The 113168-nt window shown below is 67.2% G+C and carries 97 protein-coding genes and 1 pseudogene (1 of these 98 running past the window's edge); 46 read left to right on the top strand and 52 right to left on the bottom strand.

The genetic code is table 11. The features are described from left to right. Positions 1-334: the start of a substrate-binding domain-containing protein gene (locus EIP75_RS14080; RefSeq protein ID WP_125243917.1), read on the bottom strand. 755 nt of this gene lie to the left of the window's left edge; 334 of the gene's 1089 nt are visible here — the first part of the coding sequence; the start codon lies at positions 332-334; the stop codon falls past the left edge of the window. A 153-nt stretch (positions 335-487) separates the two neighbouring features. Here EIP75_RS14080 and EIP75_RS14075 point away from each other — a divergent pair, with 153 nt between their 5' ends. After that, positions 488-2830 (top strand): FdhF/YdeP family oxidoreductase, encoded by a 2343-nt coding sequence (locus EIP75_RS14075; protein ID WP_125243916.1) that lies wholly within the window; start codon positions 488-490, stop codon positions 2828-2830. Next, complete coding sequence (fdhD, locus tag EIP75_RS14070; RefSeq protein WP_125243915.1) at positions 2827-3651, top strand: formate dehydrogenase accessory sulfurtransferase FdhD; 825 nt, start codon at positions 2827-2829, stop codon at positions 3649-3651. The genes EIP75_RS14075 and fdhD overlap by 4 nt, the downstream gene beginning before the upstream one ends. 10 nt (positions 3652-3661) lie before the next feature. Here fdhD and EIP75_RS14065 read toward each other — a convergent pair whose 3' ends face one another. After that, positions 3662-4168 (bottom strand): hypothetical protein, encoded by a 507-nt coding sequence (locus EIP75_RS14065; protein WP_125243914.1) that lies wholly within the window; start codon positions 4166-4168, stop codon positions 3662-3664. A gap of 211 nt (positions 4169-4379) precedes the next feature. Continuing rightward, positions 4380-5366 (bottom strand): PEP-CTERM sorting domain-containing protein, encoded by a 987-nt coding sequence (locus EIP75_RS14060; RefSeq protein ID WP_158622858.1) that lies wholly within the window; start codon positions 5364-5366, stop codon positions 4380-4382. A 168-nt stretch (positions 5367-5534) separates the two neighbouring features. On the opposite strand from EIP75_RS14060, the gene EIP75_RS14055 reads away from it, so the two are divergent. Then, positions 5535-6821 carry a DUF445 domain-containing protein gene (locus tag EIP75_RS14055; protein WP_125243912.1) on the top strand — a complete coding sequence of 429 codons (1287 nt, stop codon included), beginning with the start codon at positions 5535-5537 and terminating at the stop codon, positions 6819-6821. A 21-nt stretch (positions 6822-6842) separates the two neighbouring features. Here the strand turns inward: EIP75_RS14055 and EIP75_RS14050 are convergent, their stop codons facing one another. Next, positions 6843-7838: a PEP-CTERM sorting domain-containing protein gene (locus EIP75_RS14050; RefSeq protein WP_158622857.1), complete on the bottom strand. Its 996-nt coding sequence runs from the start codon at positions 7836-7838 to the stop codon at positions 6843-6845. Between the two features lie 150 nt (positions 7839-7988). Next, the gene (locus EIP75_RS14045) at positions 7989-8402 is read right to left on the bottom strand and encodes an FKBP-type peptidyl-prolyl cis-trans isomerase (RefSeq protein ID WP_125243910.1); all 414 of its coding nucleotides are present in this window, start codon (positions 8400-8402) and stop codon (positions 7989-7991) included. 168 nt (positions 8403-8570) lie between these two features. On the opposite strand from EIP75_RS14045, the gene yghU reads away from it, so the two are divergent. Further along, positions 8571-9443, top strand: coding sequence for a glutathione-dependent disulfide-bond oxidoreductase (gene yghU / locus EIP75_RS14040; protein WP_125243909.1), 873 nt, complete (start codon positions 8571-8573; stop codon positions 9441-9443). Between the two features lie 10 nt (positions 9444-9453). Further along, positions 9454-10089, top strand: coding sequence for a glutathione S-transferase family protein (locus EIP75_RS14035; RefSeq protein ID WP_125243908.1), 636 nt, complete (start codon positions 9454-9456; stop codon positions 10087-10089). Between the two features lie 15 nt (positions 10090-10104). Here the strand turns inward: EIP75_RS14035 and EIP75_RS14030 are convergent, their stop codons facing one another. Continuing rightward, a complete protein-coding gene (locus tag EIP75_RS14030; protein WP_125243999.1) occupies positions 10105-11067 on the bottom strand; it encodes a class I SAM-dependent methyltransferase in 963 nt (320 codons plus the stop codon). Between the two features lie 45 nt (positions 11068-11112). Here EIP75_RS14030 and EIP75_RS14025 point away from each other — a divergent pair, with 45 nt between their 5' ends. Further along, a complete protein-coding gene (locus tag EIP75_RS14025; protein ID WP_125243907.1) occupies positions 11113-12279 on the top strand; it encodes an MFS transporter in 1167 nt (388 codons plus the stop codon). A gap of 43 nt (positions 12280-12322) precedes the next feature. Here EIP75_RS14025 and EIP75_RS14020 read toward each other — a convergent pair whose 3' ends face one another. From EIP75_RS14020 to nirB, 7 genes are all read right to left on the bottom strand, one after another. Beyond that, on the bottom strand, positions 12323-13354 hold the full coding sequence (locus EIP75_RS14020) for an alpha/beta fold hydrolase (protein ID WP_125243906.1): 1032 nt from the start codon (positions 13352-13354) through the stop codon (positions 12323-12325). 109 nt (positions 13355-13463) lie between these two features. Next, complete coding sequence (locus EIP75_RS14015) at positions 13464-15200, bottom strand: bifunctional protein-serine/threonine kinase/phosphatase (RefSeq protein WP_125243905.1); 1737 nt, start codon at positions 15198-15200, stop codon at positions 13464-13466. After that, complete coding sequence (locus EIP75_RS14010) at positions 15200-16012, bottom strand: formate/nitrite transporter family protein (protein ID WP_125243904.1); 813 nt, start codon at positions 16010-16012, stop codon at positions 15200-15202. The genes EIP75_RS14015 and EIP75_RS14010 overlap by 1 nt, the downstream gene beginning before the upstream one ends. A 248-nt stretch (positions 16013-16260) precedes the next feature. Continuing rightward, positions 16261-17598 carry a nitrate regulatory protein gene (locus tag EIP75_RS14005; protein WP_125243903.1) on the bottom strand — a complete coding sequence of 446 codons (1338 nt, stop codon included), beginning with the start codon at positions 17596-17598 and terminating at the stop codon, positions 16261-16263. A gap of 78 nt (positions 17599-17676) precedes the next feature. After that, positions 17677-18096: a nucleoside diphosphate kinase regulator gene (gene rnk / locus EIP75_RS14000; protein WP_125243902.1), complete on the bottom strand. Its 420-nt coding sequence runs from the start codon at positions 18094-18096 to the stop codon at positions 17677-17679. 267 nt (positions 18097-18363) lie between these two features. Continuing rightward, entirely contained in the window at positions 18364-18714 is a 351-nt protein-coding gene (nirD, locus tag EIP75_RS13995; RefSeq protein WP_125243901.1) for a nitrite reductase small subunit NirD, read from the bottom strand. Between the two features lie 28 nt (positions 18715-18742). Next, positions 18743-21277 carry a nitrite reductase large subunit NirB gene (nirB, locus tag EIP75_RS13990; protein ID WP_125243900.1) on the bottom strand — a complete coding sequence of 845 codons (2535 nt, stop codon included), beginning with the start codon at positions 21275-21277 and terminating at the stop codon, positions 18743-18745. Positions 21278-21764: 487 nt separating this feature from the next. Here nirB and EIP75_RS13985 point away from each other — a divergent pair, with 487 nt between their 5' ends. The 6 genes from EIP75_RS13985 (at position 21765) to EIP75_RS13960 (ending at position 27373) form a co-directional block, all read left to right on the top strand. Next, positions 21765-23636 (top strand): hypothetical protein, encoded by a 1872-nt coding sequence (locus EIP75_RS13985; protein ID WP_125243899.1) that lies wholly within the window; start codon positions 21765-21767, stop codon positions 23634-23636. 73 nt (positions 23637-23709) lie between these two features. Further along, a complete protein-coding gene (locus EIP75_RS13980; protein WP_125243898.1) occupies positions 23710-23982 on the top strand; it encodes a DUF1145 domain-containing protein in 273 nt (90 codons plus the stop codon). 3 nt (positions 23983-23985) lie between these two features. Continuing rightward, entirely contained in the window at positions 23986-25236 is a 1251-nt protein-coding gene (locus EIP75_RS13975) for an MFS transporter (RefSeq protein WP_125243897.1), read from the top strand. Positions 25237-25272: 36 nt separating this feature from the next. Beyond that, on the top strand, positions 25273-25632 hold the full coding sequence (locus EIP75_RS13970) for a nucleotide pyrophosphohydrolase (RefSeq protein ID WP_125243896.1): 360 nt from the start codon (positions 25273-25275) through the stop codon (positions 25630-25632). 186 nt (positions 25633-25818) lie between these two features. Then, positions 25819-26286 (top strand): cyclic nucleotide-binding domain-containing protein, encoded by a 468-nt coding sequence (locus tag EIP75_RS13965; RefSeq protein WP_125243895.1) that lies wholly within the window; start codon positions 25819-25821, stop codon positions 26284-26286. Positions 26287-26314: 28 nt separating this feature from the next. Beyond that, entirely contained in the window at positions 26315-27373 is a 1059-nt protein-coding gene (locus EIP75_RS13960) for a response regulator (protein ID WP_125243894.1), read from the top strand. 12 nt (positions 27374-27385) lie between these two features. Here the strand turns inward: EIP75_RS13960 and EIP75_RS13955 are convergent, their stop codons facing one another. Together EIP75_RS13955 and EIP75_RS13950 are read right to left on the bottom strand one after the other, a co-directional pair. Next, complete coding sequence (locus EIP75_RS13955) at positions 27386-31519, bottom strand: response regulator (RefSeq protein ID WP_125243893.1); 4134 nt, start codon at positions 31517-31519, stop codon at positions 27386-27388. A 71-nt stretch (positions 31520-31590) separates the two neighbouring features. Further along, a complete protein-coding gene (locus EIP75_RS13950; protein WP_125243892.1) occupies positions 31591-33624 on the bottom strand; it encodes a monovalent cation:proton antiporter family protein in 2034 nt (677 codons plus the stop codon). A 44-nt stretch (positions 33625-33668) separates the two neighbouring features. On the opposite strand from EIP75_RS13950, the gene EIP75_RS13945 reads away from it, so the two are divergent. Genes EIP75_RS13945 through EIP75_RS13930 form a run of 4 tightly spaced genes read left to right on the top strand, consistent with a single transcriptional unit; the run spans position 33669 to position 36725 of the window. Next, entirely contained in the window at positions 33669-34688 is a 1020-nt protein-coding gene (locus EIP75_RS13945; protein ID WP_125243891.1) for a KpsF/GutQ family sugar-phosphate isomerase, read from the top strand. Positions 34689-34717: 29 nt separating this feature from the next. Next, a complete protein-coding gene (locus EIP75_RS13940; RefSeq protein WP_125243890.1) occupies positions 34718-35305 on the top strand; it encodes a KdsC family phosphatase in 588 nt (195 codons plus the stop codon). Further along, positions 35302-35925, top strand: a complete 624-nt coding sequence (gene lptC / locus EIP75_RS13935) for an LPS export ABC transporter periplasmic protein LptC (protein WP_158622856.1) — start codon at positions 35302-35304, stop codon at positions 35923-35925. The genes EIP75_RS13940 and lptC overlap by 4 nt, the downstream gene beginning before the upstream one ends. 14 nt (positions 35926-35939) lie before the next feature. Continuing rightward, on the top strand, positions 35940-36725 hold the full coding sequence (locus tag EIP75_RS13930; protein WP_125243998.1) for an SDR family oxidoreductase: 786 nt from the start codon (positions 35940-35942) through the stop codon (positions 36723-36725). A 3-nt stretch (positions 36726-36728) separates the two neighbouring features. Here EIP75_RS13930 and EIP75_RS24150 read toward each other — a convergent pair whose 3' ends face one another. Then, a complete protein-coding gene (locus tag EIP75_RS24150) occupies positions 36729-37181 on the bottom strand; it encodes a hypothetical protein (protein WP_158622855.1) in 453 nt (150 codons plus the stop codon). A 230-nt stretch (positions 37182-37411) separates the two neighbouring features. Then, a complete protein-coding gene (gene rbp, locus EIP75_RS13920) occupies positions 37412-37846 on the bottom strand; it encodes an RNA-binding regulator (protein ID WP_125243888.1) in 435 nt (144 codons plus the stop codon). Positions 37847-38090: 244 nt separating this feature from the next. On the opposite strand from rbp, the gene EIP75_RS13915 reads away from it, so the two are divergent. Next, entirely contained in the window at positions 38091-39092 is a 1002-nt protein-coding gene (locus tag EIP75_RS13915; protein WP_125243887.1) for a hypothetical protein, read from the top strand. A gap of 52 nt (positions 39093-39144) precedes the next feature. Here EIP75_RS13915 and EIP75_RS13910 read toward each other — a convergent pair whose 3' ends face one another. Then, positions 39145-39963 (bottom strand): SDR family oxidoreductase, encoded by an 819-nt coding sequence (locus tag EIP75_RS13910; protein WP_233584859.1) that lies wholly within the window; start codon positions 39961-39963, stop codon positions 39145-39147. A gap of 82 nt (positions 39964-40045) precedes the next feature. On the opposite strand from EIP75_RS13910, the gene EIP75_RS13905 reads away from it, so the two are divergent. Continuing rightward, positions 40046-40459 (top strand): YchJ family protein, encoded by a 414-nt coding sequence (locus tag EIP75_RS13905; RefSeq protein ID WP_125243886.1) that lies wholly within the window; start codon positions 40046-40048, stop codon positions 40457-40459. Between the two features lie 199 nt (positions 40460-40658). Further along, positions 40659-41717, top strand: a complete 1059-nt coding sequence (locus EIP75_RS13900; RefSeq protein ID WP_233584858.1) for a sterol desaturase family protein — start codon at positions 40659-40661, stop codon at positions 41715-41717. Here EIP75_RS13900 and EIP75_RS24145 read toward each other — a convergent pair. Beyond that, complete coding sequence (locus tag EIP75_RS24145; RefSeq protein ID WP_199758592.1) at positions 41689-41940, bottom strand: YkgJ family cysteine cluster protein; 252 nt, start codon at positions 41938-41940, stop codon at positions 41689-41691. The two genes, EIP75_RS13900 and EIP75_RS24145, sit on opposite strands and share 29 nt — an antisense overlap. A gap of 243 nt (positions 41941-42183) precedes the next feature. On the opposite strand from EIP75_RS24145, the gene mnmG reads away from it, so the two are divergent. The 4 genes from mnmG (at position 42184) to EIP75_RS13880 (ending at position 46899) form a co-directional block, all read left to right on the top strand. Next, complete coding sequence (gene mnmG / locus EIP75_RS13895; RefSeq protein WP_125243885.1) at positions 42184-44277, top strand: tRNA uridine-5-carboxymethylaminomethyl(34) synthesis enzyme MnmG; 2094 nt, start codon at positions 42184-42186, stop codon at positions 44275-44277. Between the two features lie 71 nt (positions 44278-44348). Then, a complete protein-coding gene (rsmG, locus tag EIP75_RS13890) occupies positions 44349-45029 on the top strand; it encodes a 16S rRNA (guanine(527)-N(7))-methyltransferase RsmG (RefSeq protein WP_125243995.1) in 681 nt (226 codons plus the stop codon). Positions 45030-45165: 136 nt separating this feature from the next. Then, positions 45166-45975 (top strand): PEP-CTERM sorting domain-containing protein, encoded by an 810-nt coding sequence (locus EIP75_RS13885; RefSeq protein WP_125243884.1) that lies wholly within the window; start codon positions 45166-45168, stop codon positions 45973-45975. Positions 45976-46119: 144 nt separating this feature from the next. Further along, positions 46120-46899 carry a ParA family protein gene (locus EIP75_RS13880; protein ID WP_125243883.1) on the top strand — a complete coding sequence of 260 codons (780 nt, stop codon included), beginning with the start codon at positions 46120-46122 and terminating at the stop codon, positions 46897-46899. A 33-nt stretch (positions 46900-46932) separates the two neighbouring features. Here EIP75_RS13880 and EIP75_RS13875 read toward each other — a convergent pair whose 3' ends face one another. Both EIP75_RS13875 and EIP75_RS13870 read right to left on the bottom strand, forming a co-directional pair. Then, positions 46933-48939, bottom strand: coding sequence for a PAS domain-containing hybrid sensor histidine kinase/response regulator (locus EIP75_RS13875; RefSeq protein WP_125243882.1), 2007 nt, complete (start codon positions 48937-48939; stop codon positions 46933-46935). A 240-nt stretch (positions 48940-49179) separates the two neighbouring features. Then, positions 49180-50622: a cytochrome P450 gene (locus EIP75_RS13870; protein WP_125243881.1), complete on the bottom strand. Its 1443-nt coding sequence runs from the start codon at positions 50620-50622 to the stop codon at positions 49180-49182. Positions 50623-50738: 116 nt separating this feature from the next. On the opposite strand from EIP75_RS13870, the gene EIP75_RS13865 reads away from it, so the two are divergent. The 4 genes from EIP75_RS13865 (at position 50739) to EIP75_RS13850 (ending at position 53668) form a co-directional block, all read left to right on the top strand. Next, on the top strand, positions 50739-51389 hold the full coding sequence (locus tag EIP75_RS13865) for a TetR/AcrR family transcriptional regulator (protein WP_233584857.1): 651 nt from the start codon (positions 50739-50741) through the stop codon (positions 51387-51389). Positions 51390-51492: 103 nt separating this feature from the next. Further along, entirely contained in the window at positions 51493-52392 is a 900-nt protein-coding gene (locus tag EIP75_RS13860) for a ParB/RepB/Spo0J family partition protein (RefSeq protein ID WP_125243880.1), read from the top strand. A gap of 10 nt (positions 52393-52402) precedes the next feature. Beyond that, positions 52403-53176, top strand: coding sequence for a class I SAM-dependent methyltransferase (locus EIP75_RS13855; RefSeq protein ID WP_125243879.1), 774 nt, complete (start codon positions 52403-52405; stop codon positions 53174-53176). Positions 53177-53182: 6 nt separating this feature from the next. Further along, positions 53183-53668 (top strand): flavin reductase family protein, encoded by a 486-nt coding sequence (locus EIP75_RS13850; protein ID WP_125243878.1) that lies wholly within the window; start codon positions 53183-53185, stop codon positions 53666-53668. A 761-nt stretch (positions 53669-54429) separates the two neighbouring features. Here the strand turns inward: EIP75_RS13850 and EIP75_RS13845 are convergent. Both EIP75_RS13845 and EIP75_RS13840 read right to left on the bottom strand, forming a co-directional pair. After that, positions 54430-56595, bottom strand: a complete 2166-nt coding sequence (locus EIP75_RS13845) for an ATP-binding protein (RefSeq protein WP_125243877.1) — start codon at positions 56593-56595, stop codon at positions 54430-54432. Between the two features lie 173 nt (positions 56596-56768). Next, positions 56769-57938, bottom strand: coding sequence for a GGDEF domain-containing protein (locus EIP75_RS13840; RefSeq protein WP_158622853.1), 1170 nt, complete (start codon positions 57936-57938; stop codon positions 56769-56771). A gap of 195 nt (positions 57939-58133) precedes the next feature. On the opposite strand from EIP75_RS13840, the gene EIP75_RS13835 reads away from it, so the two are divergent. From EIP75_RS13835 to EIP75_RS13825, 3 genes are all read left to right on the top strand, one after another. Next, on the top strand, positions 58134-58691 hold the full coding sequence (locus tag EIP75_RS13835) for a cytochrome b (RefSeq protein WP_125243875.1): 558 nt from the start codon (positions 58134-58136) through the stop codon (positions 58689-58691). A gap of 150 nt (positions 58692-58841) precedes the next feature. Further along, positions 58842-59405: a YceI family protein gene (locus EIP75_RS13830; protein WP_420797169.1), complete on the top strand. Its 564-nt coding sequence runs from the start codon at positions 58842-58844 to the stop codon at positions 59403-59405. Between the two features lie 113 nt (positions 59406-59518). Beyond that, entirely contained in the window at positions 59519-60100 is a 582-nt protein-coding gene (locus tag EIP75_RS13825; protein ID WP_125243874.1) for a YceI family protein, read from the top strand. On the opposite strand, the gene EIP75_RS13820 is transcribed toward EIP75_RS13825, so the two are convergent. From EIP75_RS13820 to EIP75_RS13795, 5 genes are all read right to left on the bottom strand, one after another. Next, on the bottom strand, positions 60090-62090 hold the full coding sequence (locus tag EIP75_RS13820) for an ATP-binding protein (RefSeq protein ID WP_125243873.1): 2001 nt from the start codon (positions 62088-62090) through the stop codon (positions 60090-60092). The genes EIP75_RS13825 and EIP75_RS13820 overlap by 11 nt on opposite strands. Before the next feature lie 123 nt (positions 62091-62213). Beyond that, positions 62214-63224 (bottom strand): PEP-CTERM sorting domain-containing protein, encoded by a 1011-nt coding sequence (locus tag EIP75_RS24590; protein WP_125243872.1) that lies wholly within the window; start codon positions 63222-63224, stop codon positions 62214-62216. A 136-nt stretch (positions 63225-63360) separates the two neighbouring features. After that, positions 63361-64179 carry an HDOD domain-containing protein gene (locus EIP75_RS13810; protein WP_125243871.1) on the bottom strand — a complete coding sequence of 273 codons (819 nt, stop codon included), beginning with the start codon at positions 64177-64179 and terminating at the stop codon, positions 63361-63363. Between the two features lie 87 nt (positions 64180-64266). Continuing rightward, positions 64267-65406 (bottom strand): AraC family transcriptional regulator, encoded by a 1140-nt coding sequence (locus EIP75_RS13805; protein WP_125243870.1) that lies wholly within the window; start codon positions 65404-65406, stop codon positions 64267-64269. An 842-nt stretch (positions 65407-66248) separates the two neighbouring features. Further along, entirely contained in the window at positions 66249-67442 is a 1194-nt protein-coding gene (locus tag EIP75_RS13795) for a class I SAM-dependent rRNA methyltransferase (RefSeq protein ID WP_125243869.1), read from the bottom strand. A 200-nt stretch (positions 67443-67642) separates the two neighbouring features. Between EIP75_RS13795 and EIP75_RS13790 the strand changes: the two genes are divergently transcribed. Next, a complete protein-coding gene (locus EIP75_RS13790) occupies positions 67643-68065 on the top strand; it encodes a BON domain-containing protein (protein WP_125243868.1) in 423 nt (140 codons plus the stop codon). Positions 68066-68074: 9 nt separating this feature from the next. Here the strand turns inward: EIP75_RS13790 and EIP75_RS13785 are convergent, their stop codons facing one another. From EIP75_RS13785 to EIP75_RS13745, 9 genes are all read right to left on the bottom strand, one after another. After that, entirely contained in the window at positions 68075-69094 is a 1020-nt protein-coding gene (locus tag EIP75_RS13785; protein WP_125243867.1) for a tyrosine recombinase XerC, read from the bottom strand. A 14-nt stretch (positions 69095-69108) separates the two neighbouring features. Continuing rightward, complete coding sequence (locus tag EIP75_RS13780) at positions 69109-69795, bottom strand: DUF484 family protein (RefSeq protein ID WP_125243866.1); 687 nt, start codon at positions 69793-69795, stop codon at positions 69109-69111. 8 nt (positions 69796-69803) lie between these two features. Beyond that, entirely contained in the window at positions 69804-70667 is an 864-nt protein-coding gene (dapF, locus tag EIP75_RS13775) for a diaminopimelate epimerase (RefSeq protein ID WP_125243865.1), read from the bottom strand. Between the two features lie 67 nt (positions 70668-70734). Then, positions 70735-74130 carry a response regulator gene (locus tag EIP75_RS13770; protein WP_158622852.1) on the bottom strand — a complete coding sequence of 1132 codons (3396 nt, stop codon included), beginning with the start codon at positions 74128-74130 and terminating at the stop codon, positions 70735-70737. Between the two features lie 149 nt (positions 74131-74279). Continuing rightward, complete coding sequence (locus EIP75_RS13765) at positions 74280-75869, bottom strand: methyl-accepting chemotaxis protein (RefSeq protein WP_158622851.1); 1590 nt, start codon at positions 75867-75869, stop codon at positions 74280-74282. A gap of 182 nt (positions 75870-76051) precedes the next feature. Continuing rightward, positions 76052-76951, bottom strand: coding sequence for an LpxL/LpxP family acyltransferase (locus EIP75_RS13760; RefSeq protein WP_125243862.1), 900 nt, complete (start codon positions 76949-76951; stop codon positions 76052-76054). After that, on the bottom strand, positions 76948-77868 hold the full coding sequence (locus tag EIP75_RS13755; protein WP_125243861.1) for a lysophospholipid acyltransferase family protein: 921 nt from the start codon (positions 77866-77868) through the stop codon (positions 76948-76950). The genes EIP75_RS13760 and EIP75_RS13755 overlap by 4 nt, the downstream gene beginning before the upstream one ends. 125 nt (positions 77869-77993) lie before the next feature. Further along, positions 77994-80303 carry a hypothetical protein gene (locus tag EIP75_RS13750; protein WP_125243860.1) on the bottom strand — a complete coding sequence of 770 codons (2310 nt, stop codon included), beginning with the start codon at positions 80301-80303 and terminating at the stop codon, positions 77994-77996. A gap of 34 nt (positions 80304-80337) precedes the next feature. Continuing rightward, positions 80338-81525 carry a hypothetical protein gene (locus EIP75_RS13745; RefSeq protein ID WP_125243859.1) on the bottom strand — a complete coding sequence of 396 codons (1188 nt, stop codon included), beginning with the start codon at positions 81523-81525 and terminating at the stop codon, positions 80338-80340. 344 nt (positions 81526-81869) lie between these two features. Here EIP75_RS13745 and metK point away from each other — a divergent pair, with 344 nt between their 5' ends. The 3 genes from metK to EIP75_RS13730 all read left to right on the top strand — a co-directional run bounded on the left by metK (position 81870) and on the right by EIP75_RS13730 (position 84271). Then, positions 81870-83048, top strand: a complete 1179-nt coding sequence (gene metK / locus EIP75_RS13740) for a methionine adenosyltransferase (RefSeq protein ID WP_125243858.1) — start codon at positions 81870-81872, stop codon at positions 83046-83048. Positions 83049-83165: 117 nt separating this feature from the next. Further along, on the top strand, positions 83166-83873 hold the full coding sequence (locus tag EIP75_RS13735; RefSeq protein WP_125243857.1) for a DUF433 domain-containing protein: 708 nt from the start codon (positions 83166-83168) through the stop codon (positions 83871-83873). Then, positions 83870-84271 (top strand): PIN-like domain-containing protein, encoded by a 402-nt coding sequence (locus tag EIP75_RS13730; protein WP_125243856.1) that lies wholly within the window; start codon positions 83870-83872, stop codon positions 84269-84271. Before EIP75_RS13735 ends, EIP75_RS13730 begins: the two co-directional genes overlap by 4 nt. Before the next feature lie 5 nt (positions 84272-84276). Here EIP75_RS13730 and EIP75_RS13725 read toward each other — a convergent pair whose 3' ends face one another. Then, positions 84277-85326, bottom strand: a complete 1050-nt coding sequence (locus EIP75_RS13725; protein ID WP_125243855.1) for an AraC family transcriptional regulator — start codon at positions 85324-85326, stop codon at positions 84277-84279. Positions 85327-85440: 114 nt separating this feature from the next. Between EIP75_RS13725 and EIP75_RS13720 the strand changes: the two genes are divergently transcribed. From EIP75_RS13720 to EIP75_RS13710, 3 genes are read left to right on the top strand one after another with little or no spacing between them, the layout of a single operon-like run. Beyond that, positions 85441-86628 (top strand): acyl-CoA dehydrogenase family protein, encoded by a 1188-nt coding sequence (locus EIP75_RS13720; RefSeq protein ID WP_158622850.1) that lies wholly within the window; start codon positions 85441-85443, stop codon positions 86626-86628. Continuing rightward, positions 86625-88022 carry an acyl-CoA dehydrogenase family protein gene (locus EIP75_RS13715; protein WP_125243853.1) on the top strand — a complete coding sequence of 466 codons (1398 nt, stop codon included), beginning with the start codon at positions 86625-86627 and terminating at the stop codon, positions 88020-88022. The genes EIP75_RS13720 and EIP75_RS13715 overlap by 4 nt, the downstream gene beginning before the upstream one ends. A gap of 11 nt (positions 88023-88033) precedes the next feature. Beyond that, entirely contained in the window at positions 88034-88873 is an 840-nt protein-coding gene (locus EIP75_RS13710) for an acetoacetate decarboxylase family protein (RefSeq protein ID WP_125243852.1), read from the top strand. Here the strand turns inward: EIP75_RS13710 and EIP75_RS24880 are convergent, their stop codons facing one another. Next, a complete protein-coding gene (locus tag EIP75_RS24880) occupies positions 88874-90418 on the bottom strand; it encodes a methyl-accepting chemotaxis protein (RefSeq protein WP_158622849.1) in 1545 nt (514 codons plus the stop codon). A 303-nt stretch (positions 90419-90721) separates the two neighbouring features. Here EIP75_RS24880 and EIP75_RS13700 point away from each other — a divergent pair, with 303 nt between their 5' ends. Beyond that, a complete protein-coding gene (locus EIP75_RS13700) occupies positions 90722-91993 on the top strand; it encodes a cyclic di-GMP phosphodiesterase (protein WP_125243850.1) in 1272 nt (423 codons plus the stop codon). 9 nt (positions 91994-92002) lie between these two features. Here EIP75_RS13700 and EIP75_RS13695 read toward each other — a convergent pair whose 3' ends face one another. The 5 genes from EIP75_RS13695 to EIP75_RS13670 form a co-directional block, all read right to left on the bottom strand. Beyond that, the gene (locus tag EIP75_RS13695) at positions 92003-93082 is read right to left on the bottom strand and encodes a hypothetical protein (RefSeq protein WP_125243849.1); all 1080 of its coding nucleotides are present in this window, start codon (positions 93080-93082) and stop codon (positions 92003-92005) included. Positions 93083-93115: 33 nt separating this feature from the next. Next, a complete protein-coding gene (locus tag EIP75_RS13690; RefSeq protein WP_125243848.1) occupies positions 93116-93847 on the bottom strand; it encodes a hypothetical protein in 732 nt (243 codons plus the stop codon). A gap of 305 nt (positions 93848-94152) precedes the next feature. Continuing rightward, a complete protein-coding gene (locus tag EIP75_RS13685; RefSeq protein WP_125243847.1) occupies positions 94153-95778 on the bottom strand; it encodes a peptide chain release factor 3 in 1626 nt (541 codons plus the stop codon). 159 nt (positions 95779-95937) lie between these two features. Next, the gene (locus tag EIP75_RS13680; RefSeq protein WP_199758591.1) at positions 95938-96723 is read right to left on the bottom strand and encodes a cyclase family protein; all 786 of its coding nucleotides are present in this window, start codon (positions 96721-96723) and stop codon (positions 95938-95940) included. A gap of 13 nt (positions 96724-96736) precedes the next feature. Continuing rightward, a complete protein-coding gene (locus EIP75_RS13670; RefSeq protein WP_125243846.1) occupies positions 96737-97630 on the bottom strand; it encodes a fumarylacetoacetate hydrolase family protein in 894 nt (297 codons plus the stop codon). Positions 97631-97712: 82 nt separating this feature from the next. Between EIP75_RS13670 and EIP75_RS13665 the strand changes: the two genes are divergently transcribed. The 3 genes from EIP75_RS13665 (at position 97713) to EIP75_RS13655 (ending at position 100781) form a co-directional block, all read left to right on the top strand. Next, on the top strand, positions 97713-98384 hold the full coding sequence (locus EIP75_RS13665; RefSeq protein WP_158622848.1) for a TetR/AcrR family transcriptional regulator: 672 nt from the start codon (positions 97713-97715) through the stop codon (positions 98382-98384). A 160-nt stretch (positions 98385-98544) separates the two neighbouring features. Continuing rightward, positions 98545-98964: a response regulator gene (locus tag EIP75_RS13660; RefSeq protein WP_158622847.1), complete on the top strand. Its 420-nt coding sequence runs from the start codon at positions 98545-98547 to the stop codon at positions 98962-98964. Between the two features lie 158 nt (positions 98965-99122). Then, positions 99123-100781 (top strand): sensor histidine kinase, encoded by a 1659-nt coding sequence (locus EIP75_RS13655; RefSeq protein ID WP_158622846.1) that lies wholly within the window; start codon positions 99123-99125, stop codon positions 100779-100781. Here EIP75_RS13655 and EIP75_RS13650 read toward each other — a convergent pair. After that, positions 100775-101443 carry a response regulator transcription factor gene (locus tag EIP75_RS13650; RefSeq protein WP_233584856.1) on the bottom strand — a complete coding sequence of 223 codons (669 nt, stop codon included), beginning with the start codon at positions 101441-101443 and terminating at the stop codon, positions 100775-100777. The two genes, EIP75_RS13655 and EIP75_RS13650, sit on opposite strands and share 7 nt — an antisense overlap. Positions 101444-101592: 149 nt before the next feature. Between EIP75_RS13650 and EIP75_RS13645 the strand changes: the two genes are divergently transcribed. From EIP75_RS13645 to EIP75_RS13625, 5 genes are all read left to right on the top strand, one after another. Next, positions 101593-103197: a methyl-accepting chemotaxis protein gene (locus tag EIP75_RS13645; RefSeq protein ID WP_125243841.1), complete on the top strand. Its 1605-nt coding sequence runs from the start codon at positions 101593-101595 to the stop codon at positions 103195-103197. Continuing rightward, positions 103194-104024 carry an alpha/beta fold hydrolase gene (locus EIP75_RS13640; protein ID WP_125243840.1) on the top strand — a complete coding sequence of 277 codons (831 nt, stop codon included), beginning with the start codon at positions 103194-103196 and terminating at the stop codon, positions 104022-104024. The genes EIP75_RS13645 and EIP75_RS13640 overlap by 4 nt, the downstream gene beginning before the upstream one ends. After that, the gene (locus tag EIP75_RS13635) at positions 104014-106098 is read left to right on the top strand and encodes a putative bifunctional diguanylate cyclase/phosphodiesterase (protein ID WP_125243839.1); all 2085 of its coding nucleotides are present in this window, start codon (positions 104014-104016) and stop codon (positions 106096-106098) included. Before EIP75_RS13640 ends, EIP75_RS13635 begins: the two co-directional genes overlap by 11 nt. Continuing rightward, complete coding sequence (locus tag EIP75_RS13630) at positions 106091-107149, top strand: AraC family transcriptional regulator (RefSeq protein WP_125243838.1); 1059 nt, start codon at positions 106091-106093, stop codon at positions 107147-107149. The genes EIP75_RS13635 and EIP75_RS13630 overlap by 8 nt, the downstream gene beginning before the upstream one ends. Positions 107150-107236: 87 nt before the next feature. Next, positions 107237-108004, top strand: coding sequence for a YoaK family protein (locus EIP75_RS13625; RefSeq protein WP_125243837.1), 768 nt, complete (start codon positions 107237-107239; stop codon positions 108002-108004). A gap of 71 nt (positions 108005-108075) precedes the next feature. On the opposite strand, the gene EIP75_RS13620 is transcribed toward EIP75_RS13625, so the two are convergent. The 7 genes and pseudogenes from EIP75_RS13620 to EIP75_RS24575 form a co-directional block, all read right to left on the bottom strand. Beyond that, positions 108076-108495, bottom strand: a complete 420-nt coding sequence (locus EIP75_RS13620) for a response regulator (RefSeq protein ID WP_158622845.1) — start codon at positions 108493-108495, stop codon at positions 108076-108078. A gap of 122 nt (positions 108496-108617) precedes the next feature. Further along, positions 108618-109694: a protein-glutamate methylesterase/protein-glutamine glutaminase gene (locus EIP75_RS13615; protein ID WP_125243835.1), complete on the bottom strand. Its 1077-nt coding sequence runs from the start codon at positions 109692-109694 to the stop codon at positions 108618-108620. 23 nt (positions 109695-109717) lie between these two features. Beyond that, positions 109718-110518 (bottom strand): CheR family methyltransferase, encoded by an 801-nt coding sequence (locus EIP75_RS13610; RefSeq protein ID WP_125243834.1) that lies wholly within the window; start codon positions 110516-110518, stop codon positions 109718-109720. Between the two features lie 22 nt (positions 110519-110540). Then, positions 110541-111809, bottom strand: coding sequence for an EAL domain-containing response regulator (locus EIP75_RS13605; protein ID WP_125243833.1), 1269 nt, complete (start codon positions 111807-111809; stop codon positions 110541-110543). A 16-nt stretch (positions 111810-111825) separates the two neighbouring features. Then, positions 111826-112260 carry a methyl-accepting chemotaxis protein gene (locus tag EIP75_RS13600; protein ID WP_125243832.1) on the bottom strand — a complete coding sequence of 145 codons (435 nt, stop codon included), beginning with the start codon at positions 112258-112260 and terminating at the stop codon, positions 111826-111828. Between the two features lie 40 nt (positions 112261-112300). Then, positions 112301-112861, bottom strand: a complete 561-nt coding sequence (locus EIP75_RS13595; protein ID WP_125243831.1) for a chemotaxis protein CheW — start codon at positions 112859-112861, stop codon at positions 112301-112303. Between the two features lie 16 nt (positions 112862-112877). Then, positions 112878-113168: pseudogene (locus tag EIP75_RS24575) on the bottom strand (methyl-accepting chemotaxis protein); the annotation flags it as partial.

Here is a 113168-nt window from a genome sequence, read left to right as displayed (position 1 = left end):
GCTCGGTCTGCAGCTCGAAGGCCAGGCTGTCGAGCTGGGGGCGCAGGCGGGCCTCGAAGCGGCGCTGGGCCCACACCAGGGCCTCGCCCAGCGGGGTGAGCTGCGAGCCCTTGCCCCGCGCCATGGTGACCAGCGGGGTGCCCATGGCGGCTTCGGCCTCATGCACGAGCTTCCAGGTGTGGCGGTACGAGGCGCCGGTGGCTTTGCATGCGCTGGACAGGCTGCCGTGCGCCTGGATGGCCACCAGCCAGCCCAGCACCTTGGGCGGCAGGGCCAGGCCGCCGGGGCCGGTGACCTGCCAGGCCGGATCGATGTGGGCGTGGAGCGCTTTCATATGCTGTCAGCAGCATAACTTATCGGCTGTGGGGCGCTTATTGCCAGGGCGGCATGGCCGGCCTACAGTGCATGCCAGGTGTGTGGGTGCGGTTCGATGCGGCTGTGCGGCGCACATGTTCATCAAGACATAAGCGCAGTTGCCCCGAACGCCATGAGCGAAGCCAAGATCCAGTTCTACAAGGGCCCTGCCGGGGGCTGGGGCGCGCTGCGCAGCGTGGCCCGCCAGCTGCTGCAGCACCGCATCGCGGCCAAGGGCTCGCGCACCTTGCTGTCGGCCAACCAGCCCGATGGCTTTGATTGCCCGGGCTGCGCCTGGCCGGATCGGCAGCACACCTCCAGCTTCGAGTTCTGCGAGAACGGCGTGAAGGCGGTGGCGGCCGAGGCCACAGCCGACCGGGCCACGCCGCAAGTGATCGGGCAGCACACGGTGAGCGAGCTGCGCGGCTGGAGCGACCATGCGCTGGAGGCCATGGGCCGCCTGACCGAGCCCATGGCCTATGACCCGGTGGCAGACCGCTACCGCGCCATCGGGTGGGACGAGGCCTTTGCCACCATCGCGCGGCACCTGCAGGCCCTGCCATCGCCCGATGAAGCCATCTTCTACACCTCGGGGCGCACCAGCAACGAGGCGGCGTTTCTGTACCAGCTGTTCGTGCGCGAGTTCGGCACCAACAACTTCCCGGATTGCTCGAACATGTGCCATGAGCCCAGCGGCCTGGGGCTCAAGGGCAGCGTGGGCGTGGGCAAGGGCACGGTCACGCTCGATGATTTCGAACAGGCCGACTGCATCCTGATCTTCGGGCAGAACCCGGGCACCAACCACCCGCGCATGCTGGGCGAGCTGCGGGCAGCGGCCCGGCGTGGCGCGCGCATCCTGAGCTTCAACCCGCTGCGTGAGCGCGGGCTGGAGCGCTTTGCCGATCCGCAAAGCCCGGTGGAGATGCTCAGCGGCGGATCCACCACCATCACGTCGGATTACTTCCAGCTGAAGGTGGGTGGTGACATCGCCTTGCTCAAGGGCGTGATCAAGCACCTGCTGGTGCTGGATGCGCAGGCCGTGGCCCAGGGCCTGCCGCGCGTGCTGGACACGGATTTCATATCCGGGCACACGCAGGGCTTCGAGGCGCTGCGCGCCGACATCGAGGCCGAGGACTGGGCGCTGATCGAGCGTGAATCGGGCCTGTGGCGCGAGCAGTTGCTGCATGCGGCCGAGGTGATCGCCAGGTCGGACAAGGTGATCGCCTGCTGGGGCATGGGCATCACGCAGCACCGCCATGGCGTGGCTGCGGTGCAGATGATCGCCAACCTGCTGCTGCTGCGCGGCATGATCGGCAAGCCGGGTGCGGGCCTGTGTCCGGTGCGCGGCCACAGCAATGTGCAGGGCGACCGCACCATGGGCATCTACGAGAAGCCGGCACCGGCCTTCCTGGACCGGCTGCAGGCGGTGTATGGCTTCGAGCCGCCGCGCCATGAGGGGCACGACACCATCGGTGCCATCGAGGCCATGCGCGATGGGCGTGCCTCGGTGTTCTTTGCGATGGGCGGCAATTTCGCGGCGGCCACGCCCGACACGCCCACCACCTGGGCAGCGCTGCAGCGCTGTGCGCTCACGGTGCACGTGGCCACCAAGTTCAACCGCAGCCACACGGTGCTGGGGCGCGAGGCGCTGGTGCTGCCCTGCCTGGGCCGCACCGAGATCGACCAGCAGGCCGCCGGGCCGCAGCACGTGAGCGTGGAAGATTCGATGAGCATGGTGCACCTGTCGGCGGGCATCAATGAGCCCGCATCAGATCACCTGCTGTCGGAGCCGATGATCGTGGCGCGCCTGGCCGTGGCCACCCTGCCCGACAGCCGCGTGCCCTGGCTGTGGCTGGTGGAGGATTACGACCGCATCCGTGAGCACATCGAGCAGGTGTTCGACGAGTTCAAGGGCTTCAACCAGAAGGTGCACCACCCGGGGGGCTTCCGCCTGCGCAACACGGCGGGTGAGCGCGTGTGGGTGACGCCTTCTGGGAAGGCGCAGCTGTTCGCCCACCCGATCCCGACGGACACGGCGGTGCACCAGGCCCAGGCGGCTGCCCATGCGGGCGCAGAGGGCCGTGTGGGCGGGCCGGTGTTCACGCTGACCACGGTGCGATCGCACGACCAGTACAACACCACCGTCTATGGCCTGGACGACCGCTACCGTGGCGTGTTCGGGCAGCGGCGCGTGCTGTTCATCCACGCGGATGACCGCGCCATGCTGGGCCTGCCGGCAGGCGCCTGGGTGGACCTGGTGGGGGCCGCCCTGGACGACGCGGTGGTGCGCGAGGCCAAGGGCTTCCTGCTGGTCGACTACGACATCCCGCGGGGCTGCGTGGCGGGCTACTACCCCGAGACCAATGTGCTGGTGCCGCTGGCCAACCACGCGGTGGGCGCGCGCACGCCGGCCTCCAAGGCCATCCCGGTGCGCCTGCGGCCTGCCGCCGCGCCGGCCGAGGCGGTGGCCGCATGAGCAGCGCGCCAGACAACGCCGTGGCCGAGCCGCCCGTGCAGGGCGTGGCCCGCGTGGCCGTGACGCGCCATGCCGGCCGCAGCACGCAGCACCAGGCCGACCGGGTGATCGACGAGCAGCCGGTGGCCCTGGTCTACAACGGCGTGTCGCACGTGGTGATGATGGCCACGCCGCTGGACCTGGAAGATTTTGCGATCGGCTTCTCGTTGTCTGAAGGGCTGCTGATGTCGCTGGACGAGGTGCGCGATGTGGAGGTGCAGGCCGGGCCGCTGGGCGTGTCGGTGCAGCTGCAGGTGTCGCCCCGGGCTTTCGATCGCTTCAAGGACCGGCGGCGCCAGCTGGCGGGGCGCACGGGCTGCGGGCTGTGCGGCATCGACAGCCTGGAGGCTTTCCATGACAGCCTGCCCGCGCCGACCACGCCGGTGCAGGTGCGCACGCCCTGGTCCACCGAGGCCATGGGCCGCGCCATGCGCGCCTTGCCCCCGTTGCAGGCCCTGCAGGCTCAGACAGGGGGCTGCCACGCGGCGGCGTGGGCCACGCAGGCAGGCGGCATCGCGCTGGTGCGCGAAGACGTGGGTCGGCACAACGCGCTCGACAAGTTGATTGGGGCCCTGGCCCGCCGTGGCGAGCTCACGCCGGATGGGCTGGCGCTGGTGTCCAGCCGGGCCAGCCACGAGATGGTCAGCAAGTGCGTGCGCGCGGGCATCGGCACCATGGCCGCGATTTCGGCGCCCACGGCCCTGGCCATCCAGCTGGCCGAGCGCAGCGGCTTGAGCCTGTTCGGCTTTTGCCGCGGCGACTCGGCCGTCGAGTACGCCTGAGCCCTGGGGCTCAGTTCACCGAGCGGGTGCCCTTGCGGCTGCTGGCGCTCGGATCCGGCGCGCGGGTGGCACGCATGATGTGCTGGTCGGTCATGCCGATGCCGCGCAGGAAATCCTCGCGCAGGCGCAGCACATCCTGGATGGTGTCGTCCGTGGCCTCGATAAGGTAGCCCTGGATGCGCTCCAGCTCTTCGATCTGCTGTTCGCTGAAAGTGGGCCTGGCCCAGGTGGGCAGCACGGGGCAGGGCACGAAGCCCCAGGCGGCCGGGCGGTGGTGCACATCCTTGTCCAGCAGGACTTGGGTGAGGTCTTCCAGATCGCTGAGATCCAGGTCTTCCGTCTGGCCGGGTTCGATCACCTGGGCGGCCACCACGCGGGGGGCGGCCAGGTCGATCACCAGGTGGCACAACACGGGGTCTGCATACGGGTGCAGCCGATGTCGCCAGTGCCCCTGCACCAGGCAGGCCGCCGCGATCGGTTGATCGCTGTCCGACGATACGTTGTTGAGCCAGTTCATGCGCCATCCTCCAGTGAAAAGGGTTCCAGGAAGGGGGCCTCTGCGGGTACAGCACAGGTCTCTGGTACCCATCATGCAGAAACTGGGCCGCTTGTGGTGTGAGAAATGCATGACCTTCCCCGGCTTCGGCGTTTCGACGCAACGTCGCACCGGATGTGCCAAGTTCGCCTATATTCTGGAAGGCTGTGCAGGACCCCTGCGCAGGCGGCCCTCAGCGCCGCGAGTTCCGGCGATGCGCCCACCCCAGCCCGGCCAGCCCCAGTCCCATCAGGGCATAGGTGGAAGGTTCGGGAACGCCAGGGACCACAGGCGGGGTGACCTCGGTGTATTGAATGCCGGCGGCCTGGTTGACCTGAGCGGCAGCCAGGAACAGCAGGTTGACATCCAGGTCGCGATCGGTCGTGTTGGTGTACGAGATCCTGAACGTGTCGTTGGCCTGCGAGGTCAGGTCGATCAAGCTGCAGTCGGCGCACAGGTCGTTGTTGACATAAAGCTGCTTTCCTGCATTGAACGAATTCACCGAGGGGTCTGCCAGGCTGCCCACATAGAGGTAGCCCGACACCCCCGCGGTGGCCGCTGCCGAATACGAGAGGTACTCTAGGTCGCGGGTGGGGTCCTTCTGGGCCAGCACGGCGTCCCGCAGATCGGCCACCTGTTGCTGCGACAGGCTCAGCGAGCTGGCATACGAGCCTTCGAACACGACCGACGTGCCCGCACCCAGGGTGATCTGGAACCTGTACTCTTCACCCAGCCCCGGTGTGCCGTAGGCGTCGTCGTAGCCCACGACGGCGACCGCCTGGGACGTGCCTGTGGCAAACGGTGCCGAGGGCGCGTACGAAGGGATGGTCAGGTCATGGCTGCTGCCCAGCGTGGCGGACGCCGAGCCGCCTGTTCCATTGAGGGCGGCTGAGCCCAGCGAGGTCGCGGCCGAGATTGATGGCAGCGGCAGGCCTGGAAGGCTGCCTAAATTGCCATCGCTTTCCTGATAGCCCACATCGGTGAAGGCGGCCACCGCCGTGTTCGTCGGCTTGAAGGTGAACGATGGGACGATGCTTGCGCCGGTGCTGTTGTCGAGGAAGGTGAGGCGCAGGTCGCTGAAGCTGACGCTGGCGCTGATGGCCGCTTGCGCGCTGGAGATGGCCAGGGTGCTGAGCAGGCAGGCCGTGATGATGGCAGAAGGCGTGGCTTTGAAAACCATTTGGAACTCCCTTGATTGGTGCGCAGGAGTTTCAATTGGTCTGCGCCACGGGTCAAGGGCGGTCACCATGGGTTTAACGCGGTAGCCACACCAAGGGGCCGGATTCCACCGGGTCGAGGGATCCCTGGTTGATCCGGGTAAGCTGGCAGGCCACCTCACCGCCGGACCATGCCCTTGCCCGTAGACCCCCGCCTGCACGAACTGGCGCGCATGAAGCGCGTCTCGCTGGCCTGCCTTGTGCTGGCCGTGGCGGGCCTGTTCACCAGTGTGACCATGGGCGGGCAAGGTGGCTGGGGCTGGTTCAAGGCCTTCTGCGAGGCCGCGGTGGTCGGTGGGCTGGCCGACTGGTTCGCCGTGGTGGCGCTGTTTCGCCGCCCCCTGGGCCTGCCCATCCCCCACACGGCCCTGATCCCACAGGGCAAAAACCGCATCGCCGACAGCCTGGCCGCCTTCGTGCGCGACAGCTTTTTGTCGCCCGAGGTGCTGCTGGCCAAGCTCAAGGTGTTCAACCCGGCCGAACGGCTGGGCGAATGGCTGCGCCAGCCCGAGCACCTGGAAACGGTGGCCGGCTCGGTGCGGTCGATGGCGCTGGAGGCGCTGTCTTTCCTGAACGAGCAGGCGGTGCGCCGCGCCATCGGCGAGTTCCTGGTGGCCCGGGCCCTGAAGTGGGATGCCGCAGCCACGGCGGGCAGCGTGCTGGGCGTGCTGACCCGGGGCGGGCGCCACCAGCAGGTGCTCGACGCTGCGCTGGAGCGCGTGAGCGACTACCTGGCCACCGAGGAGGTGCGCGAGCTGGTGGCCAGCCGCCTGGTGGGCTTTGCGCGGCGCGAGTGGCCCAAGATCACCAGCGTGGTCGACACCTTTGCCAGCGTGGACAAGATGGCCGTGAAGATGTCGGACAAGCTGTCGCTGGAGCTGGTGAATGAGGTGCAGAAGGCCTTGTCGCAGCCCGACCATGCGGTGCGGCAACGCTTCGACACCTGGATGGGCGAGTTCGTCGAGCGGCTGCAGCAAGATCCGGATTTCGCGCAGGAGGTCAACGCCATGAAGGACCGCGTGGTGCAGCGCGAGGATGTGCGCACCTACCTGGAAGATGTGTGGACCGAGGTGCGCAACACCATCGAGGCCGACATCCGCCGGGAGGATTCGGCGCTGCTGCAGCACCTGCGCTCGGCCCTGGGCGCGATGGGCCAGCGGCTGGGGCGTGACCCGAGCCTGGTGCAGGCCATCAACGAGCATGTGCTGTCGGCCAGCGGCGCCCTGGTGGAGCGCCTGCGCGACGGCGTGGCCGGGCACATCTCGGCCACCGTGCGTGGCTGGGACGACCACAGCCTGGTGCAGCAGATCGAGCTGGGCGTGGGCCGCGACCTGCAGTTCATCCGCCTGAACGGCACGCTGGTGGGCGGGCTGATCGGGCTGGTGCTGTACGGGGCCACCTGGTGGGTGGCCCACTGAGCCTTGTGCCGCCCGGGAGTCTCAGCGAGCGGCGTGTCGACGGCGTGCCCAACCCAGGCCCAGCAGGCCCAGGCCCATCAGGGCACAGGTGGAGGGCTCGGGGATGGCGGGTACCTCAGGGATCACGGGCGGCGTGGGCGTGTAGCTCAGGCCGGCGAGTTGCGCGACGGATGCGCCTGCGATGAACAGGAAATTGACGTCCAGGTCGCTGCCGGTCAGGTTCGAGTACGACATGCGGAAAGTGCCGCTGGTCTGTGAGGTCAGGTCGGTCAGTTCGCAGTTGGCGCACAGGTCGTTGAAGACCTCGAGCACGTCGTTGCGGAAGAACGAATCCTTGTAGGGATCGTAAGCCATCTGGCCGGAGTAGAAGTAACCGCTCACCGCGGCCGCGGCCGATCCCGTGTACCAGGCGTTGGCTATTTCGCGGCTGGGATCGGCCTGACCCCAGACGGAGTCGCGGAGGTCGGCCACCTGCTGGCGCGAGATGGTCATGGATGTCGAATAGCTGCCTTCGAACACGATGGTGGTGCCGGCGCTCAGGGTGATCTGGAAGGGATGGCCGTCTTCCATGCCTGCAGAGTTGAAGCCGATTTCGTTACCGACGACGATACTTGATTCGGAAGCGCCGTCTGCATAAGGCTCGCCCCGTGGCGGCGTCAATCGGTCCAGGTCGGTGCTGTTGCCCAGGGTGGCGGACACCGTGCCGCTTGTGCCGCCGATGCTGGCCAGACCGAACGGGGTCGCGGCCGATACCGATGTCAGCGGCAGGCCCGTGGCATCAGAGGCATGGCCGATGTTGTCCTGCTGGCCTGCGTTGGTGTAGCTGTTCGCCGTGGTGGTGGCCAGCTTGAAGGTGGCTGACGAGGTGATGCCGTCATCGGGGGTGTCGTCGATGACCGTGAAGTGCAGGTCGCTGAAGCTGAGGTTCGCGCTGATGGCCGCGTGCGCATTGGAACTGCTCAAGGTGGCGAGCAGGCAGGCCGTGATGACGGCGCAAGACGTGGTTTTGAAAACCATTCGGAACTCCCCTGGATTAGTGACAAGGAGTGTCCGATGGTCCAACCGCCGGGTCAATGGCCGCTGACCGGCGATTTGGTACCGGCGCGACATCCGGCCGTGCCGCCCCCTCAGCCAAGGGGGCGGCTCAGCTCGGGGTTTACCGGTGTTTCAGCGCTCGATGGCGATCAGTTCGACCGTGAAGGTCAGGTCGGCATTGGGCGGGATCACGCCACCGGCGCCCGAGGGGCCGTAGGCGGTCTTGGAGGGGCACTGCAGCGTGGCCTTGCCGCCCACCTTCAGCGTCTGCACGCCTTCGGTCCAGCAGGGGATGACGCGGCCCAGCGGGAAGGTGGCCGGCTCGCCGCGCTTGTACGAGCTGTCGAACACGGTGCCATCCTTCAACTTGCCTTCATAGTGCACCTTGACGGTGTTGCTGGCGGTGGGCTTGGCGCCTGTGCCTTCCTTGAGGTGGGTGACAACCACGCCGGAGGGCAGTTTGTCCACGGCAGGGGTCTGGGCGTGGGCCAGGGCGGTCAGGCCGGACAGGGCCACGGCGGCCAGGATGGTCTTGGTGTGCATCATGGGAAAGAGCCTCAGGTTTTGAATGGAAGCGCTGGCAGTGTAAGCCTGCAAAATCGGCCACGTTCAGCCTGTGGGCAGGGGCATCCCCGGTGGTTCAGCGGGGGGCGAGAGGCTTTGCTACGCTGCGTGGTTCGAGGCTTCACGTCCACCGCCTCAGGAGCACAAGGCATGTCCGATTCCACCACCTACACCCCGCCCGCCGTCTGGACCTGGAACAAGGCCAGCGGCGGCCAGTTCGCCAGCATCAACCGCCCGATCGCCGGCCCCACGCACGACAAGGAACTGCCCATCGGCAAGCACCCGCTACAGCTGTACTCGCTGGGCACGCCCAACGGCCAGAAGGTCACGGTGATGCTGGAAGAGTTGCTGGCCGCGGGCCACACCGGTGCCGAGTACGACGCCTGGCTGATCCGCATCAACGAGGGCGAGCAGTTCGGCTCGGGCTTCGTCGAGGTGAACCCCAATTCCAAGATCCCGGCCCTGGTGGACCGCAGCGGCCCCGAGCCCATCCGCGTGTTCGAATCCGGCGCGATCCTGATCCACCTGGCCGAGAAGTTCGGCGCTTTCCTGCCCACCGACCGGGCCAAGCGCGCCGAGTGCCTGTCGTGGCTGTTCTGGCAGATGGGCAGCGCGCCTTTCCTGGGCGGCGGCTTCGGCCACTTCTACGCCTATGCGCCCACCAAGATCGAATACGCGATCGACCGTTACGCCATGGAGGTGAAGCGCCAGATGGACGTGCTGGACCGCCACCTGGCCGAGCACCGCTTCCTGGGTGGTGACGAGTACACCATCGCCGACATGGCCACCTGGCCCTGGTACGGGGCGCTGTCGAAGGGGCAGTTGTACGGGGCTGGGGAATTCCTGCAGGCGCACACCTACGCCAACGTCGTACGCTGGGCGGACGAGATCGCGCAGCGACCGGGCGCACGGCGTGGCCGCATGGTCAACCGCACCTTCGGCGAGCCGTCGAGCCAGCTGCACGAGCGGCACGACGCCAGCGATTTCGACACGAAGACGCAAGACAAGCTCAAGCCTGCATGACCCGCCCCACATGACCATCACCCTGTACGACTGCGCCACCGCCCCCAGCCCCCGCCGTGCCCGCATCCTGCTGGCCGAGAAGGGCGTGCCCCACGACACCGTGCAGGTGGATTTGCGCAGCGGTGAGCAGATGGGCGAGGCCTTCCGGCTGGTGAACCCGGCGTGCACGGTGCCCGCCTTGCGCACCGAGGAAGGCGTGGTGCTGACGGACAACGCGGCCATCGCGGCCTATGTGGAGGCGCGCTTCCCGGAGCCGCCCCTGCTGGGCGCCACCCCGCTGGAAAAGGCCGAGGTGGCCAGCTGGTTCTGGCGCGTGGAGTTCGAAGGGCTGCTGGCCATCGCCGATGCCTTTCGCAACAGCAGCCCGGCCATGGTGAACCGCGCGCTGCCCGGCCCGGTGGACCACCCGCAGATCGCGGCGCTGGCCGAGCGGGGGCTGCGGCGCATCGGGCAGTTCTTCGACACGCTCGATGAGCGTTTGGCCGACCGCGAGTTCATTGCGACGCAGCGCTTCAGCATCGTCGACATCACGGCGGTGGTGGCGGTGGATTTTGCGCGGGTGGTGAAGGTGCGCGTGACCGAGGCGCACCCGCACCTGCTGCGCTGGCGCGAGGCCATGGGGCGGCGGCCGTCGATGTCTCTGTGAGGCCTGCCCAGGCGCTCAATCTGGCGCCTTGAACACCAGCACCTTCAGCGCACGATCGGGTGAGGCATCGGTGAAGGCGGCCGGGTTGGCCAGCCGCTCGACGAAGCTGATGCCTGATGCTTCTGCAGCGACCAGATCCTGCAGGAAGGCCGGGCCCAGCTTGGGCGAGTTCAGGCACAGCAGCGCATGGCCGCCGGGGGCCAGCAGATCGGGCAGGCGGCGCACCAGGCGGGCGTAGTCCTTCTCGGCCACGAAGCTGCCCTTCTGGTAGGTGGGCGGGTCCATGATCACCAGCTCGTACGGGCCGCTGCGCGTGATCTTGCCCCACGAGCTGAAGATGTCGTGCGGCAGGAAGCTGGCGCCCTGGGTGATGCCGTTGAGGTGGTGGTTCTGCTTGCCGATGGACAGCGCACCGCCGGCCATGTCCACATTGACCACCTGCCTGGCGCCGGCCTGCATGGCCACCACCGAGAAGGCGCAGGTGTAGGCGAACAGGTTGAGCACCTTGGCGCCGGGGCGGGCCGCCACGTGCGCGCGCACCCAGCGGCGGCCCTCGGCCATGTCCAGGAACAGGCCGTGGTTCATGCCGCGCAGCAGGTGCACCTTGTAGCGGGCGCCTTGCTCGGACACGTCGTGTGCATCGGGCACCTGGCCGGCCAGCAGGCGCGTCTCGGCACGAACCTCATCGCGGTGCTGGAAGACGAGGTTCAGGGGCTGGCCAGGGGCGATCTCTGCCCAGCGTGCCTGCAGCGCAGCCTGGATGGGCGCCAGCTCATCGTCGGTCACGGGCTGGAAGCTGGTGAGCAGCCACACCGGTGCGTAGAAATCCAGCGTCCATTGCTCGCAGCCGGGAAAGGCGCCGCCGCGGCCGTGGAACAGGCGCTGGGCGTCGGTGGGGACGTGGTCGATGCGGTGGATGGCATCGAGCAGGGCTTGGTAGGGCACGGGTGGCAACGGTTGTGTGGCGCGGGCCTGCATTGTCGGTGACGGCACCGGGTCTGGCGCTCAAGGCACACTGCCGGCATGTCGACGCCGTCCCCCGCTTCCCTTCGCACCATCCTGCCCCTGGCCGCCATCACCTGCGCGAGCATGCTCGCGATGGACCTGTACCTGCCTGCCGTGCCCGCCATGCAGCACGGCCTGGGCCTGACGGTGCCGCAGGGGCAGGCCACCATCGCCATCTTTCTGGCCGGTCTGGCCGCCTCGCAGCTGCTGTGGGGCGAGGCCCTGCCGCGCATCGGGCCCAGGGCCTGCGTGAAGTGGGGGCTGGTGCTGCTGGTGCTGGCCAGCCTGGGCTGCGCCGTGGCACAGGGCATCGACGTGCTGCTGCTGATGCGGCTGGTGCAGGGCATGGCGGCGGGCGCGGCCACGGTGGTGGCGCCTGCGGTGATCCGCGCCACCCTGCCGGCGCACGATGGGGTGCGGGGCCTGGCCGCCATCGCGATGATCGAGGCCATCATCCCGGCGGCCGGGCCGGTGCTCGGCACGGTGATGCTGATGGTGGTCGACTGGCGGTGGACCTTCGTGGTCGTGGCGGTGATGGCCTTGGCCGCGATGCCGATGGCGATGCGCGCCGCACCCCGCGTGCTGCCCAACCTGGATGTGACGGTGCGCACGGGCTATGTGGCCCTGCTGCGCAGCGGGCGCTTCGTGCGGCTGGCCGTGTCGCATGCGCTGTGCTTCGCGGCGCTGCTGACCTTCGTGACCAGCGCGCCGCAGATGCTGCGCCATGGCCTGCAGCTGGGCGGCGAGGCCTTTGCGCTGTCGCAGGTGTTCGGCGTGTCGGGCTTTGCCGCGATGGCGGCGCTGTCGGGCCGCATCAGCGCACGGTGGGGCCCGCATCGGGCCGTGCAGGCCGGTGCCTGGGCGCATGCCTTGTGGTGCACCGGCTTTGCGGCGCTGGCTGCGGCGGGCTGGGTGAACTACGCGGCGCTGATCGTGTTCTGGACGGGCTTTTGCGGCATCTTCGGCCTGCGCAGCCCGGCGGCCTTCAGCGACACGCTGTCGGTGCCGGTGGCGCAGATGGGCCGTGCCGCGGCGCTGCTGATGCTGGCGCTGCTGGTGGTGAGCGCGGTGTCGGCCCAGGCGGTGGCGCCCTTCCTGGCGCAGGCCAGCCTGCTGGCCGTGGGCAGTGCCATGGCGGCGCTGTGCATCGTCAGCGTGTGGCTGGTGGCGCGTTACCCCAGGTGATGGTGGCGCAGAGGCCGCCATCACCGTGGGGCCTGGCGGGCGCTCAGTTCTTCAGGCCGCGCAGCAAGGCGTCATGGAATTCCTTGGGCGATTCGACCTGCGGTGAATGGCCCAGCGCCGGGAACGCCACCAGCGTGGCGCCGGGGATGGCCTTGGCCGTGGCGCGCCCCAGGGCCGGGTAGTCGCCCAGTTTTTCAGCGATCGCTGCGGGGGCGCGCGCGGCACCGGGCGCTGTGCGGTCCTTGCCGCCGATCAGCAGCAGCGTGGGCGCCTTGATGCGCTTGAACTCATGCACCACGGGCTGGGTGAAGACCATGTCCGAGGTCTGTGCCTGGTTCCAGGCCACGGCCTCGCGGCCAGGCCCGGCATACAGGCCTGCCTGCATGTGCACCCAGCGGTCGTACTCGGGCTTCCACTGGCCGTTGTAGTAGAAGCGCAGCTGGTAGGCCTTGATGCTGTCGAACGTGGTCTTGAGCTCGCCCTGGTAGAGCTGGTCCACCGTGGCATAGGGCACCCCAGCGGCCTGCCAGTCTTCCAGGCCGATGGGGTTGACCAGCACCAGCTGCGACACGGCCTGCGGGTAGGCCAGCGTGAAGCGCGCGGCGAGCATACCGCCCATGGAGTGGCCGATCACCGTGGCCTGCTGGATGTTCAGCGATTGCAGCAGGGCCTGCGTGTTGGCCGCCAGCTGGCCGAAGCTGAACTGGTAGCCCCTGGGCTTGGACGAGGCGCAGAAGCCGATCTGGTCGGGCACGACCACGCGCCAGCCTTCGGCGCTCAGCACGCGGATGGTTTCTTCCCAGGTGGCGCCGCAGAAGTTCTTGCCATGCAGCAGCACGGCGGTGCGGCCATTGGCCTTGCCCTTGGGCGCGATGTCCATGTAGGCCATCTCCAGCGCCTGCTGCTGCGAGTTGAGCTTGAAGCGTTGGATGGGATGCGGGTAATCAAAGCCTTCGAGTTGCGCGCCATAGGTGGGCCCCGTGGGGGCGGCAGCGAGGGCTTGCGCAGTGGCGGCTGTGGCAGCCTGCGCGCAAGACAGGGCGGCCAGGGTCAGGCCGGCGATCATGGTTTTCATCAGCAACTCCGTGGTGGGGTGGGCAGCGGCCGGGCCATCGTGCGGCGCAGCCTGCTGGCGAGGTTCGTTCAGATCTGAACGGAAAAGTTCGCTGCCCTGGCTGCCCGGATCAACGGTGGGTGATGCGCAGCCACAGCAGCAGCACCACGGCCACGGCCAGGGCTGCACTGAGCACCTTCCAGAACACCACCGGGTGGCGTTCGATGAGGGGCGGGGCACGGCGCGGCTGGTACTGCAGCCCGGGATCGTGCAGGTCATGGATGAATTCGGACAGCGCCTCCTGCCGCTTGGGCGCCTGCGGGTGCAGGGCGCGGCGCAGCACGGCATCGAGCCAGGAGGGCAGTTCGGGGCGGTGCTCGCGCAGCGGGGTGTAGCGCAACCTGGCCACATCACGTTCGGTGCGTATGCGCGTGACCTGCAGGCCGTAGGGCAACTGGCCGGTCAGCATCTGGTACGCCAGCACAGCCAGCGAGAACAGGTCGGATGCGGCGCTGCCGCCCAGGCCCGTGAAGTACTCCGGCGCGGTGTACTGCAAGGTGCCCACCAGGGCCTCGGGCCGTGGTTCGCTGCTCCCTTCGGCCAGGCCCGCCACGTGCACCGAGCCGAAGTCGATGATCTTGACGGTGCCGGTGGCGTCGATCATCACGTTCTCGGGGCGCAGGTCCTGGTGCAGCATCTCCTTGCGGTGGAAGGCCTGCAGGCCGCGCGCCACCTGTTCGATGATGCGGCGCACGCTGTCCAGGCTGGGCGCGGGGTGGTCGGTCATCCACTGGGCCAGGGTCTGGCCGTCGACGTATTCGAGCGCCACGTACAGATGCTGGCGCGGGCGCTCGGTGGCGCAGGGCTTGAGCACGTGGGCGCTGTCCAGGCGGCGGGCCACCCACTCTTCCAGCATGAAGCGGTCGAGCCAGGCGGGCTGCGCGCGCAGGTCCACCGACGGGGTCTTGAGCACGACCTGCTGGCCGCTCTGATCATCCACCGCCAGGTGCACCTGGCTGCGGGCGCTGGCGTGCAGCTCGCGCACGATGGTGTAGCCCTCGAAGCGCATGCGCGCCTGAAGCGGCGGGGGCAGGGCCAGGCCTTCGCGTTGCACGGGCAGCTGGTGCGCCTCGGGCTCGGGCAGGGTGTCGATGCGCACCAGCTGCACGGTCAGGTTGTCCTGGCTGCCGCGGGCCAGGGCGTTGTCCGCCAGCAGGCTGGCCGCGGCATCGAAGTCATCGCCATGCGTGCCCAGGGCGCGGTGCACGGTGGCGGCATCGAGGTGCTCGTAGGCGCCGTCGCTGGCCAGCAGGTAGAGCTCGCCGGGCTCCAGCGGCCAGTGGCGGTAGTCGATCTCGACAGAGGGGCCCACGCCGAGCGCCCGGGCCAGGTAGGTCTGGCCGGGGGCGGCATGCAGGCGGTGGTCTTCGGTGAGCTGCTCCAGCGCCTGGGCATGCACGCGGTAGATGCGCGTGTCGCCGACGTGCAGCAGGTGGGCCTCGCGGCCTTTCAGGATCAAGGCGCTGAAGGTGCAGACATAGCCCCGGTCCGGATCGAAGCGGGCGTCGCTGCGGCGGGTCTGGGCGTGCAGCCAGGCGTTGGTGGCTTCCAGCACGCGCTGCGCTGCACGGCGCACCGTCCACGCTTCGGAAGTGTCGTAGTAGTCATCCAGGAAGCCGCGCACGGCGGCGGCGCTGGCCACCTGGCTGACCGCGCTGCTGCCGATGCCGTCGGCCAGCGCGATGGCGATGCCCTTGGTGGACAGCCGCGTGCCCGTGGGCACGGCCGCGCCATGGAAATCCTGGTTGACGGGCTTGCGCCCGGCCCGCGAATGCTGGCCGAGCGTGATGCGCAAGCCAGCGGCCATCAGGCCACGATGCGCTTGGGCGCGGTCTTGTAGTGCGTGGAGTACAGCGTGGCGCCCACGAAGGTCAGGCCGCCCACCAGGTTGCCGATCACGGTGGGGATCTCGTTCCAGATCAGGTAGTCCATGATCGTGAAGTTGCCGCCCAGCAGCAGGCCCGAGGGGAACAGGAACATGTTGACGATGCTGTGCTCGAAGCCCATGTAGAAGAAGATCATCACGGGCATCCACATGCCGATGGCCTTGCCCGACACGGACGTGGACATCATCGCGGCCACCACGCCGGTGGACACCATCCAGTTGCACATCACGCCGCGGATGAACAGGGTGAGCATGCCGGAGGCGCCATGCGCGGAGTAGCCTACCGTGCGGCCTTCGCCGATGTGGCCGATTTTCTGGCCGACGGCGTTGGGCACCTCTGAGAAGCCGAAGGTGAAGATGATGGCCATGAACACGGCCACCGTGAGCGCCCCGGCGAAGTTGCCGAAGAACACGAGCGTCCAGTTGCGCATCACGCCGCCCCAGGTGGCACCGGGGCGCTTGTCGAACACGGCCAGCGGGGCCAGGGTGAACACGCCGGTCAGCAGATCGAAGCCCAGCAGGTACAGCATGATGAAGCCCACCGGGAACAGCATGGCGCCGACCAGTGCATTGCCCGTGTTGACGGTGACAGTGACCGCGAAGGCCGCGGCCAGCGCCAGGATGGCACCGGCCATGTACGAGCGGATCAGCGTGTCGCGGGTGGACATCAGCAGCTTGGATTCGCCGGCGTCGACCATCTTGGTGACGAACTCGGCAGGGGCAAGGTAGGCCATCTGGGTTCCTTTGGGGCAATGAAGAACAACAGCGGTGAGGGCCTTGCCTGTGCCACGCAGGCATGAAAAAAGGCGCCCAAGACCGCGGTCTGCCGAAGCAGGGACGGGTAGGACGCCTTTATCCAGGGAGATGTGCACCAGCCTTGGGCGCGAAAGCACCGCAAAGGTGGATACCGGGCCGCCATTAGCCTGGTGCGCGCAAAGCAAGCAGGTGCCATGCCAGACGTGGCTGGGGGCGCACCGGGCGATCAGGCGCCCGACTTTTTCGGGAAGGCGAAATCCGGCAGCGACAGCGTGGCCTCGGCCACATCCAGCAGGCGGCGGTTCTGGTCCATCGAGGTCTTCTGCAGCGCGCGGAAGGCCGCTTCCTCGCTCAGGCCCATGCGCGACATCAGCACGCCCTTGGCGCGTTCGATCACCTTGCGTTCGTTGAGGGTGCGCCGCGCGGCCTCCAGCTCGGCCTCCATGCTGGCCAGGCGGGTGGATTGCGCCTGCAGCAGGTCGAGCAGCGAAGAAGCCTGTGTCTGGCTGGTGGCCGTGTCGATGCGCTTGGCCAGCCCCTCGGTCACGGCGGTGGGCAGGGGCACGCTGCCCGGCTGTGTGGCGGCATCGAAGAAGCGCTCGACCGCATGGGCGTGCGGTGGGGGGTTGTCGCGCAACTGGCGCAGCAGGCCTTCGGCGTCGAGCAGATCCTGCTGGGCGGCGCGCACCTGGGCTTCGCAGTGCTGGCGCAGGGCCTGTACCAGCAGCTGCTGAAGCTCCCACTGCGCGGTGATGTGGGCGCTGCTGGCCTCGAACCAGTCGTCGCTGAGCTGGGTGTCGAGCGCGGCGCCGGGGCGGGCGGTGTACAGGGTGCGGCGCAGGCGCTCCAGGCGGGCCACGTCGGGCGTGAGCAGGTGCTGCTGCCAGCGGGCGCGCAGTTCGGGCTCGGCGAACTCTTCGAACACACGCAGGCTGCTCTCTTGTGCGTCGATCAGGTGGAGCAGGCGCTGCTGCTGGGCTTCGTCGCCATGGCCCGAGGCGTAGAGCAGGGCGCCCACGGCGCGCTCCTGGCCGGCGGCCTCCTTGCTCTGCACCAGGTGCAGGAAGGCCACCAGCAGGCGCGAGATGCTGGGGTGCGCGGTGGCATCGGCCACGTGGAAGATCAGCTCGACCAGGCCGGCGATCAGGCGGCTGAAGGCGGCCACCGAGTCGTGTGCGCTCAAGGCCTGTTGGTCGATCTGCGCGCGCAGGCCATCGAGCACGTCCAGGCCCAGCAGGGCCCAGGCGGTCATCGACAGCATGCGGGCCGAAGCCCCCTGGCCCGGCTCGATCTGGGTGGCGAACAGGGTGCGGGTCTGGGCTTCCAGTGGCCGGGCGGCCTCCACCGCGGATTGGCGCACCTCGGCGAACTGCTGTCCGCCCGAGGCCAGGTAGATGCTGGTGGCGCCGCGCTCGCGCTGCAGGGCGTGGATCAGCTGGCCGATCACGTCGACCAGTTCGGCACGGGCGGCCAGGTGCTGGAGCGCGTCGATCTCCAGCTGCTTGGCGCGCAGGACGAGGTGCGAGACAGACACAGGCGCGGAAACGGAGGCGGTCAGGGGCATGGGGACAAGGGCAAAGGGCTTGCCCCGATTGTCCGCAACTTGTCCGTGTTTGTGGAGGCCGCGCGTTTTTTTAAAAGCTCAGAGGTGGAGTTGCCCCGCGGCCTCGGGCTGGTACTGGATGGCGGCCACCACGGCGTGGTGCGTGGCGCCGTCCAGCCCCGTCCAGGTCACCTGCTGCCCCACCCGCGCGCCGAGCAGGGCCGTGCCCAGCGGCGTGAGCACGGACAGGCCGCCGCTCACGTCGTCGTGCGGATAGCTCAGGGTCAGGCGGCGGGTGCTGCCGTGGGCCTGGCCCATCAGCACGACGCGGGAGCGCATGGTGACCACCTGGGCCGGCACGCCCTGTGGCGGGACCAGGTCGGCGAAATCGAGGATGTCCATCAGCGCATCGAGGGCGCCGGTGTCGGATGGTGCGGTGTCGTGGCGTTCGACCAGGGCGAACAGGCGCTGGTGATCGACGTTCGTCAGGACGCGGGGGGTGGGTTGGGGCGAATGCATGCGGTTCTCCGAAGGTGTCGCGCTGGGAGCGCCCGGAGACCAGAGATGCGCAGAAGGGATGAAGGGGGGTGGGTGGTCGCCGGGCTCAGGAATGTGCGGCGAGGCACCGGTGGGCCAGGCCACCTCCTGCCAGGGCGCGCACCGGCGCCACGGCGAACGCGAACGTGCCGTGGGCGGTGGGCTGCAGGGATGGCTGACGGATGACCATGCGGGCCATTGTAGGAAGGAAGGGGGCTCCGCGCAACGAGGCTGCCGCGGAGCCCCTGGTCAGGGCGCCAGGGCCACCACCACGCGGCCCTCGTCCACGCGCACGGCGTGGGCACGCACCGAGTGCTCGGGCGCCTCGATGCATTCGCCGTTGCGCAGGTCGAAGTGGTTCTTGTACAGCGGCGAGGCCACGACGATGCGATCGCCCAGGTTGCCGACCAGCCCGCGCGAGAGCACGCTGGCGCCGGATTTCGGATCCACGTTGTCGATGGCGTACAGCTGGTCGCCGCCCACGCGGAAGACCGCCACGTGGCGGCCGTCGACCAGGGCGGCCACGCCGGTGTTGGGGAGGATGTCGGTGGCCGCGCAGACGGGGGTCCAGGTCGGGGTGTCGGTGGTGGCTGTGGTCATGGGGGGTGTCCTCAACAGAGCGCGGTGATCAGGCGGTGGTGGTGTCGCTGGCCGAGGCCGTGGCGCGCTCTTCTTCACGGGCCGGGCGGATCTGGCCTCGCTCTTTGACGAACACGATGCGCTCGTCTTTCGCGTCGCTGTTGACGAAGGAGCGGAAGCGCTGGCGCACGGCCGGGTCGGTCACGGCGGTCTTCCATTCGCACTGGTAGGTGTCGACCACGTGCTGCATCTGCTGCTCCAGCTCGGCGTTGATGCCGAGGCTGTCCTTGATCAGCACGTCCTTGAGGTAGTCCAGGCCACCCTCCAGGTTCTCGCGCCAGGTGCTGGTGCGCTGCAGGCGGTCGGCGGTGCGCACGTAGAACATCAACACTCGGTCGATCAGCCTGATCAGATCGGCCTTGGTCAGGTCGGTGGCGAACAGCTCGGCGTGGCGGGGCTTCATGCCACCGTTGCCGCACACGTACAGGTTCCAGCCCTTCTCGGTGGCGATCACGCCGATGTCCTTGCCCTGGGCCTCGGCGCATTCACGCGTGCAGCCCGAGACGCCGAACTTGATCTTGTGCGGTGCGCGCAGGCCCTTGTAGCGGTTCTCCAGCATCACGGCCAGGCCCACGGAATCGTCGACCCCATAACGGCACCAGGTGCTGCCCACGCAGCTCTTGACGGTGCGCAGCGACTTGCCATACGCATGGCCGGATTCGAAGCCGGCGGCGATCAGCTCTTCCCAGATGGCGGGCAGTTGTTCAACCCGGGCGCCGAACATGTCGACGCGGGCGCCGCCCGTCACCTTGGTGTACAGGCCGTACTTCTTGGCGACCATGCCCACGGCGATCAGGCCATCGGGGGTGACCTCGCCACCGGGCATGCGGGGCACCACGGAATAGGTGCCATCTTTCTGGATGTTGCCCAGGAAGTAGTCGTTGCTGTCCTGCAGGGCTGCCAGGTCCTTCTTGAGCACGAACTCGTTCCACACCGAGGCGAACACGCTGGCGGCGGTGGGCTTGCAGATGTCGCAGCCCAGGCCCCTGCCGTGCTTGGCCAGCAGGTCGTCGAAGGTCTTGATCTGGCCGACGCGCACCAGGTGGTAGAGCTCCTGGCGCGAGTAGGGAAAGTGCTCGCACAGGTGGTTGTTGACGGCCATGCCGCGCTTGGCCATCTCCACCTTCATCACCTGGGTGACCAGGGGCACGCAGCCGCCACAGGTGGCACCGGCCTTGTTGCAGGCCTTCATGTCGGCGATGGTGCACACGCCGTCGCCCACGGCCGCGCAGATCTGGCCCTTGGTCACGCTGTTGCACGAGCAGATCGTGGCGCTGTCGGGCAGGGCATCGACGCCCAGGCCGGGCTTGGCCTTGCCGTCGCTGCTGGGCAGGATCAGGAACTCGGGGTCGGCCGGCAGGGTGATGCCGTTCAGGGCCATCTGCAGCAAGGTGCCGTATTCATCGGCATTGCCCACCAGCACGGCGCCCAGCAGCTGCTTGCCGTCCTGGCTGACCACGATCTTCTTGTAGATCTGCTTGATCTCGTCGACGTACTGGTAGGTGCGGGCGTGCGGCGTCTTGCCGTGGGCATCGCCGATGCTGGCCACGTCGACGCCCATCAGCTTGAGCTTGGTGCTCATGTCGGCGCCGACGAAAGCGGCCTCGGCATGGCCGGCGATCTGCTTGGCCACCACGCGGGCCATGTCGTAGCCGGGGGCGACGAGGCCGAAGGTCTGTTCGTTCCAGCTGGCGCATTCGCCGATGGCGTACACATCATGGTCGCTGGTGCGGCATTCGCTGTCGATGGCGATGCCACCGCGCGGGCCGACGGCCAGCAGGCACTGGCGGGCCAGCTCGTCGCGTGGGCGGATGCCGGCCGAGAACACGATCATGTCGGTCTCGAGGTAGCTGCCGTCCGCGAAGACCATGCGGTGACGGGCCGTGGCGCCGTCGACGATCTCGGTGGTGTTGCGGCTGGTGTGCACGTGCACGCCCAGCTCTTCGATCTTGCTGCGCAGGATGCGGCCGCCGCCGTCGTCGACCTGCACGGCCATCAGGCGGGGGGCGAACTCGACCACGTGGGTTTCCAGGCCCAGGTCACGCAGGGCCTTGGCGCATTCCAGGCCCAGCAGGCCGCCACCGACCACCACGCCCTTGCGCGACGTGGCCCCGGCGGCCGTCATGGCCTCCAGGTCTTCGATGGTGCGGTAGACGAAGCAGTGGGGGCGCTCGCGGCCGGGCACGGGCGGCACGAAGGCGTTGGAGCCGGTGGCCAGCACCAGCTTGTCGTAGGGCAGCACCTCGCCGTCGGCGGTGGTGACGGTCTTGTTGCGGCGCTCGATGGCAACGGCGCGGGAGGTCAGGCGCAGGCTGTAGCCGGTGCGGGCGAAGAAGCCGGGCTCGACCAGGGAGAGGTCGTCGGCCGTCTTGCCGGCGAAGAATTCGGAAAGGTGCACCCGGTCGTACGCTGCGCGGGGCTCTTCGCACAGGACGGTGACCTCGGCATCTGCCAGGCCTTGTTCGGCCAGGGATTCGAGGAACTTGTGGCCCACCATGCCATGGCCAACGACGACGATCTTCATGCTGCACTCCTGGAGAAGACGGGGTGCGCGGGTCAGCATAAAGACCGCGGCGCACCGGCGACCACGCGGCGCCGGGGCACCTCGGGGTCAAGGGTCAGAAGGGGCGGGCCTCAGTGAAGGGGGAAGGCCTGCTCCGACGGATCCGCCGTCGTTAGCGGAGTTGATTCAAAGGCACCTGCAGCGTCAGTACCGCGGATGCACGCCATCAGGCTTGCAAGGCCCATGCCTGGTTTTGCAGACATGGCCGCCAGGAGGAAGGGCCGCGGTAGAGGCGTGAGTTGGGGCGTGGCCAGCTCTGGTGTCGACACCAATGTGGTGCAACGACGCACCTCTGTGGGGATGACGAGCGTGCGTGTCGGAGCGCAACACCCGTCCGAAAGTACGTGGACGGCGGCGAAGGCGATGCCTAGACTGCCCTTTGCTCGATGACGTGGCTGGAGCGGGTACCTGGTGGCGGGTAGGCCGGTCGCGTCCGCGCGGAGGCCCCATGCCGTTCAACGCTCCATCGGATTTCGATTCTCCAGAAAAGTACGAGAAGTTGTTCAAGACCGAGCTGTCGAGGCTGGGCGGCGAGCCCGGCGAGTTCTATTTCGCGGAGGGATACCCCCTGGGCAAGCAGCCCAGTGATGTGCTCTTGATCGGCAACATCAAGAGCGCTGCCATCAAGGCGCTCAAGGAAAACGGCGCCAAGTTCGCCTGGGGCCAGGTGACGCCTGACAAGAAGAAGCTCCAGCTCCAGGTGATGAAGGGCAAGGTGGTGCCGTCCAAGCTGAAGAACCTCTTCAGCGGCACGGGGTTCACCTTCGAGATCGTGGACGGCATCGACGAGCCCGACAAGCCCACCCAGGAAGACGTGGCGCTGGAGCAGAAGACGGTCAAGGCCAAGCGGGCGCTGTTCTCCGTGTCCGAGACCTTCAAGGACATGGGGCACATCCTGGCCAGTTCCGTGCGCAGCGACCTGCGCAAGGAGCTGGACAAGGCCGAGAAGCTCATCGAGCAGAAGAAGCCTGACGAGGCCCAGAGCATCATCGACAAGGCCGCCAAGGACCTGGACGAGGAGAAGGCGGCCACCAAGCAGGAGTTCGCCACGCGCAAGGCGACCCTGGAGAAAGACCTGGACACCGAGCTCAAGGAGATTGCACGCCAGCTCGGGCCACTGACGCAGGAGCTTGAGAAAGAAGAGCGCAATGTCAAGCGGATCGTGGACACGATCGCGAACATGGAAGAGGCGCAGAAGAAGAAGGGCATCAAGCTCAAGGAATTCAACGAGCGCAAGCAACGCATCGACGCGCTGGCGCCGGATCTGGAAGAGGCCCGCAAGACGCTGAAGGAAGTTCAGGACAGGCTCACCCCGCAGATCGAAACGCTCAAGCAACTCAAGGACAAGGCACCGTCCAAGATGCTGGTGGTGGTGCAGAACATGCAGCAGCGCCTGAAGGCGGTGGAGGCGTCGTCCAAATCGGCGGCGCAGTCGCACAAGGAGCTGTCGGCGCTGGTGGGCAAGATGGCGCAGGCCACGGTCTGGCAGGAGGACAACGTCGACAAGACGGTGGACAAGGATGGCAAGAAGGTCGTCGATGACGACTACGTGATGGCCCAGACGGGCCACGGCACCGGCCGCCATGGTGCGCAGACGGGACTCGACCGCCAGGCCAAGCGGGCGGCCACGCAAGGCGTGACACCGGACAGCGCCGGCAACAAGCACGGGGTGACGCAGCACGAGGCCAAGTGGAACAAGGTGACCATCGAGTACGAAGAAAACGACAAGGGCGAGAAGGTCATCAAGAACAAGACATCGGTTGAGAAGCAGCTGATCGCGGCCGCGGAATCGATCGTCAAGAGCGACATCGGGTCGACCTGGGCCACGCCCGTGCTGGAGCGCGAGGCGGTGAAGAAGGCCATCGCGACGGCCAAGGCCCTGCAGGCCTACACCCACTACGACAAGGGCGGCACCTGGAAAGAGTTCAAGAGCCTGGCCATCACCCTGGGCAAGCCCGAAAAGTCGGTCGGCTGGGGCTATGCGGTGGAGCGTGCCGGCAACATCGTCGATCCGGCCGTGGCCAAGCAGCTGTTGACCGAGTTCGAGAAGGGCGAGAAAACGCAGGACGAGCTGTTCAAGGACCTCAACGTCAAGCTGCTGACCAAGGATGGTGGCGTGCAGATGACGCGCCATGCCGTGGTGGTCTTCAAGCGCGCGGTGGGTGGCGCTGCCTGGGAGTTGCTGACGCACTATCCCAACCACGAACTGACGGCCGCAGATGTGGGCTGGGAGTGCGAGCGCGACTGGCGTCCGGGCAAGGTCAAGTTCAAGGCGGCCACCGGTGTCCAGACCGAGGTCAGCAACAAGACGTTGGCTTGAGACCGCGCGGCGCCATGCAAGAATCTGCCGCACCGAGGGCGGCATGGCGCGGCCCCATCCTGGAATCCATCTGATGTTCTACGCAGTCAACAAGCTGGTCCTGCTGGCGCTCTACCTGTTCGTGCTGGCCAGCTTCGTCACGGCCCTGCCCGTGGCACCCGAGGTGCTTTACTGGGCCCGCATCGCGGCGGCCGTGCTGCTGGTGGCCCATGCCGCCGAGGTGCTGGTGTTCTTTGGCAAGGTCAAGCTGTACAGGGGCCCGGTGGGCGTGAGCGTGCTGCTGACCCTGCTGTTCGGTTTCCTGCACTGGAAGCCCCTGGCCGACGCCGCTGCCCGCGGGCGCTGAGCCATGCGCGGCGAGCGCGCGCGCCAACTGGTCCTGCTCGGCGGTCTGTATGCGGCGCAGGGGCTGCCCTTCGGCTTCTTTTCGCTGGCCTTGCCCGTGCTGCTGCGCGAGCAGGGCTGGACGCTCACGGCCATCAGCTTTCTGCAGTTCCTGGCGCTGCCCTGGGGCATCAAGTTCCTGTGGGCGCCGCTGGTGGATCGCCATGGCTCGCGCCGCGCCTGGCTGCTGAGCCTGCAGGGTGCGGCCATCGCCATGGCGCTGCTGCTGTCGGAGATGCACTTCTCGCTGGACAGCGTGATGCTGTTCGTGGCGGTGTTCCTGTTCAACCTGATCGCGGCCACGCAGGACGTGGTGACCGATGGGCTGGCCGTGCGCTTGCTCAACGCGCAGGAGCGCGGCCTGGCCAACGGCCTGCAGGTGGGCGCCTACCGGCTCGGCATGATCCTGGGTGGCGGGCTGCTGCTGTGGGTGTTTGCGCAGATGGGCTGGCGCGTGATGTTCCTGGGCATGGCGGGCATGCTGGTGCTGACGACGCTGCCGGTGCTGTGGCTGCGCGAGCCGCAGGTGCCGCACGATGAGCCCCCGGCGGTGGCGGCCACGCAGGCTGCATCACCGCGCTCCAGCGGCTGGCGCCTAGCCATTGCGTGGCTGCACCGCGCGCTCACGCCGGGCATGCTGGTGCTGGCCGGCCTGATCTTCTGCTACCGCTTCGGCGACCAGATGATGAGCTCGCTGCTGATCCCCTTCATCCGCGACCAGGGCATGGACAAGGAAACCATCGCGGTGATGAAGGGCACGGTGGGCTCGGCCACCAGCCTGCTGGGCGCGGCCTTGGGCGGCTGGCTCACGTTCAAGGCGGGGCGGCGACGAGCCCTGCTGTGGAGCGGGCTGGCGCAGGCGGCGGGCTTTGGCCTGTACATCGCGGCGGCCATGGGCCTGGGTGGTGTCGAGTTGCTGTGGGCGGCCACGGTGGTCGAGGGCGTGGTGGGCACCATGGCCTCGGTGGCGCTGTTCGCGCTGATGATGGATGCGTCGGATCCGGCCCACGCGGGCACGGATTACACCCTGCTGGCCAGCGTGGTGGTGGCCGTGAGCAGCCTGGGTGGGCTGGCGGGAGGCTTGCTGGGCGACCAGCTGGGCTACACGGCCACCTTCTGCATCGGCACGGCGCTGGCGGCTGCCGGGTGTGTGTTCCTGGTGTGGTGGCTGGACCGGCACCCGACGCACACGCGGGTGGCACAGGCCTGGCGGTGAGACACTCGCGGGGGCATCACCTCCCGCAGGCCAGCCATGACCCATTCCACCGACTCTCTGCAGCAACTCACCCAGGCGTTGGCGCACTTCGCCGCCGAGCGCCACTGGCAGCCCTTTCATTCACCCAAGAACCTGGCCTCGGCCCTGAGCGTGGAGGCGGCCGAGCTGCTGGAGCATTTCCAGTGGCTGACCGAGGATCAGAGCCGCGCGCTGCCGGCGGACAAGAAAGAAGCCGTGGCGTTCGAGATGGCCGATGTGCTGCTTTACCTGGTGCAGCTGTCGTCAGCCCTGGAGGTGGATCTGCTGGAGGCAGCCCGGCGCAAGATGGTGCTCAATGCCAAGAAGTACCCGGTGGACAGGGCCCGAGGCAGCAACGTCAAGTACGACGAACTGTGATGCCGGTGTCCTGAAAATCCCTGACGGCCCTTGACCTGGTTGCCACACCGACGTCTGAAAAGGTCTGTGAAGGGCCTTATTCCTTGTGTAAGCACAAGCCGGATGGGATAAATTAACGACTTACCCCTTCATTTGAGGGGATTCCCACGCCGCACATGCTTGCAAGAGCTTGAAAGAGGACCCTGCATGGATGCCACCGAACTGGTTCACGCGATCCAGACGCTGAACGCCGAGGATTCATTCCGACCTCGGCTGGACGCGCAGCAATGGCGCGTGTTCTGCCAGTACCTGACACGCCATGAACTGCGCTCGGGTGATCTGCTGATCAAGCAGGGCGACCATGACCGCACGGTCTACTTCCTGGGCCAGGGCTCGCTGCAGGTGTTCGTCACCGGCGCGGCGCCGGGGGCATCGCGCATCGCGATCCTGCGGGCCGGCTCGGTGCTGGGCGAGCCGGGGCTGTTCGCCGACGGCCCGCGCATGGCCAATGTGGAAGCGATGACACCCTGCGTGGTCTGGGCCTTGCGCCTGCCGCGTTTTGAAGAGCTGGCCGCCCGGGTGCCGCAGGTGGCCGTCGAGGTGGTGCGCGCGGCCGGGGCCCTGATGGCCCAGCGCATGCGCGCCAACATGCTGAGGCAGATTCCAAGCGCTTGAATACGGCGTAGCCTGAGGAGGTAGAAGGATGTCAGCAGGGGTGCACGAGATCCACCGGCCCACCATCCTGGTGGCCGACGATTCGCCGCAGAACATCGAGTTGCTGTCGCGCGTGCTGGGGCAGGACTACCGCATCAAGGTGGCCACCTCGGGCGAGAAGGCGCTCAAGATCGTCTACTCCGACGAGCCGCCCGAGCTGATCCTGCTCGACATCATGATGCCCGACGTGAGCGGCCACGAGGTGTGCCGCCGCATCAAGGCCAACCCCGACCGGCGCCGCATCCCCATCATCTTCGTCACGGCCATGAGCTCGATCGAGGATGAAAGCCTGGGCCTGGCCATCGGCGCGGTGGACTACATCACCAAGCCCATCAGCCCGCCGCTGGTGCAGGCCCGCGTGCGCACGCACCTGGCGCTGTACGACCAGGCCCGTGAGCTGGAGCGCATGGTGGCGCAGCGCACGGCCGAACTGGTGGCCACGCGCCAGCAGATCATCCGCCGCCTGGGCCGCGCAGCCGAGTTCCGTGACAACGAGACCGGCAACCACATCGTGCGCATGAGCCACATCTGCCGCCTGGTAGGTGTGCAGGCCGGCCTGGGCCCGGCTTCGCTGCAGCTGTTGTTCCAGACCGCGGCCCTGCATGACGTGGGCAAGATCGGCGTGCCGGACCACATCCTGCTCAAGCCCGGCCCATTGACCGATGAGGAATGGGTGGTGATGCGCCAGCACCCGCAGATCGGCGCCGACATCATCGGCAAGCACGACAACGAGGTGCTGGTGGCGGCACGCACCATTGCGCTCAGCCACCACGAGCGCTGGGATGGCAGCGGTTACCCGCTGGGCCTCAAGGGCGAGCAGATCCCGCTGTTCGGGCGCATTGTGGCCATTGCCGATGTGTTCGACGCCTTGATGAGCAAGCGCCCCTACAAGGATGCCTTCTCGGCGGCCAAGTCGCTGGAGATGATGGAGGCTGGCCGGGGCACGCATTTCGACCCGGTGCTGCTGGACGCCTTCTTCGCGCAGCAGCACGAGATCCTGCAGATCATGGCCCAGTACGCCGACGAGCGGGGCTCGCAGGTCGACTGAGCCGGCGCCGGCTCAAGCCCGCTGAGGCTGGGTGCCTGGTGCCGCGATGGTGTCTGCTGATGGGCTGCGCCCGGCGGTGGCGGCCTGGGCCGTACCGGTCTTGATGGCCTGGTCGCGCCATTCCGCCAGGGCCGGCCCCGCCTCGTCGAAGTCATAGCGCAGCAAGGCCTGGCGCAGGCGAGCCACGGCGTCCAGCGGGGCCAGGCCGGGGTGCTCGTCGAGCAGCTGACGCAGCAGGTCGGGGGCGCGCGCGTCCTGGTCGCGGATCAGGGTGTCGAGCTGGTCCCACCACGGCTGCAGTTCGGCCAGCGGCAGGGCGGGTGGGGCCTCCGGGCTCTCGGGCACCGCGGGCTTGACCAGGCTGTGGATGTCGCTCAGCACGGCCTGCAGGCAGTCCTGCGCGGCGCGGGCACGGGCCACGCTTTCATCGGGGTCGGCGCGCAGGCAGGCTTCTTCCAGCAGGGCGATGGCATGGCCCAGCTGGTGCGCTCCGATGTTGCCGGCCAGGCCTCGCACACCGTGGGCAACGCGCAGCACCTCGTCGTAGTCGTGGCAGGCCAGGGCCTGCTCGATCTGCTCTGCGGCGGGCCCCTGGGTTTTCTCGAAGCCCTTGAGCAGGCGGCGGTACAGGTCGATGTTGCCCATGCAGCGGGTCAGGCCGTCGCGCGTGTCCAGGGCCGGGCAGGCGGGCAGCGGGTCGCTCTGGGCCTGCCAGGGGCGCGTGGCGGCCGGACGCGCCGGCGTGATCCAGCGCGCCATGATGGCGAACATCTGCGGCAGCTCCAGCGGCTTGGTGATGTGGTCGTTCATGCCGCAGGCCAGCACGCGGTCGCGGTCGGAGGCCATGGCGCTGGCGGTCATCGCGATGATGGGCAGGTGCTGCCAGGCTGGGTTGGCGCGGATGCGCTCGGTGGCGGTGTAGCCGTCCATCACGGGCATCTGGCAGTCCATCAGCACGCCATCGAAGGGGCCGTCGTGGCGCAGCTTCTCGAGGGCATCCTCGCCATGGTCTGCGGTGACGACCTCCAGCCCGGCACGCATCAGCAGGTCGCAGGCCAGCTCCTGGTTCATGGGCTGGTCTTCGACCAGCAGCACGCGGGCGCCGGCCAGGTGGTGCTGGGCGTTCTCGAGCACCTTCACGGCGGGGCGCGGAGCGGGCGAGGCCGCCTCGGGCTCGTGGCCCAGGGCGTAGCTCAGGCTGTCGAGCAGGGTGGAGGGCGTGACCGGCTTGTTGAGCACGCCGGCCAGGCCCACGCCGGCGGCGGCGCGCAGGGCCTCGTCGCGGGCGAAGGCGGTGACCAGCAGCACGCAAGGACGGTGCTCGGGCGGCAGGGCCAGGGCGTGCTTGGCGAAGTCGATGCCGTCCATGCCGGGCATCTTCCAGTCGGTCAGCAGGATCTCGTGCGGGCGGCCGGCGGCCATGGCCTGCTGCATGCGGTCCAGCGCGGCCGGGCCGCTTTCGGCCAGGTCCACATCCAGGCCGATGCGCTGCACCATCTCGCCCAGGATGTCGCGGGCGGTGGGGTTGTCGTCGACCAGCAGCAGGCGGCGGCCACGCAGCTCGTGTGCCAGCAGGGCACGGCGCGCGGGCGATTGCTGGTTCTGCAGGCCCATGCGGACGGTGAAGTGCATGGTGGTGCCGGCGCCGGGCTGGCTGTCGGCCCAGATGCGCCCGTCCATCAGCGTGACCAGCTCGCGGCAGATGGCCAGGCCCAGGCCGGAGCCGCCGTACTGGCGGGTGGTGGAGGTGTCGGCCTGGGTGAACGGTTCGAACAGGCGGTCGACCTGCTCGCGCGTCATGCCGATGCCGGTGTCCTTCACCCAGAAGTGCAGCTGCACGGCCTGGGCATCGACCTGCTGCACCTCGCAGCCGATGATGACCTCGCCCTTCTCGGTGAACTTGATGGCATTGGTGCCCAGGTTGATCAGGATCTGGCCCAGGCGCATCGGGTCGCCCACCAGGGCGGTGGGGATGTCGGGCTCGGCCGTGAAGAGCAGCTCCAGGCGCTTTTCTTCGGCGCGCACGCCCAGCACCTCGGCCATGTGGCTGACCACGGTCTCGAGCTGGAACTCGGTGGTCTCGAGTTCGAGCTTGCCCGATTCGATCTTGCTGACATCGAGGATGTCGTTGAGGATCTGCAGCAGGTTGCCGGCGGCGCGGTGGGCCTTGTCGACGTAGTTGCGCACGCGGGCGGGCATGTCCTCCATCAGGGCCAGGTGGGTCATGCCCATCACGGCGTTCATGGGGGTGCGGATCTCGTGCGACATGTTGGCCAGGAAGCGTGACTTGGCCTGGGTGGCGGCCTCGGCAGCCTGCTGGGCAGCCTGGGTGAAGGCCTCGGCCTGCTTGCGCGAGGTGATGTCCTGGATGACGGCGCAGTAGACCTGGGCGCCGTCGTGCTCGAAGGGAATCAGCACCACTTCGGCGTCGAAGGCGCGGCCGTCCAGCGTGGTGTGGCGCCATTCGAAGCTGCGGGCCTGGCCGCTGGCGCGCACGCCGTCGATCAGGTCGCGGGCCAGGTCCTGGGCGGACAGGCCGTCGTGCTGCACGGCGGTGGACAAGGGGGGCAGCCAGGGCTTGAGGCCCAGCAGGGCGCGCTCGCTCTCGGCATGGAACATGGCCAGGGCCTGGGGATTGGCCCGCTGGATACCCAGTTCGCGGTTGAAGAACAGGAAGGCATTGGGTGCATTGAAGAACACGGCCTGCGAGCGTGTCATCTGCTCCTTTTGCGCCGTGATGTCCAGCCAGTAGCCGTTGTAGGTCACGCCCCCGTGGGCATCGGGCGTGGTGGTGCTGTGGCAGCGCACCCAGCGCGGCTTGCCCTGCACGGTGACGGCCAGCTCGGTGGGCTGTGTGGGCGGCAGTTGGTCGGGCAGGCCGGCCAGGCGCCAGGGCAATGCGGGGTCGTTGAGCACGGTGACGGCATCGAGCCCGATGACGCGCTCGACCGCCTGGCTCAGGAAGCCGAACTGCACCTGGCCGTTGGCGCGGCGGTGGTAGCGGAACAGGGCCAGCGGCAGGGTCTGGGCCATGTCGTGCAGTTCGCGGCGGGCCGCGGCCAGTGCGCCCAGGCGGCGGCTGCGCTGCAGCAGCATGGCCAGGGCGCCGTAGCCCAGCAGCAGCACCAGGGCCCAGGCCAGCACCCGGGCCGTGACCATGGTGGTTTCCCCTTCGAGCGGCGCCAGCACCCAGGCGTTGTAGGTGTCGGCCATGACGGTGCGCTGCACGGCCAGGTAACGCTGCGAGCCGATGGTCACCAGGTCGGCCGTGCGTGAACCGACGGGGATGCTGCTGACCTCCCAGGGCTGGGTGATCACGGCACGCCGGTAGAGCTTTTGCTGTGTGGCCTCGGACAGGGTGAGCTTGTCGCGGATGGGTGCGTGGGTGAGGGTCCAGCTGGGCTGGTTGCTCATCACGATCACGCCGTTGCGGTCGGTGACGAAGATCAGGCGCTGGTCGCCGTCGAACAGGCGGGCCATGCCCTCCGGGTCGCGCTTGATCACCAGCACGCCCACGGTCTGGCCTTCGCGCTCCACCCGGCCGGCGAAGTAGAAGCCCGGGGATTTGTTGACGCGGCCGACGACGAACTGGGAGCCGGTGCCGGCGTCGAGCGCTTCGGTGTAGTAGCTGCGCGTCTTGTAGTTGCCGCCGATGGGATTGGGCTGGGCGTCATAGCCGCTGTCGGCCAGCACGGTGCCGTAGCGGTCCATCAGGAAGATCTCGGAGAGCTTGAAGTCCTTGACCGTGTCCTTGAGCTGCTGGCTCATCTGGCGCACCGAGGGGCGTGCGAGCAGCAGGGCCTGGGTGCGGCGCTGATCGGCTTCGGTCAGGCCTGCCGACCCTTCGACCTGGGTGTCCAGCAAGAAGCGCTGCATGCCGTCTTCGCGGCCGAGGGCGCGGGGCAGGGCCACGAGCTGCTGGAAGCTGGAGTCGAGTGTCTCGCGCAGGCTGTCGAGCCGGTGGGCGGCGCCGGCGAGGTTCTTCTCGCGGCCGTCGTCGAGTTGGTGGTTGATGTTCCAGGCGGCACCGGCCAGCACCAGCAGGGTCCACACACCCGTGGCCCACGCGACCATGGTGGCGGTGCGCCGGCCGGGAAGCCGCGGCCGTGGCGCGGTGTCGGCGGGGCTGCTGTGCTCTGGGGTCATGCGTGCGCTCCTCGTGCCTGGTTGTTATGTACCGTGACGTACCGCAGGCCAGGCGCCCGCACGCGCGGGGCCTAGCCGTTGAGCAGGGTGTGCTCTGCGCGCGCCAGGGCCTGAGGCCGGCCTGACAGCACCAGCGTATCGCCCGCCTGCACGCGGACGGCAGGATCGGGCGCGACCACGGCGCCACCCGCGCGGCGCAGGGAGACCACCGCCACGGACTCCATCATGGGGTGCAATTCGCCGATGCTCAAGCCCGCGCAGGCCGCATCGGCCGCCAGCGTGACGGATTGCAGACGCTTGAGCTCGAGTTCGTCCACCGAATCGTCGTCCGCCCCGTGGAAATAGTCGCGCAGCAGGCCGTAGCGGGCCGAGCGCTGCTCGCGCACCAGCCGCAGCACCCGCCGCATCGGCACGCCCACCAGGGCCAGGGCCTGCGAACCCAGCATCAGCGAGCCCTCGATGGCCTCGGGCACGACGGCGGCGGCGCCGGCGGCCTGCAGGGCGTCCAGCCCGGTGTCGTCCAGCGTGCGGACCACGGTGGGCACGTGCGGAGCCTGCTCGTGCACCAGCGCCAGGATCTTGAGCGCCGCGGGCACGCTGGGCCAGGTGATCACCACCGCATTGGCGCGCGACAGGCCGGCGGCCATCAGGCTTTGCAGCCGCGTGGCATCGCCGAACACCACGTTCTGGCCGGCGGCGGCGGCCTGCTGCACCCGGTCGGGGTCGAGGTCGAGCGCGATGTAGGGGATCTTTTCAAGCTCCAGCAGGCGGGCCAGGTTCTGGCCGCTGCGCCCGTAGCCGCAGATCAGCACGTGCTGCTCGGTGTTGATGGCCTTGGAGGCGATCCTGGTCATGGCCAGCGACTGCATCATCCAGTCGGTGGACGAGAGCCGCGTGACGATGCGGTTGCTGTGCATGATGATGACCGGTGTGGCCAGCATGGACAGCACCATCGAGGCCAGCAGCGGGCTTTGGGCCTGCGGTGAGACCAGGCCGTGTTCGCTGGCCAGGCTCAGCAGCACGAAGCCGAACTCCCCCGCCTGCGCCAGGTACAGGCCGGTGCGCAGGGCCACGCCTGACTGGGCGCCGAACCAGCGCGCCAGCGAGGCCACCAGGGCGAACTTGAACAGCACCGGCAGCGTGGTCAGCAAGGCCACCAGAGCCCAGTGGTCCACCACGTGGTGCCAGTCGAGCTTCATGCCGATGGTGATGAAGAACAGGCCCAGCAGCACGTCGTGGAAGGGGCGGATGTCGGTTTCCACCTGGTGCTTGTACTCGGTCTCGGCCACCAGCATGCCTGCCACGAAGGCGCCCAGGGCCAGCGACAGGCCGAAGTGTTCCGTGAGCCAGGCCAGGCCCAGGGTGACCAGAAGCAGGTTGAGCATGAAGAGCTCTTCGCTCTTGCGCCGGGCCACCAGGGTCAGCCACCAGTGCATCAGCTTCTGACCGCCCATCAGCAGCAGGCCCAGCAGCACGGCGGCCTTGAGCGTGGCCAGGAGCAGAGCGCGGGTCAGGTCGGCCGGGCTGGCGCTGAGCGTAGGGATCAGCACCAGCAGGGGCACCACGGCCAGATCCTGGAACAGCAGGATGCCCATCACCCGTTTGCCGTGCTCGGAATCGAGCTCCAGCCGCTCGGCCATCATCTTGACGACGATGGCGGTGGAGCTCATGGCCAGCGCGCCACCCAGGGCGATGCTGCTCTGCCAGTTCAGGCCCCAGCCGAGCAGGCCATCGGGGTGGGCGCTGTGGCTGTCGATCGAGCCGATCCAGCCCACCACACCCGCCAGTGCGAAATAGCCCGCCACCGTGGCCGCCATGGTCAGCAGCACCTGGCTGGAGCCCAGGCCGAACACCAGCGAACGCATGCTGCGCAGCTTGGGCAGGTTGAACTCCAGCCCGATCACGAACATCAGGAACACCACGCCGAACTCGGCCAGGTGTTCCACGCCGGAGGAATCCTGTGCCAGGGCCAGCGCGTTGGGCCCGATGACCACACCCACGACGAGGTAGCCCAGCATGGGCGGCAGGCGCAGCAGGCGGCACAGCACCACGCCGATCACCGCGGCAAAAAGGTAGAGCAGTGTCAGGTCGAGCGTGGTGGCCATGTTGTCCCTAGAATCCCTGGATCCTACTGTGTGGTTCCGTGTCCATGTCCCCAAGTTCTTCTTCTGGCGCACCCGCCTTGCTGGCCGACGAGGCTTTGGCAGCCCTGGCGCGCCAGGCCCTGCAGATCGAAGCCCAGGCCCTGCTGGATGTGCGCGCCCGGCTCGAAGGCCCGGCCGGCGCTGAGTTCGCGCGCGCCGTGGCCGTGGTGCTGGCCTGCCGGGGCCGGGTGGTGGTGATGGGCATGGGCAAGAGTGGCCATGTGGGACGCAAGATCGCGGCCACGCTGGCCTCCACCGGCACCCCCGCCATGTTCGTGCACCCGGCCGAGGCCCACCACGGCGATCTGGGCATGGTGACGCCCGGTGATGTGGTGCTGGCCATCTCCAACTCCGGCGAGAGCGAAGAGCTCACCGGCCTGCTGCCCGTGCTCAAGCGCCAGGGCATCCCCCTGATCGCCATGACGGGCAAGCCCGAATCGGCCTTGGCCCGCCATGCCGATGTGGTGCTCGACAGCGCCGTGGCGGTGGAAGCCTGCCCCCTGAACCTGGCCCCCACCGCCAGCACCACCGCCCAGATGGCCCTGGGCGACGCACTGGCCGTGACCTTGCTGGACGTGCGCGGCTTCAAGCCGGAAGACTTTGCCCGATCGCATCCCGGCGGCTCGCTGGGCCGGCGCCTGCTGACCCATGTGCGCGACGTGATGCGCTCGGGCGATGCCGTGCCCGCCGTGGGCGCCGACGCCGCCTTTGGCGAGCTGATGCGCGAGATGAGCGCCAAGGGCCTGGGCGCCGCGGCCATCGTCGATGCCGAACGCCGCGTGCTGGGCATCTTCACCGACGGCGACCTGCGCCGAAAGATCGAGGCCGGCACCGACCTGCGCGCCACCACCGCTGCCCAGGTCATGACGCCCGGCCCCCGCACCATCGGCGATGAGCTGCTGGCCGCCGAGGCCGTGGCCGTGATGGAAGAACGCCGCATCACCACCTTGCTGGTGGTCGACGCCGACCGCCGCCTGGTGGGCGCCCTCAACACCAACGACCTGATGCGCGCCAAGGTCATCTGACCGTCGTCGCCATCTTCACTGCTGCCTGCATGCGATCCCTCACCCCCTCCCTGCGATTCGACGACGCCCTGCTGGCCCGGGCCCGCGACATCCGCGCCTGCATTTTCGACGTCGATGGCGTGCTGACCGATGGCAGCCTCTACATCAGCGAGGCGGGTGAAACGCTCAAGGCCTTCCATGCGCTCGACGGCCATGGCCTGAAGCTGCTGGCGCAGGGCGGCATCACGCCCATCGTGATCACCGGCCGGGATTCACCCGCCGTGCGCCGCCGCCTGAAGGACCTGGGCCTGACCCACGCCGCGTTCGGCGCCCACGACAAGCTGGCCGCCGCCATGCCCCTGCTGGCTGCGCTGGGCCTGGACTGGCCGCAGGTGGCTGCCATGGGCGACGACTGGCCCGACCTGCCCTTGCTGTTGCGCGCCGGCTGGGCCTGCGCGCCGGCCAATGCACATGCCGAGGCGCGCGCGGTGGCCCACCATGTCACCACCGCGCAAGGCGGCCACGGTGCCGCGCGCGAGTGCTGCGACCTGCTGCTGCAGGCCAATGGCCGCTACGAGGCGCTGCTGCATGGCCACCTGACCACCCTGGACACCAACGTGCCGGAGGGCCGCGCGTGAACACCTCGCGCTCCCTGGCCTTGATCCTGGACCGCGCACGGGCGGCCTTTCCGATCGTGGTGCTGGCGGGCCTGGCGGCCTACACCTGGTGGCTGGTGCAGTCGGTTCCTTCGGAAGACGATGGCGACCGCGCGGCCATCCCGCCCAGCACCCCCGACTATGTGCTCGACGATGCCATGGTCGAGCGATTCGACCTGTCGGGCAAGCGCGTGTCCGTGCTGCGCGGCAGCACCATCACGCACTTTCCGCAGGGCGACCGCCTGGTCGTCAGCACGCTGCACATGGTGGCCGAAGATGCGCAGGGGCAGCACCTCACGGCGCGGGCCATCGAGGGCACCTACCAGGGCGATGACGCCATCGTCAACCTGAAGGGCGAGGCCCATGTGGTGGCCACCCCGCCGGCGCCCAACCAGGCCCGCGGCCCGGTGGTGTTCGACGGCGAGGAACTGATGATGCACACGGACACCCGTCGTGTGACCTCCCGGCAGCCGGTGCGCGTGACCAGCCCGGAAGGCGTGGTCAATGCCCGCAGCCTGGACTATGACGCGCGCACCGGCCAGACCCAGTTGGGTGGGCGCGTGTCGGGTCGCTTGCAACAGAACAAGGCCGCGCAGCCGTGAGCAGTTCCCGCCCGATGCCGCTGGTGTTCATCACCGGGGCCTCCAGCGGCATCGGCCAGGCATTGGCCAGACGCTACCTGACGCAGGGCGCCAGGCTGGCGCTGGTGGCGCGCCGCGTGGAGGCCTTGCAGGCCTGGGTGGCCACGCAAGGCGAGGCCGGCGCACGCGTGGCGCTGTACCAGGTCGACGTGCGTGACACCGAAGCCCTGCTGGCGGTGGCCGCGCGCTGCCTGGCCGATCATGGGGTGCCCGACACCGTGATTGCCAATGCCGGTGTCAGCATCGGCGTGGACCTGTCGCTGGCCGAAGACCTGCCCGTGCTGCGCGAGCTCTACGAAACCAATGTGCTGGGCATGGCCGCCACCTTCCAGCCCTTCATCGAGCCGATGGCCCGGCGCGGCAGCGGCACCCTGGTGGGCGTGGCCAGCGTGGCCGCGGCCCGCGGCCTGCCAGGCCATGCGGGGTACTGCGGCACCAAGGCTGCCGTGGTGCAGATGTGCGAGACCTTGAGGGGCGAACTGCGCGGCCGGGGCTTGAAGGTGGTCACCCTGACGCCGGGCTATGTCGCCACGCCCTTGACAGCACACAACGACTACCCGATGCCCTTCCTGATGGATGCGGATGACTTCGCAGCACATGCCCTGCCCGCCATCGAGCGGGGGGAACGGTTCAAGGTGATCCCCTGGCCAATGGGCGTGGTCTACGCTGTACTACGAGCCTTGCCGCGAGGCTTGTTCGACGCCCTGGTGGGCTCGCAAAAGCACCGCAAGAAGCGGCGGCGCCCCCAGGGACAGGCCTGAGCCTCAGTGCCCGTGACGGTCGTGACGATCATGCCTGTCGTGTCGGTCATGGCGTCCCCGGTGGTCGTGTCGGTCATGGCGATCATGGCGATCATGGCGGTCCCAGCGGCGGCCATGGTCATGGATCACCACGGGGCGGCGCGCATCCTGCACGAAGTACACCGGTTGGCCGCAGGCGCCGTAGCGACCGCAGTAGCTGGACCAGCGCTTGTAGTGGCCCGGAGGCACGTGCATGTAGATGGGCTGCTGGACCACGGCCACGGGTGAAGACTGGACGATCACGGGCTGCTGGTAGATCACCGCAGGGCGTTGCTCACCCACGATCACGCGCCCGTAGAAACCCGGTTGGTTCACGCCTACGCTGACGTTCACGCCGGCCTGCGCACCCTGCGCCAGGGCCAGCCCAGTGGCGGCGGCCAACAGGACGTGGCGGATGGTGTTCTTGAGGTGCTTCATGTTGTCGACTCCTTCGCCTGGAGGCAGGCGCTGTTGTGCCTGTTCAACGGATGGAGAGGCGGTGGCGACGACAGGTTTTGTGTAAGCAAATGACAAAGCTTCGGTTCAGCTTCGGGGCATTTGCAGCGATGCGCGATGAGGGGCCACCCGCCCGGGATGGCATTGCGGCAGGCAAAAAAAAGGGTGCCCTGAGGGCACCGCTTTTGTGTTTCTTGAGAAACCCGGATGGATCAGTAGCCACCGTCGCGGCGACCACCGCCGTAGCCACCACCGCCGCCGCCTTCGCGACGGCCACCGCCGCCGAAGCCGCCGCCACCGCCTTCGCGACGGCCACCGCCGCCGCCGCCGCCACCGAAGCCGCCTTCACTGCGACCACCGCCGCCGTAGGGGCTGCGGAAACCGCTGGGACGCTCTTCACGGGGACGGGCCACGTTGACGACGATCGAACGACCTGCCAGGGGCTGACCGTTCAGGCCGTTGATGGCGGCTTGCGCTTCGGCATCAGACGTCATTTCGACAAAACCGAAACCCTTGGAACGGCCGGTGTCACGGTCCATCATGACCTTGGCGGATTGCACCGCACCGTAGGCGCCAAAGGCATCCTGCAGATCCTGATCGCGGACGCTGTAGGCCAGATTGCCCACGTACAGCTTGTTGTTGCTCATGGAAAGGAGCTCCTTCTATCTAATCAACCATGTGGAGCTTTCAACCATCGGGACCCATTCCATCGAAGGCGCCGCTACCAGACACAGGACGCCATTATGTGGTCTTTATTTGATTTGGTATAGCACCTGCAACCCTTTTCAGGGGGTCAATTCGTTCGGAAATGTCAAGCACTCAGCTGAGGTGTTGCTTGCGCCCCTCAAATTCACCTAGGGCTAGCCCCTAAGATTTCCCAAAATAGCGAGCATGAATATCACGACTACAAATTCAAAAAGCGGCGCCTTCGCGCCCGATGGCGCGGCAGGCAGCGAGGTGTCTGGCCGCTTCGATTGGTGGCAGGCCGTGGTGCGCGTGCTGGGCAGCATCGAGGCGGTGCGCGATGGCCGCGCCATGTATGTGCTGCTGGCAGCTTTCGCCGCGGGCGGGCTGGCGTTCGCGATGGCCCAGGCCTCGCTGGGGCGCGATGAGGTGCCCTGGGCTGTGGGGCAGGGTGCAGCCGCCTTGTTCATCGTGTTCTACGGCTCCAATGCCGCGGGTCTGCTGCTGATGGACCGGGCGCTGGGCAGGCCCGCACGCGAAGTGACCGATGCCGTGCTGGATGCGCTGGGAGTGGGCCACCGTGTGCTCATCACCCTGGCCGTGGTCGGCCTGGCCGCGGCGGCCTTGCTTGGAGTCCTGGCCGGCCTGTTCTGGTTGTGCCGCTTGCCCACGGTCGGGCCTTGGCTCTATGCGTTGGTGGTGCCCCTGACCGTGGTGGTGCTCGGGCTGGCCATGCTGGCCGGGGGGGCGGTGGTGGGCCCGCTGACTGGGCCCACGGTCTGGGCGGGGGCTTCTTCGTGGCAGAGCGTGCGGCAGGTGAGACGCTTTCTTCGCCACCATGTGCTGCACGCGGCCGTGATGATGGTGGGCCTGAGCCTGGTCACCGGCCTGGTGGGGGCCGGCACGGGCTTTGTGGTGATGGCAGGTGGCCGGCTGATGGCCGAAGCCTCGGTGTGGCTCACGGGTGTGGACGTGCCACCCGAGGTGTTGATGGTGGGCTTGTTCGGCGGTGGCCTGAACAACATCAATGCGCGGGTGGTGCCTCCCCAGGCCATGGGCTATATCCATGCGGCCGCCATCGGTGGCGGGGTGGTGTTTTCGCTGGCGCTGGTGATGCCCACGCTGGTCTATCTGCGCGGCGTGTGCGAGATCTACCTGACCTTGCGCAGCCGGGATGCCGAACTTCAAGGCGCACAGAACGAGGTCTGAACATGCGCACGGCGCCGGGGCGAGATCGCCCGCATTGTTGACGCATCAGGCATCAGAAGTGGGCCAGGTAGCCGCCGTCCACCGCCAGCGTCTGGCCGGTGATGTAGCTGGCCGCGCCTGAGGCCAGGAACACCACGGCGCCAGCGACCTCTTGCGGCTGGCCCCAGCGGCCCAGCGAGGTGCGGCGGGCCAGCCAGTCGGCCACGTCCTGGTCGGCAGCCATGGCCGCGTTGGCCTCGGTGGCGAAATAGCCGGGGGCCACGGCGTTGACGGTGATGCCGCGCGGCCCGAACTCTGCCGCCAGGGCCCGGGTGGCCGCGTCCAGGCCGCCCTTGGCCACGGTGTAGGCAGCGTCGCCGGCGCGCGAGATCGGGCCCGCGATCGAGGTGATGTTGATGATCCGCCCACCCAGGGCAGGTGACTGGATGCCGTCGGGCATCAGCCGGGCGGCATCGCGGGCCAGCAGCAGTGGGGCGACCAGGTTGGTGTCAAGCAGGCGCAGGATGTCGGCTGGGCTGAAGGCCTGCAGCGGCCGGCGGTCGCGCTGGCCAACGTTGTTGACCAGGATGTGCAGGGCCCCATGCGTCGCCTCGATGTGGGCAAGGGCCTGTGCGCGGGCGGCCTCGTCGGCGATGTCGAAGGGCAGGGCCCGTGGTGCCGGGCTGGCTTGGGGCAGGTTCTGAGCCACCGCCAGGGCAGCGGCTTGCGCGGCGTGGGCATCGCGGCCATTGATCCACACCGTGGCGCCGGCCTGCGCCAGCGCGTGGGCCATGCTCAGGCCCAGTCCGCGCGCGCCGCCCGTGACCAGGGCCACACGCCCATCGAGCCGGAACGGGCTCTGCGGGCTGCTCATCGGGGCAGGGGGTGTCATGCCATGATTGTGCCTGTCCGACGGCGGGTGGCTGCATGAGCGCACCGGCCTTTGCCACCTCACATTTCTTCAAGAGCCTTCGATGAGCGCGTCCCGCCGCCCCTTGCTGGAACCATGTCCCTGCGGCCTGCCCACGGCCTATGCCGATTGCTGCGGCCGCTACCACCCGGGCGGCGTGCTGCCCATGCAGGCGCCCACACCCGAGGCCTTGATGCGCTCCCGGTACACGGCGTTCGTGAAGGACATCCGCCCCTACTTGATGGAGACCTGGCACCCGACGACACGGCCTGTGGCGATCGACCCCCCCGAGCCAGGCCTGAAGTGGCTGGGCCTGACGATCAAGTCGGCGCTGCCGCCCTCCGAGACCCGCGGCCGGGTGGCCTTCGTGGCCCGTTTCAAGACCGGAGGGCGTGCCCAGCGCCTGGAAGAGATCAGCGATTTCGTGCGCGAGCAGGAGCAGTGGTACTACCTGTCGGCTGTCGAGCCCGGAGGCTGAGCCTGGGCTTTGGCGTCCTGGCGCAGGGGTGAGGTCGTTGCGTTTCCTCAAGACTCCGTGCGTTATGCATGCAACGGGGGCCCTCGATCAGGGGGTGAATGCACCGCGCAAAGGGCTTCCCCGGGAGACAGGCAAGGGGGAAATCCTTATGGTGACGAACAGGCGAAGTACCTTCTGACCACCCCCGTGTGGCCTCACCATGCTCGACACGATCTTCCAATCCCTGACGACCTTCTGGCAGAACCTGGATGCCACCCGGATGCTGATGCTGGTGCTGGGCGGCCTGGCCGTGAGCATCACCGCGCTGGAAGGCGTGGCCATCGCACGCCGTCTCAAGAACCGCGAGGCCTATGACTGGGGCGCCTTCTGGACCACGGTGCGCATCAACGGCTGGCGTCTGGTGGTCGAGGCCATCCCGATGGGGGCCGTGCTGGGCGCCTCGCTGCCGCTGGGCGCGTGGATGTACGAGCACCGTGTCTGGACGGTGCCGATGGACGCCTGGTGGGGTTGGGTGGCCATGTTCTTCACCACCGAATTCTTCTACTACTGGATGCACCGCGCCGGCCACCGCATCCGCTGGTACTGGGCGTCGCACCAGGTGCACCATTCGGGCAACCAGTACAACCTGGCCGCGGCCTTCCGCCAGTCCATCACGGGCAAGATCACGGGCGGCTTCGTGTTCTTCGCGCCGCAGTGCCTGCTGGGCTTCCCGCCCGAGGTGGTGCTGTTCTCGTACGCGATGAACCTGGTCTACCAGTTCTGGATCCACACCGACCTGGTGCCCAAGCTGGGCTGGCTGGAAGGCATCCTGAACACACCGTCGGCGCACCGTGTGCACCATGCCGCCAACGTCGAGTACCTGGATGCCAACTACGGCGGCACCATCCTGCTGTTTGACCGGCTGTTCGGCACCTACGTGCCCGAGAAAGACAACGTGACCATCCGCTACGGCCTGGTCAAGCAGGTGACCACGTACAACGCGCTCAAGATCTGCCTGCACGAGTGGGGCAGCATCGCGCGTGACGTGCTGCGCGCCCGCAGCCTGAAGGATGCCTTGGGTTATATGTTCATGCCGCCAGGATGGGCACCCGATGGCAAGGGTTTGACCACAGAGCAACTGCGCGCGCACATGAAGGTGCTGACAGGTTCAGCGTCTGGGGTGCCGCCCGAGGCCTTGCTGGATGGCAAGATGCCGTTGCCGGCCATGGCCCAGAACCAGGCCGACGGCGTCAGCCCGTCGCACGTTCCAGCTCGCTGAGCCAGTGCATGGCGTGGGCCCGGTCAGGCCCGCACATGTCGGCTGCGGGCTTCAGCGAGCCGCACACCGTGGGCCGCTCTGGCCTGCCGAACAGGCCACAGCGCAGGGCTTCATCCAGATGAGGGCAGGGCACCCCGGCCGGCTTGCCGTGAGGCAGGCCAGGCAAGGGTGAGCTGATGGACGGGGCGGTGCAGCAGGCACCGCAGCCGGGTCGGCAATGCATGGCGGTATTGTGCCGCGATGCACCTCTGGCCTGTTGAGACTGTGCCGATCCTTTGCCGATGCATCCGTGGGCATCGAGTGGATCTTGTTTCACGTGAAACTTGATGGCAGCCTTCTTTCCGTCATCCCCCACACGGATGCCAGGGAAACGTGCGATCTCCTCTGGCGATCGGACAGCCCCTCCGGGATAATCGAGGCCTTGCGCGGCCCTGTGGCCGCGTCGTCGCTTGTTGCTGGTGTTGTGATGATCTACCCCAAAGAATTCGATGTGATCGTGGTCGGTGGTGGCCACGCGGGCACGGAGGCCGCCTTGGCTGCCGCGCGCATGGGCTGCGCCACCTTGCTGCTGACCCACAACATCGAGACCTTGGGGCAGATGAGTTGCAACCCGTCCATCGGTGGCATCGGCAAGGGGCACCTGGTCAAGGAAGTGGATGCGCTGGGCGGTGCCATGGCCGCCGCCACCGACGAGGGCGGCATCCAGTTCCGCATTCTCAACTCCAGCAAAGGTCCGGCAGTGCGCGCCACGCGCGCCCAGGCCGACCGCATCCTGTACAAGGCGGCCATCCGCCATCGGCTGGAGAACCAGGCCAATCTGTGGATCTTCCAGCAGGCTGTGGACGACCTGATGGTGGAGGGCGATCGGGTGGTGGGGGCGGTTACGCAGGTGGGCGTGCGCTTCCGGGCCCGCACGGTGGTACTGACGGCCGGGACTTTCCTGGACGGCAAGATCCACGTGGGACTGCAGAACTACAGTGCGGGCCGCGCCGGTGATCCACCCGCCGTGAGCCTGTCAGGCCGATTGAAGGAGCTCAAGCTGCCGCAAGGGCGTCTGAAGACAGGCACGCCTCCCCGACTTGACGGCCGCAGCATCGACTTCAGCAAACTGTCCGAGCAGCCTGGCGATGGTGTGGGACTGGTGGGGCAGTGGGGCGAATCCGCACCATCTGGCCCCGAGGTGCCGGTGTTCAGCTTCCTCGGCACCCCGGCGCAGCACCCCCGCCAGCTACCGTGCTGGATCACTCACACCAACGAGCGCACGCACGAGATCATTCGCTCTGGCTTCGACCGCAGCCCGATGTTCACCGGAGTGATCGAAGGGGTAGGGCCGCGTTATTGCCCAAGCATCGAAGACAAGGTGAACCGCTTTGCCGACAAGGATTCGCACCAGATCTTTCTGGAGCCCGAGGGGCTGACCACCAACGAGTTCTATCCCAACGGAATCAGTACCTCGCTGCCCTTCGACATCCAACTGGCAGCCCTGCAGTCCATGCCCGGCCTGGAAGAGGTCTATGTGCTGCGGCCCGGCTATGCCATCGAATACGACTATTTCGATCCACGTGAACTGAAGTCCACGTTCGAAACACGGGCCATCCAGGGTCTGTTCTTCGCAGGGCAGATCAACGGCACGACAGGGTATGAAGAGGCAGCGGCCCAGGGGCTGTATGCAGGCGTGAATGCCGGCTTGCAGGCTCAGGGACGCGAGCCGTTCACCTTGCGCCGGGACCAAGCCTACCTGGGCGTGCTGGTGGACGACCTCATCACCAAGGGTGTGACCGAGCCCTACCGCATGTTCACCAGCCGGGCAGAGTTCCGCCTGCAGCTGCGCGAAGACAACGCCGATCTTCGCTTGACTGAATTGGGTCGTCAGCTGGGGTTGGTAGACGATGTTCGCTGGGATGTCTTCAACCGCAAGCGCGATGCTGTTTCACGTGAAACAGAGCGACTTCGCGCCACGTGGGTGCGTCCCGCCACCTTGCCCGCCGCTGAAGCGGAGCGGATGGTGGGCAAGGCCTTGGAACATGAGTACAGTCTGGCCGATCTGCTGCGTCGCCCGGGTGTTTCATTTGACACGGTGGCAGAGGTGGCTGGCATTGCCAGAGCCCGACCGAACACGAAGCTCTCCCGGTCCGGCACGGACGAGCAGGGTGAGGTTTCACGTGAAACCACCGATGCCGCGCCTTCTCGAGCCCTGTTGCGGGAAGACCTTGGCGTAGGGCTGGCCGACGCGGTGATTGAGCAGGTGGAGATCAGCATCAAGTATGCAGGCTACATCGACAAGCAAAACGAGGAAGTTCAGCGTGCCACCCACTATGAGAACCTGAAGCTGCCGGAGGAGTTGGATTACGCCCAGGTGTCCGCGCTGAGCCATGAGGTACGGCAGAAGCTGCAGCGTCATCGCCCCGAAACCCTTGGCCAGGCCTCGCGCATCTCCGGCGTTACCCCCGCGGCCATCTCCTTGTTGCTGATCCACCTGAAGAAGGGGCGCTTCAAAGGTTTCGATGGGCGTGTTGCGAACAGCGAGACAGCCGACACCGCCAGAGGAGCCGCAGCATGAAGCCGCCCATGTCACGGGAGGGCTCAGGGCGGGGCGCGGGCAGCGTGGCGCACAAACCAGTGGCACATGAGATGTGGACGGCGGAGGCCTGGGGACAGCGGATTCCGGCGGTGCTGGACGGTGTCGCGCTGTCTGCCACCGAGGGACAGACCCTGTCCCTGGCCCGCTACATGGCGCTGCTGCAACGTTGGAACACCACCTACAACCTGACCGCACTGCGCAGCCCTGAGGACATGCTGACCCACCATCTGGCAGATTGCCTGGTGGTGGTCAAACCGCTGCTTGCGCACCTTGGCTTGAGTGCCGAGCAGGCTCAACAGGCACCTGGACGATTCAAGCTGTTGGACGTGGGCAGTGGTGGCGGCCTGCCAGGCGTGGTGCTGGCCATCCTGTGTCCTGCGATCGCGGTGACCTGCGTGGACACGGTGGGGAAGAAAGCCGCGTTCATCCGGCAGGTGGGGGCCGAGTTGGGCCTGGGCAACCTGCGTGCTGAACATGCCCGGGTGGAGCAGCTGGGGGGGCAGTTTGACGTGGTGGCCTCGCGCGCCTTCGCCTCGCTGGTGGACTTCACCACCTGGACGCGGCAGCGGCTGAGCCCGTCCGCGGGGGTCTGGATGGCGATGAAAGGCCGCGACCCCCAGGACGAACTGCAAGCCTTGCCCGCATTCGTTCAGGTACAGAACGTGCAGCCGCTGGTGGTGCCAGGGCTGGAGGCCGAACGCTGCATTGTCTGGATGCGCGCGCTCCCTTGAATCAGGGGTAATGGGCCAGGGTTAACGGTAGTTGATGGGCAGGGGCCCTCGCTGCTAACCTGGAATCCAGCCGCGCGCGTGACGCGAGGCGGCATGATTCCCACATCCAAGTACCGACCAACTGAGGAGAGCCCACATGAAATTCAATGTCAAAACGCTGGTGGCAGCGTCCGTGCTGGCTGCCGCTGGTCTGGCGCAGGCCGCGACGATCGTCGCGCACCCCGGCGAAACACACCAGGGCCTGACCTTGGTGGGCGGCAATGCCGTGCTGTCGTTCAGCTCGTCGCTGGTCACGGCCCTCAACGTGGGCAAGGTGGTGTTCTCTTCGGTGGCGCCCGCCGCAGTGAACGAGGTGTTCACGCCCCGCCCGCCGTTCGGCTCGGTGCGAACGGGTGTCACGGCCAACGCCCCGCTGAGCTTTGTGACGGTGAATGGTGACACCGGCGACGTGCTGAGCGCTGGTTCGCTGGGCGGTGCAACCCTGACCCTGGCCCCACTGGCTGGTGTTTCCACCGGGGGGTGGGTCACGGTGGCCAACCTGAGCGTCAACCTCAATGAAAAGCGTGTGTACGCTGACCTGACCGGCAACTTCTCCGGCGTGTCCGGCGCACAAGCCACCACCTTGTCGCATTTCCACCTGTGGAACTTCGCCTCGCTGACCGGCCCGACCAATGTGCAGGTCGGGGCGGGCAGCTACACCAACGTGATTTCCGGCTTGTCGATCACCCAGGACGGGTTCAACAACTTTGCGGCCGCCCTGGGACTCGTGGAACTCGGTCTGAGCACGCTGCAAAACGTCAGCGACTACGGGAGCATCACTTCCACCATCGTGGCCGAAGGCAAGCTGGTGATGCCACCTCAGGTGCCTGAGCCTGGCACCTGGGCGTTGATGGGGCTGGGTCTGGTCGGCATCACGCTGGCTGCCCGCCGTCGTCACGCTGGCTGAACAGACGCTGCGCCGGACACGGTTGTCACGGCGCTGCAACGAAGCCGCCTCCGGGGCCCCGCGGGCGGCTTTTTTGTGTCCGCTTGCGGCACACAGGGCCGCTGTCGTCTGTTGGCCGGCGGGCCCTGCCGCCATAATCCAGGCATGCCGCACATCTTCTGCATTGCCAACCAAAAGGGCGGGGTCGGCAAGACCACCACCACCGTCAACCTGGCCGCTGGCCTGGCCCAGATCGGGCAGCGGGTGCTGATCGTTGACCTGGATCCGCAGGGCAATGCGACGATGGGCTCGGGGGTGGACAAGCGCACCCTGGAGCACACGGTCTACGACGTGCTGCTGGAGGACGTGACCATCGCGGAGGCACGCCGGCCCAGCCCCAAGGGCGGCTACGACGTGCTGGGCGCCAACCGCGAACTGGCCGGTGCCGAGATCGAGCTGGTCAACCTGGAGCGCCGCGACCGGCGCCTCAAAACCGCCATCGAGGCGGCCGCGGCCGACTACGACTTCGTGCTGATCGATTGTCCGCCGTCACTGAGCCTGCTCACCTTGAACGGCCTGACCTGCGCGCATGGCGTGATCGTGCCCATGCAGTGCGAGTACTTCGCGCTTGAAGGCCTCACCGACCTGGTCAACACCGTCAAGCAGGTTCATGCCAACCTCAACCGCGAACTGCAGTTGATCGGGCTGCTGCGCGTGATGTTCGACCCTCGCATCACCTTGCAGCAGCAGGTCAGCGACCAGCTCAAGAGCCACTTCGGCGACAAGGTGTTCAACACGGTGATCCCGCGCAACGTGCGCCTGGCCGAAGCGCCCAGCCATGGCATGCCCGGGGTGGTGTTCGACCGCAGCAGCAAGGGTGCGCAGGCCTTCATCGAATTCGCGCAGGAGCTGGTGGAGCGCGTCAGGGGCGGCCAGGTGCGCTGAGCCTTGTGACCGGGGCCCGGCGCCAGGCCTGGCTCAGCCGCCCAGGCGGCGCATGTGCTCGTCCAGGCAATCCAGCAGGTTGCTCACATCCAGCGGCTTGGTCAGATAGGCCTCGAAGCCGCGGGCCTTGGCTGCATGGATCTGGTCGGGCATGGCATCGGCCGACAGGGCCACGCGCGGGATGCGCGACAGGCGGTCGTCCTTGTCCAGCTCATTGACCACCTCGAAGCCTGTCATGTCGCCCAGGTGCATGTCCAGCAGCAGCAGGTCGGGATGGGTTTCATGCGCCAGCGCCAGGGCCTGCCGGCCACTCACGGCCACCAGCAGGGTCCATTCCGGGCGCAAGGCGAGGATCTGCTCGACCAGCATCACGTTGACGTCGTTGTCCTCGGCGTAAAGCAGGGTGCCGGTGCGCAGGGGCGCGGCCGCGGGTTCGTCTTCAGAGGCGCGTGCGGCGGGCAGGTCGGGCGCGGCGGGCAGGGCGCTGGCCAGGCTGATGCACACCGTGGTGCCCCGGCCCTTGTGACTGGTGACCTTGATGCCGCCCTCCATCAGCTCCAGCAGCTTGCGCACGATGACCAGGCCAATGCCGGTGCCGTCGACGCCGCTGGACTCTACGCCCAGGCGGTTGAAGGGCTCGAACAGATGCTGCTGCTGCTCCTCGCTCATGCCGATGCCGTTGTCGGTCACGTCGAGGTGCACTTCGCTGCCCTGGGCGCGGGCCTTGATCTGCACCGTGCCGCCCTGGCGGTTGTACTTGATGGCGTTGCTGAGCAGGTTGACCAGCACCTGACGCAGGCGCACGCGGTCGCCGCGCACGTAGAGGTCGGCGGCCACCTCGAGCGGGAGCAGGCGCACGGCGGCGGCGTGCGCGCTTTCCTCCACCATGTTCAGGGCTTCGTCGGTCAGGGCACGCAGGTTGAGCGATTCGATGGACAGCGGCAGGCTGCCGACCTCGATGCGCGACAGGTCGAGCACGTCGTTGATCACGGCCTGCAAGTGAGCGCCCGCTTCTTCGATAAGGCCCACGCGGCGGCGCTGTTCTTCGTCGAGCGCGCGTTGCGTGTCCATGCGCAGCAGCTGTGCAAAGCCGATCACGGCGTTCAGCGGTGTGCGCAGCTCATGGCTCATGCGCGACAGGAAATCGCTCTTGGCCTGGTTGGCGCGATCGGCGGCCTGGGCGTTGACCAGCGCCTCCTGGTAGAGCTTCTGCTCGGTGATGTCGGTCATCACCCCGTACCACTGCGTGCTGCCATCGGGCATGCGGTGAGGCATGCTCCGGGCAGCCACCCAGCGCAGCCCGCGCGAGGGCAGCAGCACGCGGTACTCCTGCTGGATCGGCTCCAGCGTGCGGTGGCTCTCGTCGGCCTCGGCGCCCAGGCGGTGCACGTCGTCGGGATGGATGCGCTGGGCCAGCAGGGTGGCGTCCTGGCGCAGGGTGGGCAGGTCCAGCTCGAACATGGTGCTCATGCTCTCGCTGAGGTAGGGCAGGCTGCGGTGGCCTTGCTGGTCCACCTTGTAGATGAACAGCGCGCTGGGCATGTGGGCGCTCAGGCCCGCCAGCACGTCGTTGCGCTCGCGCAGTTCGGCCTCGATGCGCTTGCGTTCGGAGATGTCGTTGATCACGGCCAGCAGGGCGGTGGGCCGGCCCGCGGTGTCGCGGATCACAGCGACGTGGATGGCGCACCACACCGCCGTGCCGTCGGCGCGGATGTAGCGCTTGTCCAGGCGCAGGCTGGGCAGCAGCCCGATCCGCAATTGTTCGAGCAGCGCCGTGTTGGTGGCGAGGTCGTCGGGATGGGTGATTTCGCTGAAGTGCCGGCCCAGAAGTGCTTCGCGGCGGTGGCCCAGGATGGCGCAGCCGCGGTCGTTGACCAGGGTCATGCGGCCGTCGAGCGTGGACAAGACCTGGCCGGAGGCGCTCAGCTCGAAGCTGGCGCGGTAGCGGTCGGCCTCGGCGCGGGCAGCCTCGAGTTCGGCGCGCAACGTGGCGATGTCGTCTGCCGTGGGGGGCTGCGGTGAACCTGCGGTACTGGACATGGCCTGACTTTATCGGACGAGGCCGGGTCCGTGGGAAACAGGGGGGCAGGTGGGGCGCTTCAAAGCGGCTTTTTGTTGTGTTTCAAACGCGGCCATAGGCAATTGCAAGACGCTCGATGGAACGTACCACGCCATCAAACACCACCCGGCCTGCGGCGTCAAGCCAGGCTTGTCCGTGACGGTGTCTGGCGACAGGCCAGCGGCGCTCGGCCAGTGCTGCGCCGCCTGGACAGGGCGGGGTCAGGCCAGGGCGTCCGCATGGGCCGGACGCAGCCGCAAGGTCAGTGGCGAGGGGCCCATCGCGAAGGCCATGGTTTCGACCGCCTCGCCGCCATCGGCGGTCCGCACATCGTCGATTTCAAACGCCGACAGCACCAGCGCCATGGCCATCTTGATCTCCACCAGCGCCAGGTAGCGCCCAGGGCAGATGCGCGGGCCGCTGCCGAAGGGCATGGACAGGCCCTTCGCGGGGTTGGCGTCCGCCAGCCAGCGTTCGGGGCGGAACTCGGCCGCGTGCGCCATGTGCTGGTCGGAGACGCTGTCGTGGCGCATCACGTTCCAGATCAGCGTGCCTTCGGGCACGGCGATGTCGCCGACCACGGTGTCGCGCAGGGCCTCGACGGGCATGAAGGGGGCCACGGGCTTGAGGCGCATGGTCTCGTGGGCGCAGGCCTCCAGGTAGTCCAGCGAGTCGATCAGTTCGGGCGTGAAATCGGCGATGCCACGGGGGGCGGCCCGGCGAACCTCGTCGCGCGCGCGGGCCCGCACGCCGGGATGCCGGTGCAGCAGCCAGATCATCCAGGCCAGGGTATTGGCGGTGGTGTCCTCACCGGCCAGCAGCATGGTCAGCACGTTGCCGGCCACGTCGTCGTCGGTCACGCCGCTGCCCTCCTGCTCGGCGGCCACCAGGAAGGCCTCCAGCAGGTTGGGCGGGGCCTCACGCCGGGCCGGATCCTGCTGCAGGCGCTGGCGGGCCAGGGCCATGAAGCCGGCGATGGCACGGTGCACCTCGGCCACGCTGCGTTCCATCGCGTGGTCGGACGGCAGCTTGAAGGCGCGCCAGTAGGGCACCAGGGCGAACAGGCGGTTGAACAGGGCCGGGAAGATCACGTCCAGGTGGCGCTGGATCACGTCGCCCTCGGCCTCCAGGGTGTTGACCTCCTGCCCGAAGGCCAGGCCGGTGATTGTGTCGACCGTGTAGCGCATCAGGTCGCCCTGCAGGTCGATGGCGCTGCCCTGGGCGGCGGCGCGCTGCCAGCGGGTCTGCAGGTGGTGCAGCACCTTGAGCATCACCGGGAAGTAGGCGCGCACACGCTGCGGCGTGAAGCCGGCCATCACCATGCGGCGCTGGCGGTGCCAGACCTCGCCCTCGGCGTTGAACAGGCCGGGCGTGAGGCGCATGTCGCGCATCTCGCGCGCCAGGCGCCGCGAGCGGCTGAAATCGTGCGGGCGGGCGCGCAGGATCTGCTGCGACAGGCTGTGGTCGGCCACCACCAGGATGGGCGTGGCCATGAAGCGCACCAGGAAGCAGGGGCCGTGCTGCTCGGCCAGCGCCTCCATGTCGCGGTGCACCTGCGGGCGGTCGAACTGCAGGGCATTGCCCACCAGCGGCCAGCCCTTCGGGCCGGGCAGCTCGTCCAGGCGCCTCAGGCGGGCTGTCAGGGTGGGGTTGCGTTCGTCCATGTGCGTCTCCTGCTCAACGTGGTGTGCATCTTGTTCTGAAACTGAATATTATTCAGGTATTGACGCCGTGGCAACTCGCTTGCGGCTCGGCAACTGCTCAGTTTTTGATCGACACCATGGCCCGACCCCGACAGACCACCCCCGCCCAGGAGAAAACCATGCGCAAGGCCCCCGTGCAGGGCCGGGCGCAGCACACCGTGCGGATGATCTTCAAAGCCACTGCTCAGATCATTGAACAGGAGGGGCTGGCCGGCCTGAGCACCAACAAGATCGCCCGTACCGCTGGTTTCTCGGTGGGCACGCTCTACCAGTACTTCCCGAGCAAGGAGGCGGTGCTGCACGCGATGATCGTGGACGAGCGCGAGCGCGTGATGGCCGAGATGCAGGCCGTGCTGGTGGAGGTGATGGCCGGCCGCGAGGAGCCCCTGGAAGGCCTGCGCCTGCGCATCCGCGCGCTGGTGCAGGCCTTCGGGCTGGGCAATTCGCTCAACCGGGCCATCGTGAAGCTGGCCTGGCAGATGGACCATGTGGACACGGTGGCGCAGGCGCAGCGCGAGGGCGCCGAGCACATCGCCATCGCCTGGGCCCAGGTGCAGGCGCGCGAGCCCGGGTTGCGCCCGCCCACGCCAGCCCTGCTGTTCGTGGCCACTCGCGCGGTGATCGGCACCATCCGCGCGGCCTCGCTGGAGAACTCGCCGCTGCTGGGCACCCAGGCCTTCGAGGACGAACTGGTGCGCATGGTGTGGGAGCTGATCCGCGAACATTGAGTCGGCCCGGAAATGCCGATCAGCAAAGGGGTTTGCTACCATCGGCGATTGCGCCTGTGCACCGTCTTGCACGCTGCGCCACCTCTTCCCGACACACCAACCCATGGCCACCAAGAAAACCAAGGGCCTCGGCCTCGGCCTCGAGGCCTTGCTGGGCCCCAAGGTCAGCGACACGCCCGCCGCCGAGTCCCTGCCTGGCGCGCCCACCACCCTGCGCCTGGACCTGATGCAGGCCGGCAAGTACCAGCCCCGCACGCGCATGGACGAGGGCTCGCTGTACGAGCTGGCCGAGAGCATCCGCTCGCAGGGCATCATGCAGCCCATCCTGGTGCGGCCCATCGGCAGTGGGCGCTACGAGATCATCGCCGGTGAGCGCCGCTCGCGCGCGGCCAAGCTGGCCGGCCTGACCGAGGTGCCGGTGCTGGTCAAGGAGGTGCCCGACGAGGCCGCCGCCGTGATGGCGCTGATCGAGAACATCCAGCGCGAAGACCTGAACCCGCTGGAAGAAGCGCAAGGCCTGCAACGCCTGACGCAGGAGTTCGGCCTCACGCACGAGCAGGCTGCGCAGGCCGTGGGCCGCTCCCGCAGCGCCGCCAGCAACCTGCTGCGCCTGCTGAACCTGGCCGATCCGGTGCAATCGATGCTGATGGCCGGCGACATCGACATGGGCCATGCCCGTGCGCTGCTGCCGTTGGACAAGGCTGTGCAGATCACCACCGCGCACGAGATCGCGGGCAAGAAGCTCAACGTGCGCGATGCCGAAAAGCTGGTCGCCAAACTGAGCGGGGCAGGGCGCCAGACGCCGCTGCTGCGCGTCAAGCAGGACAAGTCGCGCGATGTGCTGCGCCTGGAGGAAGAGCTCTCCGACCTGCTGACCGCGCAGGTGGAGATCAACGTCAAGCGGCGCACCAAGCGCGGCGAGCAAGGCGACATCACCATCCAGTTCGGCTCGCTCGACGAGCTCAACGGCCTGATCGACAAGCTGCGCGGGCCGCAAGGCTGAGCCCATGCGCATGGCTGCGCTTGACCGACTGCTGAACCGCAGCTGGCCCTTGCCGGCCTTGCTGACCTGGGTGCTGGCCTGGGCCTTGTGCAAGGCGCTGGACAGTGCCGGCGCGCCGGCCTGGGCCGTGCTGGCGCTGCCCGCGGCGCTGGGCGTGGTGCTGGCGCAATGGCCTGCGGTGGCTGCCACACGCTGGCGGGCGATCTTCGTGGCGGCGGGCTTCCCGGTGTCGGCGGTGGTGACAGGACTGGAGCAGGCGGGCGTGGCCGGCATGGTGGCTCCAGGGTCCTGGACATGGTTGCTGCCGCTGGGCCTGCTGCTGCTGGCCTACCCGGTGCGGGCCTGGCGTGATGCGCCCCTGTTCCCCACGCCCGTCGGTGCACTGGCCGGGCTGGCGCAGCATGCGCCCCTGCCTGCCGGCGCGCAGGTGCTGGACGCCGGCTGCGGCCTGGGCGATGGCCTGCGCGAGCTGCGCCGCGCCTACCCGCAGGCCGTGTTGCACGGCACCGAGTGGAGCTGGCCTTTGACGCTGGCCTGCCGCCTGCGCTGCCCATGGGCGCGCGTGCGGCGGGGCGACATGTGGGCGCAGCCCTGGGGCGATTTCGACCTGGTCTATGTGTTCCAGCGGCCCGAATCCATGCCACAGGCGATCGACAAGGCCCGCCGCGAACTGAAGGCCGGCGCCTGGCTGGTGAGCCTGGAGTTCGAGGCCGTGGGCCTGCAAGCGGTGGCCCGCATCGCCTTGACCCCAACGCGGAGTGTGTGGGTGTACCGGCTACACTGAGGGCGTATGTCAGCCTTTTCCACCGAGGATTTCCGCGCCGCGCTGGGCCAATTCACCACCGGCGTCACCATCGTGACCACGGTGGACGATGAGGGCCGCAAGGTTGGCCTGACGGCCAATTCCTTCAACTCCGTGTCGCTGGCGCCGCCCTTGGTGCTGTGGAGCCTGTCGCGCACGTCGGGCTCCTTGCCCGCCATGAGTGCGTCCAGGCGCTACGCCATCAATGTGCTGGCGGCCGATCAGCGGGTGCTGGCCGAGCGCTTCGCGCGCAAGGGCATCGACCGCTTCGAGGGGGTGTCGTGGCGGCCTGGGTTGAGCGGTGCGCCGCTGATCGATGGGGCCGTGGCGAGCTTCGAATGCGACAACCGGAGTCAGCATGAGGCGGGGGACCACATCATCTTCGTGGGTGAGGTGACGCATTGCCGCCGGCGTGTGGGGGCGGTGCCGCTGGTGTTCCACGGTGGGCGGTTCTTCAGCGGGTTGGCGCTTTAACGCTTCCTTGGCCTGCGTTTGTTCTGGCGCTTTGGCGTGAGAGCGCGGGGCGGGGTCTGAGGGGGACTCTGGCCGGGCTTCAATGTTGGCGGTCCCGCCTGCGGCGTGACTGCTCTGCGGTGCTCGTACGGGACAGGTGGCTGCGCAACTCGGCCCTGCGGGCCTCAAACATGCTCGCCATCCCCTCGCTTCGCGAGGGGCAGACCTGTCCCTCCCTGCGCGCCTGCGACGCCAACAAGGCGCCCGTCCAGAGTCCCCCTCAGCCCTTTGATGCCCCGCTCGCCGCATGCANGCCAACAAGGCGCCCGTCCAGAGTCCCCCTCAGCCCTTTGATGCCCCGCTCGCCGCATGCAGAGGGGGTTGTCCTTTGCCTTGCTCGGGCTGGCGTCTGCCCAAAGTGCTTTGCCACGGGCCTGATGTTTCGCGCCCACAGTGCACTGGCACCGGCCTTCTTCGCACGCGACCAGCGGGGCACAAAAGGGATGTGGGGGCCGACGGCCGGGCGCCTTGTTGGCGCCGAGCAGCGCAACGGCAAGGTGGGCATGTGCGCAGCACATGCTTCGTTGACTGACTGGCCGCAGCTGTTTGAGCGAAAGGCCCACGGGGCCTGTAGCGAGTTCTGCGGCCCCACCTTGCCGTGAGCAGCACAGGGCAGTTTCGCCGAGGGCGAAACCGCCAACAATGAAGCCCGGACGGCTGCCCCCACATCCCGTGCCCCGCGCTGCCACGACAAAGCGCACTGCCCGTCGAAGCACGAAGCACTACCCCGCCTCAGCCTCCTGCGGACTGAACGAATCCAGCAGCTTCAGCAGCCGAGCCACATCCAGCGGCTTGGTCAGGTAGTCAAGGAACCCTCGCTCCTTCGCCGCCCGCAACTGATCCGGCATCACATCCGCCGACAGCGCCACCTTGGGCAACCCCATCGTGTGTGCATGCTGCGCCAGCGTGTCGGCCACATCCAGTCCCGTCATGTCACCCAGGTGCATGTCCAGCAGCAGCAGATCCGGCGGCGATGCCATCGCCATCTCGATCGCCTCGGCGCCGCACAGCGCCACATCCAGGTGCCAGTTGGGCCGCATGCGCATCACCTGGCGCACCAGCTCCACATTGACCACGTTGTCCTCGGCATAGAGCACGGTCAGGTGCTCATCGGCATCAACGCCCAGGCCTGCCAGTTCACCAAAACCGCTGCGCGTGCCGGTGCGGTCATCGGCCCGCACCGGGCTGGCCGCCCAGGGCAGGGCCACGCGGAACACCGAACCCTGGCCCAGCACGCTGCTGACCTCGATGCGGCCATGCATCAGCGCCGCCAGGCGCTGCACGATCACCAGGCCGATGCCCGTGCCCTCCACGCCCGAGCGCTCGGCGCCCAGGCGGTTGAAGGGCTCGAACAGGTGGGCCTGCTGCTCGGGACTCAGGCCCAGGCCGGTGTCGTGCACGGAGATCAGCACGTGCGGCTTGAGCACCTGCACCTCGACGCGCACCTGGCCTTCGGGCCGGTTGTACTTGACGGCGTTGCTCAGCAGGTTGACCAGGATCTGGCGCAGGCGCAGCGGGTCGGCGCGCACGTGCAGATGGGCATCGATCGGTGTCTGCATCAGCTGCACACCCTGCTGTTGCGCCTGCGTGCCAACCATGGTGGCGGCCTCGCGCACCACCTCGGCCACCGGCAGCGCCTCAAGCGACAGCGGCAGCGCACCGGCCTCGATGCGGGACAGATCGAGCACGTCGGTCAGCATGGCCAGCAGGTGGGCGCCGGCCTGCTCGATGTGGCGCACCTTCTGCTTCTGCGGATCATTGAGCGGGTGGCGCGGATCGACGCGCAGCAGCTGCGCGAAGCCCAGCATGGCGTTGAGCGGCGTGCGCAGCTCGTGGCTCATGCGCGAGAGGAACTCGGTCTTGGCCTTGCTGGCGCGCTCGGCGGTCTGGGCGCTGAGGATGGCCTCCTGGTAGCGGCGGCGCTCGGAAATGTCCTCGATGACAGAGACGAAATGGCTGGGGCGCCCGGCCTCGTCGCGTGTCAGCACCGCATTGAGCTGCACCCACACGTGGCCGCCGCTGGGGCACAGGTAGCGCTTTTCCATGGTGTAGCGGTCCTGGTGGCCCTGCAAGGTGGCCTCCAGCAGCGCGGTGTGCACGGTCAGGTCGTCGGCGTGGGTGAAATCCTGCACGCTCAGGCCGAGCAGCTCGTGGCGGGTGCGCTGGCAGATGTCGGCAAAGCGCTGGTTCACATCGAGCAGCTGGCCATCGATGGCCACGCGGGCGATGCCCACGCCGGCGGTCTCGAAGATCTGCTGGTAGTAGGCCTCGTTGCGCTTGAGGGTGTCCTGCGCGGCGGTCTGGGCCTGCAGGGCCTCACGCTGGCCGCGCTCGAGTTCGATGGCGCCCACGATGCTGGCCAGCATGTCCACGGCCGGCTGCAGGGCCTGGGCCAGGGCCTGGTCGAAGCCGCCCTGGCGGTTGGCCAGGCCCAGCATGCCGACCAGCTTGCCGCCATGGCGCAGCGGAAGGCCCAGGAAGTTCTGGATGGTGGGATAGCCGGGCGGGGTGTGGCTGCAGCCGGGCGGATCCGCCGGGGGCTGGTTGTCGATCAGGGTCTGGCCGGTGCTGAGGACCTGGCCGAACAGGGTGTCCACATCGCGGAACACCAGGCGGGCGGGCTCGACCGCACGGATCATGGAAGCCGATGCGCTGGCCTGCCAGTCGATGCTCTGCAAGGTGAAGACCTGCACATGGCGGCCCGGAGCGGCCGCACTGGCGGGCAGGCCGATGAATCCGAGTGCGCTGCCGGTGTAGGCCAGCAGGTCGGGCAGCAGGGTCTCGAAGAGGTCTGCGGAGGACGCCCCACGCACGTACCCGGCACTGAGCTGCTGGACCAACTCGGAAAGGGACGGGGACGGCGGTACTGCGGGAGGGGAACTCGGCATCTCTGATCAGACCAAGCAGCCCACCCGTTTCACGCGTTGATTGTTGTGGCGCGTGCCTCTCCTCGCGGCTGCAGGACGGGGTGGTGCGTCCTCAGCGGTTTTCTACTGTGGCACAAGTCGGTAGGTCACAACAAGCTGTTCACCATCTGTTTCATGTGCATTTAAGAAGGATTTCAGGCCACGGCGGCGGGCTGTCCGCTCTCGTGGTGCTGGTGTCCGCTTACGCTGCCATCGACGGCCACGGTGCGGTCGCGGCCACCATGCTTGGCGGCGTACAAGGCGCGGTCGGCACGCTCGATGCAGGCGTGCAGAGGTTCGCTCAGGGCGTAGTCGGTCAGGCCGGCCGAGAAGGTAGGGCGAAGCTCGGGCAGGCGTTCGACCAGCAGGGTCTTCTGCAGGTGCTCGCGCAGGCGCTCCAGGCCGATGGCGGCGGCGCCCGTCTGCGTGTCGTTGAGCAGCACCAGGAACTCTTCGCCACCCCAGCGGGCCACCACGTCGGTCTCGCGCATCACGCTGGCGGCGGCCTGGGCGAAGTTGCGCAGCACCTCGTCGCCCACGTTGTGGCCGTAGGTGTCGTTGATGCGCTTGAAGAAGTCGATGTCCAGGATGGCCAGGCAGAAGCGGTGGTGGCCGGAGCGGTTCAGGCGCTTCTGGTGCTGGTTGAGCACGTCCATCATGTGGCGGCGGTTGTACAGGCCGGTGAGTTCGTCGCGTGTGGCCAGCACCTGGATGCGGTTGAGCGCCTGCGTCAGCTCTTCCTTCTGGTTCTGCAGCTTGGCGCGCAGGTTGGACAACTGGGCCGCCAGTGAAGAGATGGTCGGCACGATGGCGGCCACCAGCACGAAGTGCGCGATCTCCAGGTGGATGGGGTAGTAGACGGGCTCGGACACCGACTTGATCAGCATGGTCAGGCCCATCAGCAGCACGGTGTAGATGCCGGCCAGCTTGGCGTCGGGCGCCTTCATGTTGAAGATGCCGAACACCAGCACCAGCGCCAGCAGCATCAGGGTGGAGCCATGCACCGGGCCGGTCACGGCATAGGCGCCCGCGATCACCGTGAGCGCCGACAGGATCTGCGGCAGGGTGAGGGCCGGATCGGCGAAGCGCACGTTGACGCCCGAGCGCAGCACGCCGTACCAGAACAGCACGTTCAGTGCGATCAGGCCCGACAGCAGGGCGGCATCGCCCCAGTGCATGAAGCCGATGACGCAGGCATAGCCCTGCAAGGCGACGCAGATCAGGTAGACACTGGCGGCCATCAGCGAGCGGTAGATCCGCAGCCGCTGCTTGGGCTCGGTGCCCAGCAACAGGTCGCCGGTGCGCGTGAAGAACGAAGATTTCATGGGGACCTTCCTGTGGGGAATGGCGCGGCGATGGCGCACGTCATCGGCCGCTGTTCGGGATTTCGGCACAATGGGTCCAGGCTGTAGCCCTGTGCATGCTTCAAATCCATTGAACAGACCCGACAAGGCCATGCAACCTTGGCGAATGGTTTTTCACTAACCTTGCAGACATCGAGCCTCGCAAAGGAAATCCCCATGAGCCTGCCATCCTCCAAGCGCTACACGCGCACAGCCATGTTGCTGCATTGGGTGCTGGCCGTGGCCATCCTCGGCACCTTCGCCGTGGGCCTTTATGTGGGAGATTTGCCGTTTTCGCTGCGCAAGTTGCAACTGATCAATTGGCACAAATGGGCTGGCGTGACCATCCTGGTGCTGTCGGTGGCGCGCCTGCTGTGGCGCGTGACGCACCGGCCTCCGGGTTTGCCCGCGGCCATCGACCTGGCCATGCCGGGCTGGCAGAAGGCGGCCTACCACGCCACCCACCACCTGCTGTACCTGCTGTTCTTTATCGTGCCGGTGGCGGGCTGGACCTACAGCTCGGCCAAGGGCTTCCCGGTGGTGTGGTTCGGCGTGCTGCGCCTGCCGGACCTGGTGGCCAAAGATGATGGCCTGGCCAAGCTGCTGTGGACCGTGCATGAGTGGTCTGCCTACGCCCTGATCGCCCTGGTGGCCCTGCACGTGGCCGCCGCGCTGAAACACCATGTCATTGACCGGGACGGCCTGCTCGAACGCATGCTGCCCGGCCGTGGTTGAACGATGATGCCCCGCAACAAGGAGAACTTCGTGATCCGTACCCCAGTTCAAAAGGCCCGCGCCCTGCGCCTGCAAGAAGCCTCTTCCTCCAAGCGCACGCTGCGCATCGGCCTGGCCGCCCTGGCCCTCGCCGGCGGTGCCCTGTTCGCCCTGAGCCTGCAGCCGGCCCATGCGGCCACGCCGGTGGCCAAGACGGCGCCCGCCGCCGCGCCGGCCGCTGCCAAGCTGGTGCCCGCGGGCAGTGAAGTCACCTTCACCGCCACGCAGATCGGCGTGCCACTGCAGGGCAGCTTCAAGCGTTTCGATGCGCAGATCGCACTGGACCCGAAGCAGCCGCAGGCCGGCAAGGTGGCCTTCGGCATCGAGCTGGGCAGCGTGTCCATCAACGCCGAGACCGATGGCGAACTGGCCAAGGCCCCGTGGTTCAACACGGCCAAGTTCCCCAAGGCCACCTTCACGTCCACGGCCATCAAGGGCCTGGGTGGCGGGCGCTTCGAGGTGGCCGGCACCTTGAGCATCAAGGGCCAGGCCAAGCCGGTGGTGGTGCCCGTCACGCTCACGCAGGCCGGCGCCAACACCACGGCCACGGGCACGCTCACCCTCAAGCGGCTTGATTTCAAGATCGGCGAAGGCGAATGGACCGACACCTCGGTCGTGGCCAACGACGTGCAGGTGCGCTTCAAGCTGCAGCTGCAGGGCCTGGGCCCGCTTTGATGCTTCGTTGATTTTCCGGCGGCCACGTGCCGCCAACCTGTTCCCTTCCGTGGCGCCGTTGCGGCCAGCCCGATCCTTCCCCTCACCCCGTCCTTTTCACCAGGAGCCTCACAATGACACGCACCCCGATCCTGTCTGCCTTGACCGCCGCCGTGCTGGCCGCTGCTTTCGGCGCCGCCCAGGCCGCCCCCGCGACCTACAAGATCGACCCCACCCACACCTTCGTGACCTTCGAGGCCAAGCACTTCGGCACCTCGACCAACCGCGGCCGCTTCGACAAAAAGGCCGGCACCGTGACGCTGGACAAGGCCGCCAAGACCGGCAAGGCCGAGATCACCATCGAGACCGGCTCCATCAACACCGGCACCGGCCCCTTCGACGGCCACCTCAAGGGCAAGGATTTCCTGAGCGCCGAGGCCTTCCCGACCGCCACCTTCGTGAGCGACCAGTTCAAGTTCGATGGCGACAAGGTCACCGAAGTGGTCGGCAAGCTCACCCTGCTGGGCAAGACCCAGCCCGTCACGCTCAAGGCCACCAGCTTCAACTGCTACGACAACCCCATGCTCAAGCGTGAGGTGTGCGGCGGCGACTTCGAGACCACGATCAAGCGCAGCGAATACGGCATCACCTACGGCCTGCCGGGCATCCCCGACGAGATCAAGCTGGACATCCAGATCGAAGCCGTCAAGCAGTGACGCTCTGGCGGGGGTGCAGGTGTCGAACCAGCACCGCCCGCAGCTCTTCCTGCCGGAAGGGCTTGGCCAGGTGATCGTCCATGCCGGCCGCGGCGCAACGCCGGCGGTCCTGCGGCATGGCATTGGCCGTGAGGGCGATCACCGGCACATTGGGACTGCCGATCGAATCCTCGTGGGCACGCAGGCGCCGCGTGGTCTCCACGCCGTCGAGCACGGGCATCTGGCAGTCCATCAGGACCAGGTCGAACTCATGCGGCCCGGGCACGAGCAGGCTCAGCGCCTGCTGCCCGTCGGTCACCAGCGTCACGTCCAGGCCCAGCTGGCTCATGCCGGCTTGCGCCACCAGGGCGTTGACGGGGTTGTCTTCCACCAGCAGCACGCGCCCTTGCAGTGACAGGGGCGGCAGCGGGCCTTGCGGCGCGTCGTCCAGGCCCCCCGGCCGGGTGATCGGCGGCGCCTGGCGGGTGTCCACTGTCGTGGCCTGGGCGGGCTGCGTGTCCAGGTCGTCGTGGGCCGTGGGGCCGGCGGTCCAGGTGGGCAGCACCTCGGCCCTGGCATCGCCAGCGGCCTGGGGCAGGGGCACGCCCAGCGTGAACACCGAGCCCTTGCCGGGCGCGCTCTGGCAGGTGATGTCGCCGCCCATGGCCCGGGCGATCTCGCGCGAGATGGTCAGGCCCAGGCCGGTGCCCTGGTGGCGGCGGCCGAAGCTGTTGTCCAGCTGCTGGAAGGCCTCGAAGATGCGGTCGATCTGGTCGGGCGGGATGCCCACGCCGGTGTCGGCGATCTCGAAGCCGATGCGGATCTGCGTGGGATCATCACCCGCAGGGCCGGGCACGGGCAGCCCGCTGCCCATGTCGATGCCGACGCGCCGGGCCACCGTCAGGCGCACCTCGCCGGTCTCCGTGAACTTGATGGCGTTGCCCAGCAGGTTGTAGAGCACCTGGCGCAGCCGGGCCGGGTCGCCCTCGACCAGGCAGGGGCGGGGCAGGCGCACGTCCTCGATCAGCGGCAGCCCGCGGCCGGCGGCCGTGACGCGCGACAGGCCCAGCACGTCGTCGAGCACCTGGCGCAGGTCGAACACGCTGCGGTCGATGGCCAGCTTGCCGGCCTCGATGCGGGAAAAATCGAGCACGTCGCTGATCAGCGAGAGCAGGTGTTCGCCCGAGCGCTGGATCAGGGCCGCGTGCTGGCGCGCATCGCCGAGCACGCCGGGGCGCGGCGGCAGGCGCTGCTGGATCAGTTGCGACAGGCCCAGGATGCCGTGCAGCGGCGTGCGCATCTCGTGGCTCATGGTGGCTAGGAACTGGTCCTTCACGGCGCTGTGGCGCTGGGCCAGCTTGAGCGCGTCGGCGCGCTCCTGCGCGATGCGGTCGGTGGTGAAGCGCAGCCACAGCAGCTCGCTGATGCGCCGCTCGGCGCGCCGACTTTCGCTGAGCATCACCACCACCAGGCTGATGATGCCGACGGCGCCGAACAGGCCGTAGGTGTCCATGCGCGTGAGCAGCATCAGCGCGGCCGGCAGCATCAGAGGCACGTTCATCGCCAGGTTGGGCGCCACGTGGGCCTGCAGGGCGAAGGTGGATATGGAGCCTGCACCGATCAGCGTGGCCACGACCACGGCCACGGTGACCATGTCCTGCACCGGCATCAGGATCACGCCGGCCAGGCCCCAGCAGGCCCCATGCAGTGCCACGGCCATCACGAAGGTGCGCAGCCAGCGCGGATCGTCCCGGTCTTCGGCGCGGCGGTAGGCGCGGTCGTTGAACAGACGCACGCCACCGGCGGCCAGGCACAGCACGGCCCAGAGCATGGCCGTGGGCCAGCCGACGGAGGGCCCCATGATCATGGCAAGGGCCAGCGAGAACGCCGAACTCATGCCCACCATCAGCACGGTCGGGGCGTAAAGCATCCGCACCCGCTCGGCATTGATCTGGCGGACCAGTTGGGGATCGTCGGGGGACAGCCGGGAAGAGGGATGGAATAGGGACATGAAGCGGTGAGCGGCGGCCTCTCGGGCCGTCGCTCAGGTATCGGCGAAAACGCGTACCGCTTGAATCCGGAGAGTCCCCAGGCCGTGTCCGGAAAGACGATTTGACCTGGGGATGAGGGGGGATCAGGCCCCCTGGCGGCGTCGGGCCAGGGCGACACCGGCCAGGCCCAGACCCATCAGGGCCCATGTGCCGGGTTCGGGCACGGGCACGGTGAAGGTGCCTTGCATCATGGCTACTGCGATGGAGCTGGTGCTCAGGGTGAAACCGACGGTGGTGCCGGTGGTGCCCAGGTTCCAGTAGTCCACCAGGAAATCCTGGGTGCGGCTTTGCCCCGATGTGGGTGACGCGAAGCCGCCCGGCCCGACCTCTTCGGACAGCGAGCTGCCAAGTGAGAAGGAGGTGGCGTGGGAGGTGACCCCGCCGTTGTTCCCGAGCGTCGTGTTCTGCAATTCGATGTTGATGCTGGCACTACCGGCCAGGTAGCCGTAGCTGTTGATCGGAGGCAGTGCGGAGGTGCCGATCTCGGCGTGGACCCCTGCGATGAAGGCGTCATAGGCTTGCAGGTCCAGCAGCACGTTCGTGCTGGCCGTGCCTTCGAAGACGATGCCCGTGTTCGCGCCGAGTTCTATGGTGAAGGTGGGATCGGTGCCGACCCAGCCGGGAGCGCCCAGCTGCACCTCGCCGGAGCGGCTCACGAGCTCCTGGTAGACATACAGGTCATAGTCGGTGCCCATGCTGCCGCCGGGAAACTGGTTGACCAGCACGGGGCCGTTGCCGACGGCGGTGTTGGCCATGGTCGTGATGGTGTCGCCAGCGATGCCGGCGCCATAGCCCACGCCGGACTGGTTGGCAATGGGCAAGGGCAGGCCCAGGCCGCTCAGCGGTGTGTTGATGTCCACGTCCGGAGGGCCGTCGGCGAAGCTGCTGGTCACGTGGACAAGGCCTGCGCCCTGGAGGGTGGCGGAGGGCGCGATGCCGTCGGTGGGATCCAGGTCGATCAGCCGGTAGCGCAGGTTGGTGATGGATGCGCTGGCGCTGCTGTAGGTGTCCGCGATGGCGATGGCAGGGGCCATGCCCAGCAAGGCGATCAGTGATGCGGCCAGCGTCAGGCGCGGTTGTGCGGCGATGCGCATGGGTTCCTCCGTGATGTGTTGAATGCGTCACGAAGTGTCACCAGATGTCCATGCGCGGTCAACCGCCTTTTTGGTGACGCCGCCACGAAATCCGGCCAGGATCCCCGCGAGAAAGGGGGATCCGGTTGCGCCTGCCTCACGGCATGTTCAGCCGCTCGCAGACCCGCGTGGTGGCCAGCTGGAAGGCCTCGAAATGCAGGCCGACCTGCCCGGCCACGGGCTCGAGCTCGGCCCAGACGGCCTTGGGGTCGGCTGCGCGGGCCGGGTCGAGCAGCAGGGCGTCGATGGCGGCGCCGATGGTGAGCAACTGGCGCACGGTGGGGCGTTCGTAGGTCCACTGGCTGGGGGCCTGGGTGCGGCTGCGCACCCCATCGGCCACCTCGCGTGACAGGCCCCAGGCCTTGCACAGCGCAGCGCCGAAAGCGGCATGACTCACACCGAAGGTTTCGATCTCCAGGGCGCCGAGCTGCGATTCGTCGGGGGGCGACTTGATGTGCGCGGCATAGACGGACGAGTCGTAGGCGATCAGCACCGCGCGGCCGGTCTCGGCGAACAGGCCCATGGTGTGGGCCAGCCAGGGGTCGACATCGAGCTGGCGGGCGACGCGGCCCATGGCCAGGCCGCGGATGCCGGCGCGGTCCCACAGTTGTTGCAGCAGGGGCGTGGGCGGGAAGGCACCGCGCAGGCCGATCTCATACGTGAGGCCGGCGACCTGCGCCATGCCCAGGTAGCGGATGGCCTCGTGCACGGTTTCGACGCGCTTGAGCAGGCCGAACAGGGCCGAGTTGACGGTGCGCACCACGGCCGAGGCCAGCGCCATGTCGGTCTCGATCAGGGCGGCGATCTGGGCCATGGAGCTGTCATCGTCGGCCATCATCAGCGACAGCTTGACCAGCGTGGCGGGGCACGCGGGCAGGTCGATGTTCAGCTCCCGGAGTTTGGGGTCGATGCTCATGAGGGCAGTCTAGAGTGTTCTGCCCTGTTTTCAAATACAAAAAAAGGCGGGACTTGCCCGCCTTGATGTGTGCAATCTGCACGGTTGTCAGGCCGCGTCGGCCTCTGCGTCGTTGCTGCTGGCGGCCTCGTGGCCGGGCGGCGTGATCACCAGGGTGCGGAAGGCCGAAGCCCGCGTGGCCGAGGTGCGCAGGCCCTGCTGGCGGCGGTACTCGCTGGGCGGCACGCCCTTCCAGCGGCGGAAGGCCTCAATGAAGGTGGTGACGTCGGCATAGCCCAGGCGCTGGGCGATCTCGGCGTGTGTCAGGCGCGCATTGGCCATCAGCTCGGTGGCCAGGGTGCTGCGCACTTCTTCGAGCAGGGCGCGGAAGGTGGCGCCTTCGGCCGTCAGGTGGCGGCGCAGCGTGCGCGAGGTCATGTGCATCTCGGAGGAGATCTCTTCCATGTCCGGGATGTGGCCTGGGGTGCGCAGCAGGCGGTCGCGCACAGCGGCGGCCACGCCGGTGCGGCTGCTGCGGGCCTCGACCAGCTTGCGGCACATCTCTTCGCACAGGCGGGCCGTGTGAGGCTCGGCCTGGGGCAGGGGCTCGCTCATCAGGGCGACCGGGAAGATGCTGCGGTGCTGCTGGCAGCCGAAGATGGGGCGGATGCCGACCCAGTCGGTGTAGCGCGCGGCCATGCCGGGCTCGGGCTCCGAGTGCTTCATCTCGAAGGCGGTGTAGCTCAGCGGGCGGCCCAGGATCTCGCGCTGCAGCACGGTGATGGCGGCGCGGTCACGGTCGATGATGAACTGGCGCACGTCGGGCGGCAGGTGCTCGTCCATGTGCGTGATGATGATCTGGTCACCCTCTTGCACGGCCACGTTGCGCGTGAGCGAGAAGGTCTGGTTGAGCATGCGGCGCGTCAGGTGGATGGCGTCGCCCAGGGTGGGGCTGCTCAGCACCGCGTAGCCCCACAGGCCGTAGGTGGTCAGGCGGTAGCGTTGTCCGGCTTCCAGGCCCAGTTCGGGCGGGTGGCCCAGGGTGGAAAGCAGGTTGCGGATGAGCTGGATTTCCTGCGTGGCCTCGATCTCGGCCTTCGGGTCGTCGAGCATCTGGCGGGTGATGCCGGTCTGCTGCAGGAGGGCATCGAGTCCGGCGCCTTTGTCCAGGCCAAGTTGAACGAGGACGCGGGCAGTGGCGATGCCGCGGCGGAAATCCCACGGGGGCAGCTTGTGACTGGTGGACATGTACTTCCTTGGGCTGGCCGAGGGGGTGACTGGTTTGGTGGTTCCCCGGCTCAGGTCCAATTCATTATGTCCGTAAACAAAAAATGGGTGTCCGCAAACGCGTCCTAAACCGGCAGGATTTGTAGGACTTTCTGCCGATGCTTGTAATTTTTGTGCAAACGTATTGATGGGTGGAATGGGGGTTCTGCGGTGCGGGATGTTTGTCTGACTTTGCTGCTGTTTGAGCGCTTTTTCGAGGCACCGCGGGGCGGGGTCTGAGTGGGCCTGTGTCCGGGCTTCTTTGTTGTCGGTCACGCCTTCGGCGTGACTGCCTTGCGCTGCTCAGCGCCAACAAGGCGCCCGGCCGCAGGCCCACTCAGCCCTTGATGCCCCGCTGGTGGCATGCGCAGGTTGCTGCGTGCCGAGGCCGGCGCGAACGCCTATCTGTCCGCATGCGGGGGGCCTATGCATGCTTGAGCAAGGCGAAAAGGGGCTGGGGCGGTGGCTGGCTGGGCGCCTTGTTGGCGTCGGAGGCGCGCAGGGAAGGGCAGGTTTGCCCCTGGCCGCAGGCCAGGGGATGGCGAGCATGTTTGAGCCCTGAAAGGGCGAGTTGCGCAGCCACCTGTCCTGGACGAGCACCGCAGAGCAGTCACGCCGAAGGCGGGACCGCCAACATTGAAGCCCGGCCAGACATCGACCCAGCCCCCGCCTTGCGTTCTCACGCCAAGACGATCAACGCACCGCATCGCATCGCATCGCATCGCATCGCATCGCATCGCATCGCATCGCATCGCATCGCATCGCATCGCATCGCATCGCATCGCATCGCATCGCATCGCATCTCATTGGCATTGCAATGCAGTTCAACGCCGAACGATCGCCAGCCCCTTGAGGTATTCACCCTCCGGGTAATAGAGCGTGGTCGGATGATCCGGCGAAGCCTCCAGCCGCTTGACCAGGTAGCCATCCACCTGCGCATCCATGCCCGCCCCCGCCACGATCTTCTGGAACAGCTCTGCCCCGATCCCGCCAGAGCACGAGTAGGTCATCAACAAACCTCCGGGGTTCAAGAGCTTGAGCGCCAACCGGTTGATGTCCTTGTACGCCCGGGACGCCCGGTCCGCATGCGCGGCGCTGGGCGCGAACTTCGGCGGGTCCAGCACGATGGCGTCGAAGCGGCGGTCTTCGGCCAGGAACTGGCGCAGCGCGCCATTCACGTCGGCATCGAGCGCCGTGTGGCGATCAGCCTCGAAACCGTTGAGCGTGACGTGCGCGCTGGCACGGGCCAGCGCCGGCGCGGACGAGTCCACGCTGGTCACATGCTCGGCCCCGCCGGCGAGCGCCGCCACGCTGAAGCCGCCCGTGTAGCTGTAGCAGTTCAGCGCGGTCTTCAGGCCCATCTGGCGGACCAGGTCGGCGAACAGCTTGCGGTTGTCGCGCTGGTCCAGGTAGTAGCCGGTCTTGTGGCCCTCGGCCACGTCCAGCGTCAGGCGCCAGCCGTGCTCACGGATGGTCACCTCGGTGGCCGGTGCGCCGCTGGCGGGGGTGCGCAGCCAGCCGGTCACCTGCTCCAGGCCCTCCATCTGGCGCACGGCCGCATCGGAGCGTTCGTACAGGGCCTGGCAGCCGGTGGCGGCCAGCAGCGCATCGGCGATGACCTGCTTGAAACGGTCGATGCCGGCGCTCAGGAACTGGGCGCTGAGCAGGTCGCCATAGCGGTCGACGACCAGGCCGGGCAGGCCGTCGGCCTCGCCGTGGATCAGGCGCACGCCATCGCTGTCAATGCCCAGGCGGCCGCGCAGGGCCAGGGCCGCCTCGATGCGGCGCGTAAAAAGGGCCGCGTCGATGCGCTCGGCCTCGTCGAATGACCAGGCCCGCACGCGCAGTTGCGAGTTGGGGCTGTAGGCGCCCCAAGCCAGGAAGCGGCCGTCGTGCGACTCGACGCGGACGGTTTCGCCGAGATCGGCCTTGCCTTTGGCCACGGAGCCCTGGAAGACCCAGGGATGGCGGCGCAGCAGGGAGCGTTCCTTGCCGTCGCGCACGGTGATGGTTTTCATGGGCGTGATTGTCGCCGCTGACGTGCGGCTTGTCGGCGGCCCCCCACACTGCAATCGGCGTTCGTCCACTGGCCGTGAAGGGGCGCAGGCCTTACCTTGCGGCAAGGTCGGCGATGATGCTGCACTGCGTCAAGGCTCAGTGCAGGGAGATCGACCCAGGAAGGGCTTGTGATCGCCCCCCGGGCGGACAGGAGACGGACATGTTCCCACGAACGACGCGTTGGTTGCCAGCCATGGTGATGCTGGCCGGTGGCTTGAGTGCCTGTGACCGGCATGCGCCGCAGCGGGTTGCCGCGCACGAGGACGGCGCCCCCCCGGCCCTGGACCTGGCCATCGCGCGGGCGGACGAGGCCGGCCTGCGCCTGACCGATGGCCGGCGTCAGGACGCGGCCGAGATGCAGGCGTCCATGCAGGACGCGGCCATCACCGCACGGGTGAACGCGGCCCTGATGTCCGACAGCCAGTTGAGCGGCCTGCGCATCGAGGTGCAGACCCAGAACGGCACCGTCACCCTGCGTGGCAGCGCGCCGGATGCCCTGGTGATTGCACGCGCCACCGAGCTGGCCAGCGCCGTGGAAGGCGTGAGCAGCGTGGTCAACGAGATCAAGGTGTCGACCACCTGATGTGAGTGCTTACTTGCGACGTGCGCGCGGGTGAGCCGCGTCGTAGGCCTTGGCCAGGTGCTGGAAATCCAGCCGTGTGTAGACCTGGGTGGTGGTGATGTGGGCGTGGCCCAGCAGCTCCTGCACCCCCCGCAGGTCACTGCTCGATTGCAGCAGGTGGCTGGCAAAACTGTGGCGCAGCATGTGCGGGTGCACATGGGTGGGCAGGCCGGCGCGCACCGTCAGTTGCTTGAGCCGGTTGCGCAACTGGGCCGCCGTGAGGCGGGCGCCCAGGCGACCGATGAACAGCGCGGTTTCGTCCGCCGCAGCCACGGTGCCACGCACGGCCAGCCAGGCGGCCAGGGCCTGCAGCGCGGGCGTGCCCACGGGCACCTGGCGCCATTTGCGGCCCTTGCCCAGCACATGGGCTTCGCCGGAGGCGGCGTCCACCCAGCCTTGGGCGTGCGGGTGCGCCTGCACATCCAGCCCCAGCAGTTCGGCGCTGCGCAGGCCGCTGCCGTAGAGCAGTTCGACCATGCAGTGGTCGCGCGCGGCCAGCCAGGGGGCCTCGCGCTGGTCTCGTGGCGAGGTCGAATCAGGCACCGGCGGTGGGCTGGCGCTGGTTTGGGCCAGCGCCACGGCGTCGTCCACCGACAGGGCCTTGGGCAAGGGGCGCGCGGCCTTGGGGGCCTTGAGCCCGTCGACCGGGTTGAGCGCCACCAGGCCTTCACGGCCCAGCCAGCGGTACAGGCCGCGCCAGGCAGAGAGCATCAGGGCCAGGCTGCGCGGGCCCAGGCCCCCGGCATGCAGGCGGGCGGCCCAGCCGCGCACGTGGTGCGGCTGCACCGCGGTCAGGGCGAGCCTGTCGCGGGCCAAGGCCTCGCGCAGGCGGTTGAAGGCCTCGCCGTAGAGCTCGAGCGTGCGTTCGGCCAGGTGCTTCTGCACGGCCAGATAGCTCAGGTGCCGCTCGATCAGGGCGTCATCGGCCGAGGAGACCGCAGCCCCCGGGGCCAAAGCAGGGCCAGGGCGCGCGGACGGGGCCTGGCCCATGCAGTGTCGCCGGCTCAGGCCAGCAGGCGGGCCAGGGCGGCGCTGGCCACCTCGCCCAGCTCGGTCAGGAACTCCAGGCCCATGTCGGCCGTGTAGCGGGTGGGGTCGGGCGATCCCAGCACCAGCAGGCCGAAGACCTCGCCGTCGCGCACCAGCGGCAGCAGCGCCAGCGAGGACACGGTGTTGGCATCTTCCAGCCAGCGCGCGGCCTCGAAGCCGGCGTTGATGCCGCAGTAGGGCAGGCTCAGGCTGCGCGCGAAGCTGCGGGCGTCGTCGCTGATGTCCTGTGCGAACGGCAGGCCGGCCAGCTCGGGCTTGAGCGGGTGGTCGGCGGTGCCCCACAGGCGCAGGCCCACCTGCGGGATCAGGAATTCGTGCTGCAGCTCGGCCGTGAGCACGGTGGGCAGCGCGGTGTCGTCGTGCGCCAGCATCACGGCGCGGATCCAGCGGTGCAGGCGCTGCGCGATGGCCTCGTTCTCCTGGCTGTGGCGGATCATCTCCATGATGCGCCGCTCCAGACCCTTGATCTTGTCGCGCAGCATTTCCATCTGGCGCTCCTGCAGCGAGACGGCGCGCTGGCCGTGCGGGCTGGTGAGCTGGATGGCGGCCAGCAGCGGCGCGTGCCGCTCGAAGAAGCCGGGCGTGTGGATCAGGTAGTTGGCGATGTCGTCTTCGGTGATGCCTTGGAGCGGGGTCGTCATGGGGTTCTTCAGAGTTCGGGGATGTCGATCTCACCGGTGAACACGGTCTGGGCCGGGCCGGTCATCAGCACGGGCTGGCCGGGGCCGGCCCACTGGATGGTCAGGCGGCCGCCGCGCGTGTCCACATCGACCGTGCTGTCCAGCCAGCCCAGGCGGATGCCGGCCACCACGGCGGCGCAGGCGCCCGAGCCGCAGGCCAGGGTTTCGCCAGCACCGCGCTCGTACACGCGCAGGCGGATGTGGGTGCGTGACACCACTTCCATGAAGCCGGCGTTGACGCGGCGCGGGAAGCGCTCATGGCCTTCGACCTGCGGACCGACCTCGTCGACCGGGGCATGCTCGCAGCTGTCCACGCGCTGCACGGCGTGCGGGTTACCCATGGAGACCACGGCCACCTCGACCGGGTAGTTGGCCAGGGCCAGCGGCCACAGTTCGGTGCCATTGACCAAGCGTGGCGTGAGGCCGGTGCCGTCGAAAGGCACGCGGGCCGGCTCCAGCACGGGCGCGCCCATGTCCACGGTGACGCGGCCGTCGGCTTGCAGGCGCGGCTCGATGATGCCGCCCAGGGTCTGCACGCGGATGGTCTGCTTGCCTGTGAGGCCGGTGTCGTGCACGAAGCGTGCGAAGCAGCGCGCGCCGTTGCCGCACTGCTCGACCTCGCTGCCGTCGGCGTTGACGATGCGGTAGGTGAAGTCGGTGCCGGCATCCACCGAGCCGGGCTCGACGATGAGGATCTGGTCGGCGCCGACACCGAAGCGGCGGTCGGCCAGGTAGCGGTACTGGGCCTCGCTGAGGGCCAGCGGGCCGGCGGTGGCATCCAGCACGACGAAGTCGTTGCCGGCGCCGTGCATCTTGGTGAAACGCAGCTTCATGAGCGGATTATCCGCCCTACTTGCCACCCCCAAGTTTCCTGACCCCTCGGGGGGCGGGGCGGACTGTTCATTGCGCTGTGCGGCTTCTGGCGCGGCGCGGCGCCAGCCAGCGGTCCAGGCCGGCCAAAAACTCCGGCAGCTTGATCGGCTTGGTCCAGAACTCGTCGAAGCCGGCCTCGAGCGCGCGGTTGCGCTCGTTCAGCATGGCCGCGGCCGTGAGCGCAATGCAGGGGCTGGGCCTGCCGCGGTACTCGCGCAGGCGTTTGAGCACGGCATAGCCGTCGCCATCTGGCAGCTGCAGGTCCAGCAGGACCAGGTCGAAGCGCTCGGCCGCGATGGCGGCCAGGCCCTCCTGCACATTGGCCGCCACGGCCAGTTCCACCGCCGGACGCAGGGTGAGGCATTCGCGCACCAGCAGCACGTTGCTGGGGTTGTCTTCCACGTAGAGGATGCGGCCCTTGAGTCCGATGTCCACCGTGAGCTGGGGCGGGCGAGGCGCCAGGGGCGTGTCGGAATCCAGGTCCAGCGGCGGCTGGGGCTGCGGCGCGTGCGGCAGGCTGACCACGAAGGTGGTGCCCTGGCCCGCATCGCCTTCCAGCGCCTGCAGGCGGCCGCCCATGGCCTGCAGCGATTGCCGGGCAATGGCCAGGCGCATGCCTGAACCGCCCTGCAGGTTGGTCAGCGCTTCGGGCAGCGGGTTGAACAACTGCTCTCGCTGCGCTGGTGGCAGCGCGGGGCCCTGGCCATGCAGGCGCAAGGTGACGTCGGCGCCGGCCGGCTCGATCGACAGGGTGACGCGGGTGCCCGACGGGCTGGTGTGCACCGCGTGTCCGCACAGGTAGACCAGGGCCTGCTTGAGCAGGCGGCGGTCGGCCACCACGGTGGGCCAGGGGCCGGCGGTGACGGCCTCAAAGCGCACCTGCCGCGTGGCGGCCTGCTGATCGACCAGGGGTTGCAGCTCGCCGACCAGGTCGCGCAGCGGCACGGTCTGGGCCTCGACCTTCTGGGCGCCCGACTGGATGCGTGTGAGGTCCATCGCGTCGTTGACCAGCTCCATCAGGTGCCAGCCCGCCTTTTCGATCTCCTGCAGGTAGTCCTCCTGCTGGCCGGTGCCCGGCGCCTGGGCGTTGCCACGCAGCAACTGCACGAAGCCCAGCAAGGCGTTGAGCGGCGAGCGCAGTTCGCTGCCGATGCGCGCGGCCAGCGGCTCGGCGCCGGAGAGCTCTGGCGTGCGCGCCTCGGGGTTGGCCAGGCTGTCGCCGCGCCCCGGGCCCTGGATGAGCGGGCGGGGCGGGGGCGGCGCCTGCAGTTCGTGGCGTGCGGCCTCGGCCTTCTGCTGCATGGTCACGTCGATGCACAGGCCCTCGCCGCGGATCACGGTGCGGCGGGCGTCGCGGTCGACCGTGCCCATCCACACCACGTGGCGCGACAGGCCGTCCAGGCCCTGCCACTGCAGCGACACCTCCAGCTGGTCGTCGGCGGTGATCAGCGCCAGCTCCAGTGCCTCGCGCTGGCTGGCCGGCAGGCACATCTCCATCAACCAGGCGGCGGCCGGGTAGGGCTGCACCGTGGCGCCCAGCAGGCGGTACATGGCGTCGTCGAAGGTGAAGCCTTCGCGCAGGTCGTAGCGCCAATGGCCCACGCCGGTGGCCCCGGCCATCAGGGCCAGGCGCTGGTGGGTCTGGGCCATGCGGGCCTCGTCGCGGCGGCGCTCGGTCACGTCCACCTGGGTGCCTACCAACTGCTTGACGCGGCCGGTGGCGTCGAGCTGGCTGGCCCAGTTGATCAGCACGCGGCGCAGGCGCCCATCGGGCGGGGTGATGGCGCATTCGAGCTGGCCGACGGTGGGCTCGGCCTGGCTGGCCTTGAGGCGGGCGGCCATTTCCTGGCGCTGCCCGGGGTGGATCCAGCTGAGCCAGGCGCCCAGGCTGATGCTGCCCTGCGTGGGCTCCAGCCCGTGGATCTGCGCGCTGCGGTTGTCCAGCAGCAGGGTCTGTTCGTCCAGGTCGAGCTCCCACAGACCCAGGCCGGTGGCCTGCGTGGCCAGGTGCAGCTTGGCGTCCAGGTCGTGCAGGCGCTGGGCGCTCAGGGCCAGGTCGCTGACATCCTGCGTGGCGCCGAGCACCCCGACGATGTTGCCCGTGTTCTTCTCATCGCGCAGCGCGGACATGTGCAGCCGCAGACGGCGCTGGCGGCCATCGGGCGGGGTCGTGCGGAAGGTGATGTCGGCCGGCTGCCCCAGCGTGATCACACCGACCGTGGCCTGGTCCACGGCAGCGGCGTCATCCGGGTGCACCCAGCTTTGCAGGGTGGCGGCGGGCAGGGCGTGGGTGTGCGAGGGCAGGCCGTGCTGGGTCACGCTGCGCTCGTCCATGGCGATGACGCCGCGTGCCAGGTCCCATTCCCAGATGCCGACCTCGCCGGATTCGGTGGCCAGGCTCAGGCGCTGGGAGGTGAGCAACTGCTGGCGCAGGTGGATCTCGCGCTGGCGGCGCTCGGAGGCCAGGCGCTGGCGCGAGCGCAGCAGCTCGATGCCCAGCGAGAGCTCATCGGCCATGCGCTGCAGCAGCACCACGCGCGAGGGGGCGATGCGGTCCAGGCCATCGCAGGCCATCAGCAGCACGGCCATCACGTCGTCGTCGGCGCGCAGGGGCAGGGCGATCAGGGCTTGGGCATTGTGGGTGGGGCGGGCCTGGCGCCACGGTGATGGATCATCCTGCCCATGGCGCTTGTGCACCACGCAGATGCCGGCCTCGGCCGCGCGGGCCACGGGGTGGCTTTCCCACACGGGGTCGTCCAGGCGGAAGGCGCCGGGCAGGGACAGTTCATCGCGGTCACCCGCCAGGCTGAGCGGCACACCGGCCTGGTGGCGATCGGCCTCGATGGGCACCACGGCCGCGGCCAGGTAGCCGCCCTGCACCACCAGGGTGCTGCACAGGCGTTCGAGCAGGGTGGCCTCGTCTTCGCAACGCATCAGCAGGCCGAGGATGTCGGCCAGCAGGTCCAGCGCCTCGTTCAGGCGCATCACCTCGAAACCCGGGTCGGCGCTGCCAGGGCCATCCACGGCGGCCACGTCGAGCACGCCCAGCACCTCGCCACGCGGGCCGCGCAGGCCCAGCTTGACCTGTGGCGTGCGTTCGGTGCCGCCATCGGCGGTGGGCACGGGCTCGGACCACAGCACCAGGGGCCCGGCACTGCCCAGGGCCTGGCGGTCTTCTTCGCGCACGCGCTGGCCTGCTTCATCGCCCAGCAGGTCGGCGTCGGTCACCTGGCCGCTGAGCGAGGAGGGCAGCAGGCACCGCACCTGGCCCGCCAGGTTGACGTACTTGTAGCGCAGGTCGGGGCCCTTGACGGCCACGTGCACCGACAGGTGGTCGGCGATGGTTTCGAAATCCACGCCGATGCTGCGGCCCTCGCGGTAGAGGTGCCCCAGTTGTGCGGCCAGGTCCGTCAAGCGTTTCACGGTGCCATCCCTTGTCGTGCTGTTCTTATGTGCCGGACACCCCGGCCCTCTTCGGGGCCACTCCCATCGCCGGCCGGCTGGCTGTGAACCATTGTGAATCAAGCCCTGCGATTTGTCTCGTCAGGGTTGACACCTGTCGCAAAGCGGGTTCAGGCCAATGCTGGTGCACCTTGCAGCTTGAACCGGGCCACCGTCTGCGACAGGCCCTGGGCCTGCTGGCGCAGGCTGTCGGCTGCGGCGGCGGATTGCTCCACCAGCGCGGCGTTCTGCTGTGTCATCTGATCGAGGTCATTGACAGAGGTGGTGACCTGCGAGATGCCCTGGGCCTGCTGGCGCGTGGTGTCGGCGATCTCGCCCATGGCCACCGTCACGCTCTGGATGGCGCGCACGATCTCTTCCATCACCGAGCCGGCATCCTTCACGCGCTTGGCGCCCACCTCGACGCGGTCCACGGACTGGCCGATGAGGGTCTTGATCTCCTTGGCGGCCTCGGCGCTGCGCTGGGCCAGCGAGCGCACCTCGCCCGCCACCACGGCAAAGCCGCGGCCTTGTTCACCGGCACGGGCCGCTTCCACCGCAGCGTTCAGTGCCAGGATGTTGGTCTGGAAGGCGATGCCGTCGATCACGCCGATGATGTCGGCGATCTGACGCGAAGCCTGGCTGATCTCGTCCATCTGCTGCACCACACTGCCCACCACCTCGCCGCCATGCACGGCGCGGTGGCTGGCGGTGTCGGCCAGGCGGTTGGCCTCGGTGGCCGACAGGGCGGATTTGTCCACCGTGTCGCTCAGCTCGCCCATGGACGAGGCGGTCTGCTGCAGGCTCGAGGCCGTGTGCTCCGTGCGGCTGGACAGGTCCTGGTTGCCCACGGCGATCTCGGTGCTGGCCGTGAGCATGGATTCGGATGATTCGCGCACGGCCGCCACCATGGCCCGCAGGCCCTGCTGCATGCTCTGCATCGACAGCATCACGCGGGCGATCTCGTCCTTGCCCTTGGGGCTGATGTCGTAGGTCAGGTCGCCGTGGGCGATGGCCTGGGTGATGCTCTCGGCGCGCTTGAGCGGAATGGTGATGGAGGCGATGGTCAGGCCCATCAGCGGCAGGAACACCAGGCCGGGTGCCAGCAGCATCACCCACAGGGCCACGATCGACTGGCGCACGGTCTGGCTGGTCTGGTCACGGCGGGCCTGGGCGCTTTTCTCGACGTCGGTGGTGAGCTTGGCCATGGCGGTTTCCACGGCATCGGCTTCGGCCCGTGCCGGCGCGCTGGATTGGAAGGCTTCGGCCGACGAGCTGACGGCCGAGGCATTGATCAGCTCCAGCGTGGGGGTCAGGCTGGTGGCATAGGCCTTGAGGCGGGCGCCGATGGCCTGGACCTGCTCATCCACGGAAGGGTCGGGCATGGCCTGCGCGATCTGTGCCAGCGAAGCCTGGGCCTTGGCGAGGTTGTCCTTCCACGCCTTGAAATGCCCTTCGGTGGTCACCGAGTCACCGGTGTTGATGATGGCGGCCTGCTCGTGGCTGCGCACCTGGCCCAGCAGGCGCGTGAGCTCGCCCACGCGCTGCGTGCCGGCGAACTCCTGCTCGGCGAAATCGTCCACATTGCCCTGCAGCTGCAGCAGCTGCCAGCTGGTGCCCGTGCCCACCAGGGTGCCGATGGCCACGACCAGGGCCATGCAGGCCAGCAGGCGGGACCGGATGGAGAATCCCCGCAGCCAGGTGATCCATGTGGTCATCATAGAAGTGCGCTCCTCGGTGTCTCGGTGCATTGCCAAGAGGGCCGTCGTCACACACAGGGGCGGCGCGCGACGGACCAGTACTGCCTGGATATCGGCAGATGAGGGGCTGGTTTGAGTGGCCGGGCCCGCTCCCGGCCGAGGGTTTGCCCGCAGCTGGCGCTGCGCGCAGGCCCCAAGCGGTCTTAATACACGCCGGGCTCGCCGGGCGGGCGCGTCTTGAAGCGCTTGTGCACCCACAGGTACTGGGGCAGCCGCAGGCGGATCTGGTCTTCGATGAAGGTGTTCAGGCGCGCGGTGTCGGCCACGGCGTCGGCCGTGGGGAAATTCTCCAGCGCGGGCAGGAAGTGCACCTTGTAGCCCTGGCCGCCCGGCAGCAGCTCGGCGATCACCGGCTGCACGACCATGTTGAGCATCTTCGCCATGCGCGAAGGCGCCAGCAAGGTGGCCGCCGGCACGCCGAAGAAGGGCACGAAGGCCGCATCCTGCAGGCCGAAATCCATGTCCGGCAGGTTGAAGAAGCCGCGCCCGGCCTTGATGGCGCGCAGCAGCGGCTTGACCGAATCCTGCCGGGGGAAGATCTCGGCATCGCCGAAGCGCAGGCGGCCGCGCTTCATGGCGGCATCGATCACCGCGTTGCTCTGCGTCTGGTAGATGGACGCGCCGGGGCGCGGCTGGCACAGCAGGATGGCGGCGCCGGCCACATCCAGGCCCACGAAGTGCGGGCACAGCCACATGGTGGAGCGGCCCGTGGCGTGGAATTCGCGCTCGGCCAGGTCGATGTCGCCCTCGACCTGGATCAGGCGTTTGAGCCGCCAGGCCGGGCCGTACCAGAACATGGCGCGCTCGAACAGGCTGCGCAGCAGCCAGCCGAAGTGCTCGCGCACGATGGCCTGGCGCTCGGCCAGGGGCATCTGCGGAAAGCACAGCTCCAGGTTGCGCAGCGCGATGCGGCGGCGTGAGCCTGCCACACGGTACAGCAGGTGGCCCAGGCCACTGCCCAGCCGGGCCAGGATCGGCAGCGGCAACCATTGCAGCATCCACAGGATGCCCAGGGCCAGACGGATCAAGGCACTCTTGATCATCGGGCGCTCTTGTCCTTGCCTGCCGCCTGGGCAGACGTCAGGATCTCGGCGCGCGGGCCCTTGTAGCGGTTGTAGCCCCACAGGTACTGCTCGGGGCTTTGCATGATCATGTGTTCCATCAGGCGGTTGATCGCGGCGCTGGATTGTGCCGGATCGTCGGCGCCGGCCAGCAGGGCCTCCACCTCGGGCGCGACGCGCTCGGCGTGCACCACATAGTCGGCGCCCAGGCGGCGGCGCTGGCGCCAGCCCAGGCGCTCACCCCGCACCATCACTGCGGCGGCGCCGGTCTGGGCCACCAGCTTGGCGGCCATCGTCATGGTGTAGGCCGGGCGCCCGAAGAAAGGCGCCCAGGCGCCCATGCCCTCGGGGGGCACCTGATCGGGCAGCAGGCCCACGGTCTCGCCCTTCTTGAGGGCGCGCAGCATCTGGCGCACACCGGCCAGGGTGGCCGGGCTGGCCTGCATGCCGGGGCGGTTGCGCGAATGCACCATCAGTTCGGCCAGCCAGGCCTGCTTGGACGGGCGGTAGAGCGCGGTGATGGGCTTGTGGGCGCCGTAGCGCTCGGCATAGCCCTGCGCCACCATCTCGAAACAGCCCAGGTGGGGCGTGAGGATCAGCATGCCCTTGCCTTCGGCCAGGGCCTGGTCGATGTGTTCGGCGCCTGTCCAGCGCACCCGGTCACCCATCAGCTGATCATGCGGGCGGCCCCACAGGCGGGGCACCTCGGCCACCATCTTGCCGGCGTGGCCCACGGCCTGCCAGCGCTGTCGGCGGTTGAGACCGGCGGCGCTGGCGTGGGCGGCCAGCCGGCGCCGGTAGCTGGGCGACAGGGCATAGGCCAGCCAGCCCATCAGGGCGCCCAGCGGGTGGAGCACACCCAGGGGCCAGCGCGACAGCAGAGAGAACAGACGGGACATGGACGAGGCGGGCGGTCTCGGTGATCAGGCCAAGGCCTTCGCTCGCCCTCATGGGGCGCTCGGGGCCGGGCCTGATTGTAGAGACGCCAGCTCACCCGCGTACCGGTGAGGCCGGCAATGGCGTGTCAATGGCGGTCGTACCAGCCATCGAAGTTCAGGTAGAAGGCCGGGTCATCGCTGTCGGAGAGCCTCAGGCCGGCACTGGCGATCGGGCTCTTCACGTTGTCCACACCCTGGTTGGATTGGGCCCTGCTCAGCGTCACCTTCACCACCCAGCCGTAGGGCTCCTTCTTGATGCCGGCCTGTCCGGTGCTGGTGGACGGGATGATCCCGTTGCTCATGGCCTCGGCGTAGAGCTTGCTGTAATTGCTGTCGCTTGTCACGCTGTGGTCCAGGCGGGCGTAGACGGGTTTGCCCTGCAGTGGGGCGCCCACCAGCATGTAGTCGGTCTCGTCATCGAAGTGGGTGGGGTCTTGTGCGACCTCTTTGGGACCGACCCCGTCCTGCTCCCGCTGGGACTCGGCTTTTTCGACGTCTGCCTTCAATTGCTCCCGTTGTTCCTGGATCAGCTTGGCGACCTCGGTCTGCCGCAGATCGGCCGTCTTGGCGTTCTTGCTCTTCTTCTCTTCGATCGACACGCGGTCATCGATGATCTTGCGCAGCTTCTCGTGGTCTTCGCTCAAGGGCACAGGCTTGCCCTTGCTTCCCTTGGACACCTCCTTGAAGTACTCCTTGATGGTGGTCTCAGTGTTCTTCAACGACTGCGTGTGGTCCTGCTGGCGCGTGGCCAGCAGGTTGTAGACAGTCTTGGACACCAGCGCGTAGTAATCTTTCCAGGCCTTCTTGCTGTCGTTCAGCAGGCCTTCGGCCTGGGAGGTCAGCGCGTCCCAGGCGACGGCGGTGCCAGCCTGCCATGCTTCCCGAGCCTTTTCCAATGCAGCTCTGGCCTTGTCCAGCCGGTCTGACAGATCCTGCCTGCCCGGCTCTGCCGGCAGATCCTCCTGCGCGGGCTTGGGCAGGGTCTTGGGCCAGCTCTTCCAGGCCGATGGCACGAAGTCAATGGGATTGGCGGTCTTGTCCTGGTAGTCCTCGCTGCGAAGGAGTGTCTTGGTGATCAGGGACATCGCCGCCCGATCATCTTCCAGGGCCGATGCCAATGCTTCGGCGGCGGTGTTCAGACCGGCGACCATGGCGTCGTATTTCTGCGCGAATTCATCGGCTGCGACGCGCGTGACCGTGCCCTTCTGGCTGGCTTGGATGGTGGTTTGCTCATCCTTGGTGCCCTTGGCTGCCGGGTGGCTCCCCAGCAGCTTCCTGGCGGTCGCTTCGGGCAAGAAGGGATCGCCCTTGAGGAGGCTGGCGGCGAGCTCACCCACCAGCTTCACCAGTTTCGAGGCGAGGCTCTTGGCGTTGGCCTTGGTGTCATGGATGGCCTTCCTGACCGCCGCGACCTCGTTGGTCAGCCTGGTTGCGGCTTGATCGGCCTGCGTGAACCGGTCTTCCTTCAGGTGGCCATGGATGTCCTCGCGCGTCTGCTGGAGTTGATCACGCTCACCGTCGTTGGCTTCGTCCGGATCCTGCTGCTCCTGCAGCGTCTTCTTGACCTTGGCCACCAGTGCCAGCTCGTTGATCAGGACTTTCTGCAGGGCCTCGCGGTCCTGCAGCGTCTTTTCCGCGTCAGCGGGGCGTTCCTCGGCTTCTGCCTGCTGGTAGGCCTCGTCGGACTGATCCCGGCGTTTTTGCTGGCCTGCCGACAGCTCCGCCAGGGCGGGCAACTTGGTGTGGCGGCCCTGACGGGCCAGGCGCTCCTTGATCTCCTGGCGCAGTGCTTCGTACAGGCTTTGGGCGGCCTTCAAGTCTGATTCGGCCTGCGTCAGGTCCTCCTTGCGCACGGCTTGGCGGACGGTGAGGATGGCCTGGCCCAATCGCTGCTCCTGCCGGGGCATGACTCCCTGAAGCGGAGTCAGCTGTTCGATCCCGCCCAGGATCTTTCGGGCCCGTTCGGCCACGGCTTTGTTGCTCTTGGCGATCTCGGTGGCCTTGTCGAGCTTCTCATCGACGCCGGAGCCGCCAAGGTCCAGACGCTTGACACGGTCCTTGGCTTCACTCATCTCCTGGAGCAGGGTCTTGTAAAGGATCACTGCCTTCTTCAGCGCCGATTCGGCTTGCGGTTCGTTCTCCTGGCGCACGGCCTGGCGAACGGCGTCCGTGGCCTGGTCCAGCCGTTGCTGCTGTTGGGGCGCGAGCCCCTCGATCGGTTTGAGTTGTGCCAGCCCGGCCATGATCTTGCGGGCCCACTCCGCCACCACCTGATGGGTCTTGGCGATCTCGGTGGCATTGTCTAGCTTCTTGTCGGCACCGGGGCCGCCAAGGTCCAGGTGCGTGAGCAGCCACAAACGGGCTAGCTTGTCCATCATTTCCAGGTTGGTGCTCATGGCGTGTCTCCGGAAGGTTGAAAGGCCATGGCGCTCAGGCCAGGCTCTTGTCCAGCGCCTGCAGCGAGGCCAGCAGAAACTCGCGGGTCTTCAAGGGCACGAAGGGGTTCTGATCGACACCTGCCAGCAAGGGATCGCTCTTGACGAAGCGGATGTAGCGCGCCAGCACCGCACGAGACTCTTCATGCAGGTCCAGCCGCTTCTGGTCGGTCTGGGCGTTCAGCGCCTTGTCCAGGATGTCCATCAGCGATTCGTCGAGCTCAACCAGGATGGTGTCGAGCTTGCGCACCTTGGCGGTCGCGGGGCCCGCCAGATCCGGTTGGCCCTTGCAGTAGCCGAGTACCGCGCTTTCCAGTGACTTCAGGTCGGCCTGCAGCTTCTGCCGCACCTTCTCCCAGGCCAGGCGGCTCTTGGCGTGGTTCACGAAGCGGCCTTTGTCCACGGTGGCCTGCTGGCTGGTGGTGGATGTCGCCTGAGGCTTGTCCTTGGCCCCAACAGCTTCCTCGTCGTCGTCGTCTTCGTCGATGTCACCGTCCGGGCCCCGCACCCGCACGGGCACGCGCAGGCCCGTCTGCTTGAGCAGGGCGGCGCTGATCTTCTTGGCCAGCCCGGAAGCGGGGTTGTCCAGCACGAAGGTGATGAACTTGTTGTCCAGCACGCAGGTGCCGTCGATGACCTTGACACTGCCCTTTTGCTCGAGCTGTTCGACCATCAGTGTTCGGCGTGCCGGCGAGATGGGTTTGCGCGACAGCAGAACCACGACCTCCTTGCCTGACAGCACCAGCTTGGTGTGGGCCGGCGTGCCCGCGCGCACCTGGCGCAGCAGGGGCACCATGCGGGTGGTCAGGATGTCCGGTGTGTCATCGCCCTCGTCCTCGTCAGGGGCGGCAGCCTTGGCCTTGGCCGTACTGGTGGCCAGGTCGCGGATCTGTTGTTCCACGGCCTTGCGGCTGCGCTCCACCCCGCCGCTCATGTCCGACAGCCCGGCCTGCAGGGCCTTGTCGGCCTTGGCGGTCTTCGCATTGGCCTTCTCGAAGGTGGCCAGCGCCTTGTCCACGGCAGCCAGCGCATCGCGCTGCTGCGCCAGCCCGGTAGCGTCCGGTTTGAGCTTGTCGGCGCGGGCCAGCAGGGCCAGGGCCTTGAGCACGTCGGCGTCGGCGGTCACGGCCTTGCCTTTGGTCAACGATTTCCAGGCGGCTTCGGTCAGGGTCTTGTCGGCCATGGGTGGTCCCTTTCTCTGTTGACGAGCCGGGGCCTCCGTTCGAGTGCGAACGCCAGTGCACCGGGAGCAGGAGCCCAGCGGGGCATTGTGCAGTGCGCAAAACCAATGGCAACACACCTATTCAGTGAGGTGGGCCGCAAGTTCTTGGGGGTAGGGGTGTCCGGTTCGCACCCAGGCGATATCCGCTACACTTCGGCCATCGCCGAGTTAAAGGAACAACTTGCGGGGCGATTCACAAATGCCGCTAAAGCGTTCGCCGCTGCCCAGAGTGACGACAAGGATCTCTCCCCAGCCCCGGCGACGCCGAGGTTCAGTCCGTCAACTTTGCTATGGAGCACACACACGTGGCCAGCGATTTCCTCTTCACCTCCGAATCCGTCTCCGAAGGCCATCCCGACAAGGTGGCTGACCAGATCTCGGACGCCATCCTCGACGCCATCTTCGAGCAGGATCCCGTCTCGCGCGTGGCCGCCGAGACCCTGTGCAACACGGGCCTGGTGGTCCTGGCTGGCGAGATCACGACCAACGCCCATGTGGATTACATCCAGGTGGCGCGCGACACGATCAAGCGCATCGGCTACGACAACACCGAGTACGGCATCGACTACAAGGGCTGCGCGGTGCTGGTGGCCTATGACAAGCAATCGAACGACATCGCCCAGGGCGTGGACCGCGCCAGCGACGACTACCTGAACATCGGTGCGGGCGACCAGGGCCTGATGTTCGGCTACGCCTGTGACGAGACGCCTGAGCTGATGCCCGCGCCGATCTACTACGCGCACCGCCTGGTCGAGCGCCAGGCCCAGCTGCGCAAGGACGGCCGCCTGCCTTTCCTGCGCCCCGATGCCAAGAGCCAGGTCACGATGCGCTACGTGGACGGCAAGCCGCACAGCATCGACACGGTGGTTCTGTCCACCCAGCACGCCCCCGAGTGGAGCCTGGGCGACAAGATGAAGCCCGAGTTCAACGAGGCCGTCATCGAAGAGATCATCAAGCCCGTGCTGCCCAAGGAATGGCTGCAGAACACGCGCTACCTGGTCAACCCGACCGGCCGTTTCGTGGTCGGTGGCCCGCAGGGTGATTGCGGCCTGACCGGCCGCAAGATCATCGTCGACACCTACGGCGGCGCCTGTCCGCACGGTGGTGGCGCCTTCTCCGGCAAGGATCCCACCAAGGTGGACCGCTCGGCCGCCTACGCTGCCCGCTACGTGGCCAAGAACGTGGTGGCCGCCGGCCTGGCCAAGCAGTGCCAGGTGCAGGTGGCCTACGCCATCGGCGTGGCCAAGCCCATGAACGTGACCATCTACACCGAAGGCACGGGCGTGATCCCCGACGAGAAGATCGCTGCGCTGGTGAACGAGCACTTCGACCTGCGTCCCAAGGGCATCATCCAGATGCTGGACCTGCTGCGTCCGATCTATGCCAAGACGGCGGCCTACGGCCACTTCGGCCGTGAAGAGCCGGAGTTCACGTGGGAGCGCACAGACCAGGCGGCTGCGCTGCGCGCCGCTGCTGGCCTGTAAGACCAGCATCCGCTGCAGGCGGATCAGCCGGCAGGCGGCGAGGTGGCATCGCGTCAGCGATGTCACCGCAGCCACAAGGCCTGGCAGGCCTCAGGAGGCAAAGGTACACTGCCAAACATGAGCCAATCGCATCAACTTCTAGGTACAGGTCTGTACCCTTTGAGCAAGGCCGCTCGCCTTGTAGGAGAAGATGTGCGTACCGTTCGGCGATGGCTCAAAGGCTATTCCTGGAAACATCCGGACGGTCGGAGATCGTCAGAGCCATTGTGGTCTCTGCAATATGCCGAAGACGATGATTTGGCGAATGAGCTGGTTCTCGGATTCAAGGACTTGCTTGAGCTGCGGACCGTGGCTCGGTTTGTCCAGTGTGGGGTCTCGCTGCGTGTTGTGCGCGAAACCGTCAACATCGCCCGCCAGTACCTGGGTGACTATCCCTTGCATTCCCGGCGCTTTGTGACTGATGGTCGCAAGATCTTCCTGGAGGCCGTGGAGCGCGCTGGTGAAGAGGCAAGGATGCTTGATGTCCGAGATCGCCAGTTCGCGATTGAATCGGTCATCAGGCCCAGTCTTATCGAAGGCATCGAATATGGCGCAAATGCTCAGGCCCTTCGCTGGTACCCCGAGCCCAAGCGCAAATTGATCGTGCTGGATCCAGCTCTTCAGTTTGGTGAACCGATCATTGCCGATGCCGGTGTTCCTACGGACACACTGTCGGCTGCATTCAAGGCTGAGCAAGGTGATGCGCAGAGGGTTGCGCGTCTGTACAGGGTTACGTCGCAAGCAGTCAGGGCGGCAGTGGCTTTTGAGCAAAAACTGGCTGCGTGAATTTCCTGTTCGACAACAACCTTCCTCCGGATCTGGCTCATGCTGTACGAGAGTTATGCGCCAGCGAGCCCGACGTGGAGCAGGTCTGTCATCTGACAGACCTTTTTGTGCCAAGCACACCTGACCTCGATTGGATCGCGGGATTAGGCAAGGGCTGGTACGTTGTCAGCATCGACAAGTTCGCCAAGAGTCGCGGAGCAGAGCGAGAGGCGCTGCGAAGGGCGGGGCATACCGTGTATGTGCTTGATCCTCAATGGTCAAGTCACCCTTTCTGGATCAAGTCCTCTCGGCTGATCTTGTGGTGGCCCCAGGTGCTTGAGCACGCACGGTTGATTGAAGGTGGTATCCACCGCATACCGTGGAAACACACGTCTGGTAAGAAATTCTTAAGCCTTTGATTGCCTTACCGCCGGTCCACCCCCGGCGGTCTGCCGAACCAGCGCTTGTAGGCCCGGATGAACGCCGCCGCCTCGCTGTAGCCCAGCGCGGTGGCGATGTCGTCCAGCCGGGCGCCTTCCCGCCGCAACCATTGCGCGGCGCGCCCAGATCGCTCGGCATCCGACAGTGCCTGCAAAGCCTGGCCTTCATCGGCCAGATGGCGGCGCAGCGTGCGCTCGCTGCAGCGCAGGCGCCGCGACACCTCCGATGAATCCGGCCAGGACCCAGGCGCCCACTGAGCCCCATGCTCCCCTTGCACGCCGTGCTGGCGGAACACCTCTCGCACCCGATGCGCCCAGCTCACCGGCTGGGCATCGAGCACCTGTGCCGCCCGCGCCTCGCACTGAGGCTGCAGCAAGCGCACCATCAAGGCGTTCGCATCGGGCATGGGCTCGTCCAGCCGTGAGGGGTCCATCGATACCTGCGTGACGGGTGCCCCGAACTGCACCGGGATGCCCAGCACCGCTTCGTAGTGCGCCAGGTCCGCCGGTGGCACCTTCTCGTCGAACTGCACCTGCAGCGGCGGCGCCTCGCCGTCCTTGAAGAAGGCGCGCAGCAGACCCACGGTGAAGGCCACGTCGCGGTCCAGGTAGAAGCGCCGCAGAGGCCCCAGGTGTTCGCCGCCGCGCAGCCGCAGGCGCCCGGTGTCCAGGTCGGCCTCCGGGATGAAATGCGTGTAGCTCAGGTTGATGAAGCGCAGGAACAGCGCCACGGCCTCGCGCCGCGTGGCGGCGTGCGGCATCAGCAGCCCCAGGTGGCCGAAGTGCATCAGGCGGTAGCGCTGGCCCACGGCCAGCCCGCAGTCGGCACGGCCGGCCTGCGCCACCCAGTGGCCGAAGAACAGCTGCTCCTGCAGCGGCGTGATCAGCGCCTCGGGGTCGCTCAGCTCAGCCTCGGTGATGTCGGTGCCGGCCAGCAGCGGCGCCGTGTCATGCCCAAGGCTGCGCCGCCAGGCGACCAGGTCGGCCACGGCCAGGATGGACAGCGCGCGTTGCGGGGCGATGGAGGGCCACATGGCCTGCCAGCATAGTCTTTTGAACTGGCCGCGGGATCGGGGTTGGCCGCAATGGTCAATGGATTGCCGCAACCGTCATGGCCAGAGGTGAGACGCTTGCCTAGCATCCGCCGCATGGACACCGCCGATGACACCACCCGCCTGGACGAAGCCGAGGCGCGCGCCTGGCTGCAGGCCGTACAGCGCTATGCCGTGGAGCGCATCGCGCCACAGGTGCAGCGGCCCGAGCTGCCCTGTCCGGCCGACACCGCGCGCACCTTGATCGATGGCCTGGCCGACATCGGCGTGCTCAACCACGGCGATGCGCCCGCCGCCGGGCTGTGGGATGACGACGAAGACCCGGTGCAGCGCGGCCTGTCGCTGGACGTGCTGCGCGTGGTCGCCACGCACAACGCCGGTCTGGCGATGCAACTGCACCTGCAGGCCCTGGGCGCCCGACTGCAACGCGAGGCCGGCCTGTCTGCCGGGCAGCCCACGCTGGTGTCCCTGCAGGGGCGGCATGGCCTGGGGCGTGGCGCCGTGTGGCCTGCTTGCGAAGGGCGGCCGCTCACGCCGGAGCAGGCCCTGCTGATGTCGGACAACTGGGCCTGCCCCACGCAGGCCACCCCCCGCTGCCTGCATGCCCTGCCCGATTGGCACGCCCTGTGGCTGCCGGTGTGGCAACCGTCGCAGGGCTGGTGCTGGCACCGCCTGCCCCGTGGCGAGGTGCAGGTCAGCGTGCTGCCGCACAGCCATGGCCTCGATGAGCTGAGCACCCAGGCCATCGCGTGTCCATCGCCCGCCGCCCCGGTGATCGAGGGCGAGCAGGCCACGCGATGGTGGACCCGCCTGCAGGCCCTGCACAGCCTGGGCCTGCAGGCCATCAGCGAGGCGGTGGTGCACCGCGCCTGGCGCCAGGCTCTCGAGCACGCCCGGTTACGCCGCCAGGGCGGCCAGACCATCCTGGGGCATGCGGCTGTCCAGCAGTTGCTGCAGCAGGCGCATGAGGCCGTGCAGGCCAGCGCGCAGGCCCTGGCCTCGGCTGCCCACCCACGATCACCCTGGCCGGACCTGCCCGCGCGCTGGCGTGACCGGGCCCGTTGCCAGGTGGCGCTGGCCCAGGGCGCCAGCGCGGCCCTGCAGGTGTTCGGCGGACAAGGCTACATGCGCGACAGCGGCCTGGAAAAAGCCGTGCGTGACGAGAACCACCTGCGTCTGCTGGGCGGCTCGCCATCCGAGCTGCGCACCTGCGTGGCCGCGTGGGAAGCCGGCCATGCCGGCCCGACGGGCCTGCAGGCCATGCACACAGGAATGGCCGCATGAGCGCGCCCTGGCCCGCCGGCCTCCCGCCGTTACCACAGCCCATCGCAGGCCACCTGCCGCCCGAGCACCCCTTGTCGCCCCGCCGGGCCCTGCAGGCGCTCGATCCCAAGGTGCGGCTGCTGCTGGCCTACGCGCCCCAGAGCGCCTGGGACACCGACACGGCCAGCCTGCCCCGCCGCCTGCAGCGCTACCGCCGCCAGGCCCGAGCTTTCGCCCAGACCCACCTGGCCCCCGCAGCCCTGGCCATTGACGCAGGGCCGCACCTGCCCGCAGGGCAAATGGCCCCCGAGGCGCTCGCCATCCTGCGCGAGGCCGGCCGCCAGGGCTGGCTGAGCGATCTGTTGCCTGCGCCCCTGGGCAGCTGCCCCTGGCTGGACGCGCCTTACCCGATGGTGTGGCGCACCTGCCTGAAGGTGGAAGAGTTCGCGCGGGCCTGCGGCGGCCTGATGCTGCTGCTGTGCGCGCATTTCCTCGGCATGGGGCCGATCCTCGTGTCCGGCCAGCTGCCCCTGATGTGGCGCACCCTGCGCCCGGCCACCCGGGCCAACCTGCGGGGTGACCCGCACCTGTTCGCCTTCGCCATCACCGAACCCGGTGCCGGCTCCGACGCGGAAGACGGCCACGGCGCCGCCACCAACCAGCCTGGCCTGGTCGCGCGCCGGCAGGGCGATGGCTGGTGCCTCAACGGCCAGAAGGTGTTCATCAGCGGCGGCGACATCGCCCGCCAGATCACCGTGTTCGCCGCGCTCGAAGGCGAGGGCTTCGACTCCTGGACCTGCTTCCTGGTGGACAGCCGCAGCCCGGGCTTTCGGGCCGCGCGCACCGAACTGAAGATGGGCATGCGTGCGTCCAGCGCGGCCCACCTGGTCTTCGACAACGTGTGGGTGAGCGATGCCTGCGTGGTCGGCGGGCTGCGCAGCGGCTGGTCGCTCAACCGCGCCACGCTCAACCTGTCGCGCCTGCCGGTGGGCGCCATGGCGGTGGGCCTGGCGCAGGCCGCGGTCGACATCGCCGTGCACCATGCCTGTACCCAGCGTCTGGGGGGCCGCCCGCTGATCGACTTCCAGGATGTGCAGCTGGCGCTGGCCGACATGATGGCTGCCACCAGCGCCGCCCGCACCCTGGTGTGGCAGGGCGCGCGCACGTGGACGCCACGCCAAGCCGTGGCCTCGATGGCCAAGTTCCACAACACCGACACCGCCCTGCGCGTGATCGAGCAGGCCATGGACCTGCTGGGCGAGCACGCCGTGCTGCACCGAAACCGGCTGGAGAAGCTCTACCGCGACGCCCGCGTCACGCAGATCTTCGAGGGCACCAACCAGATCAACCGGCTGGCCGTGATCGAGGACCACCAGGAGGCGCTGGCCGCCCTGGTGGCCTCCAAGCCAGCCTGACGGAGACACCCATGCGCCACACCCTGAGCTTCGCCCCTCACGACGATTCGTTCTTTGACGTGCCCCACACCGTGGTGAGCACCAGCCAGGGGGCCGTGCAACTGCCCATCCTGTACCGGCGCACGCGCAACCTCAACGCCTTCTTCATGCTGCCCACCGGGCGGGTGCAGGCCGCGCTGGCCCAAGCGGGGGCCGCAGCGCTGTCACCGGGATGCCAGTGGCGTGGCCGGTCGCTGGTGGCGCTGGCCTGCTACGACTACCTGGACACCAGCATCGGCCCTTACCGCGAGATCGGGCTGGCCGTGCCGGTGGTGCCGCCAGGTGTGCGGGCAGGGTTGCGCCATTGGCTGCAGAGCCTGGCCGATGTCGACAAGCCGTCGAGGCAGCTGGGCTACCACGTGCTGCACCTGCCGGTGGACACGGAGGCGGCCTGTGCGGCGGGACGCGAGATCTGGGGCCTGCCCAAGTTCGTGGCACCCATCACCTACGAAGCCCCACGCCACGGTGCGTGCAGCGATGTCGACATCGTGCTGCACGCGCCTGATGCCACTGGGCAGCGCCCGCAGACCATCTTGCGGCTTGACGGTTCTTTGGGCGCAGGCCTGCCCGGCCCCTCGGTCAGCCCGCTGCTGTATTCGCAGCACGAGGGCCGGTGGCTGCGCACACCGGTGCGCGTGCGCGGTGGGGGCCAGGCCCATGTGCGACCTGCCTTGCAACTGCGCGTCGGTGCCAGCGAGCACCCCATGGCTCAACAGCTGCGGCAGCTGGGGCTCGATGGCGCCCGGCCCTGGCTGGCCATGGCGACCGACCGCTTCCAGTCCCGCCTGCCGGCGGGCCAGCCGATGGCTTGATCAGGCCGCCAGCCTGAACACGTTCACAGCCCCCGACAAACGCCGGGCCTGCTCGCGCAGGCTCTCTGCCGCCGCCGCCGACTGCTCCACCAGCGCCGCGTTCTGCTGCGTCATCTGGTCCAGGTGCGTCACCGCCTGGTTCACCTGCACGATGCCATCGCTCTGCTCCGCGGCCGAGGTGCTGATGTCGCGCATCATGTCCGTCACGCGCTGGATGGCCGAGACGATCTCGCCCATCGCCGTGCCCGCATCGCCCACCAGCCTGGCGCCTGAATCCACGCGCTCGTTCGAGGCCACGATCAGGCTCTTGATCTCGCGCGCAGCCTGGGCCGAACGCTGGGCCAGCGTGCGCACCTCGCCCGCCACCACCGCGAAGCCGCGGCCCTGCTCGCCTGCACGGGCCGCTTCCACCGCCGCGTTCAGCGCCAGGATGTTGGTCTGGAAGGCGATGCCGTCGATCACGCCGATGATGTCGGCGATCTTGCGCGACGAGTTGGCGATGTCCTGCATGGTGTCGACCACCTGGTTCACCACCGCGCCCCCGCGCTGGGCCGCCTCGCTGGCCGTGCCGGCGAGCTGGTTGGCCTGCTGGGCCGATTGGGCCGAGTGCTGCACCGTGCCCGTCAGCTGCTCCATCGACGAGGCCGTCTGCTGCAGGCTGGAGGCCGTGAGCTCCGTGCGGCTGGACAGGTCCTGGTTGCCGGTGGCGATCTCGCTGGAGGCGGTGGCGATGCCGTCGGTGCTGTGGCGCACCTCGTGCACCAGCCGCGCCAGCGAGCCCGTCATGCCTTGCAGGGCCTGCATCAACTGGCCGAACTCGTCGGTGCGCTGCGTGTCCACCGGCGTGCTCAGGTCACCTTCGGCAATGCGCGAGGCGATGTGGATGGCCTCGCTCAGCGGCTGCTTGATCGCGCGGATCAGGAAGTAGGCCCCCACCACGGTGCCGCCCAGCACGGCCAGCACCATCGCGCCAGCGATCAGCACGGTCGAGCGGCGGCCTTCGGCGATGCTGGTGCGCACGGCTTCGGCATCGCGCTGCTGCAGCGCTGCGAACTCGCGCAACGAGGCCAGGTAGGTGGCCGAGGCGGGCAGGAAGTTGGCCTTGACCGCGGCGCGGGCTTCATCGAGCTGCCCTTGCTCCTTGAGCTTCTTGATCTGATCGCTGGTGTCCAGCACCACCTTGCGGTTGGCGGCGATCTTGTCGAGCTGGGCCTGGTCGGCGGCGCTCAGCGGCAGCGCCTTGACCTGCTTCTGCAGCTCGGTGATGCGGGCGATCGCATCGGCGATGGGCTGCTTGAAGGCCAGGGCCACGGTGGTGTCCGCGCTCAGGTTCGAGGCCACGCTGCGCACCTGGGCCACCTCGCTCATCGAGGCCCACTGGCTGGCGGTCTGCAGCTTGAGATCGCTGATCTTGAGCTGTGCCTCGGCCTGCGCCTGCTGGCTGCCGGCACGCCAGGCGGCCAGCCCCACGATGCCCAGCATCGCGACGATCAACGTGCCCACGGCCAGCCACAGCTTGCCGCCGATTCCCAGGTTCTTGCCCATGTCGGGTCCTTGTTCGATGGAGCGCTGGCCTTGCCGCGCCGGCCCCGCCAACCACATCACGGCCCGGTGTCGGGGCGACCACCGTGCCGGGCGAGACCGCCCGATCCCGGGCCATCGACGCGACTACAGAAGGGCATATCGGCGTTCTGGCGTCGATCTGAAGCCGCGTGATGGTCTGCGATCGATCAAAAAGCGTGCGCAAAGCAGCAGGACTTCCCCCACGCACCGGCCCGAAATCGCTAGCATGGTCAGGCAGGTTCCACGCGGCAGGCGGCTTCGTCCTGCTGCGCAGGCCATTTCGCCATGCTGAAAAAAATACCCACCCACCAGTTGCGCCTGGGCATGTTCGTGCACGAGCTGTGCGGCTCGTGGATGGACCATCCCTTCTGGCGCAAGGCCTTCATGCTGGCCGAGCAGCGCCAGCTCGACCAGCTGCTGGACAGCCCTGTGCGCGAGGTGTTGATCGACACCAGCAAGGGCCTGGACGTGCCCCGTGCCTCGCCCACCACGCTGATCGACGACATCGACCTGCCCGATGATGGCGACCCGCCTGATGGCGCCTTCCCGCCCACGGTCCATGCGGAGCTGCTCGACCTGACCCCGGTGGAGCAGCAGGTCAGCCTTCAGGACGAGGTGGCCCGTGCGTCGCGCATCGTGGCCCAGGCCCGCGGCGCCATGAAGACCATGTTCCAGGATGTGCGCATGGGCAAGGCCGTCGACGCCGAGCACTGCCTGCCGCTGGTGGACGACATCACGCGATCCGTGTCACGCAACCCCGGTGCCATCGTCAGCCTGGCGCGCCTGAAGACCAGCGACGACTACACCTACATGCACTCGGTGGCCGTGTGCGCGCTGATGGTGTCGCTGGCCAAGCAGCTCAAGCTGAGCGAAGCTGACACCCGCGAGGCCGGGCTGGCCGGCCTGGTGCACGACCTGGGCAAGGCCATGATGCCGCTGGAGGTGCTGAACAAGCCGGGCAAGCTCACCGAGGCCGAGTTCGACATCATGCGCGGCCATCCGCAGGCTGGCCACCAGATGCTGGTGGAAGGGCGCGGCGTGGGCCCGATCCCGCTGGACGTGTGCCTTCACCACCACGAGAAGATCAATGGCACCGGCTACCCGCACCGCCTGAAAGGCGATCAGATCAGCCTGTTCGCCAGCATGGGCGCGGTGTGCGACGTGTACGACGCCATCACCTCCAACCGGCCCTATAAGGCCGGCTGGGACCCGGCCGAATCGGTGCAGAAGATGGCACAGTGGACCAAGGATGGCCACTTCAGCGAGCCGGTGTTCCAGGCCTTCGTCAAGAGCATCGGCATCTACCCGACCGGTTCGCTGGTCAAGCTCAAGTCAGGCCGCCTGGGCGTGGTGGTGGACCAGGGCGCGGGCTCGTTGCTGGCGCCGCTGGTCAAGGTGTTCTTCTCGACGAAGTCCAACGAGCGGCTGGTGCCCGAGTTGCTGGACCTGGGGGCGCGAGGGTGCAGCGACCAGATCGTGTCGCGCGAATCGCCTACGGCCTGGGGGTTCAAGAATCTGGATGATTATTGGCGGGATGCGGCGGGCAACCGGTTTTGACACCGGCATTCACGACGTACTGGCACCACCACCAGCAGCAGGCAGGGCATCTCCGGACCGCCAGACTTGTCCAAAGTGCTGGTCGGCAAGTTCCACAACCTTGCGCAAGGTGTCGTCTTCCCAGGCGGGATCAATAGCGTGAAGTTGCGCGGTCAGGGGGTTGTTGATCCAAGGGTGATCGATATCCAGGGCCGGCTTGATCCCAAGATACCGCTCGGCCAAGGCTTGGAAAGCGAACAGTTCAACAGGAAACACGGCCCAGTCTTCCGCACCGAGCACGCCGCCCCAGTGCATCTTCCGCGTACCTACGCCGATATCCTGAAAGCCGTTGTACCGTGCCATGCGGAAGTCCAGCACATGCATCAGCGCGGATGAGAATGCCTCGGGGTTCTCGACGGTTTCGAACAGTGTTCGGTAGCGGCCCATGTCCGTGGGCAGTTCAGCCAGGGAGGGCCAGGCATCCTGTTCCGTGATGTGCGCCAAGGTGCGCAACATGAGGCGGATCTCGGGGTTGAAGAACTCGTCCGTGAAGCAAGTCTCCCCGTTGCGATGGAAGTTCATCAGATAGCGGCCCAGCCAACGTGCCTGATCCCAGGAGCCCCGGGCTGTGAGGACGCAATGGGCATGATGGTTCACACTGCATTCTTGCCCAACGTCTGACGTGTAAGTAAAGCCAGGGTCCAGGGTACTCAGGCGTGCAGCAGCATACTGGTAGCTTGTGATCCGCGAAAACGTATCCGCCAGACGCTCGAATTCATTCGATGAAGCAGCGAGGTTCACATCGAGAAGCAAACCGTCGCGTGCTAAGCGCTCCAGTGACACGGTCACAAGGGGGAATTTTTCCGCTGCCAAGTATGTTTCCAAGTGCTTGGTTTCTGTTTCTATGGCTGTCGTCCACCATTCACGTCTGTCGTGGATGTTGACGAGCAATTGTGTAAAAGCACGAAGTCGACCTTCCGAATCAGCCTTGCAGTTGACTTGCTTCCATTTGCTCTTGGCTAAATGATCCGCACGCTGAATTTCCTCAGCAATGGATTTTGCAAAGAAATTCAGGAAATCTTTGGTGTAATTTTTAACGTGCGAAGTCATGTTATCTGGGTTTCAGAAATCTCGGATTGCCTGTCATGCTATTCCATGCCTGGATTTCAGTTGCTGGGTTCGGTGTGTTGATATAGCCGTTGAGAATGGCATACGCCGCATAGGTTTTTCCCTTCTGGCGATACCCGCTGCCCTCACAATTTTATTGCCAGAATCCTTGAACATTTTCGTCACGATGTCCATCGACTTATTGGCAACCTTGAAGCCTACCTCAATCACTTCAGCAAGCATATTGCGCATCGACACATCATCCATGTGAGGTATTTTTTTGATCAGTGCGTCGGAGCCCTTGGCGGAGGCGTATTCGGAAAGCCGCTTTGCAATAGTATCTTCCAGGCTCTGCAGTTTCTGTTTTACTTCCGGAATCTGGCCGGCTATTTGAAGCAGGGCACCCAAGCCTGCCACTGCCGTGCCGAGCGGCGCATGAACGAATGCGATTTTATTTCCAGCATCTGTGATTGACTCACCGAAAGCGCCGAGCATGCTCGAATTGCTTGCCTTGCCTAGCGAGGCCGTCGTCGGCATCTGGGTATCGAAAAAGCTGCCACTCCCGATCAAGGCCATGCGTCCCGAAGCGCTCAGCCCCATTGTGTCCCCATCAATCAGTGCAGCGATGTCGCCGCGTCCTACGCCCAGCGCTTCGTATGACGAGTCCGGCAACGTGTCTCCAGCCCCGCTTACGTCCATCAGCGCTGCGACCAAGCCGAAATTCATGGCGGCTCGCTCTTCAAGACGGGTTGCGACACCGTCGAGCATCGCCGTTCGTCCACCGAAAGCAGAACCAACTTGGATCGATAGAAACTCCTGATGGCCTCCTGGCAATGCGCCAAGCAGCGAGGCCAGGCTTTCGTCATTGAGATTCGGTGTCTGACGAATGTGGTTGGCTACCGTGCCTTGGGAGAGAGCGTTGACGGTTAGCGATTGCGCCAGAGTAGCGCCTCGCCGGTTCAGTCAAAACCGGACGATGCTGAAAGGCCTGTGTTGCTGTTGTGTTGCTGCCTTGTTGCTGGCCCGTGACCGGCGCGCAGGCGCGGCCACGGTTGCCAACTAAGTCGCGCCGATCACTGGCTCGACAGGCTCAACCCCGCATGCTCGCGCAGCGGGTGGAAGTGCACCTGCGGATGCCGCTCCGACGTCAGGCGCAGGTCATACGCCGAGGTCATCATGTAGGCCAGCGTGTCTGCCGCATCCAGCGCCAGCTTGGACGCGTTCTCGTCGGTGAACTTCTTGAGCGCCTCGGGCGTGTCGGCCGTGATCCAGCGTGCGCCGGTGAAGCGGCAGGGCATCAGGCGGATGTCCACGCTGTACTCGGCCTTCAGGCGGTGCTGCACCACCTCGAACTGCAGCTGGCCCACGGCGCCCAGCAGCATCGAGCCGCCAGCCTCGGGCCTGAAGACCTGGATCGCGCCTTCTTCGCCCAGCTGCATCAACCCGGCCTGCAGCTGCTTGCTCTTCATCGGGTTGGCCAGCTCCACCGTCTGGAACAGCTCCGGCGCGAAGAAGGGCAGGCCGGTGTACTGCAGGGTGATGCCATCGGTGATGGTGTCGCCCAGCTGCACGCCGCCGTGCGTGGTGAAGCCGATGATGTCGCCTGCAAAGGCTTCATCGACCGCCTCGCGCCGCTGCGACAGGAAGGTGACCACGCTGGTGGGCCGCAGCTCCTTGCCCGAGCGCTGCACCTTGAGCTTCATGCCCGGCACGTACTGGCCCGAGCACACGCGCACGAAGGCGATGCGGTCGCGGTGCGACGGGTCCATGTTGGCCTGCACCTTGAACACCACGCCGGAGAAGTTCTCCATGCCCGGGTCGATCTCGCGCTTGGAGCCGTCCTTCTCGGTGCTCAGGCGCGGATGGGGCGCGGGGGCCAGGTCGACCAGCGCGTCCAGGATCTCCTGCACGCCGAAGTTGTTCACGGCCGAGCCGAAGAACACCGGCGTCTGCTTGGCGGCCAGGAACAGGTCCAGGTCGAACGCAGGCGCGGCACCTTGCATCAGCTCCATGTTCTGCTCGGCCAGCTCCCAGTCGTGGCCGAAGCGGGCGAGCAGCTTGTCGCGCTCGCTCAAAGGCACGACTTCATCGTCCTCGCCGCGCTTGTCGGCCCCGGCGCTGAACAGCCGCATGCTCTGCGTGCGCAGGTTCACGATGCCGCCGAACGCCTTGCCCTGGCCCACCGGCCAGGTCATCGGCACGCAGGGCATGCCCAGCTCGCGCTCGACCTCGTCCAGCAGCTCGACCGGGTCGCGGCCTTCGCGGTCCATCTTGTTGACGAAGGTGATGATGGGTGTGTCGCGCTGGCGGCAGACCTCGATCAGGCGCTTGGTCTGCGCTTCCACGCCGTTGGCCGCGTCGATCACCATCAGGGCAGAATCCACGGCCGTGAGCACGCGGTACGTGTCTTCAGAGAAATCCTTGTGGCCGGGCGTGTCGAGCAGGTTCACCACATGCGCGCGGTAGAGCATCTGCATCACGCTCGATGCCACCGAGATGCCGCGCTGCTTTTCGATCTCCATCCAGTCGGACGTGGCATGGCGGCTGGCCTTGCGGCCCTTGACGGCACCGGCGATGTGGATCGCGCCGGAGAACAGCAGCAGCTTTTCCGTCAGCGTGGTCTTGCCGGCGTCAGGGTGGGAGATGATGGCAAACGTGCGGCGCCGCTTTACCTCGTCTTGGATTGCGCTTGGGGCCATGGCAATGAGATCTCTGATATGTACGCAGTTGTGCGCGCACGCCGGCGAAACCCTGGGCCCCGCCGGGCGGACAACCTCGTATTGTCGTCGATTGCCTGGGCGATGCAATCTTCCGTGGAGATCAACCTGCTCAGGCCCTGTGTCAGCGTCCAGGCATGGTCAATCGTAGAGGAAGGCCACCACACGCGCCGGCGCCGCCGAGGCGTTGCGCAATCGCAGGGGGAACACGGCCACGTCGAAGCCATGCGCCGGCAACTGATCCAGGCCGCACAGCTGTTCCATCTGCCAGTAAGGGCGCCGGCGGCCCACCAGATGGCCCTGCCAGAACGATGAGCCGTCTCTGTTTAGACGGGCCTTGGCGATCTGCGTGTGGAAGGGAAGGTCCCAGCCCCACTGGTCGATGCCCATCACCTGCACGCCGCGCTCGATCAGCCACTCGGTGGCCGCACCGCTCATGCCGGTTCCCATCTTCCAGTACTGCCGGGTGCCCTGGTAACGGTCACGCCCGGTCCTGATCAGGGCGATGCTGCCGGGCTGGAGCTGGGCGCCGCTGACCGCGAGAGATCGCTCCATGTCTTCCACGTGGATCTCTTCGCCCTGCACCTTGTGGGTCATGTCGAACACCACGCCCGGGCCGAAGCACAGCGCCAGGGGCATCTCGTGAATGGCCGGCAGGCGCCGCCCTCTGGCATCGGTCGGCCCGTAGTGCCAGGGCGCGTCCACGTGTGTCGTCGAATGAACGCCCATGCGCGTGATGGTGTCGTCCGCCCACCCTGCGAAATCCGAAGGAAACAGCTTGAAGGGCAGACCCAGCAGGCGGATCAGCCAGCGCGCCCTCGCATGGGCATGGTGCCTGATGCGCACGCGCATGAAGAAGGGATCTTCACGGTTGTCGAAGATCTCTTTGGACAGGTCCAGGATCCGGCTGGGTGCGATGTGCGACATGCTCACGCGTCCATCAGGCGATGCGGTGCTGGATTTCACCGATCCGGTCGATCCGCAATTGCAGCAGATCGCCCGGCTTGAGCCAGTGCCCGTTCTCCATGCCGCAGCCGCCGGGCAGCGTGCCTGTGCCGAACAGTTCTCCGGGGTGGAGCAGTTCATCCACGCAGGCGTGGGCCAGCGCTTCGCCGATCGAATGGTGCATGCCTGCGGTGGAGGTGGCGCAGACCTCGCGGCCGTTGATGCACACACTGGCCTTGAGCGCGTTCACATCGTCCAGCAACTCGTCGGCCGTGACCACGACATCGGACATCGAACTGAGGAAGTGCTTGGATTTCTGAGGCCCGAAACCGCTGGCCATCTCGGCCCGTTGCACGTCCCTGGCGCTGAAGTCGTTCAACACCACGAAGGCGGCGATGGCCTCGAGCGCTTCGTCAGGTGTGGAGTTGAACAGCGGCTTGCCCAACACCACGCCCAGCTCGAGCTCGTAGTCCAGGGCCCTGCTGTACGAAGGGCTGGACACGGTGGTGCCGCTGGGCACGAACGAGAGGTGATTGCCGAAATAGTAGATCGGCTGGCGGTACCACAGAGGGCTGGGCTTGAAGGCTGGGAAGGGCCGGCGGGTCACGGCTTCGACCAGGCTGGTGAATCGGTGTGCTGCGGGCATGAAACGTCGCGCGTAGCCGCGCGATGCATCGATGCAGTGCCGCTCGTAGAGCATGAAGTCGCGGAAAGAGCGTGGATGGAATGGCAGCACGGCGTGTCCCGTGCCTGCATCCAGGGCCGGTAAATCGTTCCACGCGGCGCCGAAGGGCTCAGGCGGATGGCTCAGGTCTTCCCAGCGCTGGTTCTCGAGGATCTGCATCACGGGCAGCGTCGAGCCTGCGGAATATGCGCGTCGCAACTTCATGGTCAGCTCCGGTTTGGAACATTTGTTCCGGCTTAGAATATCACAGCCGGAACAAATGTTCCGATCCTTCCGAGGGGGCCTCATGTCACACGCAGAGTCGATCGAAAAGCCGCTGGCACCGCCCAGCGTCCGCGAGCGTTTGCTCGATGCGGCCGAAGCCTTGTTCGCGGAGCATGGCTTTCATGGCGCCCCCATGCGGGACATCACCGCCATGGCGTCCACCCGGCTGGCCAACATCAACGAGCAATTCGGCAGCAAGGAAGCCTTCTTCCAGGAGGTGATCGCGCGGCGGGCGCCGCTCATCAACGCCGACCGGCTGGCCCTGCTGAACGCTGTGAAGGCGTCGAGGAGCAGGTCGGCACAGATCCGCGCCGTGGTGGAGGCCTTTGCCCGCCCCTTGCTGGTGCGAAGCCAGGAGAGCGAAGGGTGGCGCAATTACCTGCGGCTCCTGGCGCAACTCACCAACAGCCGCTCGGTGGTGCTGCTGCTGATCGCGGAGCACTTCAGCCCGATGGCCAAGGTGTTCAGCGACAGGATCGGCACGATCCTGCCCCAGCTCACACCGCGGCAGCAGATGAACGCCTATCAGTTGATGGTGTCGGCGGCCATGGCTGTCTTCTCCGACAACCGGCGCATCGATGTGATGTCCGCAGGCGCCGAATCGTCGACCGATTTCGCCTCGCATTACGAGGACATGGTGGCCTTCACGACCGGTGGCATCCTGCAGTTGGCCGATGCCCGTCCGAGCCGTTGACAGCAAGGAAGCATCGCCTGGGCCTGCCACACAGGCAAGGGTTTTCACCTCGACGCTTGGCCGTGGAGGTGCCCCTTCATGTCCGCCTGGGCACCTCGCGGCGAAGGGCATTCTTTTACGCTCGTGTCATGAAGCATCACTGATCCGACAAGGAGCGGCCATGGCGACAGTCCTCGTGGTGGATGACCACCAACCCAGTCTGGAACTGCTGGCACTGGTCGTGAAAGATGCGGGGCACGATGTCCTCGAGGCCTCCGACGGGTCCATGGCCTTGGCACTGGCAACGCGTTGGCGGCCGTCCGTCATCCTGCTGGACATGAACCTGGGCGTTGGCGGCCCCGATGGCTGGGCGGTGGCCCGGCAACTGAAGAGCGATCCCGTCACCGCCATGATCAGGATCGTGGCGGTGAGTGCACTGGTCATGCCGGGAGATGAGCAAGGGATGCTGGACGCGGGCTGCGATGCCTATGTGAGCAAACCGATTCACTGCGACTATCTGCTGTGGATTCTTGAGGCGGCGGTGGCCGCATCATGCGCTCCGCGACGTTTGTCGCCTGAGCCGCTGTTCCATCACGGCTGAAGATGGTCTGGTGGCTGGCGGGTCATGTATCAGCGAGCGCCCCGGTTCGGTGTGCTCCGTGTCTGGAACAGTGTGGCGGCTGCCGAAGCTCCTCCCACCCATGGGATCAGTTAATCTGGCGGTTGCGGCGAAGCCCTCCCACTGATCAGACGTCTTCAATGAGCGATTTCCTGTCTTCTGACGATGAAGCCCGGCGACTCGCCGCCCTGAGGGATCTGGTGGTGCTCGACAGCCCGCCCGAACCCTTGTTCGACACCATCACGCGGATGGCCTCCGAGATCTGTGGCACGCCCATCGCCCTGATCAGCCTCATCGATGAAGAGCGCCAGTGGTTCAAGGCGAATGTGGGCCTGGAAGCAGTCAGCGAAACGCCACGCGACGTGGCCTTCTGCGCCCACGCCATCCACGAGGATTCCGTGATGGAAGTCCCGGATGCCCTGCAGGACCCTCGCTTTGCAGACAACCCCCTGGTCACCGGCGCACCGCACATCCGGTTCTACGCGGGCGCGCCACTCGTGCTGCCCTCGGGCGACAAGGCCGGAACGCTCTGCGTGATCGATCGGTCAAGCAGGCAGCTCGATGATTTCCAGACCCGCAGCCTGAGCAGGCTGGCGGAGATGGTGAGCCAGGCCCTGGCCATGCGCCGCGACCTGATCCACCGCTCCTTGACGATCAGGAAGGCATCCGAGGACGCCTTGCGAGAAAGCAAGGCCTTGCTGGACCGCACCGGGCGGATGGCCCGCGTGGGCGGCTGGATCGCGGACATCGGCTCGCGGCTGATCCACTGTTCGCATCAGACCGCCAGCCTGCTCGACCTGCAGCCAGACACGCCCCTCAGCGCGGACCAGGCATCGCGCATGCTCACGAAAGATGCGCAGGAAAAGATCCGCCATGTGCTGGGCGTGCTCGTCCACGACGGCGGGGCCATGGACATCGAGGTCTGCATGACCACCGCGTCGGGCCGCTTTCTCTGGGCTCGGCTGGTGGCCGAGGCGGAGTTTGAAGAGGGGCGCGCGGTGCGCCTGGTCGGGGCATTGCAGGACATCACGGAGCGCCGGCAACACAAGGCCGAACTGCAGCGCGAACACGCGCTGCGCCTGCAGGTGGAGCAGCACGCCAGTGAACTGGACGAGCTGCTGCGCGAGCGAGAGGAAATGCTCGACGTGCTTGCCCACGAGGTTCGCCAACCCTTGAACAATGCCTCCGCCGCCTTGCAAAGCGCCAGCTCGGTGCTGTTGAACATGGCGGACAAGGCCGCCTTGAACCGGCTGGGCCGGGCCCAGGGCGTGATGAGCCAGGTGCTGACCAACATCGACAACACCCTGGCTGCCGCGGCGCTGCTGGCCAACAAGGAGGCCATCGAACTGGTCGACACGGATGTGGACACGCTGGTGGCGGTCGCCATGGCCGATGTGCCGTCCGACGCCAGACAGCGCATCACCGTGGAACGCATCGCGACCACGCGGACCATCCTGGCGGACATGAGCCTCATGCGCCTGGCCTTGCGCAACCTGCTGTTCAATGCGCTGAAGTACAGCCCGCCAGACAGCCCGGTCGTGGTTCGTCTGCTGGATTGGGACGAGCCGCTGGCCACGGTGATCGAGGTGGAGGACAAGGGGCCAGGCTTCGATGCCGAACTGAGCCCCAGGCTGTTCCAGCGGGGGGCCCGGGGTGCGCGGACCGCCGTGGGCGCGGGCCATGGGCTGGGCCTGTACATCGTGCGTCGCGTCATGGAACTGCACGGCGCTCGCGTGGTGCTGGCGCGAAACAGTCCTCAGGGCAGTGTTCTCCAGCTGATCCTGGAGCCCGCTCACTGAGCTTTCAGCTGCGCCCGGAAAATGTAGCCCACGCCTGATTTCGACTGCAGCGGCACCAGCATGGGCGTCGCTTTTTCGATGCGTCGGCGCAAACGGTAGATCGTGGCGTTCAGGCCGTCCGATTCCCCATCGCCCTGCTTGCCCAGCTTGCGCAAAATCGCGTCCCGCGGGACGACTTCTCCCGCCGCTTCCAGGAAGCACTCCATGAGCGCCGTGTCGGTGCCGCTCAACTCGATCTGCACGCCGTCAGGGGCGATCAGCCGTTGTGTCCGCCGGTCCAGCTTCCAGACGATGTTCGGTCCCCCGGCCGCACCCAGCCGACGCTGGACGGCGATGATGGCCAGTTCCACCTGGTCGAACTGGACGGGTTTGGCCAGGTACATGTCGGCGCCTGCGGTCATCACCTGCTTGAAGACGTCGGGCGCCAGTTTTCCGGACACGACCACCACGCCAGACTCGGTGCGGCGACGCAGCACCTTGATCAGGTCCACCCCGTCGATGCCGGGCAAGGACAGGTCGACCACATAGAAGCCGTACTCGTAGGCATCTGGGTCCGCCAACAGATCGGTGCTGTCTCCGAAGACGTGGACGGCAACACCGCGCTCTCTCAGATATTGAGACAGGAACTCGGTGTATTCGGCATCGTCATCGACCAGGGCCAAAGATTTGGGAAGCATGGCGCAGTGTAGGCCCGCGTTACAAAGAAGTTGGTTACAGACCCATAAAATTGCCCTGGAAAGCACAAATAATCACAAACGTCATAAATGATCTTATGAGATGATTTCTGTCACCAAGCAGTTCTGGAGTCGACATGAAACACCTCTCGGTCAAGGTGCAACTGGCCATCGCGTTCGGCGTTCTGACGCTTCTCGTGCTGGTGGTCAGCATCTTTGGTGCCTACAGCCTGGGAGATGCGAACGATGGCTTCACGACTTATGTCAACGGTGAATCCAGGCGCACCAACCTGGCATCAGACATCCGCACGGCGGCCACGCTCAGGGCGGTGGCGGTCAGAGACATGGTTCTCGTGGACACCGCCCCAGAGCATGCAGCCCAGAAAAAGCAAGCCGTCGACTCGCACCAGCAGCTGCAGAGCAGCCTGCGCAGCCTGAAGGAGGCCGTGACCAGCGACCCGGATGTCACTCCGCGCGACCGATCCCTGGTGGAGGCCATCGACCACGTCGAAGCACGTTATGCGCCGGTGGCCCTCGACATCGTCCGCCTGTCGGATGAGGGCCAGCGCGCAGAAGCCATCCAGAAGATCAATGTGGACTGCAGGCCCTTGCTCAACCAGTTGATCGCGGCCGCCAAGGATTACGCGGACTACTCCCGGCAGCAGGCCCGGCTCAAGAGCGAGGCCGCCGCGGCGGCCTTGTCGACCCAACGCCGCGTGATGCTGGCCCTCAGCGCGCTGGCCACGGCCACGGCCTTTGTGCTGGGGTGGCTGATCATCCGTCGCCTGGTGGCTGCGCTCGGTGCGGAGCCGGCCGATCTCTCGCAGCTGGCCCGGCAAGTGGCTCAGGGCGATATCTCGGAGGTGCGTGGTGCCTCCACGGCGCCTGCAGGCAGCGTGCTGTCGTCGATGGGCTCGATGCAGAGGCAGCTGCTCGCCCTGATCAGCCAGGTTCGCCATACCGCCGAGAGCATCGCCTCGGCCAGCTCGGAGATTGCCCAAGGCAACAACGATCTCTCAAGCCGCACGGAGCAGCAGGCCAGTGCCCTGGAAGAAACCGCGGCCTCGATGGAGCAGCTGGGCTCCACCGTCAAGGAAAACGCAGCCCACGCGAAGCAGGCCAGCGAGCTGGCGAGTGATGCCAGCGCCGTCGCCGTGCAGGGTGGCGCCGCCGCCGAGCAGGTGGTCTCCACGATGCGCGGCATCAACGACAGCAGCCGCAAGATCTCGGACATCATCGCCGTGATCGACGGCATCGCCTTCCAGACCAACATCCTGGCGCTCAACGCCGCGGTCGAGGCCGCCCGGGCGGGTGAGCAGGGACGAGGCTTCGCGGTGGTGGCCGGCGAGGTGCGGACGCTGGCCAGCCGTTCATCCCAGGCCGCGCGCGAAATCAAGGCGCTGATCCAGGACAGTGTCGCCCGCGTGACGCAGGGCAGCCTCCTGGTTGACCAGGCGGGCGCCACCATGCAGCAGGTCGTCACCGTCGTCAAGCGTGTGTCGGACATCGTGGCAGAGATCAGCAACGCCAGCACCGAGCAGAGCGTTGGCGTGGCCCAGGTGTGCGAAGCCGTCACCCAGATGGATGCCGCCACGCAGCAGAACGCGGCCCTGGTAGAGGAGAGTGCCGCGGCCGCCGAGAGCCTGAAGATCCAGGCGCAGCAACTGGTGCGCGCCGTCGCCGTCTTCAAGCTGGACGGTGGCCATGCCGCCCCCCTGGCATTGAGCAGGGGGTTCCCATGAGCGCCCTGTCACGGCACAACGTGCGACAGGCGGGGCACGGCCGGCCACTCTTGTTCTCACATGGCTATGGCTGCAGCCAGGACGTCTGGCGGTTCGTGGCCCCCGCCTTCGAAGCGACCCACCGCGTGGTCCTGATGGATGTGGCGGGATGCAGCCCGGCCTCTCATGAGGCTTACGACATGGCGCGTCACGCCACCTTGCACGGCCACGCGCAGGACATCATCTCGGTCTGCGAGGCTGCCCAGCTGAAAGGCACGGTGCTGGTGGCGCATTCCGTCAGCACGATGAGTGCCGTGCTGGCCGCCAGGAAAAGGCCGGACCTGTTCTCTGCCCTGGTGCTTCTGGCCCCATCGCCCTCCTACCTGAACGACGGGGTCTACCGGGGCGGCTTCGAGCGGCACGACATCGACGATCTGCTCCATGTGCTGGAAGCCAACCACTTCAAGTGGGCGCGGATGATGGCGCCCGTGGTGATGGGTGAAGAGAACAGCCAGGCCCTGACGGACGAGCTGGCCGACAGTTTCTGCAACATGGACGAGGCGGTCGCCAAGCACTTCGCCCAGGTCACCTTCCTGTCTGACCACAGGCTGGATCTGGAGGGCCTGTCCATTCCGGCCTTGATGATGCAGTGCACCCGCGACGCCTTGGCCCCGCCGTTCATCGGGCACTACATGCAATCGTGCTGGCCACAGCTGCAGGTGACCCAGCTGCAGGCCACAGGCCACTGCCCCCACATGAGCGCGCCGCAGGAAACGATCGAGGTGTTGCGGACTTTCCTGGCCCATCGCCTGTCGAGCGAGTCGATTGAGGCTTCTCATGGCTGCTGATGCACCGTTCGGCCTGGTCATGCTGTCTGATGCCGGTGTCATCCAGCAGGCGAGTCCCTCGTTCTCGGCATGGGTGCAGATGAGCGATGCCAGCCTGGTCGGTACCCACTTCGAAGACCTGCTGTCTCCCGCCAGCCAGATCGTGCATGCCACGCACGTGATGCCCTTGCTGGAGATCACGGGGGTTGCCAAAGAGGTCCTGCTCGAGGTCGTTCGCGCCGATGGGCAGCGCTTCTCGATCATGGTGTTTGCGGTTCGCAAACCTGTGGGAGGCGGCCCCGGCCATGTGACCACACTGTCCGTGTTCGATGCCACCGAGATCCGACGACACGAACGAGAGCTCCGGCATGCCAAGCAACAGGCTGAATCGGCAGCGCAGGCCCTGAGAGCGGCCAACAGCCAGCTGTCGAGTCAGTCCGAGGCCTTGCGCATCACATTGCGCTCGATCGCCGATGGTGTGATCACCATCGACAGGGAGGGCTTGATCACCTCGATCAACCCGGCTGCGCAGTGTCTCTTCGGCATCGATGAAAGCCAAGCCATCGACAGGTCGCTCGAATGCCTGGGTGCCTTGCGCACGCCAGGCAGCAGACGCCTGCTGAAAACGCCTGATCCATTGAGCAAGGCCGGGCAATTCGAAGCCCTGTTCCTGACCCAGCTGGGTACCGAGCGCCATCTCTCTGCCAGCGTGGCGCACCTGCAGGGCGAGGCCGGTTGCGTGGTGGGCGCGGTGATCGTCATCCGCGATGTCACAGATGAGCGGGCCATGCTGCACAAGCTGGCTCACGAGGCCAGCCATGACCACCTGACCGGCTCGAACAACCGCCGTGAGTTCGAGCGTCGCCTGAGCACCTTGGTGGGCAAAGCCAACTCAAGCTGCCACCATGTGTTTTATGTCGACGTTGACCAGTTCAAGGTGGTGAACGACATCGGCGGCCATGCAGCGGGCGATCAACTGCTCGTGCGCATCGCCGGCATCCTGAAGGCTGGCGTGCGTCAAGGCGACACCGTGGCCAGATTGGGTGGAGACGAGTTCGGCCTGATCCTTCCTCATTGTTCACAAGACAGCGCCTTGCGCATGGCGCAGCATCTGCGCACGCAGATCGCGACACTCAGCTTGCCGTGGAAGGGCAGGAACTTCAGCGTCACCGTGAGCATCGGCATGTACTCCTTCGGCATGCACGCCACGTCCGAGGCTTCCGTGATGGCGGGGGCCGACATGGCGTGCAATCTGGCCAAGGAGCAGGGCCGCAACCGCATCCAGGCCTTCACCGATGGCGATGTGCGCATGCAGGCCAGACGTGGCGAGATGACCTGGGCCGCAGAAATACGGCGCGCCCTGGACGAAGGACGCCTGAGGCTTCATTTTCAACCCATCGCTGCGCTCAAGCCGAGGCCAGGCAGCTTCCAGCACGGTGAGATGCTGCTGCGCATCGTCGATAACGAGGGCAAGCTCCTGCCCCCGGCGTCCTTCATCTCGGCGGCAGAGCGCTACAACCAGATCCAGTCCGTCGACCGCTGGGTGATCGAGACAGCCTTCAGGTGGCTCAGCGAGCACCCGGACCATGAGGCATCGATCAACCTGTCGGGTCAGTCCATCGGTGATGCCCAGCTTCTGCCCTTTGTGCTTCGGCAGTTCCAGGTCAGCGGCCTGTCGCCGCACAGGGTGTGTTTCGAGATCACCGAAACAGCCGCCATTGGTGATCTGCCTTCGGCGTTGACGTTCATGAACGCGCTGCGCGCCGTGGGCGTGAAGTTCGCGCTCGATGACTTCGGCATCGGCATGTCGTCGTTCAGCTACCTCAAGACACTGCCGGTGGATTTCGTCAAGATCGATGGCAGCTTCACGAAGACCTTGCTGACCGACCCGGTGAACAAGGGGATCGTGGAGGCCATCGTTCAGATCGCCAAACTGTGCGGTCTTCAAACGATCGCGGAATGGGTCGAAACCGAAGAGATCAAGGAAGTGCTGGTGGCCATCGGCGTCGACCATGCACAAGGGTGGTTGATCGGCAAACCGATGCCTCTGCTTCTTGAGGCCCACGCGTCCCAAGGCCTTCTGAGCGATGTTTGACATTCCACTTCCCGATCAGTCTGCCGCGGCCGAGTTCCGCGTCAACCCGCTCATCGTGCGCTGGACGCTGGCGGAATTCCAATCGCGCGGAGGAGACCTCGCCGCCCTGTGTGGGGCCCTGGATTTCACGTTCGCCGATCTGGAGCATCCGGGCTTCCACCTCTCCTACGATCAAGCCAGCAAGGCCATCAGGCAGGTCATCCACGCCCTGCAGGATCCCACCTTGGGCTTGCGCATCGGCATGCAGCACCATGTGGTGTCCTTCGGGCTCGTGGGCTTCGGGGCCATGGCGGCCTCGACCCTCCATGATGCAGGCGCACTCGGGATACGGTTCCAGAAGGAAGCGGGGTCTCTGCTGGTGCTGCGCGCCGAAACCCAGGCCGACCACGTCGTCGTGCTCGCCAGTCCCCGGTTCTCCGATGTGGCGATCGAGGCCGCGCTGGTCGATGGCACCTATGCGGCGCTCGTTTGCGCTGCGCGCCAGATCCTGGATCCAGGCTTCAGGCCCCGCGCAGTGGAACTGGTGGCACGGCAACCGCCGGAAACAGGCCTCTACCAGGAGGTGTTTCAGTGCCCCGTGCGCTTTGGCTGTGCACGCAACCGGCTGCTGATCGAAAACCAGTGGGTTCACAGCAAGCTGGCCGGTGGTGATCCCATGTCACTGGGGCGCATCACGTCTCTCCTGGAGTCCGGCGCCAGACACCGACCCAAGGCACCGACGCTGGAGGCCACCATCGAAAGCAGGTTGCGCGACAACATTGCCAACCCACCGTCCCTGGCAGAGCTGGCGGATTCGCTGGGCATGAGCGAGCGCAGCCTGCGGCGCAAGTTGGGCGAGGCCGGCCGTTCCTATGGAGGCTTGCTGGACCAGTTGCGCAAGACACGTGCGCTGGAAATGCTGGCCCATACCCGTTACACCACGCGCGAGATCGCCGAAGAGCTGGGTTTCAACGATCCACGCAGCCTCAGGCGCGCCTTCAAGCGCTGGACGGGCAAGACGCTGGCCAGCGCGATGGCGGGCGTGTTGACCGGGCGGCCTTCCAGCCATTGATGCCGAGGTGGTCGGCACACGCGATAAGATCCAGGCGGTTGCAGTCCCCTGGCTTTCCGATCTGGCCTTGTCCAGCTGATCATCCCTATGCCGCTCAATTTCGCCCGACGGCTCACCGGCAGCAGACGTGACAGCGCGGCCGACTTTCAGCTGGGCGTGCTGCTGGCATTCATCGCTGGCGCCGCGAACGCCGGAGGCTTTGTCGCCATTGGTCAGTACACATCGCACATGACAGGGATCGTGTCGGCGATCGCGGACCACCTGGTGCTCGGAGGGCAGGCAGTGGTCCTGGGCGGGGTGGCCGCGTTGCTGTCGTTCCTGGCTGGCGCCATGATGACCGCCATCCTCGTCAACTGGGCACGACAGCGGGGTTTCAGCAGTCTGTACGCAGGGCCGTTGCTGCTGGAGGCCGCGCTGCTGCTCGTGTTCGGTGTCGTGGGGGCACGCCTGCAGCACATATCGGGCCTGGTCGTGCCCGCCACCGTGATGCTGCTGTGCTTCATCATGGGCTTGCAGAACGCGGTGATCTCGAAAGTGTCGCGGGCCACGATCCGCACGACCCATGTCACAGGCATCGTGACCGACCTGGGCATTGAACTTGGCAAGGCCGTGTACTGGAACGGGCGAGCGCAGCCTGCAGAGTCGCGGGTGATGGCTGACAACGGCCGCCTCAAGGTGCTCGGCGGCTTGCTGGGCAGCTTCTTCGCGGGCGCGGTACTGGGCGCGGTGGCCTTCGGCTCCATGGGGTATGTCGCCACGGTCCCGCTGGCCGCGGCGCTGATGCTGGTGGCCGGCGTGCCGGCCTTTGATGATGTCTGGTCCCGCTTCAGGAACCCGACGAACGGAACACCCTGACGGGGCGGACGCTGAGGCTTCCTGGGTCAGAAGGGTGCTTGTGTTGATTCCAGGAGGGCAGACGCAGGGTCTCAGGCGTGGCCGATGGCACGAGGCGTCTCAGAGCGCCGGAGCAGCGCTGCCAGGACCAACGCTTGGCCCAGCACACGTTGCACGTGCACGCAATCGAACGGTTTGCTCACATAGGCATCGCAACCGGCATCGAACATGCGTTGCTGTTCCTCGGGCATCACCAGTGCACTCACCGCCACGATCACGATCATGCTGGTGGACGGGTCACGCTTGAGCTGACGCGCCACCTCCAGCCCTCCAGGCCTGCCAAAGCCCAGGTCGATGTCCAGCAGGATGACGTCAGGCTTCCATGTCCTGGCGATGGCCAGCGCGGTGAGCCCGTCGGAAGCCTCCAGGACCGCGTGCCCCGCGTCCCTCACGAGCAGCCGGAGCAACTCCAGGCAGGAGGGGTAGTCGTCCACGACGAGAACGGTGGCCATGTCGAATGTCTTTAGCGCGTCGGTGATCTGCTGCATCACTTAGCGTAGAAGAGCTCGCCCCCCGGTGCGCTACCCGGGCGGCCAGAAAACAGCCTTTCCATGGCCAAGTGCCGGTGCGTGCCTCAACTCAACTGCGCGAGGATCTCCCGGGGCACCTCGCTCAGCGGCACGGTCCGCTCCACCGCACCGCGCCGGATGGCCTCCTTGGGCATGCCGAACACCACGCACGAGCGTTCGTCCTGGGCCACGGTGCGCGCGCCGGCCTGGCGCATCTCCAGCAGCCCCGCGGCGCCGTCGTCGCCCATGCCGGTCATGATGATGCCGAGGGCGTTGGCCCCGGCGCTTTTCGCCAGCGATCGGAACAACACGTCCACGGAGGGCCGGTGCCGGTTCACCAGAGGCCCGTCGAGCACTTCGACGAAGTATTGCGCGCCACTGCGCTTGAGCAGCATGTGCTTGCCGCCCGGCGCGATCAGGGCCTGACCGGGCACCACCCGGTCATTGTGGGAGGCCTCGCGAACCGAGATCTGGCACAGCCCATCGAGGCGGGCCGCGAAAGCCGCGGTGAACTTCTCAGGCATGTGCTGAACGATGACCATGCCCGGGCACACGCGGGGCAGGGCCGTCAGCACCTCTTCCAGGGCCTGCGTGCCGCCGGTCGAGGTGCCGATGGCAACCACCCGCTCGGTGGTGCGGCTCATCGCCACCGTGCCGCCCTTTGACAGCATCGCGTCGGCCGTGAGCTTGGGGGCCACCGGCACGGGCTCCGTGGCCGGCCTGTGCGCCAGTTGCCTGACCCGTGCCCCAGCCGCGGCGCGCACGGTGTTCACCAGTTCGCCCTTTGATTCCAGCAGGAAGTCCTTCAGGCCCAGCTTGGGCTTGGTGACGATGGCCACCGCCCCGGCCGCCAGGGCATCCAGCGTTGTGCGCGCCCCTTTCTCGGTCAGGGTGGAGCAGATCACCACGGGCGTGGGCCGCTCGTGCATCAGCTTGCGCAGGAAGGTGATGCCGTCCATGCGCGGCATCTCCACGTCCAGCACGATCACATCGGGCCATTGCTGCTTGAGCTTCTCCATCGCGATGAGCGGATCGGCCGCGGCCGCCACCACCTCGATGCCCGGTGACTCTTCCAGCAGTTGCGAGATCACCTGCCGCACCACGGCGGAATCGTCCACCACCATCACTTTGATCCGGTTCATAGGGTTCCGTGCTGGCAAGCCGTTCAAGCCGGCTTGCAGTAGACAGAAGGGGCGACCTGCTTCACCGTGCTCGAGACCTGGTGCAGGCTCTCCGAATGCCCGATGAAGAAGTACCCACCTGGTTTGAGCGCGGACAGCACGCGTTCGACCACCTTGCACTTCGTCTCGTGGTTGAAGTAGATGAGCACGTTGCGCAGGAAGATCACATCGAATCGGCCCATGTTGGGCAGGGGCTCATTGAGGTTCACCTGGGAGAAGCGCACCTGTTGCCGCAATGCGCGCGAGACCAGCAAGGTGCCCTCCTGCTCGTCCACGCCTTTGAGGCAGAAGCGCTTGAGGTATGGCGCCGGGATGTGCTGTGTCCGCTCCAGCGGGTAATGCCCGGTGCGGGCCCTGGCCAGCACCCGGGTGCTGATGTCGGAACCGAGCACTTCCCATGGCCTTGATTCGCGGCCATCGGCCAGGGTCATCGCCAGGCTGTAGGGTTCTTCGCCCGTGGAGCACGCCGCACTCCACACGCGAAAGGGTTGCGTGCCATCGGCGCGCTGAATGACCTGTCGCAGGATGTCGAAGTGCTTGGCCTCGCGGAAGAAGTAGGTCTCGTTGGTCGTCAGAAGGTCCACGGCCGTCTGGAGTTCCTGCGGATCCTGGCCGCTGGACAGCAGCTTGAAGTAGGCATCGAAACTGGCCAGGTGACGCGCGTGGACGCGCTTTGACAGGCGTCCGCTCACCAGTTGCTTCTTGGTGGTGGACAGGGTGATGCCAGCCGAGTCGTAGATGAAACGCTGAAAGCAGCTGAATTCGCGGTCGCTGATGCTGATCATGAATGGGGGTACTCGCAGTGGTTCAGGACAGTGCAGCCTGTTTCAGGCTGCTGTTCGCGCCCGTCTGCCAGGCCTGCAGCCAGCCGGGCACTTCGGCGCCGGGCATGGGCTTGGCGATGAGGTAGCCCTGCCCGATCGCGCAGCCCATGGCGCGCAGGGTCTCCCAATCCTCCATGGATTCGATGCCTTCTCCCACGGTGCTCAGTTCCAGCTGCCGCGCCATGTCGATGGCCGACTTGAGGATGACGCGCAGATTCGGGCGCTCATGCGCGCCACACACGAAAGAACGATCGATCTTGAGCTCGGTGAACGGGCACTGCGCCAGTTGCTGCATGGACGAAAATCCGGTGCCGTAGTCGTCGATCGACAGACCGAAGCCCTTCAAACGCAAGCGTGCCAGCGTGGCCAGGGCCGTGGCCATGTTGGGCGCCAGTGATCCTTCGGTGATTTCGAGGATGATCTGGCCGGATTGAAGGCCGTGCTGTTGAACCAGTGATCCGATCTCATCGACCAGGCCGTGGTCGCCCAGCAGCAGGGGCGACAGGTTGATCGCCATCTTCGGGTCCGCATGCATGGCGCTGGAGCGCCGCCAGTAAGCCGATTCCTCGAAGCAGCTTGCAATCAAGGCCAGGGTCAGTTCGCGAATGAGGCCTTCGCGCTCGGCCAGGGGGATGAAGACGCCGGGAGGCACCATGCCCAGATCAGGGTGCGGCCAGCGAGCAAGTGCTTCGAAGCCGTGCACGGTGCCCGTCTGCAGGCTCACCTTGGGCTGGTAGTGCATCACCACGAGCCTGTCCTGCAGGGCTCGCCGCAAATCCTGCGCATCGAGCCCCGAGGCGCCGGAGGCACAGGATGGCTGCGCCGCTGTGCGTCGGCGCGGGTTCAAGATGCGGTCTCGGTGGTCCAGCAGCCTCTTGACGGGCTCAAGCCGCAAGGGCTTCTTGATGCTGCCTAGAATGGGCATGCCGATGGATTTGGCCATGGCCTCCACGGTGTGGATCAACAGCAGATCCCGGCCTGAGGCCACGATGATCGGCACCATGAGGCCCAGCTCGCGCATGCGCTGGATGACCTGCACGCCATCCGTGCCCGGCATCTCCAGATCGATGATGGCGACCTCGGGCAGTTCGTCGTGTGCCATCGATGCGAGCAGGGTCAGGGCCTGCTCGCCGCCGCCCACATCCATCACCTGGTCAATGCCGATTTGTCGCAGCAGATCGATGGCATGGTTGCGCTGAACCGCGCTGTCGTCGATGATCAAGGCCGATCTGAGCTTGTGCTTGGTGTCCATTCGAGTGCTTTCTTGATCACGCGTGGTGACCGTCGGGGTCGATGGACGTTGGGGTGCCCTTGTCGACCAGCCTGGTGCCCTGCAGCAAATCGGTGGCCCTGTGGATGCAGGCCATCATGTCGTCGAGCAGCACGCCGGCACGGTCGGCGAGTTCTCCACTGAAGCAGGCCAGGTTGCCAATCTCCAGTGCGGCCACTTCGCTGCGCTCAGCCAGGCGACGCACTTCGAGCATGACCGCGGCTTGCGATCCCTTCCGAGGGGTGCTTGACGCTTCGATGGCTGCAATGAAGGCTGCCGCGCCATCCCGCGACGCGATCTGGTCGATGAGCTTGATCTTCTGGGCGATCCCGTTGATGGTGGCCACGGTGGTCTGGATGGCCTCGCCGGCCTCTTCAAGGCACATCTCTGCCTCGATGGCGAGCTGTGACGATGGGCTGTTGGTTAGGCTCAAGTCTGTTCTCCTTCGTTTATGAGGTATCCGAAATGACTTTTCAGTGAGGCACTGCGAGCGCCTGCTGTTCTTGTGACGCCTGTGTCAGCGTTTCGAGCTCTTCGGTCGACAAGGCCCGGTCGAGGTCGAGCAGGATGACGAAGCGACCCTTGACCTTGCCCATGCCCTGGATGAAGTCGGCCCGGATGCGTGCCCCGAAGGCGGGCGGCGGTTCGAGATCGGCCGCCGCGATGTCCAGCACCTCGTTGACAGCATCGACGACCACCCCGGCCACCTGCCGTTGCTCGCCTGTGTTGATCTCGACGATGACGATGCAGGTGCGTTTGCCCACCTCGGTGGAGGGCTTGCCGAAGCGTGCCTGCAGGTCCATCACCGGCACCACCGCGCCGCGCAGGTTGATCACGCCGCGCACGGACGGCGGCATCATCGGGACCGTGGTCGGGACGCCGTACTCGATGATTTCCTTGATGCCCAGGATGCCGATGGCGAACATCTCGCCACCGAGCTGGAAGGTCAGGTACTGGCCAGGCTCGGCCGTGGCGGAGTGGCCGTGGGGTGGTACCGCCACGGACCGGTTCTGGGTGGGCATGACGCTGTTCATGGTGTCTCCTGGTTGATCAGTAGCTGGCGAAGTGCGCTTCGTCCAGTTCGCCGGCATGGGCCAGGGCCGTGTCCAGCATGGCGGGCTTGCGGGCCACCGGCTTGGCCTTGCGGGCGGAAGACACCTTGCGGGCTTCGCCTGCCGGGCGGGCCTGGCCCTGGTTGGCCAGTTTGAAGAAGCTCATGGTCTGCTGCAGTTGCTCGGCCTGGCTGCTCATCTCCTCGGCGGTGGCGGCCAGCTCTTCGGAGCTCGAGGCGTTCTGCTGTGTGGTCTGGCTGAGCTGGGTCACCGCGGCGTTGATCTGGCT

The organism is Aquabacterium soli (assembly GCF_003933735.1).
Taxonomy (GTDB): Bacteria; Pseudomonadota; Gammaproteobacteria; order Burkholderiales; family Burkholderiaceae_C; genus Aquabacterium; species Aquabacterium soli.
The sequence above is the reverse complement of the archived record's forward strand: the minus strand, read 5'-3'. Positions and strand labels throughout refer to the sequence as shown.

Coding starts and splice junctions, on each gene's coding strand:
- nirD (WP_125243901.1), bottom strand. CDS start 18,714: ATGACCACAGCCACCACCGACACCCCGACCTGGACCCCCGTCTGCGCG.
- EIP75_RS13790 (WP_125243868.1), top strand. CDS start 67,643: ATGTTCCCACGAACGACGCGTTGGTTGCCAGCCATGGTGATGCTGGCC.
- EIP75_RS13965 (WP_125243895.1), top strand. CDS start 25,819: ATGGATGCCACCGAACTGGTTCACGCGATCCAGACGCTGAACGCCGAG.
- EIP75_RS14060 (WP_158622858.1), bottom strand. CDS start 5,366: ATGGTTTTCAAAGCCACGCCTTCTGCCATCATCACGGCCTGCCTGCTC.
- EIP75_RS14025 (WP_125243907.1), top strand. CDS start 11,113: ATGTCGACGCCGTCCCCCGCTTCCCTTCGCACCATCCTGCCCCTGGCC.
- EIP75_RS13660 (WP_158622847.1), top strand. CDS start 98,545: ATGGCGACAGTCCTCGTGGTGGATGACCACCAACCCAGTCTGGAACTG.
- EIP75_RS13725 (WP_125243855.1), bottom strand. CDS start 85,326: ATGTGGCCCTCCATCGCCCCGCAACGCGCGCTGTCCATCCTGGCCGTG.
- EIP75_RS24590 (WP_125243872.1), bottom strand. CDS start 63,224: ATGCGCATCGCCGCACAACCGCGCCTGACGCTGGCCGCATCACTGATC.
- EIP75_RS13940 (WP_125243890.1), top strand. CDS start 34,718: ATGCGATCCCTCACCCCCTCCCTGCGATTCGACGACGCCCTGCTGGCC.
- EIP75_RS14005 (WP_125243903.1), bottom strand. CDS start 17,598: ATGCCCCTGACCGCCTCCGTTTCCGCGCCTGTGTCTGTCTCGCACCTC.
- EIP75_RS13960 (WP_125243894.1), top strand. CDS start 26,315: ATGTCAGCAGGGGTGCACGAGATCCACCGGCCCACCATCCTGGTGGCC.
- EIP75_RS13710 (WP_125243852.1), top strand. CDS start 88,034: ATGCGCCACACCCTGAGCTTCGCCCCTCACGACGATTCGTTCTTTGAC.
- EIP75_RS14055 (WP_125243912.1), top strand. CDS start 5,535: ATGCCCTTGCCCGTAGACCCCCGCCTGCACGAACTGGCGCGCATGAAG.
- EIP75_RS14035 (WP_125243908.1), top strand. CDS start 9,454: ATGACCATCACCCTGTACGACTGCGCCACCGCCCCCAGCCCCCGCCGT.
- EIP75_RS13605 (WP_125243833.1), bottom strand. CDS start 111,809: ATGGACACCAAGCACAAGCTCAGATCGGCCTTGATCATCGACGACAGC.
- EIP75_RS13745 (WP_125243859.1), bottom strand. CDS start 81,525: ATGGCCGACAAGACCCTGACCGAAGCCGCCTGGAAATCGTTGACCAAA.
- yghU (WP_125243909.1), top strand. CDS start 8,571: ATGTCCGATTCCACCACCTACACCCCGCCCGCCGTCTGGACCTGGAAC.
- EIP75_RS13915 (WP_125243887.1), top strand. CDS start 38,091: ATGAATATCACGACTACAAATTCAAAAAGCGGCGCCTTCGCGCCCGAT.
- EIP75_RS13780 (WP_125243866.1), bottom strand. CDS start 69,795: ATGACGACCCCGCTCCAAGGCATCACCGAAGACGACATCGCCAACTAC.
- EIP75_RS24145 (WP_199758592.1), bottom strand. CDS start 41,940: ATGCATTGCCGACCCGGCTGCGGTGCCTGCTGCACCGCCCCGTCCATC.
- EIP75_RS13880 (WP_125243883.1), top strand. CDS start 46,120: ATGCCGCACATCTTCTGCATTGCCAACCAAAAGGGCGGGGTCGGCAAG.
- EIP75_RS13855 (WP_125243879.1), top strand. CDS start 52,403: ATGGCTGCGCTTGACCGACTGCTGAACCGCAGCTGGCCCTTGCCGGCC.
- rsmG (WP_125243995.1), top strand. CDS start 44,349: ATGTGGACGGCGGAGGCCTGGGGACAGCGGATTCCGGCGGTGCTGGAC.
- EIP75_RS13850 (WP_125243878.1), top strand. CDS start 53,183: ATGTCAGCCTTTTCCACCGAGGATTTCCGCGCCGCGCTGGGCCAATTC.
- rnk (WP_125243902.1), bottom strand. CDS start 18,096: ATGCATTCGCCCCAACCCACCCCCCGCGTCCTGACGAACGTCGATCAC.
- nirB (WP_125243900.1), bottom strand. CDS start 21,277: ATGAAGATCGTCGTCGTTGGCCATGGCATGGTGGGCCACAAGTTCCTC.
- EIP75_RS13945 (WP_125243891.1), top strand. CDS start 33,669: ATGTCCCCAAGTTCTTCTTCTGGCGCACCCGCCTTGCTGGCCGACGAG.
- EIP75_RS13720 (WP_158622850.1), top strand. CDS start 85,441: ATGGACACCGCCGATGACACCACCCGCCTGGACGAAGCCGAGGCGCGC.
- EIP75_RS13735 (WP_125243857.1), top strand. CDS start 83,166: ATGAGCCAATCGCATCAACTTCTAGGTACAGGTCTGTACCCTTTGAGC.
- fdhD (WP_125243915.1), top strand. CDS start 2,827: ATGAGCAGCGCGCCAGACAACGCCGTGGCCGAGCCGCCCGTGCAGGGC.
- EIP75_RS13690 (WP_125243848.1), bottom strand. CDS start 93,847: ATGCTCGACGGTGTCGCAACCCGTCTTGAAGAGCGAGCCGCCATGAAT.
- EIP75_RS13910 (WP_233584859.1), bottom strand. CDS start 39,963: ATGACACCCCCTGCCCCGATGAGCAGCCCGCAGAGCCCGTTCCGGCTC.
- EIP75_RS14030 (WP_125243999.1), bottom strand. CDS start 11,067: ATGCAGGCCCGCGCCACACAACCGTTGCCACCCGTGCCCTACCAAGCC.
- EIP75_RS13670 (WP_125243846.1), bottom strand. CDS start 97,630: ATGAAGTTGCGACGCGCATATTCCGCAGGCTCGACGCTGCCCGTGATG.
- EIP75_RS13875 (WP_125243882.1), bottom strand. CDS start 48,939: ATGTCCAGTACCGCAGGTTCACCGCAGCCCCCCACGGCAGACGACATC.
- EIP75_RS13680 (WP_199758591.1), bottom strand. CDS start 96,723: ATGTCGCACATCGCACCCAGCCGGATCCTGGACCTGTCCAAAGAGATC.
- EIP75_RS13950 (WP_125243892.1), bottom strand. CDS start 33,624: ATGGCCACCACGCTCGACCTGACACTGCTCTACCTTTTTGCCGCGGTG.
- EIP75_RS14010 (WP_125243904.1), bottom strand. CDS start 16,012: ATGGCCTACCTTGCCCCTGCCGAGTTCGTCACCAAGATGGTCGACGCC.
- EIP75_RS13620 (WP_158622845.1), bottom strand. CDS start 108,495: ATGGCCACCGTTCTCGTCGTGGACGACTACCCCTCCTGCCTGGAGTTG.
- EIP75_RS13975 (WP_125243897.1), top strand. CDS start 23,986: ATGCGCGGCGAGCGCGCGCGCCAACTGGTCCTGCTCGGCGGTCTGTAT.
- EIP75_RS13810 (WP_125243871.1), bottom strand. CDS start 64,179: ATGAGCATCGACCCCAAACTCCGGGAGCTGAACATCGACCTGCCCGCG.
- EIP75_RS13750 (WP_125243860.1), bottom strand. CDS start 80,303: ATGAGCACCAACCTGGAAATGATGGACAAGCTAGCCCGTTTGTGGCTG.
- EIP75_RS24150 (WP_158622855.1), bottom strand. CDS start 37,181: ATGAAGCACCTCAAGAACACCATCCGCCACGTCCTGTTGGCCGCCGCC.
- EIP75_RS14050 (WP_158622857.1), bottom strand. CDS start 7,838: ATGGTTTTCAAAACCACGTCTTGCGCCGTCATCACGGCCTGCCTGCTC.
- EIP75_RS13755 (WP_125243861.1), bottom strand. CDS start 77,868: ATGTCCCGTCTGTTCTCTCTGCTGTCGCGCTGGCCCCTGGGTGTGCTC.
- EIP75_RS13700 (WP_125243850.1), top strand. CDS start 90,722: ATGCTGAAAAAAATACCCACCCACCAGTTGCGCCTGGGCATGTTCGTG.
- EIP75_RS13955 (WP_125243893.1), bottom strand. CDS start 31,519: ATGACCCCAGAGCACAGCAGCCCCGCCGACACCGCGCCACGGCCGCGG.
- rbp (WP_125243888.1), bottom strand. CDS start 37,846: ATGAGCAACAACAAGCTGTACGTGGGCAATCTGGCCTACAGCGTCCGC.
- EIP75_RS24880 (WP_158622849.1), bottom strand. CDS start 90,418: ATGGGCAAGAACCTGGGAATCGGCGGCAAGCTGTGGCTGGCCGTGGGC.
- EIP75_RS14020 (WP_125243906.1), bottom strand. CDS start 13,354: ATGAAAACCATGATCGCCGGCCTGACCCTGGCCGCCCTGTCTTGCGCG.
- dapF (WP_125243865.1), bottom strand. CDS start 70,667: ATGAAGCTGCGTTTCACCAAGATGCACGGCGCCGGCAACGACTTCGTC.
- EIP75_RS13870 (WP_125243881.1), bottom strand. CDS start 50,622: ATGGACGAACGCAACCCCACCCTGACAGCCCGCCTGAGGCGCCTGGAC.
- EIP75_RS13665 (WP_158622848.1), top strand. CDS start 97,713: ATGTCACACGCAGAGTCGATCGAAAAGCCGCTGGCACCGCCCAGCGTC.
- EIP75_RS14045 (WP_125243910.1), bottom strand. CDS start 8,402: ATGATGCACACCAAGACCATCCTGGCCGCCGTGGCCCTGTCCGGCCTG.
- mnmG (WP_125243885.1), top strand. CDS start 42,184: ATGATCTACCCCAAAGAATTCGATGTGATCGTGGTCGGTGGTGGCCAC.
- EIP75_RS13625 (WP_125243837.1), top strand. CDS start 107,237: ATGCCGCTCAATTTCGCCCGACGGCTCACCGGCAGCAGACGTGACAGC.
- EIP75_RS13885 (WP_125243884.1), top strand. CDS start 45,166: ATGAAATTCAATGTCAAAACGCTGGTGGCAGCGTCCGTGCTGGCTGCC.
- EIP75_RS14075 (WP_125243916.1), top strand. CDS start 488: ATGAGCGAAGCCAAGATCCAGTTCTACAAGGGCCCTGCCGGGGGCTGG.
- EIP75_RS13845 (WP_125243877.1), bottom strand. CDS start 56,595: ATGCCGAGTTCCCCTCCCGCAGTACCGCCGTCCCCGTCCCTTTCCGAG.
- EIP75_RS13715 (WP_125243853.1), top strand. CDS start 86,625: ATGAGCGCGCCCTGGCCCGCCGGCCTCCCGCCGTTACCACAGCCCATC.
- EIP75_RS13610 (WP_125243834.1), bottom strand. CDS start 110,518: ATGATCAGCATCAGCGACCGCGAATTCAGCTGCTTTCAGCGTTTCATC.
- EIP75_RS13795 (WP_125243869.1), bottom strand. CDS start 67,442: ATGAAAACCATCACCGTGCGCGACGGCAAGGAACGCTCCCTGCTGCGC.
- EIP75_RS13635 (WP_125243839.1), top strand. CDS start 104,014: ATGGCTGCTGATGCACCGTTCGGCCTGGTCATGCTGTCTGATGCCGGT.
- EIP75_RS13805 (WP_125243870.1), bottom strand. CDS start 65,406: ATGTCCACCAGTCACAAGCTGCCCCCGTGGGATTTCCGCCGCGGCATC.
- EIP75_RS13985 (WP_125243899.1), top strand. CDS start 21,765: ATGCCGTTCAACGCTCCATCGGATTTCGATTCTCCAGAAAAGTACGAG.
- EIP75_RS13695 (WP_125243849.1), bottom strand. CDS start 93,082: ATGACTTCGCACGTTAAAAATTACACCAAAGATTTCCTGAATTTCTTT.
- EIP75_RS13840 (WP_158622853.1), bottom strand. CDS start 57,938: ATGAAATCTTCGTTCTTCACGCGCACCGGCGACCTGTTGCTGGGCACC.
- EIP75_RS13970 (WP_125243896.1), top strand. CDS start 25,273: ATGACCCATTCCACCGACTCTCTGCAGCAACTCACCCAGGCGTTGGCG.
- EIP75_RS13865 (WP_233584857.1), top strand. CDS start 50,739: ATGGCCCGACCCCGACAGACCACCCCCGCCCAGGAGAAAACCATGCGC.
- EIP75_RS13685 (WP_125243847.1), bottom strand. CDS start 95,778: ATGGCCCCAAGCGCAATCCAAGACGAGGTAAAGCGGCGCCGCACGTTT.
- EIP75_RS13640 (WP_125243840.1), top strand. CDS start 103,194: ATGAGCGCCCTGTCACGGCACAACGTGCGACAGGCGGGGCACGGCCGG.
- EIP75_RS13820 (WP_125243873.1), bottom strand. CDS start 62,090: ATGTCCCTATTCCATCCCTCTTCCCGGCTGTCCCCCGACGATCCCCAA.
- EIP75_RS13825 (WP_125243874.1), top strand. CDS start 59,519: ATGACACGCACCCCGATCCTGTCTGCCTTGACCGCCGCCGTGCTGGCC.
- EIP75_RS13645 (WP_125243841.1), top strand. CDS start 101,593: ATGAAACACCTCTCGGTCAAGGTGCAACTGGCCATCGCGTTCGGCGTT.
- EIP75_RS13615 (WP_125243835.1), bottom strand. CDS start 109,694: ATGAACCGGATCAAAGTGATGGTGGTGGACGATTCCGCCGTGGTGCGG.
- EIP75_RS13930 (WP_125243998.1), top strand. CDS start 35,940: ATGCCGCTGGTGTTCATCACCGGGGCCTCCAGCGGCATCGGCCAGGCA.
- EIP75_RS13785 (WP_125243867.1), bottom strand. CDS start 69,094: ATGGGCCAGGCCCCGTCCGCGCGCCCTGGCCCTGCTTTGGCCCCGGGG.
- EIP75_RS14065 (WP_125243914.1), bottom strand. CDS start 4,168: ATGAACTGGCTCAACAACGTATCGTCGGACAGCGATCAACCGATCGCG.
- EIP75_RS13860 (WP_125243880.1), top strand. CDS start 51,493: ATGGCCACCAAGAAAACCAAGGGCCTCGGCCTCGGCCTCGAGGCCTTG.
- EIP75_RS13835 (WP_125243875.1), top strand. CDS start 58,134: ATGAGCCTGCCATCCTCCAAGCGCTACACGCGCACAGCCATGTTGCTG.
- EIP75_RS13655 (WP_158622846.1), top strand. CDS start 99,123: ATGAGCGATTTCCTGTCTTCTGACGATGAAGCCCGGCGACTCGCCGCC.
- EIP75_RS13905 (WP_125243886.1), top strand. CDS start 40,046: ATGAGCGCGTCCCGCCGCCCCTTGCTGGAACCATGTCCCTGCGGCCTG.
- EIP75_RS13900 (WP_233584858.1), top strand. CDS start 40,659: ATGCTCGACACGATCTTCCAATCCCTGACGACCTTCTGGCAGAACCTG.
- EIP75_RS13980 (WP_125243898.1), top strand. CDS start 23,710: ATGTTCTACGCAGTCAACAAGCTGGTCCTGCTGGCGCTCTACCTGTTC.
- EIP75_RS13765 (WP_158622851.1), bottom strand. CDS start 75,869: ATGATGACCACATGGATCACCTGGCTGCGGGGATTCTCCATCCGGTCC.
- EIP75_RS13760 (WP_125243862.1), bottom strand. CDS start 76,951: ATGATCAAGAGTGCCTTGATCCGTCTGGCCCTGGGCATCCTGTGGATG.
- EIP75_RS13630 (WP_125243838.1), top strand. CDS start 106,091: ATGTTTGACATTCCACTTCCCGATCAGTCTGCCGCGGCCGAGTTCCGC.
- EIP75_RS13595 (WP_125243831.1), bottom strand. CDS start 112,861: ATGAACAGCGTCATGCCCACCCAGAACCGGTCCGTGGCGGTACCACCC.
- EIP75_RS14015 (WP_125243905.1), bottom strand. CDS start 15,200: ATGGCCGCTGGCTTGCGCATCACGCTCGGCCAGCATTCGCGGGCCGGG.